Origin of the sequence: Janthinobacterium goodfellowi, from assembly GCF_051380695.1 — a bacterium.
Lineage (GTDB): Bacteria > Pseudomonadota > Gammaproteobacteria > Burkholderiales > Burkholderiaceae_D > Janthinobacterium.
The window spans coordinates 284,292-394,845 of sequence record NZ_JBNYXN010000005.1; the positions used below are offsets into that span (position 1 = coordinate 284,292).

General features: G+C 65.2%; 106 protein-coding genes (2 of these 106 only partly in view). 51 read left to right on the top strand and 55 right to left on the bottom strand.

All coding sequences use genetic code 11. From position 1 onward, the window contains the following. On the bottom strand, positions 1-494 hold the 5' portion of the coding sequence (locus tag ACQ4WQ_RS20190) for a TetR/AcrR family transcriptional regulator (protein WP_436499487.1). 85 nt of this gene lie to the left of the window's left edge; 494 of the gene's 579 nt are visible here — the first part of the coding sequence; it begins with the start codon at positions 492-494; its stop codon lies off the left edge, out of view. A gap of 166 nt (positions 495-660) precedes the next feature. Here ACQ4WQ_RS20190 and ACQ4WQ_RS20195 point away from each other — a divergent pair, with 166 nt between their 5' ends. Next, positions 661-1,464, top strand: a complete 804-nt coding sequence (locus ACQ4WQ_RS20195) for an SDR family NAD(P)-dependent oxidoreductase (RefSeq protein ID WP_436499489.1) — start codon at positions 661-663, stop codon at positions 1,462-1,464. A 30-nt stretch (positions 1,465-1,494) separates the two neighbouring features. On the opposite strand, the gene ACQ4WQ_RS20200 is transcribed toward ACQ4WQ_RS20195, so the two are convergent. From ACQ4WQ_RS20200 to ACQ4WQ_RS20255, 12 genes are all read right to left on the bottom strand, one after another. Further along, on the bottom strand, positions 1,495-2,487 hold the full coding sequence (locus ACQ4WQ_RS20200) for an AraC family transcriptional regulator (protein ID WP_436499491.1): 993 nt from the start codon (positions 2,485-2,487) through the stop codon (positions 1,495-1,497). 43 nt (positions 2,488-2,530) lie between these two features. Further along, positions 2,531-3,817: an O-acetylhomoserine aminocarboxypropyltransferase/cysteine synthase family protein gene (locus tag ACQ4WQ_RS20205; protein WP_436499493.1), complete on the bottom strand. Its 1,287-nt coding sequence runs from the start codon at positions 3,815-3,817 to the stop codon at positions 2,531-2,533. Positions 3,818-3,911: 94 nt separating this feature from the next. Next, a complete protein-coding gene (locus tag ACQ4WQ_RS20210) occupies positions 3,912-4,823 on the bottom strand; it encodes a carbohydrate kinase family protein (protein ID WP_436499495.1) in 912 nt (303 codons plus the stop codon). Next, positions 4,820-6,454, bottom strand: a complete 1,635-nt coding sequence (locus ACQ4WQ_RS20215) for an alpha-amylase family glycosyl hydrolase (protein ID WP_436499497.1) — start codon at positions 6,452-6,454, stop codon at positions 4,820-4,822. The genes ACQ4WQ_RS20210 and ACQ4WQ_RS20215 overlap by 4 nt, the downstream gene beginning before the upstream one ends. A gap of 2 nt (positions 6,455-6,456) precedes the next feature. Next, a complete protein-coding gene (malG, locus tag ACQ4WQ_RS20220; protein WP_070218276.1) occupies positions 6,457-7,347 on the bottom strand; it encodes a maltose ABC transporter permease MalG in 891 nt (296 codons plus the stop codon). Between the two features lie 10 nt (positions 7,348-7,357). Beyond that, a complete protein-coding gene (gene malF / locus ACQ4WQ_RS20225; RefSeq protein ID WP_436499499.1) occupies positions 7,358-8,869 on the bottom strand; it encodes a maltose ABC transporter permease MalF in 1,512 nt (503 codons plus the stop codon). A gap of 128 nt (positions 8,870-8,997) precedes the next feature. Beyond that, positions 8,998-10,218 carry a maltose/maltodextrin ABC transporter substrate-binding protein MalE gene (gene malE / locus ACQ4WQ_RS20230; protein WP_326456897.1) on the bottom strand — a complete coding sequence of 407 codons (1,221 nt, stop codon included), beginning with the start codon at positions 10,216-10,218 and terminating at the stop codon, positions 8,998-9,000. Positions 10,219-10,328: 110 nt separating this feature from the next. Continuing rightward, positions 10,329-11,414 carry an ABC transporter ATP-binding protein gene (locus tag ACQ4WQ_RS20235; protein WP_436499501.1) on the bottom strand — a complete coding sequence of 362 codons (1,086 nt, stop codon included), beginning with the start codon at positions 11,412-11,414 and terminating at the stop codon, positions 10,329-10,331. Between the two features lie 84 nt (positions 11,415-11,498). Then, complete coding sequence (locus ACQ4WQ_RS20240) at positions 11,499-13,136, bottom strand: alpha-amylase family glycosyl hydrolase (RefSeq protein WP_436499503.1); 1,638 nt, start codon at positions 13,134-13,136, stop codon at positions 11,499-11,501. A gap of 286 nt (positions 13,137-13,422) precedes the next feature. Further along, on the bottom strand, positions 13,423-14,436 hold the full coding sequence (locus tag ACQ4WQ_RS20245) for a substrate-binding domain-containing protein (protein WP_326456894.1): 1,014 nt from the start codon (positions 14,434-14,436) through the stop codon (positions 13,423-13,425). A 322-nt stretch (positions 14,437-14,758) separates the two neighbouring features. After that, entirely contained in the window at positions 14,759-15,979 is a 1,221-nt protein-coding gene (locus tag ACQ4WQ_RS20250; protein ID WP_326456893.1) for a maltoporin, read from the bottom strand. A gap of 220 nt (positions 15,980-16,199) precedes the next feature. Then, the gene (locus tag ACQ4WQ_RS20255; protein WP_436499506.1) at positions 16,200-17,759 is read right to left on the bottom strand and encodes an MFS transporter; all 1,560 of its coding nucleotides are present in this window, start codon (positions 17,757-17,759) and stop codon (positions 16,200-16,202) included. A 107-nt stretch (positions 17,760-17,866) separates the two neighbouring features. On the opposite strand from ACQ4WQ_RS20255, the gene ACQ4WQ_RS20260 reads away from it, so the two are divergent. The 3 genes from ACQ4WQ_RS20260 to ACQ4WQ_RS20270 all read left to right on the top strand — a co-directional run bounded on the left by ACQ4WQ_RS20260 (position 17,867) and on the right by ACQ4WQ_RS20270 (position 21,931). Then, complete coding sequence (locus tag ACQ4WQ_RS20260) at positions 17,867-18,793, top strand: LysR family transcriptional regulator (protein ID WP_326456891.1); 927 nt, start codon at positions 17,867-17,869, stop codon at positions 18,791-18,793. Positions 18,794-19,106: 313 nt separating this feature from the next. After that, positions 19,107-20,228 carry a patatin-like phospholipase family protein gene (locus ACQ4WQ_RS20265; protein ID WP_436499508.1) on the top strand — a complete coding sequence of 374 codons (1,122 nt, stop codon included), beginning with the start codon at positions 19,107-19,109 and terminating at the stop codon, positions 20,226-20,228. 56 nt (positions 20,229-20,284) lie between these two features. After that, positions 20,285-21,931, top strand: coding sequence for a methyl-accepting chemotaxis protein (locus tag ACQ4WQ_RS20270; RefSeq protein ID WP_326456889.1), 1,647 nt, complete (start codon positions 20,285-20,287; stop codon positions 21,929-21,931). 236 nt (positions 21,932-22,167) lie between these two features. On the opposite strand, the gene ACQ4WQ_RS20275 is transcribed toward ACQ4WQ_RS20270, so the two are convergent. Further along, positions 22,168-23,388, bottom strand: coding sequence for an FAD-dependent monooxygenase (locus tag ACQ4WQ_RS20275; RefSeq protein WP_436499510.1), 1,221 nt, complete (start codon positions 23,386-23,388; stop codon positions 22,168-22,170). Between the two features lie 137 nt (positions 23,389-23,525). On the opposite strand from ACQ4WQ_RS20275, the gene ACQ4WQ_RS20280 reads away from it, so the two are divergent. The 7 genes from ACQ4WQ_RS20280 to ACQ4WQ_RS20310 all read left to right on the top strand — a co-directional run bounded on the left by ACQ4WQ_RS20280 (position 23,526) and on the right by ACQ4WQ_RS20310 (position 29,327). Next, positions 23,526-24,443: a LysR family transcriptional regulator gene (locus ACQ4WQ_RS20280; RefSeq protein WP_436499512.1), complete on the top strand. Its 918-nt coding sequence runs from the start codon at positions 23,526-23,528 to the stop codon at positions 24,441-24,443. A 434-nt stretch (positions 24,444-24,877) separates the two neighbouring features. Continuing rightward, the gene (locus ACQ4WQ_RS20285; protein WP_436499514.1) at positions 24,878-25,648 is read left to right on the top strand and encodes a creatininase family protein; all 771 of its coding nucleotides are present in this window, start codon (positions 24,878-24,880) and stop codon (positions 25,646-25,648) included. 57 nt (positions 25,649-25,705) lie between these two features. Further along, a complete protein-coding gene (locus ACQ4WQ_RS20290) occupies positions 25,706-26,983 on the top strand; it encodes a YncE family protein (RefSeq protein ID WP_436499516.1) in 1,278 nt (425 codons plus the stop codon). 11 nt (positions 26,984-26,994) lie between these two features. Beyond that, a complete protein-coding gene (locus ACQ4WQ_RS20295; RefSeq protein ID WP_436499518.1) occupies positions 26,995-27,600 on the top strand; it encodes a pyridoxamine 5'-phosphate oxidase family protein in 606 nt (201 codons plus the stop codon). A 71-nt stretch (positions 27,601-27,671) separates the two neighbouring features. After that, positions 27,672-28,043: a VOC family protein gene (locus ACQ4WQ_RS20300; protein ID WP_326456883.1), complete on the top strand. Its 372-nt coding sequence runs from the start codon at positions 27,672-27,674 to the stop codon at positions 28,041-28,043. A gap of 27 nt (positions 28,044-28,070) precedes the next feature. Next, complete coding sequence (locus tag ACQ4WQ_RS20305; RefSeq protein WP_326456882.1) at positions 28,071-28,406, top strand: hypothetical protein; 336 nt, start codon at positions 28,071-28,073, stop codon at positions 28,404-28,406. A gap of 282 nt (positions 28,407-28,688) precedes the next feature. After that, positions 28,689-29,327 (top strand): phasin family protein, encoded by a 639-nt coding sequence (locus ACQ4WQ_RS20310; protein ID WP_070218260.1) that lies wholly within the window; start codon positions 28,689-28,691, stop codon positions 29,325-29,327. A 106-nt stretch (positions 29,328-29,433) separates the two neighbouring features. On the opposite strand, the gene ACQ4WQ_RS20315 is transcribed toward ACQ4WQ_RS20310, so the two are convergent. Together ACQ4WQ_RS20315 and ACQ4WQ_RS20320 are read right to left on the bottom strand one after the other, a co-directional pair. Then, positions 29,434-30,450 carry an alpha/beta hydrolase gene (locus ACQ4WQ_RS20315; protein WP_436499521.1) on the bottom strand — a complete coding sequence of 339 codons (1,017 nt, stop codon included), beginning with the start codon at positions 30,448-30,450 and terminating at the stop codon, positions 29,434-29,436. A 105-nt stretch (positions 30,451-30,555) separates the two neighbouring features. Continuing rightward, complete coding sequence (locus tag ACQ4WQ_RS20320) at positions 30,556-31,446, bottom strand: LysR family transcriptional regulator ArgP (protein WP_436499523.1); 891 nt, start codon at positions 31,444-31,446, stop codon at positions 30,556-30,558. A gap of 204 nt (positions 31,447-31,650) precedes the next feature. On the opposite strand from ACQ4WQ_RS20320, the gene ACQ4WQ_RS20325 reads away from it, so the two are divergent. From ACQ4WQ_RS20325 to ACQ4WQ_RS20350, 6 genes are all read left to right on the top strand, one after another. Next, entirely contained in the window at positions 31,651-32,256 is a 606-nt protein-coding gene (locus ACQ4WQ_RS20325; RefSeq protein WP_070218259.1) for a LysE/ArgO family amino acid transporter, read from the top strand. Between the two features lie 88 nt (positions 32,257-32,344). Next, a complete protein-coding gene (gene trxC, locus ACQ4WQ_RS20330; RefSeq protein ID WP_326456878.1) occupies positions 32,345-32,797 on the top strand; it encodes a thioredoxin TrxC in 453 nt (150 codons plus the stop codon). A gap of 70 nt (positions 32,798-32,867) precedes the next feature. Beyond that, positions 32,868-33,389 carry a MarR family winged helix-turn-helix transcriptional regulator gene (locus ACQ4WQ_RS20335; protein WP_436499752.1) on the top strand — a complete coding sequence of 174 codons (522 nt, stop codon included), beginning with the start codon at positions 32,868-32,870 and terminating at the stop codon, positions 33,387-33,389. After that, on the top strand, positions 33,386-34,132 hold the full coding sequence (locus ACQ4WQ_RS20340; protein WP_436499526.1) for a HEAT repeat domain-containing protein: 747 nt from the start codon (positions 33,386-33,388) through the stop codon (positions 34,130-34,132). Before ACQ4WQ_RS20335 ends, ACQ4WQ_RS20340 begins: the two co-directional genes overlap by 4 nt. 18 nt (positions 34,133-34,150) lie before the next feature. Then, positions 34,151-34,486 carry a DUF6616 family protein gene (locus tag ACQ4WQ_RS20345; protein WP_326456876.1) on the top strand — a complete coding sequence of 112 codons (336 nt, stop codon included), beginning with the start codon at positions 34,151-34,153 and terminating at the stop codon, positions 34,484-34,486. Positions 34,487-34,548: 62 nt separating this feature from the next. Further along, entirely contained in the window at positions 34,549-35,139 is a 591-nt protein-coding gene (locus ACQ4WQ_RS20350; RefSeq protein WP_436499528.1) for a DUF1287 domain-containing protein, read from the top strand. Here ACQ4WQ_RS20350 and pdxR (ACQ4WQ_RS20355) read toward each other — a convergent pair. After that, on the bottom strand, positions 35,108-36,580 hold the full coding sequence (gene pdxR, locus ACQ4WQ_RS20355) for a MocR-like pyridoxine biosynthesis transcription factor PdxR (RefSeq protein ID WP_436499530.1): 1,473 nt from the start codon (positions 36,578-36,580) through the stop codon (positions 35,108-35,110). The genes ACQ4WQ_RS20350 and pdxR (ACQ4WQ_RS20355) overlap by 32 nt on opposite strands. 104 nt (positions 36,581-36,684) lie before the next feature. Between pdxR (ACQ4WQ_RS20355) and ACQ4WQ_RS20360 the strand changes: the two genes are divergently transcribed. Then, a complete protein-coding gene (locus ACQ4WQ_RS20360; protein ID WP_326456873.1) occupies positions 36,685-37,125 on the top strand; it encodes a carboxymuconolactone decarboxylase family protein in 441 nt (146 codons plus the stop codon). An 80-nt stretch (positions 37,126-37,205) separates the two neighbouring features. Continuing rightward, entirely contained in the window at positions 37,206-37,502 is a 297-nt protein-coding gene (locus tag ACQ4WQ_RS20365) for a hypothetical protein (RefSeq protein ID WP_436499532.1), read from the top strand. Positions 37,503-37,629: 127 nt separating this feature from the next. Here the strand turns inward: ACQ4WQ_RS20365 and ACQ4WQ_RS20370 are convergent, their stop codons facing one another. After that, complete coding sequence (locus tag ACQ4WQ_RS20370) at positions 37,630-38,817, bottom strand: multidrug effflux MFS transporter (RefSeq protein WP_326456872.1); 1,188 nt, start codon at positions 38,815-38,817, stop codon at positions 37,630-37,632. 189 nt (positions 38,818-39,006) lie between these two features. On the opposite strand from ACQ4WQ_RS20370, the gene epsC reads away from it, so the two are divergent. After that, complete coding sequence (epsC, locus tag ACQ4WQ_RS20375; protein WP_070218250.1) at positions 39,007-39,945, top strand: serine O-acetyltransferase EpsC; 939 nt, start codon at positions 39,007-39,009, stop codon at positions 39,943-39,945. Positions 39,946-40,082: 137 nt separating this feature from the next. On the opposite strand, the gene ACQ4WQ_RS20380 is transcribed toward epsC, so the two are convergent. From ACQ4WQ_RS20380 to ACQ4WQ_RS20400, 5 genes are all read right to left on the bottom strand, one after another. Beyond that, positions 40,083-40,562, bottom strand: a complete 480-nt coding sequence (locus ACQ4WQ_RS20380; protein WP_326456871.1) for an META domain-containing protein — start codon at positions 40,560-40,562, stop codon at positions 40,083-40,085. Between the two features lie 73 nt (positions 40,563-40,635). Next, on the bottom strand, positions 40,636-41,544 hold the full coding sequence (gene bla / locus ACQ4WQ_RS20385) for a subclass B3 metallo-beta-lactamase (protein ID WP_436499535.1): 909 nt from the start codon (positions 41,542-41,544) through the stop codon (positions 40,636-40,638). A 107-nt stretch (positions 41,545-41,651) separates the two neighbouring features. Further along, positions 41,652-43,052 carry an LLM class flavin-dependent oxidoreductase gene (locus tag ACQ4WQ_RS20390; RefSeq protein WP_436499537.1) on the bottom strand — a complete coding sequence of 467 codons (1,401 nt, stop codon included), beginning with the start codon at positions 43,050-43,052 and terminating at the stop codon, positions 41,652-41,654. A gap of 3 nt (positions 43,053-43,055) precedes the next feature. Next, positions 43,056-43,883, bottom strand: a complete 828-nt coding sequence (locus tag ACQ4WQ_RS20395; protein WP_436499539.1) for a MetQ/NlpA family ABC transporter substrate-binding protein — start codon at positions 43,881-43,883, stop codon at positions 43,056-43,058. A 21-nt stretch (positions 43,884-43,904) separates the two neighbouring features. Then, positions 43,905-45,119: an acyl-CoA dehydrogenase family protein gene (locus ACQ4WQ_RS20400; protein ID WP_436499541.1), complete on the bottom strand. Its 1,215-nt coding sequence runs from the start codon at positions 45,117-45,119 to the stop codon at positions 43,905-43,907. A 254-nt stretch (positions 45,120-45,373) separates the two neighbouring features. Between ACQ4WQ_RS20400 and ssuE the strand changes: the two genes are divergently transcribed. Genes ssuE through ACQ4WQ_RS20425 form a run of 5 tightly spaced genes read left to right on the top strand, consistent with a single transcriptional unit; the run spans position 45,374 to position 49,870 of the window. Further along, positions 45,374-45,994: an NADPH-dependent FMN reductase gene (gene ssuE, locus ACQ4WQ_RS20405; RefSeq protein WP_436499543.1), complete on the top strand. Its 621-nt coding sequence runs from the start codon at positions 45,374-45,376 to the stop codon at positions 45,992-45,994. 24 nt (positions 45,995-46,018) lie between these two features. Further along, positions 46,019-47,035 (top strand): sulfonate ABC transporter substrate-binding protein, encoded by a 1,017-nt coding sequence (locus ACQ4WQ_RS20410; protein WP_436499545.1) that lies wholly within the window; start codon positions 46,019-46,021, stop codon positions 47,033-47,035. 12 nt (positions 47,036-47,047) lie between these two features. Next, the gene (gene ssuD / locus ACQ4WQ_RS20415) at positions 47,048-48,208 is read left to right on the top strand and encodes an FMNH2-dependent alkanesulfonate monooxygenase (RefSeq protein ID WP_436499547.1); all 1,161 of its coding nucleotides are present in this window, start codon (positions 47,048-47,050) and stop codon (positions 48,206-48,208) included. Between the two features lies 1 nt (position 48,209). Next, on the top strand, positions 48,210-49,010 hold the full coding sequence (ssuC, locus tag ACQ4WQ_RS20420) for an aliphatic sulfonate ABC transporter permease SsuC (RefSeq protein WP_436499549.1): 801 nt from the start codon (positions 48,210-48,212) through the stop codon (positions 49,008-49,010). 17 nt (positions 49,011-49,027) lie between these two features. After that, the gene (locus ACQ4WQ_RS20425) at positions 49,028-49,870 is read left to right on the top strand and encodes an ATP-binding cassette domain-containing protein (protein ID WP_436499551.1); all 843 of its coding nucleotides are present in this window, start codon (positions 49,028-49,030) and stop codon (positions 49,868-49,870) included. Here ACQ4WQ_RS20425 and ACQ4WQ_RS20430 read toward each other — a convergent pair. Continuing rightward, complete coding sequence (locus ACQ4WQ_RS20430) at positions 49,815-50,537, bottom strand: HAD-IA family hydrolase (protein WP_436499553.1); 723 nt, start codon at positions 50,535-50,537, stop codon at positions 49,815-49,817. The genes ACQ4WQ_RS20425 and ACQ4WQ_RS20430 overlap by 56 nt on opposite strands. A 55-nt stretch (positions 50,538-50,592) precedes the next feature. After that, positions 50,593-51,048 (bottom strand): META domain-containing protein, encoded by a 456-nt coding sequence (locus ACQ4WQ_RS20435; RefSeq protein ID WP_326456861.1) that lies wholly within the window; start codon positions 51,046-51,048, stop codon positions 50,593-50,595. 150 nt (positions 51,049-51,198) lie between these two features. Between ACQ4WQ_RS20435 and ACQ4WQ_RS20440 the strand changes: the two genes are divergently transcribed. The 5 genes from ACQ4WQ_RS20440 to ACQ4WQ_RS20460 all read left to right on the top strand — a co-directional run bounded on the left by ACQ4WQ_RS20440 (position 51,199) and on the right by ACQ4WQ_RS20460 (position 56,288). After that, entirely contained in the window at positions 51,199-52,134 is a 936-nt protein-coding gene (locus ACQ4WQ_RS20440) for a hypothetical protein (protein ID WP_436499555.1), read from the top strand. Continuing rightward, complete coding sequence (gene pdxR, locus ACQ4WQ_RS20445; RefSeq protein ID WP_436499557.1) at positions 52,131-53,600, top strand: MocR-like pyridoxine biosynthesis transcription factor PdxR; 1,470 nt, start codon at positions 52,131-52,133, stop codon at positions 53,598-53,600. Before ACQ4WQ_RS20440 ends, pdxR (ACQ4WQ_RS20445) begins: the two co-directional genes overlap by 4 nt. A gap of 93 nt (positions 53,601-53,693) precedes the next feature. Beyond that, entirely contained in the window at positions 53,694-54,896 is a 1,203-nt protein-coding gene (locus ACQ4WQ_RS20450; RefSeq protein WP_326456858.1) for a benzoate/H(+) symporter BenE family transporter, read from the top strand. An 85-nt stretch (positions 54,897-54,981) separates the two neighbouring features. Next, positions 54,982-55,713, top strand: a complete 732-nt coding sequence (locus tag ACQ4WQ_RS20455; protein WP_436499559.1) for a CPBP family intramembrane glutamic endopeptidase — start codon at positions 54,982-54,984, stop codon at positions 55,711-55,713. 32 nt (positions 55,714-55,745) lie between these two features. Next, positions 55,746-56,288, top strand: a complete 543-nt coding sequence (locus ACQ4WQ_RS20460; RefSeq protein ID WP_326456856.1) for a gamma carbonic anhydrase family protein — start codon at positions 55,746-55,748, stop codon at positions 56,286-56,288. Here ACQ4WQ_RS20460 and ACQ4WQ_RS20465 read toward each other — a convergent pair. The 7 genes from ACQ4WQ_RS20465 to ACQ4WQ_RS20495 form a co-directional block, all read right to left on the bottom strand. Then, entirely contained in the window at positions 56,261-57,205 is a 945-nt protein-coding gene (locus tag ACQ4WQ_RS20465; RefSeq protein WP_436499562.1) for an acyl-CoA desaturase, read from the bottom strand. The genes ACQ4WQ_RS20460 and ACQ4WQ_RS20465 overlap by 28 nt on opposite strands. Further along, entirely contained in the window at positions 57,202-57,519 is a 318-nt protein-coding gene (locus ACQ4WQ_RS20470) for a DUF3144 domain-containing protein (protein ID WP_326456854.1), read from the bottom strand. The genes ACQ4WQ_RS20465 and ACQ4WQ_RS20470 overlap by 4 nt, the downstream gene beginning before the upstream one ends. 67 nt (positions 57,520-57,586) lie before the next feature. Continuing rightward, positions 57,587-58,081, bottom strand: a complete 495-nt coding sequence (locus ACQ4WQ_RS20475; RefSeq protein ID WP_414654709.1) for a gluconokinase — start codon at positions 58,079-58,081, stop codon at positions 57,587-57,589. 8 nt (positions 58,082-58,089) lie between these two features. Further along, the gene (gene yfiB, locus ACQ4WQ_RS20480) at positions 58,090-58,593 is read right to left on the bottom strand and encodes an outer membrane lipoprotein YfiB (RefSeq protein ID WP_326456853.1); all 504 of its coding nucleotides are present in this window, start codon (positions 58,591-58,593) and stop codon (positions 58,090-58,092) included. 16 nt (positions 58,594-58,609) lie between these two features. Next, positions 58,610-59,869, bottom strand: a complete 1,260-nt coding sequence (gene dgcN / locus ACQ4WQ_RS20485) for a diguanylate cyclase DgcN/YfiN (RefSeq protein ID WP_326456852.1) — start codon at positions 59,867-59,869, stop codon at positions 58,610-58,612. Between the two features lie 8 nt (positions 59,870-59,877). Further along, complete coding sequence (gene yfiR / locus ACQ4WQ_RS20490) at positions 59,878-60,456, bottom strand: regulatory sequestration protein YfiR (RefSeq protein ID WP_436499565.1); 579 nt, start codon at positions 60,454-60,456, stop codon at positions 59,878-59,880. Positions 60,457-60,649: 193 nt separating this feature from the next. Further along, positions 60,650-62,302 carry a Na+/H+ antiporter gene (locus tag ACQ4WQ_RS20495; RefSeq protein WP_326456850.1) on the bottom strand — a complete coding sequence of 551 codons (1,653 nt, stop codon included), beginning with the start codon at positions 62,300-62,302 and terminating at the stop codon, positions 60,650-60,652. Positions 62,303-62,478: 176 nt separating this feature from the next. Between ACQ4WQ_RS20495 and ACQ4WQ_RS20500 the strand changes: the two genes are divergently transcribed. The 4 genes from ACQ4WQ_RS20500 to ACQ4WQ_RS20515 all read left to right on the top strand — a co-directional run bounded on the left by ACQ4WQ_RS20500 (position 62,479) and on the right by ACQ4WQ_RS20515 (position 67,399). Further along, positions 62,479-63,777, top strand: coding sequence for a c-type cytochrome (locus tag ACQ4WQ_RS20500; protein WP_436499567.1), 1,299 nt, complete (start codon positions 62,479-62,481; stop codon positions 63,775-63,777). Positions 63,778-63,793: 16 nt separating this feature from the next. Next, positions 63,794-64,261, top strand: a complete 468-nt coding sequence (locus ACQ4WQ_RS20505; protein WP_070218230.1) for a (2Fe-2S)-binding protein — start codon at positions 63,794-63,796, stop codon at positions 64,259-64,261. After that, the gene (locus ACQ4WQ_RS20510; protein WP_436499570.1) at positions 64,254-66,572 is read left to right on the top strand and encodes a xanthine dehydrogenase family protein molybdopterin-binding subunit; all 2,319 of its coding nucleotides are present in this window, start codon (positions 64,254-64,256) and stop codon (positions 66,570-66,572) included. The genes ACQ4WQ_RS20505 and ACQ4WQ_RS20510 overlap by 8 nt, the downstream gene beginning before the upstream one ends. A gap of 161 nt (positions 66,573-66,733) precedes the next feature. After that, a complete protein-coding gene (locus ACQ4WQ_RS20515) occupies positions 66,734-67,399 on the top strand; it encodes a dienelactone hydrolase family protein (RefSeq protein WP_326456846.1) in 666 nt (221 codons plus the stop codon). Between the two features lie 31 nt (positions 67,400-67,430). Here ACQ4WQ_RS20515 and fghA read toward each other — a convergent pair whose 3' ends face one another. From fghA to ACQ4WQ_RS20545, 6 genes are all read right to left on the bottom strand, one after another. Next, entirely contained in the window at positions 67,431-68,300 is an 870-nt protein-coding gene (gene fghA, locus ACQ4WQ_RS20520; RefSeq protein WP_436499572.1) for an S-formylglutathione hydrolase, read from the bottom strand. Between the two features lie 56 nt (positions 68,301-68,356). After that, positions 68,357-69,220, bottom strand: coding sequence for an NAD-dependent protein deacetylase (locus ACQ4WQ_RS20525; RefSeq protein ID WP_436499574.1), 864 nt, complete (start codon positions 69,218-69,220; stop codon positions 68,357-68,359). A 48-nt stretch (positions 69,221-69,268) separates the two neighbouring features. Then, positions 69,269-69,940, bottom strand: a complete 672-nt coding sequence (lepB, locus tag ACQ4WQ_RS20530; RefSeq protein ID WP_436499576.1) for a signal peptidase I — start codon at positions 69,938-69,940, stop codon at positions 69,269-69,271. A 162-nt stretch (positions 69,941-70,102) separates the two neighbouring features. Next, positions 70,103-70,348 carry a hypothetical protein gene (locus ACQ4WQ_RS20535; RefSeq protein WP_436499578.1) on the bottom strand — a complete coding sequence of 82 codons (246 nt, stop codon included), beginning with the start codon at positions 70,346-70,348 and terminating at the stop codon, positions 70,103-70,105. Continuing rightward, positions 70,345-70,596 carry a hypothetical protein gene (locus ACQ4WQ_RS20540; protein WP_326456841.1) on the bottom strand — a complete coding sequence of 84 codons (252 nt, stop codon included), beginning with the start codon at positions 70,594-70,596 and terminating at the stop codon, positions 70,345-70,347. Before ACQ4WQ_RS20540 ends, ACQ4WQ_RS20535 begins: the two co-directional genes overlap by 4 nt. Before the next feature lie 131 nt (positions 70,597-70,727). Then, positions 70,728-71,267, bottom strand: a complete 540-nt coding sequence (locus ACQ4WQ_RS20545) for a GNAT family N-acetyltransferase (RefSeq protein ID WP_436499580.1) — start codon at positions 71,265-71,267, stop codon at positions 70,728-70,730. Positions 71,268-71,350: 83 nt separating this feature from the next. Between ACQ4WQ_RS20545 and ACQ4WQ_RS20550 the strand changes: the two genes are divergently transcribed. Further along, complete coding sequence (locus ACQ4WQ_RS20550) at positions 71,351-71,743, top strand: VOC family protein (protein ID WP_436499582.1); 393 nt, start codon at positions 71,351-71,353, stop codon at positions 71,741-71,743. A gap of 1 nt (position 71,744) precedes the next feature. Here the strand turns inward: ACQ4WQ_RS20550 and ACQ4WQ_RS20555 are convergent, their stop codons facing one another. Next, positions 71,745-72,329, bottom strand: coding sequence for a DinB family protein (locus ACQ4WQ_RS20555; RefSeq protein WP_326456838.1), 585 nt, complete (start codon positions 72,327-72,329; stop codon positions 71,745-71,747). Between the two features lie 163 nt (positions 72,330-72,492). Here ACQ4WQ_RS20555 and ACQ4WQ_RS20560 point away from each other — a divergent pair, with 163 nt between their 5' ends. Next, complete coding sequence (locus tag ACQ4WQ_RS20560) at positions 72,493-73,470, top strand: HDOD domain-containing protein (protein WP_436499584.1); 978 nt, start codon at positions 72,493-72,495, stop codon at positions 73,468-73,470. Between the two features lie 26 nt (positions 73,471-73,496). Here ACQ4WQ_RS20560 and ACQ4WQ_RS20565 read toward each other — a convergent pair whose 3' ends face one another. The 8 genes from ACQ4WQ_RS20565 to ACQ4WQ_RS20600 form a co-directional block, all read right to left on the bottom strand. Next, positions 73,497-74,198 carry an ABC transporter ATP-binding protein gene (locus ACQ4WQ_RS20565; RefSeq protein ID WP_436499754.1) on the bottom strand — a complete coding sequence of 234 codons (702 nt, stop codon included), beginning with the start codon at positions 74,196-74,198 and terminating at the stop codon, positions 73,497-73,499. Between the two features lie 4 nt (positions 74,199-74,202). Further along, on the bottom strand, positions 74,203-74,916 hold the full coding sequence (locus tag ACQ4WQ_RS20570; protein ID WP_436499586.1) for an ABC transporter ATP-binding protein: 714 nt from the start codon (positions 74,914-74,916) through the stop codon (positions 74,203-74,205). Next, on the bottom strand, positions 74,909-75,868 hold the full coding sequence (locus ACQ4WQ_RS20575; RefSeq protein ID WP_326457549.1) for a branched-chain amino acid ABC transporter permease: 960 nt from the start codon (positions 75,866-75,868) through the stop codon (positions 74,909-74,911). The genes ACQ4WQ_RS20570 and ACQ4WQ_RS20575 overlap by 8 nt, the downstream gene beginning before the upstream one ends. Further along, positions 75,865-76,737 (bottom strand): branched-chain amino acid ABC transporter permease, encoded by an 873-nt coding sequence (locus ACQ4WQ_RS20580; protein WP_035817692.1) that lies wholly within the window; start codon positions 76,735-76,737, stop codon positions 75,865-75,867. Before ACQ4WQ_RS20580 ends, ACQ4WQ_RS20575 begins: the two co-directional genes overlap by 4 nt. A 104-nt stretch (positions 76,738-76,841) precedes the next feature. Next, positions 76,842-78,008, bottom strand: coding sequence for an ABC transporter substrate-binding protein (locus ACQ4WQ_RS20585; RefSeq protein WP_436499589.1), 1,167 nt, complete (start codon positions 78,006-78,008; stop codon positions 76,842-76,844). 60 nt (positions 78,009-78,068) lie between these two features. Then, positions 78,069-79,607 (bottom strand): class I adenylate-forming enzyme family protein, encoded by a 1,539-nt coding sequence (locus ACQ4WQ_RS20590; RefSeq protein ID WP_436499591.1) that lies wholly within the window; start codon positions 79,605-79,607, stop codon positions 78,069-78,071. 11 nt (positions 79,608-79,618) lie between these two features. After that, positions 79,619-80,773, bottom strand: coding sequence for an acyl-CoA dehydrogenase family protein (locus ACQ4WQ_RS20595; RefSeq protein WP_102298559.1), 1,155 nt, complete (start codon positions 80,771-80,773; stop codon positions 79,619-79,621). Positions 80,774-80,824: 51 nt separating this feature from the next. Continuing rightward, a complete protein-coding gene (locus tag ACQ4WQ_RS20600; protein ID WP_070218312.1) occupies positions 80,825-81,649 on the bottom strand; it encodes an IclR family transcriptional regulator in 825 nt (274 codons plus the stop codon). A gap of 276 nt (positions 81,650-81,925) precedes the next feature. Here ACQ4WQ_RS20600 and ACQ4WQ_RS20605 point away from each other — a divergent pair, with 276 nt between their 5' ends. Together ACQ4WQ_RS20605 and ACQ4WQ_RS20610 are read left to right on the top strand one after the other, a co-directional pair. Further along, positions 81,926-83,905 (top strand): TonB-dependent receptor plug domain-containing protein, encoded by a 1,980-nt coding sequence (locus ACQ4WQ_RS20605; protein WP_436499594.1) that lies wholly within the window; start codon positions 81,926-81,928, stop codon positions 83,903-83,905. 30 nt (positions 83,906-83,935) lie between these two features. Further along, the gene (locus ACQ4WQ_RS20610; RefSeq protein ID WP_436499596.1) at positions 83,936-84,472 is read left to right on the top strand and encodes a molybdopterin-dependent oxidoreductase; all 537 of its coding nucleotides are present in this window, start codon (positions 83,936-83,938) and stop codon (positions 84,470-84,472) included. A gap of 53 nt (positions 84,473-84,525) precedes the next feature. Here ACQ4WQ_RS20610 and ACQ4WQ_RS20615 read toward each other — a convergent pair whose 3' ends face one another. The 3 genes from ACQ4WQ_RS20615 to ACQ4WQ_RS20625 are packed head-to-tail and all read right to left on the bottom strand — an operon-like array spanning position 84,526 to position 87,421. Next, positions 84,526-85,455 (bottom strand): alpha/beta hydrolase, encoded by a 930-nt coding sequence (locus tag ACQ4WQ_RS20615; RefSeq protein WP_436499598.1) that lies wholly within the window; start codon positions 85,453-85,455, stop codon positions 84,526-84,528. Next, positions 85,452-86,324, bottom strand: a complete 873-nt coding sequence (locus tag ACQ4WQ_RS20620; protein WP_436499600.1) for an alpha/beta fold hydrolase — start codon at positions 86,322-86,324, stop codon at positions 85,452-85,454. Before ACQ4WQ_RS20620 ends, ACQ4WQ_RS20615 begins: the two co-directional genes overlap by 4 nt. A gap of 35 nt (positions 86,325-86,359) precedes the next feature. Then, a complete protein-coding gene (locus ACQ4WQ_RS20625) occupies positions 86,360-87,421 on the bottom strand; it encodes a sugar phosphate isomerase/epimerase family protein (protein ID WP_436499602.1) in 1,062 nt (353 codons plus the stop codon). A gap of 140 nt (positions 87,422-87,561) precedes the next feature. Between ACQ4WQ_RS20625 and ACQ4WQ_RS20630 the strand changes: the two genes are divergently transcribed. Then, a complete protein-coding gene (locus tag ACQ4WQ_RS20630; protein WP_436499604.1) occupies positions 87,562-88,170 on the top strand; it encodes a TetR/AcrR family transcriptional regulator in 609 nt (202 codons plus the stop codon). 16 nt (positions 88,171-88,186) lie between these two features. Here ACQ4WQ_RS20630 and ACQ4WQ_RS20635 read toward each other — a convergent pair whose 3' ends face one another. Continuing rightward, positions 88,187-88,558 carry a flagellar basal body protein gene (locus ACQ4WQ_RS20635; RefSeq protein ID WP_436499606.1) on the bottom strand — a complete coding sequence of 124 codons (372 nt, stop codon included), beginning with the start codon at positions 88,556-88,558 and terminating at the stop codon, positions 88,187-88,189. Between the two features lie 204 nt (positions 88,559-88,762). Between ACQ4WQ_RS20635 and ACQ4WQ_RS20640 the strand changes: the two genes are divergently transcribed. The 5 genes from ACQ4WQ_RS20640 to ACQ4WQ_RS20660 all read left to right on the top strand — a co-directional run bounded on the left by ACQ4WQ_RS20640 (position 88,763) and on the right by ACQ4WQ_RS20660 (position 93,447). Further along, a complete protein-coding gene (locus tag ACQ4WQ_RS20640; RefSeq protein WP_436499608.1) occupies positions 88,763-89,914 on the top strand; it encodes a dienelactone hydrolase family protein in 1,152 nt (383 codons plus the stop codon). Between the two features lie 111 nt (positions 89,915-90,025). Then, positions 90,026-91,531, top strand: coding sequence for an NYN domain-containing protein (locus ACQ4WQ_RS20645; RefSeq protein WP_436499610.1), 1,506 nt, complete (start codon positions 90,026-90,028; stop codon positions 91,529-91,531). Positions 91,532-91,630: 99 nt separating this feature from the next. After that, positions 91,631-92,248, top strand: coding sequence for a PAQR family membrane homeostasis protein TrhA (trhA, locus tag ACQ4WQ_RS20650; RefSeq protein ID WP_230505407.1), 618 nt, complete (start codon positions 91,631-91,633; stop codon positions 92,246-92,248). A gap of 69 nt (positions 92,249-92,317) precedes the next feature. Continuing rightward, positions 92,318-93,199 carry a LysR family transcriptional regulator gene (locus ACQ4WQ_RS20655; RefSeq protein ID WP_070304341.1) on the top strand — a complete coding sequence of 294 codons (882 nt, stop codon included), beginning with the start codon at positions 92,318-92,320 and terminating at the stop codon, positions 93,197-93,199. A gap of 23 nt (positions 93,200-93,222) precedes the next feature. Continuing rightward, the gene (locus ACQ4WQ_RS20660) at positions 93,223-93,447 is read left to right on the top strand and encodes a hypothetical protein (RefSeq protein WP_436499613.1); all 225 of its coding nucleotides are present in this window, start codon (positions 93,223-93,225) and stop codon (positions 93,445-93,447) included. Positions 93,448-93,464: 17 nt separating this feature from the next. Here the strand turns inward: ACQ4WQ_RS20660 and ACQ4WQ_RS20665 are convergent, their stop codons facing one another. Together ACQ4WQ_RS20665 and ACQ4WQ_RS20670 are read right to left on the bottom strand one after the other, a co-directional pair. Further along, positions 93,465-96,350 carry a bifunctional diguanylate cyclase/phosphodiesterase gene (locus tag ACQ4WQ_RS20665; RefSeq protein ID WP_436499615.1) on the bottom strand — a complete coding sequence of 962 codons (2,886 nt, stop codon included), beginning with the start codon at positions 96,348-96,350 and terminating at the stop codon, positions 93,465-93,467. 153 nt (positions 96,351-96,503) lie between these two features. Beyond that, positions 96,504-97,274 (bottom strand): spermine/spermidine synthase domain-containing protein, encoded by a 771-nt coding sequence (locus ACQ4WQ_RS20670; RefSeq protein WP_326457565.1) that lies wholly within the window; start codon positions 97,272-97,274, stop codon positions 96,504-96,506. Positions 97,275-97,430: 156 nt separating this feature from the next. On the opposite strand from ACQ4WQ_RS20670, the gene ACQ4WQ_RS20675 reads away from it, so the two are divergent. From ACQ4WQ_RS20675 to fdhD, 6 genes are all read left to right on the top strand, one after another. Then, a complete protein-coding gene (locus ACQ4WQ_RS20675; RefSeq protein ID WP_077402750.1) occupies positions 97,431-97,706 on the top strand; it encodes a hypothetical protein in 276 nt (91 codons plus the stop codon). 37 nt (positions 97,707-97,743) lie between these two features. Then, positions 97,744-98,895 carry a GGDEF domain-containing protein gene (locus tag ACQ4WQ_RS20680; RefSeq protein WP_436499618.1) on the top strand — a complete coding sequence of 384 codons (1,152 nt, stop codon included), beginning with the start codon at positions 97,744-97,746 and terminating at the stop codon, positions 98,893-98,895. A gap of 310 nt (positions 98,896-99,205) precedes the next feature. Next, complete coding sequence (locus ACQ4WQ_RS20685; protein ID WP_086139585.1) at positions 99,206-100,288, top strand: calcium:cation antiporter; 1,083 nt, start codon at positions 99,206-99,208, stop codon at positions 100,286-100,288. A gap of 163 nt (positions 100,289-100,451) precedes the next feature. Beyond that, complete coding sequence (locus tag ACQ4WQ_RS20690; protein ID WP_436499756.1) at positions 100,452-101,909, top strand: Ppx/GppA phosphatase family protein; 1,458 nt, start codon at positions 100,452-100,454, stop codon at positions 101,907-101,909. Positions 101,910-102,002: 93 nt separating this feature from the next. Then, the gene (locus ACQ4WQ_RS20695; protein ID WP_436499620.1) at positions 102,003-102,695 is read left to right on the top strand and encodes a hypothetical protein; all 693 of its coding nucleotides are present in this window, start codon (positions 102,003-102,005) and stop codon (positions 102,693-102,695) included. Between the two features lie 68 nt (positions 102,696-102,763). Continuing rightward, positions 102,764-103,591: a formate dehydrogenase accessory sulfurtransferase FdhD gene (gene fdhD / locus ACQ4WQ_RS20700; RefSeq protein ID WP_436499622.1), complete on the top strand. Its 828-nt coding sequence runs from the start codon at positions 102,764-102,766 to the stop codon at positions 103,589-103,591. On the opposite strand, the gene ACQ4WQ_RS20705 is transcribed toward fdhD, so the two are convergent. Then, positions 103,567-105,891, bottom strand: coding sequence for an FdhF/YdeP family oxidoreductase (locus ACQ4WQ_RS20705; RefSeq protein ID WP_436499624.1), 2,325 nt, complete (start codon positions 105,889-105,891; stop codon positions 103,567-103,569). The genes fdhD and ACQ4WQ_RS20705 overlap by 25 nt on opposite strands. A gap of 143 nt (positions 105,892-106,034) precedes the next feature. Between ACQ4WQ_RS20705 and ACQ4WQ_RS20710 the strand changes: the two genes are divergently transcribed. After that, positions 106,035-106,796, top strand: a complete 762-nt coding sequence (locus tag ACQ4WQ_RS20710) for a GNAT family N-acetyltransferase (protein ID WP_046683713.1) — start codon at positions 106,035-106,037, stop codon at positions 106,794-106,796. On the opposite strand, the gene ACQ4WQ_RS20715 is transcribed toward ACQ4WQ_RS20710, so the two are convergent. Further along, positions 106,729-110,554: the 3' portion of a CHAT domain-containing protein gene (locus ACQ4WQ_RS20715; protein WP_436499626.1), read on the bottom strand. 317 nt of this gene lie beyond the right edge of the window; the window shows 3,826 of its 4,143 coding nt (coding positions 318-4,143); its start codon lies off the right edge, out of view; it ends in the stop codon at positions 106,729-106,731. The two genes, ACQ4WQ_RS20710 and ACQ4WQ_RS20715, sit on opposite strands and share 68 nt — an antisense overlap.

The following is a 110,554-nucleotide window of genomic DNA, read 5'->3' on the forward strand; positions in this document are numbered from 1 at the left end:
GCGCGCGCCAGCGCCACGGCGCCCACCATGGCCGACAGCATGACGATGGCTTCCTGCCGATGGCCGCGCTTTTTCCGCCACGGGAAATGCGCGGCCAGCTTGCCGATGATGGATTTCAGGTGGACGGTAAAGGCGGGGCGCACGGCCGGCTGCTTGCGCGCGTCGCCGGCCAGCGCCGCCAGCAGGCAGCCATGGCCGGGTGCATCGCGGTGGGCCGCGCTCACGTAATCGCGCACGTACTGGCGCATCGCTTCCGGGCTGATGGTTGCCGCATCGAGCGCCGCGCGCGAGTGTTCCGAGCCGTGCAGGGTGCTTTCCGCCATCAGCGCTTCCTTCGAGGCGAAGTGGTTGTAGAAAGGGCCATGCGTCAGCCCCGTCGCCTGCATGATCTGTCCCACGCTGACCCCGTCGTAGCCTTTTTCACGGAATAGCCGCGCCGCTTGCGCCAGGATGCGCTGGTGCTTTTCGGCGGTTTCTTCGGCTGGATAACGCATGGCAGGCTCCTGATCGCGGTGCAAAAATAGTGGTTGACATCATACATGATGTTTGTCATGCTTCGGAATATTAAACATGATGATCGTCATATTTAATGTGTTGAAGCATGATAGTCGTCATGTTTTGATGGCTCTCACCCAATCCTATATTGAAGAAGGAATGACCATGAATGCAGTTACTCCCCAAGGCACGGCCCTCGTCACCGGCGCATCGTCGGGCCTGGGCGCCGTCTATGCGGACCGCCTGGCCGCGCGCGGCTTCGATCTGATCCTGGTGGCGCGCAGGGTCGAGCGCCTGGGCGTGCTGGCCAGGTCGCTGGCGGAAAAGTATGGCGTGGCCGTGCGCGCCATGGCGGCCGACCTGTCCGACGCCGATGATTTGCGGCGCGTGGCCGACGAGCTGTCGTCGAACGCCGCCATCACCATGCTGGTCAATAATGCGGGTGTCTCGACCCTGGGCGCCGTGGTGGACGCGCCCCGCGAGGGCATCGCCGCGATGGATCAGGTCAACGTGGCGGCGCTGACGCAACTGACCTACGCCGTGCTGCCGCAGTTCAAGCAGCGCAACAGCGGCACCATCATCAACATCGGCTCCGTGCTGTCCTTCCATATCCTGCCCGTCAGCACCATCTACAGCGCCACCAAAGGCTATGTGATGAATTTCACGCGGGGTTTGCAGCAGGAACTGGCCGGCACGGGCATCACGGTGCAGCTGGTGCTGCCCGCATCGACGGCGACGGAAATCTGGGAATTGAGCGGCTTGCCGCTGGCGCAGCTAGACCAAGCCACCATCATGCGGGCGGAAGACTGCGTCGATGCGGCCCTGGCAGGGTTGGACCAGGGCGAGCTGGTGACCCTGCCTTCCGTGGAAGACCGGGAGCTGTGGGAGCGTTTTGACGCGGCCCGCCTGGCTCTGTTCGCGGGCGCGATGCGCGGCAAGCCGGCATCGCGCTATGGCCTCAAAGGCTGACAGCCAGGCTGCCAGCGCCGTGCGCCGACGTTACAGTGGCCGCACGGGGATGCAGATATCGCAAGAGAATTCTCCGGTGGCCGGGTCCATCGCCGTGGCGGCGTAAAACCGTTCGAAGCACGGACGCTCATCCCACTGCAGTCCGCTGGACGGCAGCCATTCGCGCATCATGCGCGTCCACGCTTCGGCGATGGCGCTGGATGGCCCCTTGAACTGCGCCACCGCATAGCGTCCGCCGGGCAGGGTGGTGATGCTGGCCCGGCCGCCCGACTGGAAAGCATCGGGCACGGTGACGCAGGCGTCGTAGCGGCATTTGTCCGGCGGCGTGATGCTGGGATCGTCATGGCCGATGCCGTAGCAAATGGCGTCGCCCAGGCCGTGCGACTGCATCCATGGCGCGACGGTGTCGCGCCAGAAGGCGCCGATGGCGGGACCGTAGGGGCCGATGTGGCGCTGGCATGCCACGGTGGCGGGTGGCAGGTCGAGGATGGTGACTTGCATGGGACTCTCTCTATCAAGTGGATTGGAGTGCCCATGGTGCTGGAAGTGCGGCCCGTTTTCCTGACCGGGATTGCGCATGGCCTGATCCGGATTGCTATCTTGCCGGCGCAGGCGCATGGCCGCCAGCATGGCGGCGTTTTTGTCGGCGACGCCGGCGCGCCAGGCCGTTGGCGTGCAGCCGAATTTCAGCTTGAAGGCGCGGGCGAACGCTTCGCCGGAACCGAAGCCCGTCGCCAGCGCGATGTCCAGTATCGTTTCGTCGGGGCGGCAGGCCAGCCGCAGGGCGGCCGTTTCCAGGCGCCGGCGGCGCGCATAGTCGCCCAGCGTCTCGCCCATCCAGGCGGCGAATACGCGGTGAAAGTGGAAGCGCGAAAAATGCGCGACGTCGGCCAGCTGGGCCAGGTCCAGCGGCGTGTCGAGGTGGCGGTCGATATGATCGAGCACGGCATTCATGCGCCGCGCATATTCGGCGCGGAACTGGCCAGATACCGGCTGTTCCGGCGATGGGAGCGGGGAGTTCATGTTGCCGATTATGCCATGAAGCCCCCGCCGGATGGAACCGGGCTTATGCCGCGTTCAAGGCCTGTTCCAGGTCTTCGCGCAAGTCGTCGATATGCTCGATGCCCACGGACAGGCGCAGCATGTCTTCGGACACGCCCGCCTTGGCCAGTTCCTCGGGATTGAGCTGGCGGTGCGTGGTCGATGCCGGGTGGGTGGCCAGCGACTTGGCGTCGCCGATGTTGACCAGGCGCGTAAACAGCTGCAGGGCGTCGAGCACGCGGGCGCCGGCCGCGCGCGGATCTTCGCCGGCGGCCAGTTTCAGGCCGAAGGACAAGATGCCCGAGGCGCGGCCGTGCATGTATTTTTTCACCAGCGCATGGTCCGGGTGGTCTTCCAGTCCCGCGTAATTGACCCACGCGACTTTCGGATGCTGCTTCAGGTGTCTGACCAGGGCCAGCGTATTGTCGCAGATGCGGTCCATGCGCAGGGCCAGGGTCTCGATACCCTGGATCAGCTGGAAGGCGGAGAGCGGCGAAATGGCCGCGCCCATGTTGCGCAGCGGGACGACGCGCGCGCGGCCGATGAAGGCGGCGGGGCCGAATGCTTCCGTGTAAATGACGCCGTGGTAGGACACGTCCGGCTCGTTCAGGCGCTTGAAGCGCTCCTTGTGTTCGGCCCACGGAAATTTGCCGCTGTCGACGATGGCGCCGCCCACGGTGGTGCCGTGGCCGCCCAGGTATTTGGTCAGCGAATGGACGACGATGTCGGCGCCATGCTCGATGGGGCGGAACAGATAGGGGCTCGGTACCGTGTTATCGACGATCAGCGGGATGCCGTGCGCATGCGCGATCTCGGCCAGTTTCGCCACGTCCGTCACATTGCCCAGCGGGTTGCCGATCGATTCGCAGAAGATGGCCTTGGTGCGCGCGTCGATCAGGGCGGCGAAGGTCTCGGGCTGGCGCGCATCGGCGAAGCGCACTTCGATGCCGATCTGCGGCAGGGTGTGGGCGAACAGGTTATAGGTGCCGCCGTACAGCTGGCTGGCGGAGATGAAATTGTCGCCCGCTTCGGCGATGGTCTGGATCGCGTAGGTGATCGCCGCCATGCCCGACGCGACGGCCAGCGCGGCCACGCCGCCTTCCAGCGCCGCGACGCGCTTTTCCAGCACGTCCTGCGTGGGATTCATGATGCGCGTGTAGATATTCCCGGCGACCTTGAGGTCGAACAGGTCGGCGCCATGCTGGGCATTGTCGAAGGCGTAGGCCACCGTCTGGTAGATGGGGACGGCGGCGGCCTTGGTGGTCGGGTCGGGGGTGTAGCCGGCGTGCACGGCCAGGGTTTCGATTCTCATGTGGTCTCCGGTTCGAATGGGCTGCGGTGGTCAAATCCGCAGCCATTGTGCCATGCGCCCGTTAGCTCGTTGCTACGCTTGATAGAATATTAAGTCATAAGCTAGTGCTGTCTTGATATAAGTCATGCAGCTCCGCCTGGCCGATAAACCGTTCATGCGTACCATGCTGGGCGCAGGCAAACGCGCCGCCGATGGCGCCGCGGCGCATGGCTTCGTCCAGGCCCGCGCCGCCCAGCCAGGCGTGCAGGAAGGCGGCGACGAAGGAGTCGCCCGCGCCATTCGTGTCCACCACGGGCAGCTTCAATCCCGCCGTCGGAGTGTGGCGCACGGACGCGCTGCCCCGTTCCAGCAGGTAGGCGCCGTGCGCGCCGGACATGGCGATGACGGCCTGCGCGCGGCCTTGCGAAATAATGGCGCGCATGATGTCATCCCGACGCTCGCCCAGCGCCGCCGTGCTGAGGAAGACCAGGTCGGCACGCAGCGCGAAGACCTTGTGATGCGGGTTGACGCCATCCCAGTCGTGCAGATCGGTCGACACCGTCGTGCCGCATGCTTGCGCATCGTCAAACAGTGCTGCCACCCAGCCCATGATGGAAAAGTGCGCGTGGCGCGCCGGCCCCAGGTAGGGAAGATAGAAAGCGGCGGGCATGCGCAGGTCTTCCGGATGGCGGCCGTCGTACAGCGACAGCCGGCGCCCCTGCGGGTCGACCAGGTTGACGCTGCGCCGCGTGCCCGAGGGTTCGACGATGTGTGAAAAATCGAGTTTGGTCTCTTTATAGCGCTGCAGAATGGCCGCGCCTTGCGCATCGTCGCCGATGAAATCGATGAACTTGCAGCGCAAGCCCAGCGCGTGGCAACCGAGCGCCACGCCATTGCCCGTGTGCGCCACGTAGTCGCGGATGGGCGGCACGTGCAGCGAATCGGCCACGGGCAATTGCAGGTCGGGGACGCGCACGATGGTGTCGATGCCGGCGCCGCCAACTACTAAAATGTCATAGGTACTCATGGTGCTGCCTTTTCTAACAGGACGGTGCCGGCCGCGTTCACCGCGACGGCACCATCTTTGACGATACAGGTTTGATTGGTGTAAGCGTCGCGCAGCAGGGCGCCATCGGCAAAGACACCGTGGACTTTCAACGAGACGGCGCCCTGCGCCTCGGGCACGGCGATGACGGCATCGCCATCGGTGACGCGCGCGAACGCATACGGTTTTTCATCGATCAGGCGATGCTCGCCGCGCGCCAGGGCAGGGTGGCGCAGGCGGAACTGGCCCAGCTTGCGCGCATGCGCGAGAGTGGCCGCATCGAGCGAGCCCCAGTTCATGCTTGACCGCGTCGCCTGCTGTTCGTCGCCGATGGGCGCCGCGCCAGGCTGGCGCGCGCTTTCATCGCCATAGAACAGCTGCACGCCGCCCGGCGCCAGCAGCAGGGCGCTCAAGCCGTGCTTCAATCGTTCGCGCGGGAACAGGCTGGTGTCGTGCGAGGAGATATATGACAGGATGTCGTAGCGGGGACTCTTATTCAGCAAGCCCGCGTACTGGCGGTACACGCCGTCGATGCTTTTCCAGTCGCCGCCCGCGCGGTGTTGAAAATCGAAATTGATCATCGAATCGAAGCCGGCATCATGCCAGCTGCTGCGCTCAGGCCCGTGGCCCCACGCTTCTCCCGTCATCCAGAACGGTGCATCGTCGATCTTCTGTTCGGGATGGCGCGTTTTCCAGTCTTGTAATGCTTCCGTGGCCGCCGCGCGCAGGGCCAGCCAGCTGGCCGGCTCCACGTGCTTGACGGTGTCGGCCCTGAAACCGTCGACGCCGAATTCGCGCACCCAGTCGGCCAGCCAGTTGACAAGGTAAGTGCGGACAGTCGCATTGGGCAGGACCACGGCGCGCGTGTCGCTTTTACGTTGCAGGATGGGCGGCAAGCCCACGGCCTTGCCGCTTTCCGTGCGGAAGTCGGGCAGGTAGGCCAGCTGCATGGTGTAGTCGTCCTGGCCGCCATCGGAATAGCCGGGCAAGCCCGCGCGCACCCAGTCCGGGCCCCACCACTGCTTGAATTCGAAGTTGTTGTAGTCGATGAAGCTGTGATAATCGCGCAGGGTGGCCTTGTCATGGCCGGGCCACAGCACGGGCACCTTGTATTCGGACAGGGTGCGCAAGTCCGCGTAGCCGGGATGGTTCAGCACCACATCGAACAGCACGCGGATGCCTTGCGCATGGGCCGTGTTGATCATCTCGCGCAGCTCGTCGCGCGTGCCCATGTTGGCGTCCATCGTGGTGTAATCGAGCGCCCAGTAGCCGTGGTAGGCGTAGTGCTGGAATTGCTGCTTGCCGCCCACCACCCAGCCGTGGATCTGCTCGTACGGCGCCGTGATCCACAGGGCGTTGACGCCCAGCTCCTTGAAATAGCCGGCTTTGAGCTGCTGCGTGATGCCGGCGATGTCGCCGCCGTGAAAGCTGCCGACATCGCCGCCTTGCGGGTCGGCGGCGCGGCCGTAACTGTGGTCGTTGCCGGGATTGCCGTTGGCGAAACGGTCTGTCACGGCAAAGTAGACGATGGGGTTGTCAGCGAAGCTGAGGCTCCCTGCCTGCGCCGAAGCGCTGAGTAACAGGGCGGCCAGCGTAGTCAGGGTGCGTCGCATGGTCAGCCCTTCACGCCGCCGGCCGTCAGGCCGGAGATCATCCATTTTTGCGCCAGCAGGAACACGGCCGTGATGGGCAAGCCGGACAAAATGGCCGCCGCGGCGAAGTCGCCCCACAGGTATTTTTGCTCGTACAGGAACAGTTTCGAGCCGACGGCCAGGGTCAGGTTGTTCTGCTCATGCAGCAGCACGGACGCGATCGGATATTCGATGATGGCGCCGATGAAGGACAACAAAAACACCACCATCAGGATGGGCACCGTCATTGGCAGCAGCACGTAGACGAAGGCCTGCCACTGCGTGGCGCCGTCGACCTTGGCCGCTTCCTCGATCTCGACGGGAATGGTTTGATAGTAGCCCTTGATAGTCCAGATATGCAGGGCGATGCCGCCTGTGTAGGCCAGCACCAGGCTGCCGTGGTGGTCGATGCCCAGCCACGGCACGTAGCTGCCCAGCACATCGAAGATGGCGTAGATCGCCACCAGGGCCAGCACGGCGGGGAACATCTGCAGCAGCATCAACGCGGACAAGGTCTGCGACTTGAAGCGGAACTGCATGCGCGCGAACGCATACGCGCACGTGGTCGACAGCAGCACGGTGACGGTGGCGCTCATGCTGGCCACCTTGATGGAATTCCACAGCCACAGCAGCACGGGGAAGTCCGGTTCGACGAGGGCGCCGTTGGGCGCCTGGTAGGACATGCCCAGCGCCAATCGCCAGTGCTCGAAGCTGATCTCGGGCGGGATCAAACTGCCCGAGGCGAAGTTGCCTGGGCGTAATGAAATCGACAGGATCATCAGGAAGGGGAACATCACCAGCGCGATCAGCGCGATCACGGCGACATGCGCCGCCAGGATGCGCCAGCGGTTGGAACGGTCGACAACGATAGCCATATGCTGTCCTTTATGCTTTGTTCATGCGCGTCAGGCGCATGTTGACCAGCGAAATCGCGGCCACGAGGAAGAAGATCAGGGTCGAGATGGCGGCGGCCAGGCCAAAGTTCTGGCCGGAATCCTCGAACGCGATGCGGTAGGTGTAGGACACGAGCAAGTCCGTCGTGCCGGCCGGCAGCGTTGTATCGAGGAAATCGGGACGCCCGCCCGTCAGCAAGCTGATCAGCACGAAATTGTTGAAGTTGAAACCCAGGCTGGCCACCATCAGCGGTGTCAGCGGCTTGATGATCAACGGCAGGGTGATCTTGAAGAAATTCGTCAGCGGTCCCGCGCCGGCCAGGGCCGACGCTTCGTACAGGTCCGACGGGATCGCCTTGATCAGGCCCATGCACACCACCATCATGTAGGGGTAGCCGAGCCAGGTGTTGACGATCAGGATCATGGCCTTGGCCAGGGTGGTGTCCGAGAACCAGGCGGGCTTGATGCCGAACAGGGCATCGAGCACGAGGTTGATTTCGCCGAAGTTATTGTTGAACAGCCCCTTGAAGACGAGGATGGAAATAAAACCGGGCACGGCGTACGGCAGGAACAGCAGGGTGCGGTACAGGCCGCGGAAGCGCAGCGCATCCCAGTTCAGGAGCACGGCCAGCACCATGCCCAGGCCCGTCGTGGTGGCCACGCTGATCAGGGCGAAGACGATGGTCCACACAAAAATGCGCAGGAAGGGGCCGCGGAACGCTTCATCGGAGAAGATTTTCACGAAGTTGGCAAAGCCCACATTGACCTTGAAACCCGGTTCCAGTTTCGTGCCATCCGGCATTTCATAAAAGCCCGTCTTGAAGTTCGGCGTCACGAGTTCGCCCGTGGCGACTTTTTTGAGGGTCTTGTCCGGCAATTGCTTGTAGACATGCGCGACGGGACCGAATTCGCGCAAGCCCACCATGCGCAGCTCGATCCTGTTCGGCAGGATAAGCGTCAGCAGCTTCAAATCCTTTTGCAGGGCGATGATGTCCTTGATGGGCAGGGCAGGGGACAGCACGGGCGCCTGTACGGGGTCGGCCGGCGCCACGTCCACCTTCAGGGGCACGGCGCGCTTCAGGGCCAGCGGCTGCGTCAGCAGCACTTCGCCCGTGTCCGGGCTTTCCAGGCGCAAGCGGTATTCCTTGTTGTCTGCATGCACGGTCATGGCATAGCCGGCGCTTTCCACGCGCTGCGTCTCGTCGAGCAGGTATTGCGTGGCCCTGTCGTAGGTGAGCAGGTTGCGCGAACTGAAATTGGTAAAGCCGATCGACACCGTGTACACCATCGGCAACAGCACGAAGACGATCACCGCCGTGATGCCGGGAAACAGATAACGGTAGGCATAGGCGCGCGGCGACGTGAAGACAAACGTCGTCAGGGTCAGCAAGCCGAGGAAAACGGCGGCCAGCATGGTCTGGCCGGAAATGTACAACATGAAGAGCAGATACAGACCCAGCGCCATGCTGATGGTCAATACCGTAGGGCCGATAAACTTGCGCACGATGGGATACCTGTAATGATACGTAGGTCGGATTAGGCCCAAAGGGCCGTAATCCGACAACATTGTTTGCGGCACATGTCGGATTACGCGCTACACGCTAATCCGACCTACGCTCAATCAAAATATGGTTAATTGGCGGTCGTAATCCGCTTCGCCGCCGCATCCAGGCCATCCTTGGTCGTTTGGCGGCCTTGGGTGATGTTTTCCAGCGCCGATTGCATCGACGACCAGAAGCGGCCCATTTCCGGGTTGTTCGGCATCGGGCGGCCCGCTTGCGCGCTTTCCATCGTCGCCTGGATGTTCGGATTGGCTTTCAATTCCGCGAACAGCACCTTGTTTGCTGGCGTGCCCAGCGGGACGTCGGCATTGATGGTTTTCAGGCCGTTGATCTGCAGCATCTGGTTTTCCAGGAATTCCGTCGCCAGGTCCTTGTTCGGGCTGGCTTTCGAAATCATCGCGCCCAGCACGCCCACGAATGGGGTGGCGGTCTTACCTGCCACGGTAGGGATCGTTGCCACGCCGAAATTGATCTTCGATTTGCGCGCGTTGTCCCACGACCATGGACCGTTGATCATCATGGCGATCTTGCCCTGGTTGAAGCCCGCTTCCATTTCCGCGTAGCCCGCGCCTTTCGGCATGGCGCCGCTGTTGATCAGGCTCATCAGCGCATTCACGCCCGCTTGCGAACCGGCATTGTTCACGCCCGTCTTGGCTGCATCGTAGCGGCCATCGGCCTTGACTTCAAACGGGAAGCCGCCACCCGCGCCCAGCAAAGGCCATGTGAAATAGGTATTCGTGTAATCCCACAGGATGGCTTTCTTGCCTTGCGCGGAGAGTTTCTTGTCCAGCGCGGCGATTTCCTCGAAGGTTTTTGGCGGGGTCGGCACCAGGTCCTTGTTGTAGACGAGGGCGACGGCTTCGATCGAGATCGGGTAGCCCCAGGTCTTGCCGCTGACCGTAAAGGCATTCCAGGCCAGCGGCAGGATGGCGGCGCGCGCTTCCTTGCTTGGCGTCAATGGTTGCAGCAAGCCCGCGTCGATCCAGGTGCCGATGCGGTCATGCGGCCAGATCCAGATGTCCGGGCCCTTGCCGGCGGCGGCGGCCTGCTGGAATTTGTTCGGTGCATCTTCCGGGTGCTCGACGACGACCTTGACGCCCGTCTTCTTGGTGAATTCCTCGCCGACCTTGGCCAGGCCCTTGTAGCCTTTGTCGCCATTGATCCAGATCAACAGGGTGCCTGCTTCGGCCGCGTTCGCCATGCTGACGGCGGCCAGGTTCCCGATGCCGGCCAGGGCGGCGGCGATCAGGGTGGTTTTGATGAAGCTGCGTTTCGGGTGCGTGAAGGACATGTCAATCTCCAGTATCTTTTTTTATGCTAAGTTTATGTTGAGTATCAAGGCTGAAACGATGCAACCAGGCCAGGCGGCGCCTGTAGCGCCTGGCCCCTAAAGCGGATAGATCAGGTGCGGGTCTGGCCGTGCTCGTCGAACACGTGGACGCGGGCGGGCGCCACCTGCAGCGCCACGGACTGGCCAATCGCCCAGTCCGTATCGGCATCGGCGCGCACCACCAGCGGCTCGTCGCCGCCCGGCACCTGCACGTACAGATAGCTGATATCGCCCAGCTTTTCCACCGCCTGCACGGTGGCCGTGATGGCGGCAGTGGCGCCGGGCGCGCACGCCTGCACATGCTCGGGGCGCGCGCCGACGGTGACGGGGGTGCCGCTGGCCAGCGGCTGCGTCAACGCCGCCTGCAGCATGCCGCCCGCATTCGTGGCGATGGTGGCCACGCCGTCGACGACACTGTGGATCTTGCCTTTGAGGAGGTTCATGCGGGGCGAACCGAGGAAGCCGGCCACGAACAGGTTGGCGGGGTGGTGGTACAGGGCCAAAGGCGCGCCCACTTGTTCGATGCGGCCCGCGTTGAGCACGACGATGCGGTCGGCCAGGGTCATCGCTTCGACCTGGTCATGCGTGACATAGATCATGGTCGAGCGCAATTCGCGGTGCAGATTCGCCAGTTCGATGCGCATCTGCACGCGCAGCGAGGCGTCCAGGTTCGACAGCGGTTCGTCGAACAGGAAGACGTCGGGCTTGCGCACGATGGCGCGGCCGATGGCCACGCGCTGACGCTGGCCGCCCGACAAGTCTTTCGGTTTGCGTTCGAGCAAAGGTTCGATGCGCAGGATTTGCGCGGCGCGCTGCACGGCGTCGGCGATCTGTACCTTGCTCATGCCGGCCAGTTTCAGGCCGAAGGCCATGTTCTGTGCCACGCTCATGTGCGGGTACAGGGCGTAGCTCTGGAATACCATGGCGATGCCGCGCTTGGCGGGCGGCACGTCGTTCATGCGCGTCTTGCCGATGAATAAGTCGCCGCCGCTGATTTCTTCCAGGCCGCAGATGCTGCGCAGCAAGGTGGATTTGCCGCAACCCGACGGGCCCACGAAGACCATGAATTCGCCATCGGCGATCTCCAGGTCGATGCCGTGCAGGGTTTGCACGTCGCCATATGCCTTCTTCAGGCCTGTTAACTTCAGTCCAGCCATGTCGTCCTCGTTCTCTCAATTTGGCCCCGCTGATGCGCGGGGCTCGTTATTGTAATTGGCGGCATGGCCGCCAAAGGGTACTGTTTAAGCGTGCGTGCCGAACCAGCCGCCATGCGGGGGCAGGCTGATCTGTTGGCCATCTTTGCTGCCTGGCAAGCCGTGACCGGCCAGGTCGGCTGCTGGCGCCGCATCGGGCCAGGCGAAGGTGACCGCTTGCGTACCCAGGTTGAAGGCGGCCAGCACGGACGGCTGTCCCGGCAAGTCGCGGCGCAAGGCCAGCACGGGTTCCGGCGCATCGAAGAAGACGATATCGCCGCGCAACAATTGCGGCAAGGTGCGGCGCCAGGCGAGGATATTTTGCGCAAACTGCAATGGTGAAGCAGAATCGTTTTGTTCGACATCCACCGCGCGCGCCAGGTGTTCCGGCGGCACGGGCAGCCAAGGTTTGGCATTACTGAAGCCGCCATGCGGCGCATCGGCCACCCATGGCATCGGCGTGCGGCAGCCGTCGCGGCCCTTGAACTGGGGCCAGAACGGGATGCCGTACGGGTCTTGCAGCGCCTCGAAAGGAATGTCCGCCTCCGTCAGGGCCAGTTCATCGCCCTGGTACAGGCACGGCGTGCCTTTCAAGGCCGCCTGCACGGCCAGCACCACCTTGGCCAGCGACGGCGACGGGTTCTGGCCACCCCAGCGCGTCATCACGCGCACGCTGTCGTGGTTGCCCACGGACCAGGATGCCCAGCCGTCGGCCACTTGCGCCTCGAATTCTTCCACCTGCTTGCGGATGTGCGCGGCGGAAAACTCGGCCGTCAGCAAGTTGAAACTGTAAGCCATGTTCAGCTTGTCGGCACCCGTGTAGGCCGCCATCGTGGCCAGCGCATTGTCGTCGCCCACTTCGCCGATGGAAATGGCCTGGTATTCATCAAGGATGGCGCGCACGCGCTGCAGGTAGGCGATGTTTTCCGGCTGCGTCTTGTCGTACATGTGCGCCTGCATGCCGTACGGGTTGATGGCCGACACGCTGCTCGCATCGCGCTGCGCGGCGGGCGGATTGTCGCGCAGCAACTGGTCGTGGTAGGGGAAGTTGCAGGAATCGAAGCGGAAACCGTCGACGCCGCGCTCGAGCCAGAAACGCAGGTTGTCCAGCTGCGCCTGCTGTACGGCCGGGTTGTGGAAGTTCAGGTCGGGCTGGCTGACGAGAAAATCGTGCAGGTAGTACTGGCCGCGGCGCGGCTCCCATTGCCAGGCGGAACCGCCGAACACGGACAGCCAGTTGTTCGGCGGCGTGCCGTCCGGTTTCTGGTCGGCCCACACATACCAGTCGGCCTTGGGATTGTCGCGGCTGGAGCGGCTTTCCACGAACCATGGATGGACATCGGACGAGTGCGACAGCACCTGGTCGATCATCACTTTCAAGCCCAGTTCATGGGCGCGCGCCACCAGGCGGTCGAAATCGGCCAGGGTGCCGAACATGGGATCGACGTCGCAGAAATCGGCCACGTCGTAGCCGAAGTCTTTCATCGGCGACGTGAAGAAGGGCGAGATCCACACGATGTCGGCGCCCAGGGCGGCGATGTAATCGAGCTTGGAGGTAATGCCGGGCAAGTCGCCGATGCCGTCGCCATTGCTGTCGAGGAAGCTGCGTGGATAGACCTGGTAGATGACGGCGCTGCGCCACCAGTCGGCGGGCAGGTGGGCGAGATTGTTCTGAATGGTCGGCATGAATGATTTCTTAAAAGTGCCTGTAGCCTTGGCTATCAGGGTGGCGCTGCTGGTTGGTAGGCGAACGTCTTATTTTAAAATTCAAAGCGCTTTGGGTATGAAATGAGTATAGTCCAAAGCGCTTTGAAAAGTAAAGCGATACACGCGCCAGACATACGATTTTTTTATGAGGGTGATTCAGGACAACAAGACGGGAGAGCCGGGGTCAGACCCGCCGGGCGAATGCGTCCCGGTGGGACGCATTCCAATGCAGTGACCGACCCCTGTAGTTTGCTCTAGGGGTAAATCAGGCGTGTATGACGGGCCCGGCCGACTCGCCCGGCAACAGTTCGCACGGCCACAGTTCCTGCAGGTCGGTGACGGGCGTGCCGTCCATCAGGGCCAGCAGCATGTGGATCATCTTCGCGCCGGCGCCGCGCGGGTCGGGCTGGACGACGGTGGTGACGTTGTGGCCGGCCAGGGAATCTTCCATCACGCCCCAGACGATCAGTGACATTTCGCGGCCGATGGCGATGCCCGCGTCGAGCAGGGCGCGCACGGCGCCCACGCCCGACATGTGGTTGTCGACGATGACGGCGGTGGGGCGGGGCGAGCGGGCCAGCAGGCGCTGCATGGCCTGGTAGCCGGCGCGGCGGTCGTGCGCATTGTCGACCAGGTTGTCGGGATCGACGGCCAGGCCGCCCGCCTGCATGGCGTGCTGGAAACTCTCGACGCGCTGGCGCACGAAGTTCAGGTCCGGCGTGGCGCTGATCAGGCCGATGCGCTGGTGGCCCAACTGCGCCAGGCGCTCGACGGCCAGGCGCATGCCCGCTTCGTTGTCGTAGTCGAACCACGCGTGCGGCTGGTTCAGCTGCGTGCGGCCATGCGCGACGAAGGGCATGCCCTGCTGCGCCAGGTAGGCGATGCGCTCGTCGAACGGTTTCGTGCGCCCGACGATCAGGCCATCGATGCGGCGGCCCTTGACCATGCGTTCATAGGTATGGAATTCGTTGGTGGCCGAGGCGGGCGCGATCATCATGTCCATCTGCTGCGCTTCCAGCGCTTCGGACATGCCGCCCACGATGTCGATGAACATGGGGTCGGCCAGGTCGTTCGGCATCAGCGGGTAGATGATGCCGACGATGTTCGTGCGCCCGACGGCCAGGCTGCGCGCCATGGGATTGGGACGGTAGCCGGCCGCCTGCGCGGCGGCCAGCACCCGCTCGCGCGTGCGTTCGCTCACTTCCGGATAGCCATTCAAGGCGCGGCTGACGGTGGTTTCGGATATTCCTAGCGTTTTGGCGAGATTTTTGAGGTTCATGGATGCTGCAGTTGGGGTCTATCCAGGGTGGGTCGGGAGCGATGCGGTGCGATGACGGGTAGTTTATCTGATAAATGCCGGATTGATCAGGGTAGTGACCGGGGGCATGACAAGCGGCGGCAACGCCAAAAAAAATACGCGGGCAAACCCAGGGGCGCCCGCGCTAAAAGAGGATACTGCTGAATCACTACATTGAAGCTGCCGGCCATTGCGTGCAGCGGCGAAATGGTGGGTCCGGGTACTGCCTGCCCCGAAATGCGGGCGGTGTTGCTGCCAGTGGCAAGTGTCCATGGACGCTTGCCAATGTTCTAGCGGCCTGCGATTACCACCATGACTCGACCTGGAAACCCATCGAGCTGCCGTTGGTCTTGCCACCGAACACGCCCGTCGACGACAGTGCCGATTCGGCAGCGGCGGCCGACTGGGCTGCCTTGTTCCATTTGGCGTAGGTGTAGAAGGCGCGCAGCACGGGGCGTGACCAGAAGCTGTTGCCGGCCGACAGTTGCGGCGCGAAGGTCAGCTTGGTCAGGTTGCGGCTTTCGCCGCCTTCCGGCTTGACGATGTCGTGACCCAGTTCCACGGCCAGGCTGTAGTTGTCCGTGAAGTGGTAGACGGGACGCGCGCCGATCGACGTCCACTTGCTGCTCACGCCTGCCGTTTCCTTGTCTTCGTAGACGAAGGTGCCCATGCCGGACCAGGAACCCTTGGGCTGGATCATGATTTGTTCCGTCAGGCGCGTGACCTTGTCATCCTTGCTGGCGCCCAGGCTGAAGCCGCCCGTGTTGGCGGCGCTGCCCTTGCCGAACTGCAAGGCCACCTTGTTGAAGCCGCCCAGCAGATTGCCTTGCGTATGCATGATGGTCAGCAAGTGGCCGCTGGCGACGGGCGCCGCGCCTTGCGCGTTGCGTTTCTGGTTGAATTGCAGGCCCAGGGTCAGTTCGCCGTCCGGGTTGACCTTGATGCCGGAGAAACGCAGGTCGTGGGACAGGCCCATGCGCTTGCTGTCGCCGTCATCGGCCGTGCGCACGATGGCGTAGGCCAGCTTGGCGGCGCCCAGGTCGATGTTTTCCAGGCCGGCGCCCGGGCCGCTGTTATTCCAGAAGTAGTAATCGGTGATGTGCACGTCCTGGCGGTCGTAATAGCGTTTGCCGACCCAGGCGCGCGCTTCGGCGAAGGCGCCCGAACCGATCTTGTCGGCCACGACGTTCATTTCGCGCCACGACGGGTCCGATTGCTCCCAGTCCTGGTTCTGGTTGACGGAAAACGCCACCAGGGTATTGATGCGGAAGGTGGTGCCGTTGGCGGCCTTGAAGGCTTCGCCGCCGAATTTCAGCTCGCCGTAGGTTTCGCACTCATTGCCCAGGCGATACTTGGACGAGGCGCCGGCCAGGCCGAAGCAGGCTTCCTTGCCGCCTTCGCTGCTGGTGCCGAAGCCCGAGCGGATGTAGCCGCCGAAATCGATCGGCAGGGCAGCCTGGGCGGCCGAAGCACTCAAGGCCAACGCCACGGCGGCAGGCAAAGTTTTCAGGAAATGTTGGTTCATTGCGTCTCCAGTGTTTTTATAGGTGTGGGATCGGCGTGCGTCAATTCGCACAACCAAAGCGCTTTAACTATGTTTCAAAGCGCTTTGAGTATAGTTCAAAGCGCTTTGATAAGTAAACTCGTTTTGTCTTTGCAATCCGTCGGAAACTTTTGAGGTGTTGCGGAGAAACATCAACGGCGGGCGGCAGCGCGTGGGCGCCGCTGTGTATGGCAAGAGGAAATCAGGAGGGCGTGTCGCAGGCGGGGAATGGGGCCGAGTCCGTTGCGGCAACGGCCGGATGGCGCAAGAAGACCAGGATCAGCAGGGCCGAGGCGGTGGTGATGCTGGCCAGCACATACAGCAAGTGGCGGAAGGCCGTGCCGTACGCTTGCGCCAGTTCGGCGGCGCCTGCCTGGGGCAGCAGGCTCGCCGCATGGCGCAGCTCGCCCAGCGCCAGGAAAGGGCCCGCGTGCGCCGCCTGTTCCGCGCCGATGCCGGCAAGGTCGGCGTGGCCCAGCGCCGCGACAGTAAACGTGCCCAGCAGCGCGCTGACGATGGCCAGCGCCAGCCCTTCGCCCGCCACCCTCGTCGTATTGAAAATGCCGGCCGCCATGCCGGCCCGCTCGACGGGCACGACGCTGATGGCCAGGCCATCCATCAAGCCCCAGGGCAGGCTGATGCCGCAGCCGATCAGCAGCAGCGGCCCGATCAAGGTAGCGGGAGCCTGGCCCGGCGCGCATGTGGAGAGCCACAGCAAGCCGCCCGCCGCCAGCAGCAGGCCGCTGGCGCAGATGTGCGCGGCGGCAAGGCGTTGCGCCGCCATGCCGGCCAGGACCGGCAGCACCAGCATGGGCGCCGACAGGGCGATCATCATGCGTCCCGCCTCCAGCGCGCTGTAGCCTTCGATGCCGATGAGGCGGGCCGGCAGCAGCACCAGCAGCACGACGAAGGAAAACGCGGGCGCGGCCGCCAGTAGTTGTACCCCGGCAAAGGCGGGCAGGCGGAACAGGGTCAAGTCCAGCATGGGCCGCGCCGCGCGCCGCTCCACGCGGATAAACGCGGCCAGCAGCAAGGCCGCGCCACCGAACAGTCCCAGGCTGGCGGCGCTGCCCCAGCCTTTGTGCGGCGCCTGCAGCAAGCCATAGGTAAACAGCGATAGCGCGCCCGTAAACGTCCCGGCGCCGGGCCAATCGACGCCTTGCGCCTGCGGGTCGCGCGTTTCGTGCATGGCGCGCGCGGCGGCCAGCAAAGCGGCCAGGCCGGCCACGGCCGTGGAAACAAAAATGGCGCGCCAGCCCGTGCGGGTAATCAAGGTGCCGGCCAGGAAGGGACCGAAGGCCAGTCCCACGCCGAAGGCCGTGCCGATCAGGCTGAAGGCGCGCGCGCGGGCCGGGCCGTCGAATTCCTGCGCCAGGGCCGCCAATCCGCTCGACAGGGCCATGGCGCAGCCCAAGCCCTGGACGGCGCGCAGCACGTCGAGCCACAGGATGCCGGGCGCGGCCGCCAGCGCCAGCGCGGCGGCGGAAAACACGCCCATGCCCAGCAAGAATACGCGCTTGCGGCCATAGCGGTCGGCCAGCGCGCCGGCCACCATCAGGCAGCCGCCAAAGCTGAGCATGAAGGCATTCGTGATCCAGGCCAGCGCCAGCGGCGTGCCGTGCAGATCGGCGGCGATGGCGGGAATGGCGATGGCCGGCCCCGTAAAACTGAGCGGCATGCACAAGGCGGCGAGGCAAACGGCGGCCAGCACGAAGGCGCGCCGCGACGCGGAGGCAGGCTGCATGCGGTGATTCGTATCCATGGGAATGATTCCAGAAAGAGGGAATCTGATGATAATATGGACGCAATCGATGAAAAAGTGGCTGAAAATCCTTTCTTAACGGACAAATATTCTCTAATCGTGAGCATATGGATAATCTGAATGGCATTGCCGCCTTCGTGCGCGCGGCGGAAACTTCCAGTTACGTGGCGGCCGGGCGGCTGCTCGGCGTGTCGGCCTCCGCCGTAGGCAAGAGCGTGGCGCGGCTGGAAGAAAAGCTGGGCGTGCGCCTGCTCAACCGCAGCACGCGGCGTATCAGTTTGAGCAACGAGGGCGCGCTGTTTTACGAGCGCTGCCAGCGCATCCTGGCCGACCTGGGCGATGCCGAAGCAGAACTGTCGCACCTGGCCGAGGCGCCGCGCGGCAAGCTGCGCGTCAGCTTGCCCGTAATCGGCTACCGCATCATCCTGCCCCTGCTGGCGGACTTTACGCGCCAGTACCCGGAGATCGAGCTCGACCTCGATTTCAACGACCGCCTGGTCGACGTGGTGGCCGAAGGCGTCGACGTGGCCGTGCGCAGCGGAACGCTCACGGATTCGCGGCTGATGGCGCGCGAACTGGGGCCGTTTGCCTTTGCCATCGTGGGTTCTCCCGCGTATTTCGCCCGCCACGGCGTGCCGGCCACGCCGCGTGCGCTGGAAGGGCATGCCTGCGTGCGCTACAAGTTTCCCACCACGGGCAAGTTGCAGGAATGGGCGCTGCAGCGCGCCGAGGGCGACAGCGGCGGCGAGCTGCGCTTGCCGACCGCCTTGACCTGCAACAATATCGAAGCCTTGATCGGTGCTGCCACGCAGGGCGTGGGCCTCGCCTATTTACCCGACTTTATCGTGCGCGACGCCATCGCGCGCGGCGAACTGCAAGCCGTGCTGGCCGACTGCTTGCTGTACTCGAGCAAGTTCTGGGTACTGTGGCCGTCCAGCCGCCACCTGTCGCCCAAAATTCGCGTCTTTGTTGACCATCTGTGTACCCACCTGCATTTTTCCTCGCCCCCTCCCGACCCTGCATCCTTCCCTTGATACCCCTGGCCGCCGCGCTGGCGGCTGGTTGGGGAATATTCCTACCCAAAAGAGATTAATCCTAACGCCGTTGGATTTATATTTGCTGCACTGCATCAGTCTATGCCGCACGGCATCAGCTTATACCCTTCCTGAATACCGGTTATTCGTTATGGAAATTGCCATAAGGAATTTATTTATGTTAATTTCATATCTGTTTCTGCAACATTGCATCGCTTCGGCGGTTACAGGGACATGTGCAGGATTAGGCGCCATAAGCGTGTAGTAACCAACAATTAAGGGATGGTAACCCCGTTCCGTTCAGGGAGTGTGCATGAAGACAGTGATAACGACGCCGCCGAATCCGGCGCCAGCCGCGACCGCGAAACCGGCACGCAAAACGGGTTTGCTGCTGGGTGGCGGCGCACCAAATTCCACCCTGATCGCCGGCGCGCTGGCCGCTTTCCTCGATGAGGGCATCGAGTTCGACGTCATTTCCGCCTCGGGCGCCGGTGTGCTGATGGGCTTGCTTTACACGACGCCGCACGAGGCCACGCCGCGCCAGGCCTTGCAAAGCTGGGCCGACACGGGCGTGGCCGACAGCATCTACAAGATGATTCCGATCAACTACAAGGTGTTCCAGAAGCCGGGCATGCACGCGAGCACCTTCCGCGACGCTTTCCAGCCGCCGGCCAACAATCCTTTTTTTCAGGCCTTCCAGCAAACGTTTGCGGGCATTCCCTCGGCCTGGTCGGACTGGGGCAAGCTGATGGTGTCATCGCTGTCGCCGACGGACCTGTCGGCGAAAAGCCTGGGCCTGTGCGCGCACTTGCCCTTCCTGGAAAAAGCCGTCGATTTCTCGGGCGTGGCGCGCATGCGCCCCGATTTCTACATCAATGCCTACAACCTCAGCGAGCACCGCATGCAAATCTGGGGCAAGCACGAGATCGAACCCATCCATGTGCGCGCCGCGCTGTCGTTTCCTTTCCTGTATGCGCCGACGACCATCGCCGGCGATGACTATATCGAGGGCGCGGCGCTCGACACGCTCAATTTCGACCCCTTTATCGAAGGCAAGGGCGAGCACCATGACGCCGATACCCTGGTCATCCTCGACATCCTCGGCGACGAGCGCCTGTTGCGCAAGCCGCGCAACCTGTACGACGCCTGGGTACGCTCCATCATCACGCCGCTGGTGAAAATTTCCAAGAGCGAACTGCGCCTGTTCGAGCTCGAGCACAACACGGACGCGCGCACGGGCCAGCCCAAGCGGCGTCTGTTGAAACTCGACTTGATGGGCGGCATTCCGGAGCAGCATTGGCCCGACACCCTGGACTGGTCCAGCTCGAACATGCAGTTGCTGTTCGACGTGGGCCACAAGGCGGGCCTGGCGTTTTGTCGCCAGCATGGCGACTTGCTGCGCCGCACGCCTGACGCCTCTCCGCTGGCGGCCTAAGGCAGCTACTCATTCCGCCTGGCCTTGCCAGGCCACCCTTTTTACTGTGAAACACCATGAATATCACCAAGCAATTAATCCTGACCCTCACCATCGCCTTGCTGGCCCTGCTATTGCTGGGCGCCGGCGGCGCCATCCAGCTGCAGCGCGCCCAGGAACGTTTTGACACCGTGCAAAACCGCATCATTCCCAGTATCCAGGGCTTGAATGCGGCCAAGGGTTTCCTGGCTGACTCGCGTCTGGCCGGCTACCGCCTGTCCGTGTTCTCGAACCTGGCCGACAAGACGGCGCTGGACAAGGCCGTGGCCGACGCCAACACGAATTTCGACAAGGTCATCGCCACCTACCGCGCCGAGCGCCTGTACGACGCGACGGACAGCAAGATGCTCGACGCCGACCAGGCCGCCATGGAAGCCTACCGTCGCGCGCTCGTGCCATTCTTTGCCGCCGCCTATGCGGGCGACATGGATGGCGTGCGCGCCACCTTGCTGGCCGGTACGCCGCTGGCCATCACGGCCGCCGCCGCGAAAAAGAGCATGGATGACCATATTGCCTACAACAACAAGCTGGTCGACGACGTGAAGGCCGAAAGCCTGGCCGCCTACGACACGGCATTCAACACCATGCTGGCCGTGCTGGGCGTGGCCGTGCTGCTGACGGGCGCGCTGGCCTGGCATATCTACCGCACCATCAGCGGCGGCCTGGGCAATATTGAACACACGCTGGAAAGGGTCAGCGCCTCGCTGGACCTGTCGGCCGCCATGCCCGTCGAGCGCATGGATGAAGTGGGCCGCACGGCCACCGCCTTCAACAAGTTCCTCGAGCGCATCGTCGGCGTGATCGCCACCGTGCGCGCCTCGGCCGATACGGTCAGCGTGGCAGCCGCGCAGATTTCCGCCGGCAACGCGGACTTGTCCGTGCGCACGGAGCAGCAGGCGTCTTCCCTGGAGGAAACGGCCTCCAGCCTGGAAGAGCTGACTTCGGCCGTGCGCCAGAATACGGACAATGCGCGCCAGGCGAACTCGCTGGCCGTGTCCGCCTCGGACGTGGCCCGCAAGGGCGGCGCCGTGGTGGCGCAAGTGGTGGGCACGATGGGCTCGATCAATGAGTCGGCGAAGAAGATCGCCGACATTATCGGCGTGATCGACGGCATTGCCTTCCAAACCAATATTTTGGCGCTGAATGCGGCCGTCGAGGCTGCCCGCGCGGGCGAGCAGGGCCGCGGCTTCGCCGTGGTGGCAACGGAAGTGCGCAACCTGGCGCAGCGCTCGGCGGCGGCCGCCAAGGAAATCAAGGGCTTGATCGAGGATTCCGTGGATAAAGTCAACACGGGCAGCGCGCTGGTCGACCAGGCGGGCGCGACGATGGAAGAAATCGTTGCCAGCATCCGCCGCGTGACGGACATCATGGGCGACATCGCCAACGCCAGCCACGAGCAAAGCGCCGGCATCGAGCAAGTGAACCAGGCCATTTCGCAAATGGACCAGGTGACCCAGCAGAACGCGGCCCTGGTGGAAGAAGCGGCCGCGGCGGCATCTTCGCTGCAAGACCGCGCCGTGGAACTGGTCGACGTGGTGGCCGTGTTCCGCCTGCGTGGCGATGCCCAAGGGAAAGCGTTGAAAGTGGCGGGCGGCTTGCCGGCCCCGGCTTCAGGTGCCGCCAGCCGGCGCCTGGCACTGCCCGGCCGCAGCGCCCGCGCTTGATCGTTGTAACCGCCCCGGTACGCCGGGGTTTTTCTTTGGTGATGTCACTGTCCCATGCGGGAGCGTGGATGTTCCGAGTCTCCCCATTGCAGGCATACGAACGGGTGACAGAAGCCTTGACTTCACTCCCTTTCACAAGCTTATCAAATGAAAGTGTCCGAAAATGCCAGGCTCGCTCAATAGTGAGGCGTCTCGCGGCCGGAGACGCCATGCGGTGGCTAAATTGGCACAGTCTTTCAGAGGCGGTACAGACTGCCGGAGCCAGCGCTGTCCACCGGCGTGCCGTCCGTGCAGCCGGCCATCGGCAAACCCTGCGCCCATCCTGCTGCCAAGGCATGCACGTCACGCAAGGGATCGGACGCCTTGGCGCGCTCGTTGCGAATGCGGCAGGTTTCAGGATCAGTGGCAAACAGGCCGCGCGCGAAAACGCGGCCCTGCTCGGCCAGCTTCGCGGTCTTCGGCCCGCGGATCTGCGCGAAGCGCAGCAAGGCTTCATCGAGGCAGCCGTCCGTCCCAGCCAGACACCGCGCCAGATGCCAGGCGTCTTCCAGCGCCTGACAGGCGCCCTGGCCAGATGTCGGCAACGGCGCGTGCGCCGCATCCCCGACGAGCAGCACATTCGCCCGGCTCCACGTGTGCAGCGGCTCCAGGTCGTGCACGGCGATCAGTCGGATGGCATGCGCCGGTGTCGCCTGGATGATGCGGGTGACAGGCTCCGGCCATCCCGCGAACAGATCCTCAATCTCCTTACGCATATCCGCTGCGGGCGCCGCCGGTAATGGCCGTGCCTGCGCAGCCGCCCAGTAGACCAGATCCGGCCGGACCGCCACGCAACCGAAGCGATCACCGGCCCCCCAATAATCCTGAATCGCGATATCGTCCACCAATGCACTCTCTCCCTGCGCCACACCCACCCAGTTCACGAAGCCCTGATAAACTGGGGTGTTGTCCCCCGCGACGAACCGGCGTGCCACCGAGTCCATGCGGCCATCGGCGCCGATCAGCAGATCCGGACGAATGCTTGCCCCGTTTTCGAACCGCGCCACGGCTTTGCCGCCAGCATCGAGGTCGATCGCCACTGCCCGATGTCCGAATGCTACCGGGATCCCGGCCTGTGCCGCATGATCCAGCAGTACCGCTTGCAAGTCCCGGCGCAAAATCGTATGGGTCGGATGTCCCATAATCTGGTCTAGCAGCCCAATGTCGATGCCCCCCAAAGAATTGCCCGCGGAATCCTGACGGTGCATGACCACTGGCCGGCCTCCCACTGCAGCGATGTCTTGCAGCAGCCCTAGTTCCTCTAGCACAAAGCCGGCATTGGGCCAGAGCGTAACGCCAGCCCCCATCGTCGCAGGCTCCGCCCGGCGTTCATATACCCGGGGACTGTACCCCTGCTTGCTCAAGGCAAGCGCCACGCTCAACCCTGCAATACCGCCGCCAAGTATTCCGATTTCCATGCTGAAGCTCTCCTATTCAATTCGTCCCGACGCGCCGCCGACGGCGGTCCATCGGACGAGACGGCATCTTAAATTCCGCCACTGTGGAGTACTAGTATGTGAAAATGGGCAGCTTTCATACCTTAATCGGGATAATCATGCGCAATGCCCTCGATCTGAATACAGTCCGTGTCTACGTGGCGGTCGTCGATGAACAAAGCTTTGCCGGCGCGGCACGCCTGCTGACCCTGCCATCTTCCAACGTCAGCCGCCACGTCGCTTCGCTGGAACGCATGCTGGGCGTGCGCTTGCTGGAACGCAGCACCCGCCACCTGCGCATGACGGAAGCTGGCACGCTGCTCTACGAACGCGCAAAGCCCTTGCTCGACGCCTTGCTCTCCACCGAGGAGGAGCTTGGCGCAGTGCAGGGCGAACTGCGCGGCACCCTAAGGATGTGCATGCCAGGCGAAGCGCCAAGGCTGCTAGCTCCTATCCTGGCCGAATTCTGTAGCCTCCATCCCGGTGTCGAGCTGGAATGCGACACGCGCCTGACCGGTCTGGAAGCTCTCCGGGAAGACATGGACCTGTCCATCGTCTTCCATCGTGGGCGCCAGGATGACAGTACCTTCATCACCCGCGAACTCGCTACGCTGCCCAGCATCGTGGTTGCGGCGCCCGCCCTGCTGGCCAAAACTGGCATACCGCGTCACGTGCGCGAACTTAGGTCATTGCCTTGCATTACCACCTTGAGCGCGTTAAAGGGCCAGCCCTGGCAGTTTCTCGACGCCACAGGCGAAATCGTGAAGGTAGCTGTGCGTAGCCGCTATCGTGTTAACAGCGGAGAACTGGCATTGGCGGGCGCGCGGCAAGGCATCGGCTTCGCGATCGTGGCGGCCTACCCATGCCAGGAAGATCTTGCCGCGGGCCGATTGCGGGAAGTGCCGCTGGACCTGTGCCCTGCGCCGCTGCAATTGCTTGGCGCGTACAGCCATCGGCATTCCGTGACTGCGCGGGTTCGGGCTTTACTGGAATTCATACAGATGCGCTTGGAAGGAGTCGGGAGCGGCTCAAGATGAAAATCGAATTGAGGAACGCGCCCGAATAGCCGAATGTCTGCTCCGGGGCTGCGGTTTCCGTCGTTGGCATGTTCCGCCCCGTTGGGACCTGTGCCGGGCAAAGCAACGAGACTCCCCGCGATGACCAGGCGGGCGAGGCTAGCGCGACAACCGTCTGATAGATAGTTTCCCCTCGTCAATTCCTCGCAAACTGCCGCGTCAAATTAACGTGCCGTTCCCGTCATGATGGAATACAATTCCTGCGTGGCAGCCAGCTTGCCTGGCAAGGCCGGGCACGGCGTCACGTTTTGACCTCGGAAAGATGTTGGCTTATGACTCTGCAGTTCCTCCAGCGAACGGCGCCGTGTGCGCCATCCACGCTTCGTATTTCACGCAAGCCCCTCGTTTCCCTGTTCGTCCTGACGTTGTCGTCTCTGCTGGTCACGGCGCCCGTCATGGCGGCCGCGCCTGCCAGCAGCAGCGTCATGCTGGAAGAACTGACCAGCACGGAGCTGCGCAGCCGTATCGATCACGGCGCCACGACCGTGCTCGTGCCGATTGGCGGCGTCGAGCAGAGCGGGCCGTATATCGCGCTGGGCAAGCACAATGTGCGCGCCGGCTTGCTGGCGCGCCAGATTGCGCAAAAGCTGGGCAACACCATCGTCGCGCCCGTCGTTTCCTACGTGCCGGAAGGCGCGATTTCGCCGCCGGCCGGCCACATGCGCTTCGCCGGCACGATTTCGATACCGCCCGCCGCCTTCGAAGCCGTGCTGGAAGGGGCTGCCGCCAGCTTGCGTCAGCATGGCTTCCGCGACATCATTTTCCTCGGCGATCACGGTGGTTACCAGAAGAACGAGCAGAATGTGGCCAACAAGCTCAATCGTGCGTGGGGAAAAGATTCCACCGCCAAAGATGCGCGCGCCTACGCCTTGCTCGATTACTATGACATCACGCAGTCGGCCTATATTGCTGAACTGCAGAAGCGCGGCCACAGCAGCGCCGAGATCGGCCTGCACGCGGGCTTGGCGGACGCGGCCTTGATGCTGGCGACGGATCCGTCGCTGGTGCGCAGCGAGGCCATGGCGCACGGACCGAAGCCTGGCGTGGCGGACGGCGTGCGCGGCGACGCCACGCGTGCGACGGCAGAACTGGGCCAGATCGGTATCAAGCTGCAGGTGGACACCTCGGTGGCTGCCATCAAGCAATTGCTGCAACGAAATAAGTAAATCTTCCGCTGGAAGTGCTGAACTTCCGGCTTTTGCAACGAAACGACGCGAAAACACATGAAAAAATCTCAACGACGCACCATCGTTACCTTGTCCGCCCTGGCTGCCGCACTGGCCGGCCTGGGCGTGGCCAGCCAGGTCATCGGCGCCAGCACGCCGGCCCCTGCCGCTGTCGCCGCGGCACCGGCGGCCACGTATTCGCCGCTGCCGGGCATGCCGCCGCTGGTGGACCCGAAAAACGTGTACGGCAGCATCGCCAGCAGCAATATGAGCCCCGTCGTCAAGGATCACTTGCGCCGCGTCTATGTGCCGAACCTGCGCTCGAACGATGTCTACGTGATCGACCAGGACAGCCTGAAAGTGGTGGACAAGTTCAAGGTCGGCAGCGGCCCGCAGCACGTGGTGCCGTCGTGGGACTTGCGCACCCTGTGGGTGGCGAACAATGCCGAGCGCACGGACAAGGGCAGCCTGACGCCGATCGACCCCTTGACGGGCAAGCCGGGCAAGGAAGTGCCCGTCGACGATCCCTACAATATGTATTACACGCCGGACGGCAAGTCGGCCATCGTCGTGGCCGAGGCGCGCCACCGCCTCGATTTCCGCGATCCGAAGACCATGGCCGTGCAGTATTCGATCGACACGCCCCAGTGCGGCGGCATCAACCATGCGGATTTCTCGAACGATGGCCGCTACGCCATGTTCACCTGCGAGTTCGACGGCACCATCGCCAAGATCGACCTGGTGGGCCGCAAGGTCGACGGTTACCTGAAATTGCAGATGCCGGCCAAGCGCTTCGCCGAATCCGGCCCCGTCGGCGGCCCGGCGAATGAAATCTGCAGCGTCAAGAAGGGCATGCCGCAAGACATACGCATCTCGCCGGACGGCAAGAAATTCTTTATCGCCGACATGGATGCCGACGGCGTGCACATTGTCGATGGCGCCACCCTGAAGGAAATCGGCTTCATTCAGACGGGCGTGGGTGCGCACGGCCTGTACCCCAGCCGTGACGGCAAGAAATTGTACGTGGCCAACCGCGGCACGCACCGCATCCACGGCAAGCCGAAGGGCAAGGGCAGCGTCAGCGTGATCGATTTCGCCACGGAAAAAGTCGTGTCGAACTGGCCGATTCCCGGCGGCGGCAGCCCCGACATGGGCAACGTGAGCGCCGATGGCAAGTATCTGTGGCTGTCCGGCCGCTTCGACGACGTGGTCTACCGCATCGACACGGCCACAGGCGACGTTTCCAAGGTGAAAGTTGGCCAGGAACCGCACGGCCTGACCGTGTGGCCGCAGCCGGGCCGCTATTCGCTGGGCCATACGGGCAACCTGCGCTAAGCGGGGGGCGCATGGAAATCGATTCGCTGGAGCAACTGCGCGCGCATTATCCGGCCGCGCAGGGGAGGGCGCTGAGCAAGCAGCTCGACTACCTCGACCTGCATTGCATCGCCTTCATCGGGCTGTCGCCGTTCGTCGTGCTGGCCACGGGCGGGGCTGGCGGCCAGCTCGACGCCTCGCCGCGCGGGGGCGCGCCCGGTTTCGTGCACGTGCTCGATGCCCATACCTTGCTGCTGCCCGATGCCAAGGGCAATAACCGCCTGGACAGTTTCAGCAATATTGCCGAGACGAGCAGAGCGGGATTGCTGTTCATGATCCCCGGCGTCGATGAAACCTTGCGCGTGAATGGCGAGGCCTGCCTCAGCGACGATCCGGCGCTGCTGGCGTATTTTGCCGGCGAGCGCAACCCGCCGCGCCTGGTCATGCGCCTGCGCGTGGCCGAGGCGTATCTGCATTGCGCCAAGGCCCTCATGCGTTCGCGCCTGTGGGACAGCACGGCGCAAGTCGAACGCTCCGTCCTGCCGACGATGGGCCGGATGATCGCGGAGCAGACGGGCAGCAGCGGGCCGCAGGAAACGCAGGCGCAGATGGTCGCCCGCTACGCGCAGGATCTGTAACTTTGATTGCTTAAAAGGCAATTTTGGCGCATACTGCGCTTCCCTTCCTACTACCTGCAAGGAGCGCCATCATGATTCTTGATCACATCGGTTTGAATGTCAGCGATGCACAGGCCAGCAAGGCCTTCTTTTCCGCCGCCCTGGCGCCCCTGGGTGTGTCGGTGGTGATGGAAGCGCAGGGCTGGGTCGGCCTGGGCAAGGATGGCAAGCCCGATTTCTGGTTCGGCGTGGGCGCCGCGCCGCATGCCGGCATGCATCTCGCCTTCGCGGCGGACAACCGTGCCCAGGTGGACGCGTTTTACCAGGCCGCGCTGGAAGCGGGCGGCAAGGATAACGGCGCGCCCGGCATCCGCGCCATCTATCACCCGAATTACTACGGCGCCTTCGTGCTGGGGCCCGATGGCCACAATGTTGAAGCCGTCTGTCACCATCCCGAGCCTTGAGGCCGGTCATTACCTGAAGAGAGCAGCATGAAGCACAGCGCCACCCTGTTTGCCGACGATGCCGGCCGCTATGCCTACGTCAAGGCGGGCTTTTCCTGGCCAGCCCTGTTCCTGGGCTCGTTCTGGGCCGTCGCCAAGCGCCGCTGGTGGCTGTTGCTGCTCATGCTGGCGATGGATGCCTGCCTGTGGTTCGGCAGCCATCTGGCCAGCGAACTGCGCATCGGTCCGATGATGCTGCTGATGGCCGGCGCGGAACTCAGCTACCTGCTGGCGCGCGGCTGGTACGGCAACCGCTGGCTGGAAGCGTCGCTGCGCAGCCATGGCTACAAGCCCGTCGTGCCGGGCACGGGTGCCGCTAGCTGAGCCTGCCTGACACAGATTTTCCTCTCCGTTACTGACGTTTGCCAAGGGCAAGCCGTCCAGCCCAGACTTTTTGTGCAGCCTCGCGCACCTTTGATCCAGATCATGCCTCACCTGCAGTGCTCACGTAGCCTTGGGACTCGCGTTGCAAAGCATCTTCCCACCAACCGGATATGTTTTTTCGCGTTTCGTGGCGTAGCCCGGTCGTCTGCCTCACCGTTCGACAGCCGGTGGTGTCGCCATCTGTTTTTATGTCCACCCAACCGCTATTTAATGAGGAACTCCATGTATCCATATTCCCGTAGTGTTACCCCCGCCGCCAAGAACCACCTGGAAGCGCAACTGGCTTTCTTCAATGGCTTGTCGAAGTCGCTGTTTCAGTCGATGCAGCACTTCAGTGACCTGAACATGCAGCTGGCACAAGGCTTGCTGGAAGAAAGCACGGTCACCAGCCAGAACCTGTTGACGGTCGAGCGCGCTGAAGATGTGTTCCAGGTGGCTGCCGCCTCGGGCCAGCCTGCCGCCGAGCAATTGCGCAAATATCAGCAACAAGTATCGCGCCTGGCGGCCGATACGCAGGTCGAGCTGGCCAATGTGGCAGAGCGTCATGTGAATGAAACGAGCCGTACCGCCAAGGCTCTGGCCGAAGAAGTGGCCCGTACGGCGTCGGAAGAAACGGAGAAAAACGTGCGCAAGCAGCAGGAAGCGATGCAGCGCATGGCCGAACCGTTCCAGGCCTACCAGCAAAACGGCGCCAACCGCGACCAGCAACGTGGTGCGCAAAGCCGCGACGGCCAAAGCCTGCAAAGCGCCAGCCATCAGGGCAGCCAGCAGTCGTCCGGCAGCGAAAGCTCGGCCAGCGGCAGCGCCTCGCAAGCTGGCTCCGCACAAAGCAAGAGCAGCAGCGCCAGCCGTAAAGAGTAAGCACGAGGCTGCTTGCGGCTGAGCCGCATTGCGAGGGCCGAGCCTTGCTGTGCGGCCAGCCGGCACGCGGCATTGTGCGTATTGGTTTGGGCAGAGCGCCCGCCCTTCACGGGGCGGGCGTTTTGTCGTATGCGTGCAGCTCAGGGACTGGCGTGGCCGCGCCAGGTGCGCGAGGCGGCAAGGCTATGCTTGTCGGCAAGGCCGTATCGGAAACGACCGCGGACGAGACCGCGTCAACGCGCCCGCTTCCGCTGTTGGCATCGATGAAGGCGCTGACGGCGTCCAGCGTGGGTGCCAGCCTGCGCAACGGTGCGGCCAGCGTGGCGACGAGGGTAGCGTGGCCCACGTGGTCGAAATAGATTTCCGTCACGGGCCGGTGCAGCGCCCGCAAGGCCTTCGCCAGGCCCCCCGTGTTGCGTTGCGGATTGACCAGCTTGTCCTGGCCGGGCTGCGGGGCGATCAGCAGGGCGGGCGGGGCGTCGGCCGTCACGTGGTGGATGGGCTGCGAAGAGGCGGGCGTGTCCGGGTAAAAGAAGACGGGCCGTGTCGTGGTATTTTCGATGGGCAGGAAATCATACGGGCCGGCCAGGCCTATCCAGCCCCGCAAGTCCTGCGGGCGCATGCCGTGGCGCGCCAGCAGGCTGGCGTCGAGTGCCAGCATGGCCGCATTGTAGGCGCCGGCGCTATGGCCCATGACGAACAGGCGCGCGGGGTCGCCGCCATGGCGGCTCGATTCCATCGCGGCCCAGGCCACGGCGCGGGCCGCATCCTGCAATATCTCGGGGTAGTGCACGTCCGGATACAGCCGGTAGTCGGCGATCACGGTCAGGTAGCCGCGCGCGGCGAGCGCGTGGCCAACGAAGGCATAGTCGGCGCGCTCGCCCGTCGTCCAGTTGCCGCCATAAAAGAACACCACCACGGGCACGGGTCCCGTACGGATCTTGGGCGCGTACACATCGAGTTTCTGCCGTGGCAGGGGGCCGTAGGCCAGGCCCCGCGTCACATGCGAGGCGCTGCCGGACGACAAGGCATTGATGGCGGTCAAGGGCGAGCAGGCGGCCAGGCCGGCAGCGAGCGGGATGGCCGCCAGCAAGCCGAGCAGGGTGGTGCGCAGGATCGTCATGCTGGCTCCCGATTCTTGTGGATGATGCTTGCAGTGTAGGCCAGCCGGGGCGGGGCGCACATGGGGAAGTTGCTCTTCATCATAGATAACTGTCGCATGCGTCTATCAATCCTGCAACAGCCATTTGCGCGCGGTGGCGATGACGGCATCCGACAGGGTGCGCGTGAGCGGCGTCTGGATATCCCAGGCATGCCAGGTCAGGGGCACGTCGAGCGCCTGGCCCGCCGCCACGTCGACGAGCTTGCCGGCGGCCAGCGCCGTTTCCGCCTGCAGCAAGGGCACCATACCATAGGCATAGCCTGCTTCGATGAAGCGCACGAAGTCGCGCGCTGAACCGAGCACATGGTGCGGATAGCGGCCCGTGTAGCCGAGGCGGTGCTGCAGATAGCGCTCGTGCAGCGCATCCTTGCTGCCGAACGTGATGGCGGGCGCCTGGCTGACGGCGTCCACCGTAAAACCATGGGGAAACCATTGCTGGGCGAACGCGGGCGAGGCCACGCACAGATAGCGCATGCCGCCCAGCGGCGTGGCCGTGGTGCCCGCCACCAGGTCGTTGGCGCTGGTGACGCAGGCAAACACGCGCCCTTCGCGCAGCTGGCTCAAGGTATGGTCCTGGTCGTCGAGGCGGATGTCGAGCAGGCACGACGGCGGCGACAGCAGCGGCCCCAGCGCTTCCGGGATCCAGGTGGCGGCGCTGTCGGCGTTGACGGCGATGGCCAGCGCCGGCAATTGCGTGGTGGGACCGGGCTGGGCGTCGAGCGCCGCTTCGAGCAGCTTGACTTGCCGGTAGTGGGCGATCAGACGCTGGCCCGCTTCCGTCGGCAGGGGCGGGTGGCTGCGGATGATCAATAAAGTGCCTTCCAGGTTTTCCAAGGTGCGGATACGCTGCGACACGGCCGGCTGGCTGATCGCCAGTGCCTGCGCGGCCTTTTCAAAGCTGCCCAGGCCAATCACGGCGTCGAGGGCGGCCAATCCACGGTAATCGACGACGCGCATAAGTTTCTCTTATATATAGTTAGAATCATTCATTATACTTATATTTACTTTTTCTTTACACTGTTGAAATAGGGTAACAACTCCACTCTCCCGCGCGGTTCCCCAGGTTCCGCACCACCCTCCACCTACCTTTGATGACTTTGCCGTTGCCGGCAGAGCGTGGGCGGCCGTGCGCGTGATGGAAAGCAATGGAAAGGAATCGATATGGACAGCGCAATTTTCTTGAAAGGCATGGGGCTCGGCGCGAGCCTGATCGTGGCCATCGGCACGCAAAACGCCTTCTTGCTCAAGCAGGGGCTGAAGCGCCATTACGTGCTCACCTGCATCCTGGTCTGCCTGCTGTGCGACGCCATCCTGATCACGGCCGGCGTGGCCGGCATGGGCACCTTCATTGCCGACAACCCCAATTTCCTGCTGTGGGCCAAGGCTGGCGGCGCCACCTTCCTGATCGCGTATGGCTTGCGCGCGGCCAAGTCGGCCTGGCGCCCGACGGCCCTGACGGTATCGGCCGCCAAGGCACCCGAAGGCTACTGGGCCGTGATTGGCGCGGCGCTGGCGTTCAGCCTGCTGAACCCGCACGCCTTCCTCGACACGGTCATCCTGCTCGGCTCGATCGGCGGCCAGCATGAAGGCGTGGGACGCTTTTACTTCGCCGGCGGCGCCATCATGGCGTCGGCCCTGTGGTTCTTCCTGCTGGGCTTTGGCGCCCGTTACCTGGCGCCCGTGTTTGCCAAGCCCATGGCCTGGCGCGTGCTCGACGGCATCATCGCCCTCGTCATGTGGGCCATCGCCGCCTCGCTGTTCCTGTAAGCCGCACAAGCGCCGCAGCCTGCCTGCGGCGCGCGGCAATTCCCCGTAGAATAGCTGTCAACTTGACGCTATGCTTTCCAGGAATGCCATGACCCCGACCACGCCAGACTCCCTGCACATCGTGTGCCCCCATTGCGACGCCGTCAACCGCCTGCCGGCGGCCCGGCTCACGGAGCAGCCCACGTGCGGCAAGTGCCAGAAAGCGCTATTCACGGGCCAGCCCGTGGACCTGGCCAGCGCCCGTTTCCTCAAGCATATCGAACGCAGCGACATTCCCGTGCTGGTGGACTTCTGGGCGCCCTGGTGCGGCCCGTGCCGCAGCATGGCGCCCTTCTATGTGCAGGCCGCCAAGACGCTGGAACCGGCGTTTCGCGTCGTCAAGGTGAATACGGAAGCGTCGCCGGACCTGGGCAGCCGTTTCAATATCCGCAGCATTCCCACCCTGGCCCTGTTTCGCAGGGGCGTGGAAGTGGCGCGCCAGCCGGGCGCCATCGATGCGAATGCCATCGTCGCGTGGGCGAGGGATAAAGCCCGTCTTTAAGGCTAGGGGAAAACCTTCACGGTTTTCCATTTGACATGTCATATGGCGCCATATTATATTGCGCCATATGATAAAACTCGAACAGAAATACACGGCCCTGCTCGGTGACGTGCAGCGCCGCGCGCTCGGCCCCGACATGCCGGCATCCGTCGGACGCCTGCGCCTGTGCTTTGAAGTGCTGGGTCTGGCATCTGCCATCGATGGCGATTGCGCCACGCGCCTGGGCCGCCATGGCCTTTCGGAAGGCAAGTTCGTGCTGCTGTCCCTGCTGCGCGACGTGCCTGACGGACTTTCGCCGCATGAACTGGCGGAACGGGCCGGCGTGACGCGCGGCACCATCACGGGCTTGCTCGACGGCCTCGAGCGCGACGGTTTTCTCGCGCGCCATGCGGACCGGCTCGACCGGCGCAAGCTGCTGGTGCGTCTCAGCGTCAAGGGAGCAGCGGCGGCCGCGACCCTCGTCGATGAGCACGCGCAATGGATCGCCAGCCTGTTCGCCGATTTCACGCCGGAAGAAATGCAGTTGCTGAGTGCGCTGCTGGAAAAAGCCTGGCGCAAGACGGATAAGGGTGAAATGCAGGGTGCTGCATGAGCCGTGGCGTCGCCGATATCGCTCCCGCGCGCCTGGCCCTGCTGAACCAGGGAACGGTGGCCAGCGCCACCCTGACGGAAGGGCTGGCCATCGATTTCGCCCAGCTGCTGGCCGCGGCCGTGCCCGCTATCGGTCCGGCCCGCCTGGAGCGGATGCGCGCGCTGGAAGCGGCCGGCATAACCAAACGCATGGCCTTGGCGGCGCAATTGCTGCTGGAGGCTAACGTTGATCTGGCGCAATTGCAAACACATGCGTCCGACACGGTGCGGGGCTGGGCCTGCTTTGCCATCGCCGACCAACCGGGCTTGACCTTGCCGCAACAGCTGGCGGCCCTGCGGTCGCTGGCCGACGATGGCCATTTCGGCGTGCGCGAATGGGCCTGGCTGGCGCTGCGGCCCCGGCTGGCCGCGCATTTGCTGGAGGCCATCGCGCTGCTGGCGCCGTGGACGGCGGACCCGTCGGAACGCCTGCGCCGTTTCGCCTGCGAAGCGCTGCGCCCGCGCGGCGTGTGGTGCGCGCATATCGCCCGGTTAAAAGCCGAACCGCAGCTGGGCTTGCCCCTGTTGCAGTCCTTGCGCGCCGATCCGGCCGTCTACGTGCAGGATTCCGTGGCCAACTGGCTCAACGATGCGGCCAAGAGCCAGCCGGACTGGGTGCGCAGCCTGTGCACGCAATGGCTGCAGGACAGCCCCGTTGCCGCCACGGCACGCATTTGCAAGCGGGCGCAGCGCTCGATTTCTTGACTTTTTTGGAGGAAAAACATGCATTACCTGTTGGAACTGTACAGCCCGAAACCCGCCTGGCTGGCCCTCGACGGCGCTGCGCGCCAGGCGTATTTCGACACGGTGGGCGCCGGCATGGCGGCCTTGTCCGGCAGCGGCGCCGAAGCGCTGGCCATGGGCGCCATCGATGGCGGCAAGCTGCATGCCGCTGCCCAGCAATTCTATGCCGTCTGGCGCTTCCCGGACGAGGCGGCGCTGGACGCCTTGCTGGCAGGCATCGCCGCCACGGGCTGGCATGATTATTTTGACACCGTCAATGCGGCGGGACCGGCCGTGGATTTCCCAGGCCACCTGGCGCAGCTGGCAGGCGCCTAGGCGTCCGACGTTTTCCCTGCCGCTGCGGTACAGTGCGCATTTCCATCCGACTATCGACGTTGATGCCAATCAAACCGCTCTCCATCCTGTTGCTTGCGCTGGCGCCCATGCTGGCGTCGGCTGTCCCTGCCACTCCGCAAGCGCTCGTCGCCGCAGCCCGCAGCCAGGTGGGCGTGACCGTGCAGTACGACCCGCGCTACGAACGCCTGGCCTATCCGGGCGGCGACGTGCCGCTCGAGCGTGGCGTGTGCACGGACGTGGTCGTGCGTGCCTACCGTAAGCTTGGGCAGGATTTGCAGGTGCTCGTGCACGAAGACATGCGCAAGGCGTGGCAGGTGTACCAGCAGCAGGGACGCTGGCAGATGAAGGGGCCGGACCGCAATATCGACCATCGGCGCGTGCCGAACCTGGGTACGTATTTTGCCCGCCACGGCACCAGTCTGGCGCCAAGCAAGGAAGCGAACGCTTACCGCGCGGGCGACATCGTCACCTGGCGCCTGCCGCGCAACCTGACCCACATCGGCATCGTCAGCGACAAGCAGTCGTGGGGTGGCGTGCCGCTGATCATCCACAATATCGGCGAGGGCGCGCGCGAGGAAAACATTTTATTCAGCTATCCGATCACGGGGCACTATCGCTGGCAACCCCGTTGAGGGGCAGGGGCGCAATCTCTTGCAGGATCGCCAGCACCCTGGCCAGCGCCGTGTCGATATCGAGCTTGTCGATGGCGCCATAGCCGAGGAACAGGCCTTCATGGCGGGCTGGACCGTGGTAAAAGCCGCCCAGCGCATACAGGCTGATGTCGGCCAGGCGCGCGCGGCGCAGCAATTCCGCGATATCGAGCGGCGCCTGCGCCAGCGCCGCCACGTGGAAGCCGGCGCTGGCCGGCACCAGGCGGAACCATGGGGCCAAGGGGCCGTTGAACCAGTGCTGCAGCCGCTCGCGCCGCCCCGCGTAGATATCGTGGCAGCGGCGGATATGGCGCAGCAAATGGCCATCGCCGATGAACTTGGCCAGCGCATGCTGGCCCAGGCTGGCCGTATGGCAATCGCTCAGGTATTTCACCGTCTGCATGGCGGCCACGATGGCTTGCGGCAGCACGACATAGCCCAGGCGCAATTCCGGCAGCATGATCTTGGAAAAGCTGCCCACGTGCGCGACGATGCCGTAGCGGTCCATGCTTTGCAACGCATCCTCGGGCCGGCCCTCGTAGCGGAAAGCGCTGTCGTAATCGTCTTCGATGATGATGGCGCCCAGTTGCTGCGCCCGTTCCAGCAGGGCATGGCGGCGCGCCATGCTCATCGGCATGCCCAGCGGAAATTGATGCGCGGGCGTGACATAGATCAGGCGCGTGCCGTCCGGGATTTGCGCGACGATGATCCCATCCTCGTCCACTTCGACGCCCACCACGCGCGCGCCCTGGCTGGCGAACACGGCGCGCGCCACGGGGTAGCCGGGTTCTTCCACGGCAACTGTGTCGCCCGGCTCCAGCAGGGTCAGCGCGAGCAGGTGCAAGGCTTGCTGCGCGCCGCTGGTGACGAGCACTTGCTCCTCGGTGCAATGGATGCCGCGGCTGAAGGCGGCATGGCCGGCAATCGCCGCGCGCAAGGCGGGCAAGCCTTCCGCAGGGCCATAGCGGCCGCGCGCCTGGCCGCCCTGACGCAGCGCATGCAGCATGCAGGCGCGCCATTCATCCTGCGGGAAATGCGCGGGCGTGGCGCGTCCGCCGATGAAGGCGTAGCGTGCCGGCGTTTCCTGGCTGGCGCGGCGCAGGGGCGTGGGCGTCGCTTCCCAGCGGGCGATGCGCTGTGCGCTGGCCAGCGGCGCGCTGGCGTGGCGGCGCTGCGGCGAGGCATGCGGCGTCTGCACGAAGCTGCCCACGCCGACCTTTCCTACCAGCAGCTTTTCATAGCCGAGCTTGTCATACACGTCGGACACCGTCTTGCGCGACAGCCCCAGCTGGCTGGCCAGCAGGCGCGAGGGCGGCAATTGCTGCCCGTCCGTCAGCCGGCCCGAGCGGATCGCTTCGCTGAGCTGGCGGTACAGCTGGCCGCCCAGGTCGCGCGTGCCGTCGATCAGGATATGTAATTCCATGGATTATCTGTTGGTGGTCTGCCGTTTTTCGGCAGGATTGGCCTGCCGCGCGCTCTTCCTGCGCTTCTACAATGATGCATCTCTACTTTATCAAGGAATGCATCATGACACAGCAACGTATTGATTTTGTACAAGCCTCGCCCGACGCCATCAAGGCCATGTATGCGCTGGAAGCGGCCATCGCCAAGCTGGGCGTGGAACACTCGCTGCTGGAGCTGATCCGCTTGCGCGCCTCGCAAATCAACGGCTGCGCCTTTTGCGTGGACATGCACACGAGCGATGCGCGCAAGGCGGGCGAAACGGAGCGCCGCCTGTATGCCGTGTCCGTCTGGCGCGAAACGCCGTTCTTCACGCCGCGCGAGCGCGCCGTGCTGGCCTGGACGGAGGCACTGACCCTGCTGCCGCAGAATCACGCTTCGGACGAAGACTATGCGGCGCTGGCGGAGCAATTGACGCCGGCGGAAATGGTCAACGTCACCCTGGCCATCGGCTCCATCAACACGTGGAACCGTCTGGCCGTGGGCTTTCGCAAGATGCCTGAATAAATCCTGTGTTCGTTCGCGAACAGACGATAGGCTGGTCCCTGCGTAGTCTGGCAAGACGATTGATCAGCCAGGGAGCAGCCATGCAAGTACCTATCGGGGAAGGCGCCGAAAAGACGCCGCAGCAGGAGGAAGAGGCGCGCCGCGAATTCATCGCCGAACTGTGGCGGCGCTTCGAAGCCTTGCAGGAATGGGCCGTCAGCCACTGGCCGGACCAGCAGCACCCCCTCAGTTCCGCCGACTTCGTCGAGACGCGCAAGGAAATCTTGAGCCTGCGTTCGCCGGCCGGTTCCTTGAACCAGCCATCGCAGAACAATGAAGCGGAACCGGAGCAGGGCGGGGCGCAATATCTGGATGTGACGCCCGCACCGTGGCCTTGAGGAGCGCCTGAGAAAACGTCCATGACTGCGTTGCCGTGCCTTGCCGTACTAGCGTACTGCCTGCGGCACGGCGCCTTGTCCTGAACGTTTTTCAGGTGCTCCCGACCTGAAAAATCCGCTGTAAAAGCTACTGCTTGACCGCTTCCGTTTTCCCACCCTGCGCAAACACCCAGCAAACCAAACTCACCAGCAGTCCCGCCATCACGCCATACGCCAGATTCAGGGCGCTGTCGAACAGCAGCGGCGCCACCAGGCCCGACACCAGCGCGAACAGCAGCATCTGGATGAACGACTGCATCGACGACGCCAGGCCGCTGTTGTTGGGGAAGTGGTTCAGGGCCATCAAGGTCATCGGCGGCATGGCGATCGACAGGGCGAACGAGTAGAAGAACAGCGGCAGCACGGCCCATGGCACTTCGGCGGCAAACACATAGTTGTAGCCGATGTTGGCCAGCGCGGCGATCAGCATCAGGATGAAGCCGGCCCAGATCATCTGGCGCTGGCTGTAGCGGTGGGCGATTTTCGCCGACAGGGCCGAACCGAATACCATGCCGCTGATCAGGGGAATGAACAGCCAGGCGAAGGCCGTTTCCGGCAGGTGCAGGATGTTGATGATGAAGTAGGCGGCCGAGCCGATGTACAGGGCGAAGCCGCCGAAGGCCGCGCCGATGGCCGTCGACAGCAGCAGGAACTGGCGGTGGCACAGCACTTTCCAGTAATTGACGGCGATGTCGCCCAGGTGGAAGGCGTGGCGCTGCTCCTTGGGCAGGCTTTCCGGCAGCGCGCGCCAGACGACGACGAACATCAGCACGCCGAATGCCGTGAGGAACCAGAAGATCGCCCGCCAGCCCAGGCTGACCTGCAGCCAGCCGCCCAGCACGGGGGCGATGGCCGGCGCCAGCGCGAATACCATCATGATATGCGAGAGGATTTTCTGCGCGGCGGCGCCCGCATAGCGGTCTTGCACGATGGCGCGGCCGATGACGGAACCGGCGCCCGCCGAGAGTCCCTGCAGTACGCGCCAGGCCAGCAGCCAGCCCAGCGACGGCGCCAGCGCGGCGCCCACGGAGGCGATTACATACAGCACCAGCGAGACGAGGATCACGGGACGGCGGCCGAAGGAATCGGACAGGGTGCCGTAAAACAGCATCATGAAGGCGAACGTGAACAGGAAAAAGCTCAGGGTCTGCTGCACCAGCAGGGGGCTGGCATTGAAATCTTGCGTGATGGCGGGGAACGACGGCAGATAGGTGTCAATTGCAAGCGGTCCGACCATCGCCAGGCCCGCCAAAATCCAGGTTAATAATTTAGTCATGTTGAAGAGTGTTTTTGTTAGTCCGTCATTTTACGCTAGCGGCGGGAATCGGGTCCGGTGCCGCGGCGGTTTGCCATCCATATGCGGTTTTCGTATATGGAACCTTGGAATTCTTCGTTTGCATCGCTTGTCGTCACCGCTAAGCTGGGGCGACCCGGCTTGTTGGCCTTTTTTTGGAAGTGATACGCCATGCACAGTATTTATCCGGCGGCGCCCGCCGACGACACGGCCCAGTGGAACCTGGGCCCCGTGATCCAGGCCCTGCGCAGCTCGCGTGAAGACAAGCACAAGATCCGCCATAACGGCAGGGTGCGCGAACTGCCGTCGCGCGAAGCGCTCACCACCATCGTCAACGGCTTGTCGGCGGCGCTGTTCCCCACGCATTACGGGCGGCCCAACCTGACCGATGAAAGCATCGACTATTTTGTCGGCGACACGCTGAACACCACCCTGAACCGGCTCAGCGAGCAGGTGCGGCGCGGCTTGCTATTTTCCATACCAGCTGGCGATGAACAGAACGGCGCCAGCGACGATGCGGCGCTGGCGCAGCAGGCGCGCGACATCACGCGCGCTTTCGCCGCCAGCCTGCCCGACATCCGCGCCCTGCTGGTCTCGGACGTGCAGGCCGCCTACGCGGGCGACCCGGCCGCCACCTCGGTGGCCGAGATCATGCTGTGCTATCCGGGCACCATCGCCATCTTGTACCACCGCCTGGCGCACCAGCTGCACGCGCTCGGTGCGCCGTTCCTGGCGCGCCTGATCGCCGACATCGCGCACACCCTGACGGGCATCGACATCCACCCGGGCGCGCACATCGGCGCATCGTTCTTCATCGACCATGGCACGGGCGTGGTGATCGGCGAGACGGCCATCATCGGCCAGCGGGTGCGTTTGTACCAGGCCGTCACCCTGGGCGCCAAGCGTTTTCCTGCCGACGCTTCCGGCGCGCTGATCAAGGGAACGCCGCGCCACCCCATCGTCGAGGACGACGTGGTGATTTACGCGGGCGCGACCGTGCTGGGGCGCATCACCATCGGCGCGGGATCGACCATCGGGGGGAATGTGTGGCTGACGCAGAGCGTGCCAGCGAATAGCAATGTATCGCAGGCGCAGATGCGCAACGATTGAAGAGTGGCCGAGAAAACGTCCATGGTGGCGTTACAGCGCCTGGCCGTACTAGCGTACTGCCTGCGGCGCTGCGCCTTGTCCTGAACGTTTTTCGGGCACTATTCAAGCCGGGCGTGGCGCCTGGCTTTGCAAAAACCTTACTTCACCGTCAGCGCTTCATAGCGGGCCACGGGCACGCCATCCTTCAGCAGCAGCAATTCCTGGTCCGCGTAGCGGTAGCCATTGACTTCGCCCAGGGTGGTGAGCAACTCGCGCTCGAGGTCCATGTCCTGCGGCTGGCACATCATCATGGTGCCGGCCAGCTGCGAGAAGGCCAGGGTGCTGATGCCGTCGCTGGTATAGCCGCCCATCATCTGGTTGCAGCCGCTGTTGCCGCTGGCGCGGCCTTCGGCCAGCAGCAGGGTCACTTCGCGCTGCTCGGGCGCCTTGCGCACGATTTTCTTGCCCTTCAATTCCTTCAGTTTCCACTGCGTGCCCGCCAGCTTCGGCGCCGGCTGGGCGGGCGAGGTGGCGCCTGGCGCGGCGGCGGCAGCGTCGCTGCGCACGGGCGTTTGCGCGCAGCCTGCCGTGATGGCGACGATGGCGGCGAGGGGAATCAGTCTGGCGAGTGTGAACATGGCATTTCCTTGTTGAAGTGATAGCCTCCAGCGTAGCAGATACGCGCCACGGCAGCGTGCACGGTTGACAAGCCTAGTCCTGCTTTTCCTGTTCCAGGCGGGCATCGAGCAGGCTGCGCGCCGCCGCCACGTAGGCGCGGCAGGCTTGCGGGTCGACGAAGGCCTCGCTGCCGGCCATGGCACTCGCTTCCAGCCGTTCCCACAGTTGCGACGCTTCCGGGTGGGCGGAGATCAGCACGTCGCAAGGCAGCTTTTCCAGGGTCTCGAAGCTGTGGCGCAGGTCCGCCACCGCGTTCGGATATTCGCTGCTGGCGCTGAACTTGAAGCCGGGGCGCGAGACGGCGTTGAGGCTGTCCGCGTAGACCATGTTCAGGCAGCGGGGGCCGTCGCACGACTGCCACGTCCAGCTCAGGCCTCCGGGCGTGTGGCCCGGCGTGGCGTGCGCCGTCAATTTGATCGGGCCGACATTGAACTGGCCGCCGTCGCGCGCCAGACGCATGTCTTTCACGGGCGGGTACTTGGGCAGCGCGTGGTATTGCGGGTCGTCCGGTCCCACTTCGCCCGACGCCAGGTCCAGCGCGGCCGACGGGCTGGCGGCCACCAGCGCATTGCTGCGCCGCTGCAGCTCGGCCAGGCCGCCCGCGTGGTCGATGTGGCCGTGCGAATTGAGGATCAGCTTGACGTCCTCGATGCGAAAACCCAGCGCGCCGATATTGGCGATGATCTTCGGCGCCGATTCCGGCAAGCCGCCGTCGATCAGCACATGACCTTGCGGCGACGTGATGAGCACGGAACTGAGGCCTTTCACGCCCACATAATAAGTATTGCCGAAGAGGCGGAATGGCGTCTGGTCGGCATTCCAGGTGGCGCAGATCTCGCAATCCGGCGTCGGCGGCGTGGCTGGGGCAGGTGTTTGCGCCTGGGCGGCGGAGCTGGCCAGCAGCAGGGCCAGAACCAGCGCGCGTGGTGGTGTGAGGGGCATTGCGATCCTTATCCGTATTGCCAGAGTGGCATATGCTGACACGGAACGGGGCGCGACGCAAACGCTGGCAGCGATGCCGGACAGGCTGTCGTCCGGATGGCGTACGCTCAGGCGGCGGCCAGCGTGGCGCCGGGCGTGGCCGAAGGGGCGATGCTGACCTGGCGGCCCGGGTGATCGGCCCGCAGGCGCGGACCCTGGCCGAATACCTTGTGGCGCAAGCTGCCTTCCTCGTAGCTGGTGCGGTAGCGGCCGCGCCGCTGCAGTTCCGGCACGATGTGGGTCACCACGTCGGCCATGCTGTCGTGCGCCACGGCGAAGGCGAGATTGAAGCCGTCGATGCCCGTCTCGTCCAGCCACGCTTCCAGCTGGTCGGCCACCTGGCGCGCGTCGCCCACCAGCACGGGGCCGCGCCCGCCCAGGCCGATGTATTCGGCGGCCTCGCGCACCGTCCACGTGCGGTCCGGGTCGGCCTGGCTGAACGAGGCCAGCGCCGAGCGGCCGGCCGGGGAATCGATGTAGTCGATGGTGGCGTCGAGCGGATAGCGGCTGAAATCGACGCCCGTCCAGCCCGACAGCAGCACCAGCGCCGCCTCGATGTTGACGTGGCGCAGGTAGTCGGCGTGCTTGGCGCGCGCCTCGGCTTCCGTGGCGCCCGTGATGACCAGGGCCTGGGCGTAGATCAGCAGCGCCTCGCCATCGCGCCCGCTTTGCCGCACGGCGGCGCGCAAGTCGTCGGCGTAGCGCTTGACGACCGTCTTGCTGGGACCACTGACAAACGTCGCTTCCGCGTGGCGCGCCGCGAAGCGCGTGCCGCGCGGCGAGGTGCCCGCCTGGTACAGCAGCGGCGTGCGCTGCGGCGACGGCTCGCACAAATGGATGCCGGGCACCTTGTAGTGGCGCCCGGCATGGTTGATCGGGTGGACCTTGGCCGGATCGGCGTAGATGCCGCGCGCCTTGTCGTTGACGACGGCGTCGTCGTCCCAGCTCTTTTCCCACAGCTTGTAGACGACGTCGAGGTACTCGTCGGCCAGGTCGTAGCGTTCGTCGTGCCCCAGCTGCTGGCTCAAGCCCAGGTTGCGCGCCGCGCTATCGAGATAGCCGGTGACGATATTCCAGCCGATACGCCCTTTCGACAGATGGTCGAGGGTGGAGATGCGCCGCGCGAACGTGTACGGGTGTTCATAGGTGAGGGCGCAGGTGACGCCAAAACCCAGGTGCGTGGTGGCCTGCGCCATGATGGGCACAAGCGCCAGCGGGTCGTTCAGCGGCACCTGCACGCCGTGTTCCAGCGCCGCATCGAGGCTGTCCCGGTACACGTCGTACACGCCCAGCACGTCGGCGAGAAAAACCGCGTCGAACAGGCCCGCTTCCAGCAGGCGCGCCAGTTCCGTCCAGTGCGCAGGATCCGTATAACGGTGGCTGCGGTCGCGCGCATGCGTCCACAGGCCCGGCGACTGGTGGCCGACGGTATTCATCTGGAAGGCGTTGAAGCGTATCGTCTTGGCCATGGCTTATTTGGCTGCCGTCTGCAAGGCTTGCTGGTAATCGGGTTTCGAGTAGCCGGCAAAGTGCTTGTTCGTGATGTCGAGGAATTCGCGCGAACGGTAGGCGGCCGCCAGGTCCTTGGCGAACTGCTTGTCCTTGTCGGCCGTGCGGATGGCCACCAGGTTGATGTAGTTGGGCGAGATTTTCTCGGCCACCAGCGCGTCCGTCAGTTTCAACCCCGACGCCAGCGCGTAATTGCCGTTGATGAAGGAGTAATCGGTGTCGCCCAGCGAGCGTGGCAGCTGCGCCGCTTCCAGGGGCAGCAGCTTGATTTTCTTCGTATTGACGGCGATATCCTTTTCCGACGCGCGCACGGGGTCGAAGCTGGCGCGCAGCTTGATCCAGCCCAGCTGGTCCAGCAGCACCAGCGCGCGCGCCTGGTTGGTCGGATCGTTCGGCAAGCCGACCGTCGTGCCTTCCTTCACGTCGTCCATGGTCTTGTGCTTTTTGCTGTAGATGGCAATCGGCGCCGTGGGTATCGTGATCAGGTCCGTCAGGGCCAGCTTGTGCTCCAGCGCGAATTTCTTCAGGTAGACGATGTGCTGGAATACGTTGGCGTCGAGCGAACCCTCGGCCAGCGCGAAGTTCGGCTGGATGTAGTCGTTGAATTCCACCAGCTTGACCTTGTAGCCCTGTTTTTCCAGGATAGGCTTGATGCCCAGCTTGATCTGGTCCGCGTACGGCCCGGCGCTGGTGCCGATGGTGATCTCTTTCGGGTCCTTGGCGTGGGCGAAGCTGGCCGTCAGGGCCAGGGCCAGGGCGGTGAGGACGATGCGGCGGCGGGCGATGGTCATGGTGGCTCCTTGGTGTGTGAATTATGAATATGCCGTCGGCTCGGGCACCGTGCCGGTCAAGGCAAAGCGTCCCAGGTCGCGCAGCTTGTAGTCGATGGGGTCATGCAGGGTATGCACGCGCACGTTGCGCCAGTAGCGGTCGAAGCCGTATTGGGCCGAGGTGGAGCGGGCGCCCGTCAGTTCGAACATCTGGCTGCTGATCTCCAGTCCCGCCTTGTGCGACAGGCATTTGGCTTCGGCCACGGCCATGGCCAGCAAGCCCCGTTCGCGCGCCGTCACCAGCGCGCCCTTGCGGAAGACCTTTTCCAGTTCCTGCGCCGCCGCGTCGGCCAGCACTTGCGCGGGACGCAGCAAGAGCCACAGCTGGCCATAGCGGTGCTGCACCAAAGGGTCATCGGTGGCTTGCGCCACGCCCGAGGCAAACCAGGCTTTCGCCTGCTCGTTCGTGTAGCGGCGCGCCGCCTCGAACGCGCCTTCGGCGATGCCCAGGTAGAGATTCGCCATGATCAGCTGCGCGATCTGCGAGCGCACGGTGGCTTGCGGTGTGGCGGCCTGCGCGGGCGCCTGCAGCACCAGTTCCCGCGGCAGGGCGACTCCTTCAAAGTGGACATTGCCGCTGTCCGTCTGGCGCTGGCCGAAGGCGTCCCAGTCCGCCTGCACGGTCACGCCATCCTGGCGCGTGGGCAGGGCGGCGATCAGCGCCGTCTGCGTGGGCGCGTGCCAGGCGGAGACGGTCAGCCAGTCGGAACCGACGGAACCGGAAGAAAAGCTCTTGATGCCGTCGAGGACGTAGCCGTCGCCGCTGTCGCTGGCCGTGACCCGCTTGTCGAGGGGGTTCAGGGCATTGCCCCAGAACAGGCGCTCGTCGACGGTCAAGGTGAGCAGGCGGCGCTGCTGCTGCGCGCTGCCGTACAGCTGCAGGCCCGCCAGCTGCAGATGGTGGAAGCCGAAGACATGCGCTAGCGCGCTGTCGGCCCGCGCCAGGATGCGGATCACCTGGTACACGAGGGGCCAGGACGCGCCCTGGCCGCCGAATTCCACGGGAATCGACAGGGTCAGCAAGCCTGACTCGCGCAGCCATTCGCGTTCCTGCGCCGCATGGCCGCCGGCCTGGTCGCGGGCATTGGCCGTTTCGGCCAGGCGCGCGGCCAGCGCGGTGGCGATGCTGATGGCGTCCTGCAGGGGTTCCGGCACAGGAGGCTGAGGATGGGCGGCATGGAGTAAAGCGCTAGACATGGGACGGATTCCAGAAAGACGATGACGCCGATATTGCACCGCCGGGCGCGCGCCGTACACGAAGAAAACCGCGCATGGATATGCGAAAAAAGCCATGTGGGGATGAGCGCCTTCGCTTGCGGGGCGTCAGGCCCGGATAGTCAAAAAACGCATATCGAAGCGCGAAAGCATTCGTTTTATCGGGCCGCTGATGGCGATAGGCTGCAAGCATCCAAGTAGCCAAATCAAACCATCACGTACAGGGACGGCATCACATGAGCATCTTGTTATTGGGCGGCAGCCCGCAACTCCCATCGAGTTCCAGCCGTTTGCTGCTGCATATCGGCGAACAGCTGGCGCTGCAGGGCCACAGCTACGCCAAGCTGCATGTGCGCGACCTGCCGTCGCGCGCCTTGCTGCTGGCCGACTATGACGACGCGGCGATTGCCAGCGCCGTGCGCGCCGTGGCCGACGCCGACGCCATCGTGATCGCCACGCCCATCTACAAGGCGTCGTATACAGGCTTGCTGAAAGCCTTCCTCGACCTGCTGCCGCAAGATGGCCTGGCCGGCAAGCTGGTGCTGCCGCTGGCCACGGGCGGCGGCCACGCCCACACCCTGGCGCTCGACTATGCGCTGCGTCCCGTGCTCCATGCGCTGGGCGCCAAGCAGGTCTTCACCAGCATCTATGCCAATGCGCAGCAGCTGGCGTGGCATGAAGAGGGGGGCTTGAGCCTGGACGCGCCGATCGCCGCGCGCGTGCAGGCCGGCATCGAGGAGCTGTCTGGCGGCCTGTTCGTGCTGCAGGGCCGGCGTCCGTCCGCGCCGGCAGAAGTCCCGCACCCCGTGCGTTCGCTGCAAGACCAGCCTTACGCAGCCCACTATCAAGCCGCCTGATTATTCACCGACCAAGGAACCGCCATGACACACCGCCACGCACAACGCCTCTCGCGCCGTACCACTCTGGGCCTGCTGTTTGCCGCCGCTGCCGGCGTGATGGCGGCCGGCATGCCGGCCGCGGCACAGGCGCAGGCCAAGGGAGAAGTACAGGTGCAGGTGCAGGTGCGTATTGGCTACCAGAAATACGGCACCCTGACGTTGTTGAAGGGGCGCGGCACCTTGGAAAAACGCCTGGCCGAACAGGGCGTGGGTGTGAAATGGACGGAGTTCCCGGCCGGCCCCGTGCTGCTGGAAGGCTTGAACGTGGGCAGCATCGATTTCGGCACCGTGGGCGAGGCGCCGCCGATCTTTGCCCAGGCGGCCGGCGCCAACCTGGTGTATGTCGGCAATGAGCCGGCGTCGCCCGCCAGCGAAGCCATCGTCGTGCCCAAGGGATCCGGCTTGCGCACCCTGGCCGACTTGAAGGGCAAGAAGATCGCCCTGAACAAGGGCTCGAACGTGCATTACCTGTTGTTGAAGGCGCTGGAAAAGGCGGGCGTCGCCTACGCCGACATCCAGCCCGTGTTCCTGCCGCCGGCCGATGCGCGCGCCGCCTTCGAGCGGGGCAGCGTGGACGCCTGGGCCATCTGGGACCCGTTCCTGGCCGCCGCCGAAAAGCAGCTGGGCGCCCGCGTGCTGGCCGATGGCAAGGGTCTGGTGGCGAACTACCAGTTTTATCTCGCCTCGCGCACGTATGCGGAAAAAAATCCCGAAATCCTGCGCATCGTGCTCGACGAGGTGGCCAAGGTCGATGACTGGGGCCGCAACAACCCGGAGGAAGTGGCGGCGATCCTGTCGGCACAGACTGGGCTGGGCAAGGAAGTCGTGGCGCTGGCCGCTACGCGCTATGCGTATGGCGTCAAACCCGTCTCCGTCGACGTCATCGCCTCGCAGCAAAGGGTGGCCGATGCGTTTTCCGCTCTGAAGCTGATTCCGAAACCGATCGTCGTCAAGGATGCGCTGCTGCCGGCGCGCCAGCTGGCCACCAGCGCAAAATAAGGAACAAATATCATGTCATTGAATGTCTTCTGGTTTATCCCCACCCATGGCGACAGCCGCTACCTGGGCACCTCGCAGGGCGCGCGCCCCGTCGATGCCGATTATTTGCGCCAGGTGGCCGTGGCCGCCGACACGCTGGGCTACGACGGCGTGCTGCTGCCCACGGGCCGCTCCTGCGAAGACGCGTGGGTGGTGGCGTCGTCGCTGATCAGCGTGACGCAAAAGCTCAAGTTCCTCGTGGCCGTGCGCCCCGGCCTGTCCACGCCCGGCCTGGCCGTGCGCATGGCGTCCACGTTCGACCGCCTGTCGAACGGCCGGCTCCTGATCAACGTCGTCACGGGCGGCGACCAGGGCGAGCTGGAGGCGGACGGCCTGTTTGCCGACCATGCCAAGCGCTACGAGATTTCCGATGAATTCATCAAGGTCTGGCGCGCCACCCTGGCGGGCGAGGGCGGCGCGGCCGGCTACGACTTCGAGGGCGAGCATATCCAGGTGAAGGGCGCGAAAACCCTGTATCCGCCCGTGCAGAAACCGTATCCGCCCCTGTATTTCGGCGGCTCGTCGGAACCCGCGCACGAACTGGCGGCCGAGCAGATGGACGTGTACCTGACGTGGGGCGAGCCGCCCGCCGCCGTTGCCGAGAAAATCGCCGACATCCGCGCGCGCGCCGCAAAAAAAGGCCGCACGGTGCGCTTCGGCATCCGATTGCACGTGATCGTGCGCGAGACGAATGAGGCGGCCTGGCGCGCGGCCGATGAACTGATCAGCCACCTGGACGACGATATCATCGCCAAGGCGCAGGCGGCATTCGGCAAGATGGATTCCGTGGGCCAGCAACGGATGGCGGCCCTGCATGGCGGGCGGCGCGACAAGCTCGAAGTGTCGCCCAACCTGTGGGCCGGCGTGGGCCTGGTGCGCGGCGGCGCGGGCACGGCCCTGGTCGGCGACGGTCCGACCGTGGTGGCGCGCATGCAGGAATACGCGGACCTGGGCATCGACACCTTCATTTTCTCCGGTTACCCGCACCTGGAAGAGTCGTACCGTTTCGCCGAACTGGTATTTCCGCTGCTGGGCAAGGGCAAGGCCGTGGGCGAGCAATCCTTGAGCGGCCCCTTCGGCGAAGTCATGGCCAGCAATATCGTGCCGGCCGCGCCGCAGAAAAAGGCGGCCTGAGATGGCGACGGCCGCCGTCAAGAGGCTGCCCGGCACGCCCCGGCCTTCGCTGCGTCACGCGCTGGCGCCATGGGCCTTGCCCGTGGCGCTGCTGCTGGCCTGGCAGCTGGCGGCGCAGTGGGGCTGGCTGTCGAGCCGTATCCTGCCCGAACCGTGGGCCGTGGCGAAGGCTTTCTGGCATCTGGCCGGGTCGGGCGAATTGTGGCTGCACCTGAAGACGAGCTTGTGGCGCGCGACGGTGGGTTTTGTCATCGGCGCGGGACTGGGCTTGCTGCTGGGTCTTTTGACGGGCAGCTTCCGCCACGCGGAAACCCTGCTCGACACGACATTGCAAATGGTGCGCAACATCCCGGCATTGGCCCTGATTCCGCTGGTGATCCTGTGGTTCGGTATCGACGAGACGGCGAAACTCTTCCTGCTGGCCCTCGGCGTCTTCTTTCCCGTCTACCTGAACACCTTCCACGGCATCCGTTCTGCCGACCAGGGCTTGATCGAAATGGCGAAAAGCTATGGCTTGTCCGGCTGGCCTTTGTACCGCGACGTGATCCTGCCGGCCGCCATGCCGTCCATCCTGGTCGGCGTGCGCTTTTCGCTGGGACTCGTGTGGGTGCTGCTGATCGTCGCCGAAACCATCTCGGCGCAGGCCGGCATCGGCTACATGACCATGAATGCGCGCGAATTCTTGCAAACGGACGTGGTGCTGGTGGGGATACTGCTGTACGCCTTGCTGGGCAAGCTGGCCGATTTGTTCTCGCGCCGGCTGGAACGCCACTGCCTGCGCTGGAATCCCGCTTACCGCTAATGATTGAAGAGGACACCATGCTGCTCGCCCCCATCCAGATCGAAACGGATTTTTTGTCGCATTTCGTGCAGTACGACCCGGCCAGCGCGCCGCCGCAGGCGAAGACGGCGCCATCCACCCCTTTGCAACGGCGTGGCGTCCCCTTGGAACTGGCAAACCTGAGCAAATCCTACACCAGCCGCCCCGTGCTGAAAAACGTCGACCTGCAGCTCGAGGCGGGCGAATTTGTCGCCATCGTGGGACGCAGCGGCTGCGGCAAGAGCACCTTGCTGCGTTCGATCGCGGGACTGGAAAGCATCGATGAAGGCAGCGTCGCCATCGGCAGCGGTGTCGGGATGCCCGACATCCGCATCATGTTCCAGGAATCGCGGCTGCTGCCGTGGAAGACGGTGCTCGACAACGTGGCCCTGGGCTTGCCCCGTTCCATCGGCGCGGCGGCCGCCTCGCTGTGGACGGTGGGCCTGGCCGAGCGGGCGGACGACTGGCCGTCGGCCCTGTCGGGCGGGCAGAAGCAGCGCGTGGCGCTGGCGCGTGCGCTCGTGCACGAGCCGCAACTGCTGCTGCTCGACGAGCCCTTGGGCGCGCTCGACGCCCTGACGCGCATCGAGATGCAGCAGCTGATCGAGTCGCTGTGGCTGGCGCGCGGTTTCACGGCCGTGCTGGTGACGCACGACGTGGCCGAAGCCGTGGCGCTGGCCGACCGCGTGCTCTTGATCGAGGATGGCCAGATCACCATGGACGTGCAGGTGGACTTGCCGCGCCCCCGTCAGCGCGGCCATGCTGCCTTCGCCGCGCTGGAGCAGGCTATCTTGTCGCGGGTGCTGCAGCCGCAGGGTCAGATGACTGTGCCAGCACGATGAAGCCATCGCCATCGACGGTCGCCACGATGCCTTCATAGCTGGCGATGGCCGGATGGCGCGTGGCCAGCGGGTGCGCATGCGTTGCGGTGACCACCATGACTTTCGCGCCGGCCGCTTCTCCCGCCTCGATGCCGACCGAGGCATCTTCGAAGACCAGGCAATCCATGGGCGCCACGCCCAGTTTTTGCGCCGCCAGCAGGTAGCAATCGGGTTTTGGTTTACCCGCCTTGACGTCTTCCGCCGTCACCATGATGGCGGGTATCGGCATGCCGGCCGCCTTCAGGCGCGCCGTGGCCAGCGCGCGCGGCGCCGAAGTGACGATGGCCCACTGCGCGGGCGGCAGCGACGTCAAAAAACGCAGCGCGCCCGCGATTTCAATAATCCCTTCCACATCGACGATTTCCGCATCCGTGATGCCCTGCGACTCGCGCTGCGCATCGACGCCGGGCAAGCGCAGCTTGGCGATGGTGTCGACCGAGCGCGCGCCATGGATGGTGGGCAGAAAGGCCGCCACGTCGAGGCCCTGGCGCTGCGCCCAGGTGCCCCAGATGCGTTCGGCGGCGGCGATGGAATTGATGACGGTGCCGTCCATGTCAAAAAGAAAAGCCCGGTAGCGGCCGGCGGCCGATGGCAATGATGGAGACGACGGCGAGGGCAGTGCGGACATGGCTTCCTTCCAGATGATGGGCTGGAAGCCATTGTAACGGCAGCCGGTTTTTATTTCACAGGTAGACCGATTCAAAGCGGGCCACGGGCGCGCCATCCTTGAGCAGGATCAGGTACTCGCCTTCGAAACGGTAGCCCGTCACGCTGTTCAAGTTGGCCAGCACGGCGCTTTCCAGCTGCATCAGCGGCGGCGGGCAGGCCATGCGGGTGCCGGCCAGCTGCGTGAAGCGCAGGGCCGTGCCGGCCAGCGTGTAGCCGCCCATGACCTGGTTGCAGCCCGTAAAACCATGGACCTTGCCATCGTCGGTGAGGGTGATGCGCACTTCGCGTTCCTGCTCCGGCGCCATCGTCACGGGGGCGCCATCGAGCTGCGTCAGCTTCCAGTAGGTATTCGTCAGGCTGTACGTGGGCGTCAGGCCCGTGTCCGGCCTGGCGCTGTCGGAGGTGGCGGCGCAGCCGCCGGCCATGGCGATGGCGGCGGCGAGGGACAGGTATTTGAGGTGATGCAGCATGGAAGGCTCCTGTGAGGGGTGGAATGCCCGCAGACTAGCAGGTTTTCCGTGCCGTTCAGCGCACGGCAGCGGCGATTGTTTCCATTTTGCCAGTCCTGGCATTAAACTCATGCTTTCTATTGTTTTAACCTTGATCGGGGAGCCGGGCCGATGCTGCAAGCGCAAGCGCTGGATAATCGACTGGTCGCCACCACTGGCGACGACGTGCTGGTCGACCGCATCGTGCCCGGCGCGCCGCTGGTCATCGCCTTCGGCTTCGTCTCGTGGACCACGCGCCCCGCCTTCGATTTTTACGGGCGCCTGAGAAAGCTCGAACAGGCCAGCGGGCAGCCGCTGAACAAGATCCTCGTGCGCGATTCGGGCAATGCCTGGTACCACCGCCGCATCGCGGGGCTGGGCAATCATGTCGACGAAACGGCGCAAGCCTTGCGCGATCTCGTGCGCCGCATCGCGCCAAGTCAGGTTACCACCGTCGGCCAGTCCATGGGCGGGTACGCGGCCGTCATGTTTGGCTTGCTGCTGGACGTGCAGCAGATCGTCGCCTTCGGGCCCTTGTCCTTCCTCGACGTGCAGCAGGCGCGCTTGTACCATGAGCTGCGCTGGCTGCCCGTGATGGAGTCGCTGGCGCAGGACCCGCCGCTCTCTGGTTACTATGACCTGGCGGCCCTGTGCCGCGCCAGGGCGACCGGGCATACGCGGATGCACCTGGTGTTCGGCACCCGTCCTGACGCGGCCAATCCTGGCGCGGGTGCCAGCGAATCGGTCAACCTCGACGCCATGCACGCGCAGCGCCTGGCCGCCTTCGGCCGCTGCACCCTGCATCCGTTTCCCCAGTCGGGCCACGCGGTGGTGCAGCACCTGATCGACACAAAGCGCATCAATGGTCTGCTGGCCAGCTGCATACTCGGTCTCACCTTGGACGATGAACCGATGCCGGAGATCGGCGCCGCCTGGCAGGACTGGGTGGCGGAAAACCTGCGCCTGGGCTGCGCCGGCGAACAGCTGGTGGCGGTGCTGCAGCAGCACGGCTTTTCGCTGGCCAGCAGCACGGCGGCCGTGGATGCGGCCCGCGCCAAGGCCATATGACGGCGCAGTTCGAACTCGACACCCTGAAAATCCGCATCGCCGCCCCAGAACTGGCGGCGCTCGACCTGCGCGTGCGGGTGCAGCGCGCGCTGCGCCAGCTGATACTCGACGGCGTGCTGGCGCCCGGCCTGCGCCTGCCGGCCACGCGCGCGCTGGCGCAGTCGCTGGGCGTGTCGCGCGACACGGTGGAAATGGCGTATGCGCAGCTGCGTCTCGATGGCTATCTGCGGCGGCAGGCGGGATCGGGCAGTTTCGTCTCGCCGACGATAGGCGCGAGCTTGCTGGGCAAGCTTGCGATGACGCTGCCGTCCTTGTCCGCGCAGCCGGTGGCGCTCAGCGCGCGCGGCGCGCAGATACTCGCCAGCGGCGGCGTGGCCGACCAGCAAAGCGTGAAGGCGTTTGCCACGGGCTTGCCGGAAACGCGGGCTTTTCCGCTCGACGTGTGGGAGCGCTTGCGGCGCCAGGCGGCCAGCGAACACCACGTGCTGCTGCACGGCGACCCGCAGGGGGCCGAGCCGCTGCGCCAGGCCATCGCCGACTATGTGAACCTGGAGCGGGGCGCGCGGGCCACGGCCGGCCAGGTGCTGGTGCTGAGCAGCACGCGCCAGGCCCTGTACCTGTGCGCGCAGGTGCTGGCCGACGCGCATGGCCCCATCCTGATGGAAGATCCCGGCTATTTCGGCGCGCGCAAGGCGTTCGAGATGGCGCAATTGCAGATCGTGCCCGTGCCCGTCGATGCGCATGGCTTGTCCATCGACCACCTGCGGGCGGACCGCAGCGGGGCCAACACGATTTACGTCACGCCGTCGCATCAGTACCCGACGGGCGCCACCCTGGCGCTCGAGCGCCGCCTCGCGCTGACCGCCTGGGCTGCCGAGCGCCAGGGCTGGATCATCGAGGACGACTACGACAGCCAGTTCCACTATGCCGGCTTGCCGACGGCTTGCGTGCAGGGACTCGACGCACAGCAGCGCACGATTTACCTGGGTACCTTCGCCAAGTCGCTGTACCCGGGACTACGCATCGGCTACATGGTGCTGCCGCCCGCGCTGGTGAAGCCGATGACGTATGCGCGCAGCATCCTCGATGGCCACACGCCGCAGCTGGACCAGCTGACACTGGCCCGTTTCATCGCCGATGGCCATTTTGCGGCCCATCTGCGCGCCATGCGCAAGGTCTACGCCGTGCGCCGCGATGCGATGGCGCAGGCCGTCCACCGGCACCTGCCGCACGTCGTCACGGCGCAGCTGCCGCCGGGCGGTTTGCAGATGCCCTGTCTGCTGCACGAGGGCAGGGACGAGCTGGAGACGATACGCCTGGCGGCGCAGGCGGGCATCGTGCTGCCGGGCCTGAGCCGCTTGTACGCGACGCGGCCGGAGCGCGGTGGCTGGCTGCTGGGCTTTGCGGCGCTCACGCCGCACGAGATCGACAGCGGCATCGTCCGCCTGGCGCGCGCGCTGGGGTGAGTGCAAGTGGTCTGTTATATGTAAATAAATTGGCCTGCCTGGGCAGTCCATGTGGCCATTAAGATGCTCCCTTTCAATGGCAGGGGCATAGACATGACACCAACCACCATCACCGCTATGGCCGACCGGGCGCGCTGGCGCGACCTGGCATCGCCCATCATGGCGGCTTTCATCTCCGTCCTCGTCAACTATGGCGGCACCTTCGTGCTGGTGTTCCAGGCGGCCCAGCTGGCCCAGTTGAGCGCCGCGCAGACGGCGTCCTGGGTCTGGTCGCTGAGCATCGGCGTGGGCGTGACGGGCATCTGGCTCAGCTACCGCTACCGCGCACCCATTATTACGGCCTGGTCCACGCCCGGCGTGGCCTTTCTGGCCACCGTCATGCCGCACACGCCGTATGCCGAGGTGATCGGCGCCTATATCATTTCCGCGATCGCCTTCATTCTGCTGGGCATGTCCGGCGCCTTCGAGCGCCTCGTGCGGCTGATACCGGGCGGCATTGCGGCGGGATTGCTGGCCGGTATCCTGCTGCAGTTTGGCGTCAACGCGTTTGGCGGCGCCAGCGCCGATCCCGTGCTGGTCGTGGTATTGCTGCTGTCGTACGCCGTGCTGCGCCGTTTCACGGCACGTTTTGCCGTGGTGGGCATCATGCTGATCGGCCTGGTTCTGCTGCTGGCGCAGGGGCGCATCGATGCGCAAGGCATCGAACTGGCCCTGGCCGCGCCCTTGTTCGAGATGCCGCGCTTTTCCGTGGCGTCCCTGCTGGGCGTGGCGCTGCCCTTGTTCCTGATCACGCTGACGGGCCAGTACATGCCCGGCATGCTGGTGCTGCGCAATGACGGTTATCAGGTCAGCGCCAATCCGATTTTGACGGTGACGGGCCTCGGTTCGCTGCTCATGGCGCCGTTCGGCGCGCACGCCTTCAATGTGGCCGCCATCACGGCCGCCATCTGCACGGGCAAGGATGCCCATGCGGACCCGTCGAAGCGCTATGTGGCGGGCCTGGCTTGCGGCGTGCTGTATATCCTCGTGGGCATCTTTGGCGTCACCCTGGCCAGCCTGTTCATGGTCTTGCCGCGCCCCTTCATCACGGCGCTGGCGGGCCTGGCCTTGCTGGGCGCCATCGGCAACAGCCTGGCGCAGGCGATGGCGGACGTGCGCATGCGCGAAACGGCCTTGATTACTTTCCTGGCGACGGCCGCGAACGTGACCCTGCTGGGCGTGGGCGGCGCCTTGTGGGGACTGGCGGCGGGGCTGGCCGCGCATGCGCTGATGCATGGCTGGCGCAAGGCGGCATAGCAAGACAGGTTGCCCATATTGCCAGCCGCCGCATACAATTGCTGCGCCCGTGCCCGTTGGCACCGTCCTTTTCCCGATGTGAGCGATGGCCGACCTGACTTCCCTGGCGCAGTACCTGCTGGCGATCACGCCCGCTTTCCTCGTCTGCGCCGCCTTGCTGCTGGCCATTCCCCGGACGGTGCCGCTGCTGCGCGTGCTCGTGCATATCCTTTTTTTCGTGCTGGCGCGCGATGCGATGACGGCGCACGGCTACTGGCGGGTGGCGGCGGGCGGCTTGCGCTTCACGGCGCCGCCGCCGGTCTTGCTGGCGCTGGGGGTCATGTCGCTGGGGCTGGTGGCAAGCACGTGCTGGCTGGAAAGCGCGGCGCGCCGCCAGATCCGCTGGCTCGGCATGCGCCCGGCCCTGTCCATGCTGCTGGGCGTGGCGGGCGCGTGCGTGATCGTTGCGCTGGCGACGGGCTTGAAAGCCGCGTTCGGCTTGCCGTCACTGGCGCCCGTCGCGCCATCCACGTTGCCCTTGCTGCTGGGCTTTGCGCTGGCGGCCAACTGTTATGAGGAATTGCTGTTCCGCGGCTTGCTGCAGCAGCAATTGCGCGCCTGGCTGCCGGCCTGGCGCGCGGCGCTGGTGTCTGGCCTGCTGTTCGGCCTGTGCCACGCCTTTCTCGCCACCACCGTCACGCAGGTGGGCGCGCCCATCGTCGTGTTTACCGTGATCGAAGGCGTGGTGGCGGGGCTGGTATATTGCCGTGCCGGCTTGCTGGGCGCATCACTGGCGCATGGCCTGGCCATTTTTGCGCTGGCGGCCGGCTGGGTATGAATGTTTACTAACTAATGAAAAGCGAGAAAGCCATGCCTGTCAGTTCCTACTTGAATACCCGTCCCGTCGTGGGCGAGCGCGTCTACTTGCATGACACGGCGCAAGTGATTGGCGACGTGCAGATCGGCGACGACTGTTCCATCTGGTGCAACAGCGTGCTGCGCGGCGACGTCAACCGCATCGTCATCGGCGAGGGCAGCAATATCCAGGACTTTTCCATGGGCCATGTGTCGCACAGGAATGCGGCCAAGCCCGATGGTTCGCCCTTGACCATCGGCAAGTACGTGACCATCGGTCATTCCGTGATTCTGCACGGCTGCACGATTGGCGACGAATGCCTGATCGGCATGGGCAGCATCGTCATGGATGACGTGGTGGTGGAAAAGCATGTGATGCTGGGCGCGGGCAGCCTGGTGTCGCCGGGCAAGGTACTGGAAAGCGGCCATCTGTACGTGGGCCGTCCCGCCGCCAAGGTGCGCCCGCTAACCGAGGCGGAGATCGCCTACCTGCGCTATTCGGCCGAGCACTATGTGCGCGTCAAGAACAATTACCTGGCCGGCGGGGACGCGGCCTGACCGCCAGCGCCATCAAGGCGGCGCAGTTCCGGCCGCGGCGCCAGGTCTTGCGGCAGGCGCAGGCCTGACACGAGGCCCAGGCGCCGCAAGAGCAGCAGCATCCACCAGCCCGGGTCCCATTCGCCCGGCAGCAGGCCCAGCCTGGCCGAGCCCGGATACGCGTGATGGTTGTTGTGCCAGCATTCGCCCATGGTCAGCAGCGACGTCAGGCGGATATTCTTGCCTTGTACGGCGGCGCCGTCGACATGAAAGTGCATGTACCCATGGTTGTGGGCGAAGTAGCCGATCAGCCAGTGGCCGAGCACGCCGGCGCTGACCCGCGCGCACACGCCCCAGCAAACCAGGCCCCAGCCGCCCCAGGCGAAGAACAGCAGGGCCCACGGCAGTTGCTGCAGCATCCAGGTTCTTTCCAGAACACGGTAAAAGCGGTCGTGCCCGATGCGCGGCTCGATGGCGATGTGCGGCGGATGGTCGAGATCGAGGCGGCAATGCAGTTGCCACCAGGCGTCGCGCCAGAAACCGGCGCCGTGGCGCAAATAGGGATGGCAAGCGGGCAGGCGCTGGGCGTAGTCGCGCAGTTCGTGCTGGCGCAGCAGGTCCAGCGGGCCGCTGAGGCCCACCAGCACGCCCAGGTAGACGAGTACATATTCCAGCCATGGCGGGCATGCAAAGCTGTCGTGGATCAGTTTTCGGTGGCTGCCCAGCGAATGGCCGAACAGCAGGACGATGGCCGTGCCGGCCGCAAACAGCAGCAGGCCGGCCCAGCTGAAGAAGAGCAGGGCGCCCGTCACGGCGCCGGCCAGCATGGCTAGCAGCCACAGCGATTGCAGCGGCGCATAGCGCACCACGCCGTCCAGCACGCTGCCCGCGTGGGTGGCGCGGGCGCGATGGATGTCCAGGCTGGCTGCGGACCTCAACCCTTGGGGGCCGACGACGGTTGCGTGTACTTGTCGAAGTTGGTGATGTAGTCGTTGAAGTTGTCGGTCAGCATGCGCTTGTACTGTTCCGTGAAGAACGCCACGGCGCCTTCCTTCTCTTCCTGCATCTTGGCCACGTCGTTGCTCTTGCTGGCGACGAGGAAGGCGTTGAAGCGGGCGGCCGCGTACAGCAGCGAAGTGGCGACTTCATTGCCGCCGCTGTGCATGCATTGTTCATTGGCCAGGGCGATGACCTGGTCGGCGCGTTCCCAGAATTCCGGGCCCGGTGCTGGTTTGGTGGTGGGAATGGTCATAAAAATCCTTCATGAAAGTGCGCGCCAGTCTACACAGGGGGCCGGGGGCTGTCCAGCCGCGCGCCTGTCAGGGCGCTTGCAGGATCTGTGCGACCAGCACGGCCAGCGGCTGGCGGATGTCGAGCACGATGCCGGCCTCGTCCGCCTGCAGGGGTTGCAGGGTGGCCAGCTGGCTGTCGAGCAGGCTGGCCGGCATGAAATGGCCCGGGCGCTGCAAGCGGCTTTCGAGTACTGCGCGCGGGCCGTCCAGGTGGGCAAAGCGCAGGGCCGGATCGCCTTCGCGCAGCACGTCGCGGTAGGCGCGTTTCAGGGCCGAGCAGGAGACGACGAGGCCGCTGCCTTGCGCGCGGGCCGTGGCGATCCGGTCGCGCAGGGCGGCCAGCCAGCCTGCCCGGTCGGCGTCGTCGAGGGGGATGCCGGCGGCCATCTTGGCCACGTTTTCCGTGGAATGCACATCGTCGCCTTCCACGCAGGGCACGTGCAAGGCGTCGGCCAGCAGGCTGCCGACGGCGCTCTTGCCGCAGCCGGACACGCCCATCACGACCCAGCGCACGGCGGGCACGCCCACGTTCAAGGGGCCGAGACGATGACGGTCACGCGGCGGTTTTCCGCCTTGCCGGCCTTGCTGGCGTTCGATGCCACGGGCTTGCTCATGCCCAGGCCTTTGACGGTGATGTTGTCGCGTGGAATGCTCGATGCGCTCATCGCATCGGCCACCATATTGGCGCGCGCCAGCGACAGCTTGTTGTTGTACGCTTCCGTGCCTTCGTTGTCCGTATGGCCTTCCACGCGCATGTGCGTGATGCCCACTTTCAGCAGCGCGGCGCTGATTTTCTGGATGGCGGCCCGGCTGGGCGGCGTCAGCTTGGCGGCGTCGAATTCGAACAGCAGCTTGTCGGTGAAGCTCAGTTCCCAGCCTTCGTCCGTTTGGCGGAAGCCCTGTTCCTTCAGGGTGGCGATCTGTTCCGCATTGAACGGGGATTTCACTTCAGGCGTGCTTTGGCAGGCGGCCAGCAGGCCCACGAAGAACAGGCCGAGGAAGCCGAGACGTAATTGCTTGTAGATAAATTGCATGGTGTTGCTCCTTGGTTCAGGGGTGAGTATGGGGGTGTGGCAGCCGCGCTACCTGGCGCGTGCCGCGCTGCGCCTGCTTGGCGCGGTACATGGCTTCATCCGCCGCGCCCACCAGCGAGACGGCGTCGATGGCGTGATCGGGGAAGACGGCCACGCCGATGGTCAGCGAGCTGACGATGCTGTTGCCTGTCGGTAATTCAATGGCTTGCGCCATGGCGGCGATGATGTTGTCGGCGATGTGCATGGCGTCGCTGCTGTTGCGCAGCGGCTTGAGCAGGATGGCGAATTCGTCGCCGCCCAGGCGCGCCACCAGGTCGCCCTCGCGCAATTGCTGCTTGATGCGCGCGGCGATCGTCACCAGCACGCGGTCGCCCGAGGCATGGCCGAAGGTGTCGTTGATGTATTTGAAACGGTCGCTGTCGAGGAACAGCACGGCAACTTTTCCATTGCCGATCCGCGCTTCGAGGATGGCGCGTTCCAGCTCCGCTTCCATGAAGGCGCGGTTCGACAGGCCCGTCAGGCTGTCGTGGTTGGCACGGTGCGACAGCGAGGCGTTTTCCTTTTGCAGATGGCTTTGCCACGCTTCCAGTTCGTCGAGCAGGGCGTTGAAGTCGTCATTGATCTGGTTCAGCTCGGCGATGTTGGCCGGCGGCACGCGCAGTTCGAACGAGCGGTCGCGCCGCACGCGGTGCGCCGTTTCCGCCAGGTGGCGCAGGGGCGACGTGATCTCCGTTTCCATGCTGCGCGACAGGCGCACGGCAACGACCAGGCTCAGCACCAGGCAAGCGAGCAGGCAGGTCAGGCCGCTGAGCAGGAAGGGCAGCAGGCTGCGGCTGTGCGGCACCAGCTTGATGCTGCCGATGACCTGTTCATTGCGCGTGATGGGGAACGACAGCGACTCGGGCAGCATCCAGCCCGTCAGCGCGCGTTCGATGTAGTAGCGTGTGCCATGCTCGCCCCGTTCCCAGCGGGCCAGCACCGTGCCGGCCTTGTCGCTCACCTGCGCCTGGTCGATGTCTTCATTGACGCCGATCAGGGCCAGCGCTTCCCTGGCGGCGAAGGAGTCGCCAAAGACGACGGCCCCTTCCACCGTATAGCTCATCGAACGGGCCACCAGGCGCAGGTTCTGGTCCGAATACACGCGCAGGGCGAGCAGCGCCACGGCCGTCAGGGTCAGGCCGGCCGCCAGCACGGCGATCAGCGACACGCTCAGGTGGGCGCGCCGCAGCACGCTGTCGAGCGTGGGGCGGGGCCGGCGGGCTGGCCTATTGCTCATGCGGGCGTTCATGGCGGCGGTCCCTTGCGACGTGCAATTTGCAAGGCGTTCGGATGCACGCGCAGGCCGCTGCGGGCGATGGCGTCGAGGTTGACGTCAAAACCGATCTGCGCCTCGTTCAGGCGCAGGCAAAACATGGTACCCACGGCGCACGACGTGCCGGGCTCGGCGACTGACAGGATGGGTTTGCCGATGATCTGCGCCAGCAGATGCTCGCGTTCGCCGTCGGGCAGGCTGCCCAGGTAGGCGACGTCGCATTCGCTGGCCGCGCTTGCCGGCGCCGGGATTTTCACGCGGATGCGCGGTCCCAGGCTGGAAGCGGGGGTGTCGACGATGGCCGCCCCGTAGCGGGGTGTACCGAGCATGCAGACGCGCACTTCCTGGTGCGCCACGGGCCAGCGCACATAACTGATGATGCCAAACAAGACCTGGGCCACTTCGGCGGGACGCCTGGCGTCGGCCGCCGCGCCCGCTTGCGCCCAGGCGCATGGCGCCAGCGCGCTGCAGGCGAACAGCGAGGCCAGCAGGACGACGGCGAGCAGGACGGGCGGCGCGGAGCGCTGCCGGTGGCGGAGGGAGGAGGGCACGGCGTCGGTGTCTTTATGCAGGTCGGGGGCTATTCAAATAGTTACTCAGCAACACAGACTCTACGGAAGTCCCTGTCGAAAGTAAATCACGGCATGACGCCATCAACCTTGCATTATAAACACGAATATGAAAACTTGCATTCTTTACCATGAGAATTACTTGCCAACACTGCTTTGGCATGCCAGAGTGTTGCTATTCTTCCAATGTCGCTTCCAGCAAGTCGATTTCGCGCAGCAGGCGCAAGTGGATGGTGTCGTCCAGTTCGCCCGAAATGCGGCGGCGGAACAGCTCGTCGCGCTCCGCATTGAGCGCTTCCAGGCGCAGCGCGCGCTCGGCCTTGGCCAGTTCCTGCAGCCGCATCGCCTCGTCGTTGCTGCTTTCGCCATAGGCCAGGCGGCGCCGGTAGGCTTCGATCAGGCGGTTGGCCGCCTCCGTGACGACTTGCTGCTTGTCATTTTTGTCGATGCCTTCGCACACTTTTTCCAGCCGCGCGATGGCCGCTTCGGCGGCAGCGGCGCGGGCATTGCGCTCTTCCGTCGAACGGCGCGCGGGCGGCGCGAACACCAGGCCCTTGGTCAGCAGGGGCAGAGTGACGCTGGCCAGCAGCAGCGACAGCAAAATCACGCCCATGGCCAGGAAGATGACGAGGTCGCGCGCGGGAAAACGATTGCCGTCGGGCAGGAACAGCGGCAGGGTCAGGATGCCGGCCAGGGTCAGCGCGCCGCGCACGCCCGCGAACGACGCCACCAGCAGCAATCGCAGGCTGGGGCGGGCCAGCAGCGCCGCGTCCTTCGCTTCGCCTGCCACCTTCTTGTGGTGCTTGAACAGGGTCAGTTTCATCGAGATGAAGACCCAGATGAAGCGCATGAAGGTCAGCCCCACCGTGATGGCGATGACGAACAGGGGCAGTTTCCAGGCGCTGCCGGCGCCCACTTCCATGGAGGCGGCGGGCAGGCCGGCCACGGTGGCGGGCAGTTGCGCACCGAGCATGACGAAGATCACGCCGTTCAAGACCAGTTGCACCGTATCCCACACGGCCTTGCGCTGGGTGCGCGTGGCGGCCAGCGGGCGGCCGATCAGGTCGGCGTAATGCATGGACACGCCCGCCGTGGCGGCGGCCAGGATGCCCGAGCCATGGATTTGCTCGGCGCCCAGGTAGGCGGCGAACGGGATCAGGATGCTGATGAGGATTTGCAGGCCCGGCTCTTCGCCAACCTTGCTCACCAGCCATTTGTTCGCCAGGCCCACGCCCCACGAGATGGCCAGGCCGATGACGATGCCGCCGCCCGCTTCCTGCAGGAAACTCAGCGAGGCGGCGCCGATGGAAAAGCCGCCCGTCATCATGGCGCCCACGGCAAACGTGAAGCAGACCAGGCCCGAGGCGTCGTTGAGCAAGGATTCGCCTTCGAGGATGTGCATCAGGCGCGGCGGGATGGGATTGCCGGCGGCGATCGCCGAGACGGCCACGGGGTCCGTCGGCGAGAGGATGGCGCCCAGCGCGAAGGCGACGGCCAGCGGCACGCTGGGGATCAGCCAGTCGATGAAGAAACCCATGCCCAGCACGGTAAACAGCACCAGGCCGATGGCCAGCATCAGGATCGAGCGCGCATCGGAAAAAAAGGCGCCCTTGGGGATGCGCCAGCCATCGAGAAACAGCAGCGGCGGGATGAAGAGCAAAAAGAAAATGTCGGGGTCGAGCGGCACTTGCACGCCAAACAGGGCCAATCCCGTGCCGCCGGCGATCTGGATCAGGGGCAGCGGCAGCTTGACCCAGCGCGAGCGGGCGAGAAAGCCGCACAGGACGACGGTCAACACGAGAATGAGGATGATGGTAACGGTATGCATGAAGGAGCGGCGGCGTGCTGAAACGCTGATTATAAGGCGCAGCCCGCCTGCAGGCACCGACTGCGTGTCATTGCGTACATACAACAAGTCACAATCGCGGTAAGATTGTCGCAATCGCCTGCCGCCGCCGTCCGTGCGCGGCAGGCGTATGCTTAGCCTTTTACCGGACTCCTGTTTTGCTCAAGAAAATCTTCACCGGCTTGCTGCTGTTGCTGGCATTGCTCATCGTGGCGGCCCTGGCCGCCTACCTGGTTTACTGGCGCCCCGCGCTGGCGCCCATCGATCCGCCTGCCGTCACGGCATTTTCCCCGCAAGCGGTGGAGCGGGGCCGCATCCTGGCGGGCATGGGCAATTGCGCGGCCTGCCATACGGCCCAAGGCGGGGCCGAGTACGCGGGCGGGCACGGCCTGACCACGCCGTTCGGCACGATCTATGCGACGAATATCACGCCCGACCGGCAAACGGGCATCGGCCGCTGGTCGCTGGCCGCCTTCCAGCGGGCCATGCGCGAAGGCGTGGGCCGCGATGGCGCCCATTTGTATCCCGTCTTTCCGTACACCCATTTCAACCTGGTCTCGGATGCCGACCTGACGGCCTTGTACGCGTATTTCATGACGCGCCCGCCCGTGTACGCGGTGGCGCCCGCCAACAGCGTGCCTTTCCCCCTGAACTTGCGGCCGCTACAGGCGGGCTGGAAGCTGCTGTTTTTCAGGCCGGCGACGTATCAGCTTGATGCCGCGCAAGGGCTGGACTGGAACCGGGGCCGCTATCTGGCCGAGGGTCTGGCGCATTGCGCCGCCTGTCACACGCCGCGCAATGCGCTGGGCGCCGAGCTTGCCGGCTCGGTCTATCTGGGCGCGGCCATCGATCACTGGTATGCGCCAGCCTTGACCAGCGCCAACACGGCGCCCCTGCCGTGGACGCAGGACGAACTGTATGCCTTCCTGCGCACGGGGGCGACGGCCCTGCACGGCGTGGCGGCCGGGCCCATGTCGGCCGTCGTGCACGAGGGCATGGGCGCGTCGCCCGATAGCGATATCCGCGCGCTGTCCGTGTATTTTGCCGGCGTGGCCGGGGCGGAGCAGCGCAAGGTGGATGCGGATGCCGTGATCAAGGCCGGCATCGAACGTTCGCAGCGCGTCAGCCTGGTCGACAATGACCGTGGCGCCAGCCTGTACGTGGCCGCCTGCGCGTCGTGCCATTCGAACAGCGATGGAAAACCCGCGGCCCTGCGCCCGGAACTGAGCCTAAACAGCGCCGTCAGCGCGCCCGATCCCGCCAACCTCATCCAGGTGATATTGCACGGTATCGGCAAGGACGAGGCCATGTCCGGCGTGCTGATGCCGGGCTTTGCCGCCTCGCTGACGGACAACGACGTGGCCCAGCTGGCCGCCTATCTGCGCCGCAGCCGCAGCCACCAGCCGGCCTGGACGAACCTGGAAGCGGCCGTGGCGCGCACGCGCGCCGGCAAGTAACTCTTGAAAGTTTCTTATGTATAACATTACCGTGAATGGCCAGCCCTTCGGCACCGAGGCCGATGCCGAAACACCGCTGCTGTGGGTACTGCGCGACGAAGCCCATTTGAAAGGCACGAAGTTTGGCTGCGGCATCGGCATGTGCGGCGCCTGTACCGTGCACGTGGATGGGCGCGCCATGCGCTCGTGCATTACGCCGATTGCCGCCGTGGCCGGCTGCGCCATCACCACCATCGAAGGCCTCTCGCCCGATGGCACGCATCCGCTGCAGCGCGCGTGGCTTGCCACGCAGGCGCCCCAGTGCGGCTATTGCCAGTCGGGCCAGATCATGCAGGCGGCTACCTTGTTGAAAGACTATCCGCAGCCGACCGATGCGAATATCGATGCCGTCATGAGCGGTAACCTGTGCCGCTGCATGGCGTATGTGCGCATCCGCAAGGCGATCAAGCTGGCGGCCGGCATGCAGGAGGCGCCCGGTGTTTAAGTTGCCGAATGAAAATTCAGGGACCCGTCCCAGCTCGCCGGGCCGGCGCGGTTTCCTGATCGCCGCCGCCGGCACGGGGTTTACGCTGGCCTTCCTGCGCGCCGACAGCTCCTCGGCCGCTGGCAAGGCGGCGTCCGCGCCGCCCCTCAAGCCTGCCGTGCCCGTGTTCGATCCGACCATCTGGTTCGAGATCGACCGCGACGGCATCGTCACCGTCAATATCGCCAAGGCGGAAATGGGCCAGCACATCGGCACCGCCCTGGCGCGCATCGTGGCCGAGGAGCTGGAAGCGGACTGGAGCAAGGTACGCCTGCATTACGTCGATACGGACCCGAAATGGGGCTTGATGGTGACGGGCGGCAGCTGGTCCGTCTGGCAGAATTTCGATCCGCTCAGCCGCGCCGGCGCGGCCGGGCGCCTCGCGCTGGTGGAAGAGGGCGCGCGCCTGCTGCGCGTGCCCGTGTCCGCCTGCCACGCCCGGCTGGGCGTCGTGCACGGCCGGGGACGCTCGATCGGCTATGGCGACATCGTGCGCCGTGGCAAGCTGGCGCGCCAGTACACGCCCGAGCAACTGAAAGCCATCGTGCTGAAAACGCCGCAGCAGCGCAGGCTGATCGGCCAGCAGGTGCAGGCGCTCGATATCCCCGCGAAAATCAATGGCACGGCCGTGTACGGCATCGATGCGCACGTGGAGGGCATGCTGTATGCGCGCCCGAAGATACCGCCCACGCGCTACGGTGCCAGGGTGGTCTCCATCGACGACTCGGCGGCAAAGAGAGTGAACGGCTATCTGCGCAGCGTGGCGCTGCAGGACCCCAGCGGCACGGTGCCCGGCTGGGTCATGGTGGTGGCCGAAACCTATGCGGCCGCCATGCGCGCGGCCGAGCTGGTGCAGGTGAAATGGCGGGCCGGCGCGGCAGCCCACGTGTCGGAGCAGGATATCGTCAGCTATGCGGGCAAGCAGCTGGCCGATGCCGGCCTGGGCGCCCGCGTGGTCGACGATGATGGCGTGGAGCAAGCGTTCAAGGATGCCAGCCTGCAACTGGAACGCCACTACACGACCAGCACCGTGCTGCATTTCCAGCTGGAACCCGTGAATGCGCTGGCGCAGGAAATCGACGGCGTCTGGCATATCCATGCGGGCAACCAGTGGCAATCCTTGATCCTGCCCGTGCTGGCGCAGGCGTTGAAGGTGCCGGAGAGCAAGGTCATGCTGCATACCTATCTGCTCGGCGGCGGCTTCGGGCGGCGCCTGAATGGCGATTATTGCGTGCCGGCCGCGCTGGCGGCGCAAGCCGTGGGGCGCCCCGTCAAGATGATCTGCACGCGGTCCGACGATGCCCGTTTCGATTCGCCCCGTTCGCCCTCCGTGCAGCACGTTCGCATGGCGTTCGACGAGGCCGGCAAGGTGTCGGCGATGGTGCACGAGGCCAGCGCGGGCTGGCCCACGCAAGCGATGATTCCCGCCTTCCTGGCCAAGGATAAGCAGGGCCATCCGTATGACCCGTTCGCCATCGCCGGCGCCGACCACTGGTATGCGGTGGGCGCGCAGCGCGTGCGGGCCGTGTCGAACGACCTGGCCAACAGCAGTTTCCGCCCCGGCTGGCTGCGCTCCGTGGGGCCGGGCTGGACGAATTGGGCGGTGGAAAGTTTCATGGACGAGGCGGCGCAGGCGGCCAAGGTCGATCCGCTGGCGTTTCGTTTGTCCTTGCTGCAGGCGACGGGCCGCAATGGGGGCAGCGCGCCGAACGCCGTCGGCGGCGCCGCGCGCCTGGCCCACGTGCTGCAGCGGGTGGCGGACAAGGCGGGCTGGGGCACGGTCATGCCGCCCGACACGGGACTGGGCATCGCCGCCACGTTCGGCCAGGAACGCGACATGCCCACCTGGACGGCCTGCGTTGCCCGGGTGAAAGTGGACCGCAGCACTTGCATGGTGAAAGTCGAAAAGCTGTTCATGGTGATCGATGCGGGCAGCATCGTCGACCCCGATGGCGCGCTGGCGCAGGCGGAAGGGGGCGCCCTGTGGGGCGTGAGCATGGCCTTGCATGAAGGCACGGCCTTCCTGAATGGCGAAGTGAAGGATACCAACCTGAACACTTACACGCCCCTGCGCATGGCCGACGTGCCCGAGCTCGACATCGAATTCGTTGCTAGCACGGCAACTTCGACGGGCATGGGCGAGCCGCCCACGACGGCCGTGGCACCGGCCATCGGCAACGCCATCTTTGCCGCCGTGGCGTCGCGCGTGCGGCATTTGCCGATCCGCCCGGAAGCCGTGCTCAAGGGGCTGGACCGGCACGGCGCCGTCTGATGCGGGCGCAGGGCAAATTTGATGTGCGCCGCGCGTGAACGGACGCAGGCTGGTACACTGAGGCTTGCCGCTCAGGGCGCGCAGGCGGTGCCCGTTCCGGCAAGATCAGCGCAAAATCTGTGCAATAGCAGCTTGATTTCAGCTCGATAGCGGAGGCAGCCATGCAAGAACAATTTGTCAGCATCACGGCCGATGAACTTCAAATGGACGGCGTGCTTGAAATGCCCGAGCGGCCCGTGGGCATCGTCCTGTTTGCCCACGGCGCGGGCGCCGATAGCGACTACCTGGGCGCATCCAGCCACGCCACCGCCCAGGATTTTCTGCGAGCGGGCATCGCCACCCTGCGCTTCGACCAGGGCGGTGTCGAGCCTGGCGGCGGCAGCAATGGCCATGCGTATTTCGTGCGCAGCGATATCGTGCTGCTGGCGCGCCAGCTGGAAAAAGCCCTGGGCTGGCTGCAAGTCGACCCGTCCACCCGGCGCTTGCCCTGCGGCCTGTATGGTTATGGCACCAGCGCGGCCGTCGTGATGCAGCTGGCAGCCTGGCGCAGCGCGGAAATCGCCGCGCTGGCCGTCTGCGATGGCCAGGTGGAAATGGCGGGCAAGGCGGCGCTGGAAAACGTGCGCGTGCCATCGTTGCTGATCGTGGGCGGACGCGACCCCGACGTGGCGGGCCTGAACCGCATGGCGTTTGCCACCTTGCGCTGCGACAAGCAACTGGAACAGATCGCCGCCCCTGGCGGCCCCGACACGCGCCACCAGGCGGCCCTGCTGGCCACGGACTGGTACACGCGCCATTTCAACGGGCATACCAGTACGGCGCAGTAGCGCAATCAGGCAAGTGCGTCAGGCAAGGGCGTCAGCCAAGGGCGCGCAGATTCCGCGCATGGAAGCGCACGTGCTCTTCCATGAAACTGGCGATGAAGTAATAGCCGTGGTCGTAGCCGGCATGGCGGCGCAGCCGCAAGGGCTGGCCGGCGTCGCGGCACGCCGCTTCGAATACCTCGGGGTGCAGTTGTTCGGGCAGGAATTTGTCGGCCAGGCCCTGGTCGATCAAGATGCCGTCAGGAAATAGTGGCGGCCGGCCATGCAGGCCGCGCATCAGCACGCTGGCGTCGTATTGCTGCCAGTTGGCCTCGTCACTGCCCAGGTAGCCCGTGAATGCCTTTTTGCCCCACGGACATTGGCTCGGCGCGGCGATGGGGGCGAAGGCGGAGACGGAGCGGAACAGCGCAGGATTGCGCAAGGCCAGCACCAGCGCGCCATGGCCGCCCATCGAGTGGCCGAAAATGCCCGTGCGTTGCGCATCGATCGCCAGTTCCTGTTCCAGCAGGGCGCGCAATTCCAGGATATAGCTGTACATGCGGTAGTGGCTGCTCCAGGGCGCCTCGGTGGCGTCCACGTAAAAGCCGGCGCCTGCGCCGAAATCCCAGGCATCCGTCTCGCCCGCGATATTCGCGCCACGGGGGCTGGTGTCGGGGGCGATCAGGATCAGGCCTTCCTCGGCCGCCACGCGCTGCGCGCCGCCCTTGATCATGAATGTTTCTTCCGTGCAAGTCAGGCCCGCCAGGTAAAACAGGGCGGGGCGTTTGGTGGTGACGGCGCTGCCTGGCGCCGTGTCGGGAATGAAGGCCGAGAAACGCATGGGCAAGCCGATGGCTTGCGCCTCGTGGCGATAAAAGCGTTGTACGCCGCCAAAACAGGCGTGTTCACTCAACAGTTCCAGCATGAATTCTCCTCGTTAATTGCACAGTATAGCCAGAGCGGCGCGGGGCCGGCACGCGCTCAGCCCAGCATGGCCGCTAATGCAGGCAGAATGTCTTGTGCCGGGGCATCGGTCTTGAATGCCAGCAAATGGTCGGCGCGCGTCTTGCCCATGTTGATGGCGGCCACGGGCTTGCCCGTCTCGGCTGCCATGCGGCACAGGCGAAAGCTCGAATACACCATGACGGACGAACCCACCACCAGCAGGGCGCTGGCCGCATGCATCTTGCTTTCGGCCTCGGCCGCGCAGGCGGCGGGTACGCCATCGCCGAAAAACACCACGTCGGGCTGCAGGGTGCCGCCGCAGCGAGGGCAAGCAGGCACGTGGAAGGTGGCCAGCTGGGACGGCTCCAGCAAGGCGTCGCCGTCGGGCGCCGGCGTGGCCGTGGCGCCCAGCATCTGGGGATTGTCGCGTTCGAGCTGATCCTGGATCAGGCGGCGCGTGTGGCGGGCCCGGCAATCGAGGCATACGACGCCATGTATGCTGCCGTGCAACTCCGTGACGGCGGCGCTGCCGGCCTGCTGATGCAGGCCATCCACGTTTTGCGTGACCAGGCCGCCGATGCACTGACGCTGCGCCAGTTGCGCGATGGCCAGGTGGCCCGGGTTCGGCATGGCGCGCGCCAGGGTGGGCCAGCCCACCATGCTGCGCGCCCAGTAGCGACGGCGCACGGCTTCCTGGCGGCGAAAATCGGGACCTTGTACGGGGGCATTGCCGTGCCGCACTCCTTCCGTGTCGCGGTAAGCGGGTATGCCGGACGCCGTGCTGATGCCGGCGCCCGTCAGCAGCAGCACGTCGGGATGGCGCTGCAGGAACTGCGCCAGCTGCTCAAGGGCGGGATCGTCGCTGGCGGGCTGCTGGCTGGATGAAGGAAAGTTGTGCATGATGCGCCATGCTAACCGAAAAGCGCGGCGCCGTTGCACGGGCAACATTTACTCCAGCTTCATGCCGAAACGCTGCAGTCGCGGCTGCCAATGCTCCTCGATATTGGCCGAGACGAGGATGCGCTCGGCCTTGCCGATCAGCAATGCACGGGGCACGAAGCCGAAGTAGCGCGAGTCGGCGCTGTTGTCGCGGTTATCGCCCAGCATGAGGAAATGGTCGGCCGGCACCGTCACGGGGGCAAAGCTGCGCGCCGCGCCTGCGATTTGCGGCAAGACCTGGATGCGGTGCTGCTCGGTCTGGTTGCGCTCGCTGATGCGCTGCGCCGTCAGCTGGCCCACGTGAGCGATGGTTTCGGGCGCCGTGTCGAGCGCCGTGTACTGGGCGGGCTGGCCATTGATGACCAGCTGTTCATTGCGCATTTCCACCGTGTCGCCGGGCAGGGCGATGATGCGCTTGATCAATCGCGTGCCGTCTTTCGGCGAGGAAAAGGTGACGATGTCGCCCCGCTGCGGTTCGCCCAGGCGCTGCAGCACGATATCGGTAAGCGGCACTTTCAGGTTGAAGGCGAGGCGGTTGACGAAGACCACGTCGCCCTCGAGCAGGTTGGGGCGCATGGACGCCGACGGGATGGGATTCCAGTCCGCCACGGCCGTGCGGAACACGCCGAACAGCAGAAGAAACATCAAAAAACCTTTGTTGGCGCGCATCCATGTGCTCATGTCGGCTCTTTCGCTGGGCTGTGCCCGTGATGGTGTAGGGAGGCGCCATTGCTGCTGGCGCCATATCACGATGCACGGCGAGGCTGAAGCCAGTCTTAAATCCAGCGCATGCGGGGCCGATGGCGTGACCGCTGTTGCGTGCACGCATCACCGTGCCAGCCATCAGGGATGGCGGCATGACGCTTGCGTATCGTCGTTGCCGTTCGGCAGGCGCTTGCCATGCATTTCATCCCACAGTTCGCCCAGCGCCACCAGCAGGCCGCCGGCGACGAGGGGGATGGCCACCAGCCATGGCATGCCGTCGAGCCAGGGACCCAGCAGGATGGCCGAGGCCACGGCGATGACGAGGGCGCTGCACCAGAAACGGCGCGGATGCCGGAGCGTGAACAGGTAATGAAGGTGCTTCATATATCCTCCTTGGTGAGCATGCGGAACAGCCGGGCGGCCAGGATGCTGCTGACGGCGACGACGATGCCGCCGTCCAGGAAAAACAGCACCTTGCCCACCAGGTGCATGCCCTGTATCAGGTAGGCGGGCAGTTCCTGCGCTTCCGCCCATTGCGTCATGCGTGCCAGCACGATGGCGGCGGCAAAGATGACGATGGCCAAGGTCAGCACCAGCAGCACATGTTCGAACAGGCGTTGACGCAGTTTCATGTTGGACTTGGCAAGATATTAAAAATTCCCGAGCCTTGACGTTATCAGCCCAATATCGCCGTGCTTTGCGTTGTCACAAAGGCGCTGGGGATAGGATAAAAGTCGCGTTGTCGCCAGAAAAATGCGACATTTCAAGCCATGGCTTGTGTGTTGCGCCGTTCAAAATACAGCAAGTCCGACCAGTCACCCTGGAAAAGCATGGCTTTTTCCGAGCGCCCGTACTGGTGAAAGCCGTTGCGCTGCATCACGGCGACCGAGCCCAGGTTTTGCGGCCGCGCCGTCGCTTCCAGGCGCCACAGTTCCAGTGGGCCGAACGCTTCTTCCAGCAGCAGGGCGACCACGCGCGTGGCGTAGCCGCGTCCGCCGAACCGTTCGCCGATGCGGTAACCGAGCGCCGCCTTGTTGTAGTAGGGGCGCATGACGGCGGTCAGGTTGACCCTGCCGACGATCTGCCCGTCCAGCTTGGCCAGGTACTGGTAGGCGCGGTCTTGCTCGCGCTCGCGCTGCGCCTGCTCGATGGCGGCGGCGATGGCTTCCTGGCTATAGTAGGACGGTGCCCGGGCCGTGACCCAGGTTTCAAAATAGGCGCGGTTGTCCAGTTCGAAGGCGAGCAAGTCGGGGAGGTCGGCGTTGGTGGGAGGAAGCAGTTGGAGGCGGTCGAGGTCTGGCATGGGATCTGGTCCGAAAGAGATGCGCCATTATAATCAGCTGGCGCACTTCGCCGCACACCCGTTTGACTTCATGAAGGAGCAGCATGCTGTCCCATCTCTGCCTCGGCACCAACGACTTTCCCCGCGCCTACGCCTTCTATACGGTCTTGCTGGGAGAACTCGACCTGATCCAAAAATTTCATGATCCGGCCAAGCCTTGGGCCGGCTGGATGGCGCGGCAGGCGCCGCGTCCCCTGTTCGTGCTGACGGCGCCGCATGACGGCTTGCCGGCGACGCCCGGCAATGGCCAGATGACGGCCGTGCTGGCCGCCAGCCGCGCGCAGGTGGACCGCTGCCACCAGGCCGTGCTGGCGCTGGGCGCCGTGTGCGAAGGGCCGCCCGGCTTGCGTCCCCATTACCACGCCAACTACTATGGCGCCTACTTCCGCGACCTCGACGGCAACAAGCTGTGCGTCTGCTGCCACGGCGAGGAATAATTCAGCGCTCTCCCCACACCTCATCTTCCGTCCAGCCCAGCTCCGCAAAATCCTGCGCCCGCTCGTCCGCTTCGCCGGCGCAATAGAATTCGTCGAGCTGCGGCGGCGCGATGCGCGTGCCGGCCAGCATGGCGTGCACTTGCCCCCGGTGGTGGATCTGGTGCTGGAACAGATGCGCCAGCAGGCGCAGGCGCGTGTCGACTTGCGGCGTGTCGCGCAAGATCGTCACGGGCCGCGCCAGGTCAAGGTCGCACAGGCTGCGGCAATGGGCGATCAGGCGCAGGTCCGAGGCGCGCTGCGCCGCGTGCAGGGCCGCGCAATCGGTGAACGGCTCGTCCTGTTCAAAAAAGACGTAGCAGTCGGGATGGGGGGCTTCGCCGCGCAGCTCGCGCTCGAGCGCGTCGAGATAAAACCAGTCGCATGTGAGGATGTGGTTCAGCGTGAACTGGATGGTGGGAAAAAAACTGACGCGCGTGGCCTGGAACTCGGCCTGGGTCAGCTGCCCGCACGCTTTCAGCAGGCGGTGGTTGGCCCAGGCGTTGTTGTACGCCTGGCTGGTGAGGTAGTGCGCAAGTGGATTGTTCATGATGGATCGCTTGTCGGGCAGGGAAGGGGGCAGGTCGTGCCACTTTAGCATGTTGCGGCAGGTGGACAAAGCGCTCACGCCCGCTGCACCGGCGCTGCTGTCATCAAGTAAAATCGCGGGGCGGATTTCGCGATAGTGATGCACATAGGGCTGGAAGAATACAATGGGTTGGATAGGAAAATTACTGAGCGGCGGCGACAAGGCTGCGCCCCTCACGGCAGCGGCGGCGCCCGAGGTGGCACGGCAGCCGGCCACCATCACCGAAATCGATGCCATTTACTACCGTTGGCTGGCGGCCGCCGGTTCGGCGCAGGCGCCGGCGGAGGCGGAGCAGCAGATCCTGGACGAATTGGCGCGCCTGGTTCGTGAACCGGTCGCCGGCGCTGCACTGATACCGCGCATTCCGGCCATCATTCCCCAGCTGATGCGTACCTTGCAAGATGAAAACATGAGCGCGGCCAAGCTGTCGGCCCAGCTGGCCCAGGACGTGCTGCTGGTCGCCGAGGTCTACCGCGAAGCGAACCGGCCCTGCTACCATTCGCGCTACAACGCCAGCCCGTCGATCAACAACATGGAAGGCGCCATCATGCTGCTGGGGCAAAACGGCATGCGCATGCTGCTCGCCCGCGTCGCCTTCCGTCCCATCGTCAGCATGCAAAGCGGCGGCCTGACCATACGCACGGCGCCGCTGATCTGGCGCCAGTCCGAGAAATGCGCGCTGGCGGCCAACCTGGTCGCGCCGGCCATGCAGGCCAACGCCTTCGACGCCTATCTGGCGGGACTGATGGCCAATGTCGGCCTGGTGGTGGCGTTCCGGCTGATCGACCAGATGCATGCGCCCGATGCCTTTCCGCAGTCGGACGCCTTCATTGCCCAGGTGTTTGCGCAAGCGCGCATCTTGTCGGTGCGGATCGCCGAACTATGGGAGTTTCCCGCGTCCGTGACCCGCGCGATCGGTCAGGCCGGCGCCGCTGCCGATGCCGATCCGCAGGCGCAAGCGCTGGCGCTGGGCGAGCGCTTGAGCAAGCTGCGCATGCTGGTCGATACCGGCCGCTTCCCCGCCGACGATCCCTTCGTGATGGCCGGATTCGGCAAGAGCGAGCTGCAGGTGTTCGATAAACTGGCCGACGAGGAGGAGTGACGCCGGCCGCGTGCGGCCGATATCGCTCAGCGCGCGAAATACAGTGCGTGCAGATGCTCGAGATCGACATCATCGGCTTTTTGCGACAGCGCCACCTTACCGCTTTGCATCAGGTAGACGTGATCGGCCACGCCGACGGCGCGCGCCGTGTTCTGCTCCACTAAAATGATGGTGCGCTTGCCGTCGTTCAGGCGCGCGAGGATCTCGAACAGCTCGTTGACCACCAGCGGCGCCAGGCCCAGCGACGGCTCGTCGATGATCAATAACGACGGATCCGACATCAATCCCCGCGCCATCGCCAGCATCTGCGCCTCGCCGCCGGAGAGCGAGCCGGCCAGCTGCTTGCGCCGTTCGTGCAGGCGCGGGAACATGGCGTAGGCTTCGGCCAGGCGCGCCGGCATGTGGCTGCGGTGCTCCTTCGGAAACGCGCCCATGATCAGGTTTTCTTCCACGCTCATGTCGCGGAACGTCATGCGGCCTTCCGGGATCATCGTGACCCTCGCGTCGCTCATCTTCCACGTCGGCGTGCCGTTGATGGGCGTGCCGTCGAGCGCGATGCTGCCCGCGCCCACGGGCAGCAGGCCCATGATGGCGCGCAGCAAGGTGGTCTTGCCGGCCCCGTTCGGGCCGATGATGGTGGTCAGCTTGCCCTTCTGGATCGACAGTGACACATCCCACAGCACATTGATGGCGCCATAGCCGGCGCGCAGATTATTTACTTCAAGCATCGTTTCAGGCATGCGCTGCTCCCGTATAGCTTTCGATGACGGCCGGATCGCGGAAGACGGCATCGGGCGTGCCGTCGGCGATCAGCTGGCCAAAATTGAGCACGGCCACGCGCTGGCACAGATTGCTGATGGTTTCGATATCGTGCTCGATCATGACGATGCCCACGCCAAAGGCGGCGTGCAAGTCCTTGAGCATGCCCATGAAGCGGCGCTTGCCGTTCGTTTCCAGGCCGGCCAGCACTTCATCTAAAAGCAGCAGTTTCGGGTTCGTCGCCAGCGCCTTGGCCACTTCCAGCGCTTTCAATTCCGTCAGCGCCAGTTCGCTGGCCGCGTCGCGCCCGGCCTTGTCCGCCAGGCTCGTGAAATCGAGGATTTCATCGATCTTGCGCTGGTCCACCTTGCCGGTGCCGAAGCGCTGCGCCACGACGAGGTTTTCGCGCACCGTCAGTTCATGCATTGGTTGCGGAATCTGGAAGGTGCGGCCCAGCCCCAGGCGCGCGCGCTGGTACATGGGCGTGGCCATGATGTCGCGTCCCTCGAAGCGGATGCTGCCGCCGGTGGGGCGCACCAGGCCGGAAATGGCGTTGAACAGGGTGGTCTTGCCGGCGCCGTTCGCGCCCACGAGGCCGATCACGTCGTGGCTGCCCACTTTTAACGTGACGGAATCGACGGCCGTCAGGCCGCCGAAGCGCACGGACACATTATCGAGTTCAAGCATGTGCTTTCTCCTTACCCAGCGCTTTTTTCAGCAGCGGCAGCAAGCCGTTCGGACTGAAGACGATCATCGCCACCAGCAGCACGCCCAGCACCAGCTGGTGACCGGTGGGGATCAGCGATTTGAAGATCAGCTGGTCGACCAGGTAGACCACGACGGCGCCCAGCACGGGGCCGAGTATGGTGCGGTAGCCGCCGAAGATGGCCGCCACGATCGGCAAAGTCACCCACAGGCTGTTGAAGGCGTAGTCGGGCTCGAGGAAGTTGATGTAATGGGCGTTGAAGGCGCCGAACAGGCCCGCCATGAAGGCCGACACGAGCAGCATCGCGCCTTTCAGCAAGGTGCTGTTGACGCCGACGACGCGCGTGGCGTCTTCGCTGTCGTGCATGGCGCGCAGGGCGATGCCGTAATGGCTGGCGCGGATGCGGCTGTAGGCAAACGCGCACGCCACCACCAGGGTCAGCACGACCAGGTAGGCGCCCGTCTTGCTGGCCAGATCGAAGCCGAAGACGGTGGGTAAAGCCGGGATATTGTTGATGCCGCCGGCGCCGCCCGTCACGGCACTCCATTCCGTGGCCAGGATGCGGAAGATGTGGGCGTAGGCGAGGATGGCCAGCGCAAAATACGGCCCGCGCAGCCGCAGCACGGGCAGCATGATGACGGCGGCGATGGCCGCGCCCGCGCCGCCCAGCAGCATGGCGGCAAACACGGGCAAGCCCAGTTTCACGGTGGCCAGCGCGGAGACATACGCGCCCACGCCGAAGAATGCCGCATGGCCGAAGCTGACCATGCCGCCCAGGTTGCCCAGCAGGGCCCAGGACATGGCCACGCCGCCGATGATCAGGGCCGCCACCACCATGCTCATCACATACTGGTTGGCGCCCAGGGCCAGCGGCACGGCGACATACGCGGCCAGCAGCAGGATTGCCGTGGAAATCAGTGTCGAGCGCTTCATCCGCGCCTCCGTTGTGCGCCGAACAGGCCGTTCGGCATGATGAACAGCACCAGCAGGAACAGCACCATGCCGGACAATTCCTGCAGCGCGGAGCTGGCCAGGGTGACGGTCAGCGCCTCGGCCACGCCCAGCAGTACGGCGGCCAGCAGCACGCCCGGTATCGAGCCGATGCCGGCCAGTACCGTGATGATGAAGGCTTTCACCGTCAGCGCGCCGCCGTAGGCCGGCTGGATCACGCCATAGCTGAACAGGGCCACGCCGGCGAAGGCGGCCAGGATGCCGGCGACCAGAAACGACACCAGTTCCGTGCGGCCCGGATCGATGCCCATCAGCTTGGCCGCGTCGCGGTTGCTGGACACGGCGCGCACGGCGCGGCCATACCAGCTGGTCGACAGCCAGCGCCACAGGGCCGCCATCAGCACCAGGCTGACGCCAAAGAAAATCACTTCGCTGCGCATGCTGAAAAACGGGCCGATCTCGAAGCCTTCCTGCAGCCAGCTCGACGAGGTCGAGCGGATGTCGGCCTTCCATACCAGCAAAATGAAATTGGTGAGGATCACGCCGATGCCGTAGGTGAGGATCAGCGAATTGATTTCGCGGTCTTTCTTGATGCGGCTGACGATCAGGTACACGCCCACGGACGTCAGGCTGACGATCACCAGCGCGATGGGAATGGCGAACATCGGCCCCAGGCCCAGGCCGGACTCCACGCTGTAGGCGATGTAGGCGGCCAGCAGCACCAGTTCGCCGTGCGCCAGGTTGATCACTTTCATGGTGCCGAAGACCAGCGCCAGTCCCAGTGCGATCAGGGCGTAGGAGCCGCCCTGCAGCAAGCCCGAATACAGGGCTTGCAAGATTAATTCTGTCATGTCGTCATCCCGTCAGGCGGCCCGGGCGCATCGCGAAGAGGCACCAGGACCGCCGTTCATCGGTGCACGCCCGGCGGGCGCGCGCGTGTGCAGCGGGAGGCTGCTTACCAGGGCAGGGCAGGGTAGTTCAGCTTGCCCGTCGCGTGTTCCTTCGGCCAGACGATCACCACCTTCTTGTCCTGGTGCTGCGCCATGCGGTGCACGAAGTTCTGGTTGTCGCCGTTGGCGGCGAACTGCACGCGGCCGATCAGCGTTTCGCGGTCCGTCTTGCGCATCTCGTCGGCCACGCCGCCTTTCTTGAGCGTGCCCTTGTCGGCCGCGCGCGCGATCGCTTCGAACAGCAGCATCGACTGCACATAACCGAACTGGCCCAGGTAGTCCGGCTCCTTCTTGTACAGCTGCTTGTAGGCGTCGCTGAAGGCCTTGCCGTCGGCCGTCTTGAATTCGGTCGGGAAGGGCAGCAGGGCCGTGCCGAAGACGTTCGGCATCAGGTCGGGGAAGTCGGCCGCCATCTTCGGCGTGGCCAGCGACCACACGCCCACCATGGCCTTGATCTTCGGTTTCAGCACGCGGGCGGCGCGGATGATGCCCACGTAATCGTTTTCGTAGCCGACCATGGCCACGACTTCCGATTTATCCTGCAGCTTGATCTTGTTGATGATGGGCTTGAAGTCGGTAATGGCCGGGTCGAACGAGTGCGTCGTCACCTTCACGCCCTTGGCGGTCAGGGCCTTTTCCACGTCTTTCGCCAGGCCCGTGGTGGCATCCTTGGTCGAATACACGATGGAGACGGACTTGGCGCCCACATCGGCAAGCAGTCCCAGCATGGCTTTTTCGTAGCCGGCCGTGTTATTGATGCGGAAAAAATTCTTGCGCCCGCTGGCCACCAGGCTGTCGTCCACGCCGCCCGAAGTGATGTAGACGAGGCCCAGTTTATTGGCCGTGTCGGAGGCGGGCGAGATATTGTTCGAGCCGTAGCCGCCCGTGATGGCCACCACGCCCTGGCTGGCCAGCTTTTCCACGGCGGCGATGGCCTTGGCGGGTGCCGATTCGTCGTCGACGGTGACGATCTTGATGGTGTGCTTGCCGTTGGTCTTGTTGAAGACCTCGGCCGCGACCATGATCCCTTCCTGCATGCCGGCGCCGACCCGCGCCAGGTTGCCCGTCAGCGGGATTTCCGCGCCGACCAGGAATTCGTCGGCGCTGGCCTGTGCCATCCAGGCGCTGGCGACCAGCGCTGCCATGGCGATGCGTGTATAGGTGCGTTTCATCGTGTCTCCTCCGGTGATGTGGCTTGGTTTTATTGTCGGGTCTGGTACAACATGGTCAACTTATCGTGCATTCTGCGCCATTTGCCGCAGCTGCCCCTTTAAAATCTTGCCCGTGGCCGCCGCCGGCAGCGCATCCATGACGATGATGGCGGACGGGCACTTGTACGGCGACAGGGTCTGCGCCAGCCAGGCCTGCAATTCTGCCACGCTGGCGGGCTGGCGCGGGTCCAGCTCCACGTAGGCGATGACGTCCTCGTTGCCATCGGCCAGGGTGCGTCCCACCACGGCCGACTGCACCACGGAAGCGTGGGCGTTCAGGGCCGTTTCCACTTCCAGCGGATACACATTGAAGCCGGAGCGGATGATCAGTTCCTTGGTGCGGCCCACGATGAACAGCGCGCCGTCAGGGCCCTGGCGCGCCATGTCGCCCGTATTGAGCCAGCCGCCGTCGCGCATGGTGGCCGCCGTCATGGCCGGTTCGCGGTAGTAGCCGGCCATGATGTTCGGCCCGCGTATCCATAATTCCCCCGGCTCGCCCGGCGCCACATCCTGGCCGGCCACGTCGACCACGCGCACTTCCACGCCGGGGATCGGCATGCCCACGGAATCGTCCAAGCGCGGCGTTTCCAGGCGCGTCTGGCTGATGGTGGGGGCGCTTTCCGTCATGCCGTAGCCATTGTGCAGCGCGGTGCCCAGCAGCTTTTCCACTTCGTGCTTGAGCGACGGCGCCAGCGGCGAGCCGCCCGCATACGCAAAGCGCAGCCGCGTGGGCAGCGGCGTATCGGCGCCGCCCAGGGTTTGCAGCAGCTTGGCGTACATGGCGGGCACGCCCTGCACGATGGTCAGTTCATCGTCTTTCAATGCGGCCAGCAGGCCGTCGACGGAAAAGCGCGGCACCAGGTACAGCGCGGCGCCCGCATACAGGGTGCCCAGGGCCACCGACGCCAGGCCGTACACGTGCGAAATCGGCAGCACGCCGTAGGCGCGGTCGCTGCTGGTCAGGCCGCGCAGGGTGCTGGAGACGGCGGCGATGAACAGCAGGTTGCGGTGCGTGAGCATCACGCCCTTCGACTGCCCGGTGGTACCCGTCGTGTAGATCAGCGCGGCCACCTGTTCGTTGCCGGGCACCGTGTCTTCCGCGATGGCCGCCTCGTTCAGGTCGCCAGCCAGCAGCTCGCCCATGCCGTCGACCGTGGCGCTGGCCGCGCCCAGACGCGCCGCGTGCGCGGCCGCTTCCGGCGAGGCGCCGGCCAGGAACAGCATCCTCCGCGCGGAACTGTGCGCGGCGATGGTGTCGATCTCGCGCGCCGACAGGCGGGCATTGACGTTGACGATCCAGGCGTCGATGCTGGCCGCCGCAAAGATCAGCGCCACCTGCAGCGCGCAGTTCTCGCCCACCACCATCAGACGGTCGCCGGCGCGCACGTTCAGCTGGCGCAGCAGCTGCGCGGCGCTTTCCACACTGTGCTGCAGCTGGGCGTAGGTCCAGCTGCGGCCAGCTTCATGCAGCGCGGGCGCGTCGGGCGCGCGCGTCGCCCAATAGATGGGGATGGCCGACAGGCGCGCCGGCAAGTGGGCCAGCAGGGCGGGAATGTCCATCGCGGCCTCCTTCACTTTTGCGCTGCCTTGATCATGTTGCGGGCGATGACGATCTGCTGGATCTGCGTCGTGCCTTCGTAGATGCGGAACAGGCGCACGTCGCGGTAGAAGCGCTCGGCCGCATATTCGCTGATGTAGCCGGCGCCGCCGTGGATCTGCACGGAGCGGTCGGCCACGCGGCCGCACATTTCGGAAGCGAACAGCTTGCAGCACGACGCTTCCGTCGAGATGTCTTCCTTGTTGTCGCGCCGCCGCGCGGCGTCGAGCACCATGCTGCGCGCCGCGTAGATTTCGGCCTTGCTGTCGGCCAGCATGGCCTGGATCAGCTGGAATTCCGCGATGGGCTGGCCGAACTGCTGGCGTTCCATCGCGTAGGCGAGGGCGTCGGCCAGCATGCGTTCGGCCGCGCCCACGCAGACGGCGGCGATGTGCAGCCGGCCCTTGTCGAGCACCTTCATGGCAGTTTTAAAACCCACGCCTTCCTTGCCGCCGATGACGTTCGCGGCCGGTACGCGGCAATTTTCGAAGATGACGTCGCAGGTATGCGCGCCTTGCTGGCCCATCTTTTTATCGATTTTTCCCAGCGAGAGGCCCGGCGTGTCCTTTTCCACGATGAAGGCGGAAATGGCCGAGGCGCCGCGTTTGACGGGGTCCGTGCGGGCCATGACGGTAAAGATGCTCGCTTCGGGCGCGTTGGTGATGTAGCGCTTGCTGCCGTTGAGGATATAGAAGTCGCCGTCGCGCACGGCCGTCGTGCGCAGCGAGGCCGCATCCGATCCCGATCCCGCTTCCGTCAGCGCGAACGAGCCGATGATCTCGCCGGCCGCCAGCTTGGGCAGGTAGTATTGTTTTTGCGCTTCCGTGCCGTCGATGACGATGCCTTGCGAGCCGATACCGTTGTTCGTGCCGATCAGCGAGCGGAAGGCGGGCGAGGTGCGGGCGATTTCAAACGCGACGCGTACTTCCTCTTCCATGCTCAGTTCCAGGCCGCCGTAGGCTTCCGGAATGGACAGGCCGAACAGGCCCAGTTCGCGCATCTGCGCCACGATGGCGGGCGGGATCGTGTCCGTTTCAGCCACCAGCGCCTCGTTCGGCACCAGCACTTCGCGCACGAAACGGGCGATGCTGTCGAGCAGGATGTTCAGGGTTTCTTCGTCGCGTATCATCGGGTTCCTCGGCGCTTTGATTTGATCTGTTGTTGAGAGGGGGCGCGCAGTCTAACCGCGGCCCAGGTTTTTTTCCACTGTCTTGACCAGGGCGACCAGGCGCGGTCCCAGGTCGGATTCGAGTTTTTCGCGCGACAGCAAAAAGGCGGGGCCGCCGCAATTGAAGGCCATCACCTGTTCCCCGTCGGCGCCCAGCATGGGCACGCCCACGGCATGCACGTCGTTCTGCCATTCGCCGGCCGAGATGCAAAAGCCCCGGTCCTGGTAATCCTTGAAGCCTTGCTCGATGCCGGCCTTGATGCGGGGCCAGCGTTCTGTCTCGTGCACGCGCGCATGGTCCATCAGGTAGTCGCGTTCGGCCTGCGGCAGGATGCACAGCAGGGCCTTGCCCATGGCGGTCGTCATCAGGGGAATGCGCGAACCGACGTCGAGGCGCAGCGTGACGTTGGCGCTGCTGCGGCACGTTTCCACGTAGACCATGCTGAGGCGGTCGCGCGTGCCCAGCGAGACGGACGCCTGCGCATGTTCGGCCAGCTCCTCCATCAGCGGGCGCGCCATCTTGCGCACGTCGAGGTTCGACAGCATGCGGTAGCCGAGGGCCAGCACGCCGGCGCCCAGCTGGTACTTGCCCAGGCTGTCCGAATAATTGAGGTAGCCGAGTTTGGTGAGGGTGTAGGTGAGGCGCGAAATCGTCGGTTTCGGGATGCCCGTGCGCTTGGCCATGTCCGCGTTCGACAGGAAGACTTCGCCGGGACGAAAGCACCGCAGCACTTCGAGGCCGCGCGCCAGCGCGTTGACGAACTGGCGGTCCTTGCCTTCTTCGTCATCGCTGAAGACGATGATTTCCGGATCTGCTGCGGCCTGAATATTTGTCATATTTGCATTCATTTTCTGGCTCCCTGGAAATCAGTTTGCCTAGCCGACTCGCGCATGTCAACCGTTTTGTGAAACATTCGTTCGCACAGCGAAATGGTGCGGTGCATGAAAAATCGCCGGAAAATTGACTTGCGCGCCCGTTTTGCCTCTCCCCGCTTGAGCATCGCTATATACGTCTGTATATTGCGATGTTGGGTGACGGCCGTCGCAGAGGCGGCCGCTTTTTTGCATATCGCTATATAAGACGATATATAACGATGGATGGAAGAATAAGCGATGTTGAAACAGGTAATGGTGGGCGCCGTGATGCTGGCGCTGGCGCAGCAGGCGGCTGGCAAGGAAGACGTGGATGCGGCGGTGCCGTTCGTGCTAGGCACGGTGACGGTGATCGGCCAGCGCGAGCAGGGCCAGGTGGAACAGCAGGTGGGTACGCAGGTGAGCCGTGCCGAGATGCGCCGCTTCAACCGCGACAACGTGGGCGACGCCCTCAATTTGCTGTCCGGCGTGTCGCTGTCGACCAATGCGCGCAATGAGAAAACCGTCGCCATCCGCGGCTTCGATGCGCGCCAGGTGCCGCTGTACATCGACGGCATTCCCGTCTACGTGCCGTATGACGGCTATGTCGATTTCAACCGCTTTACGACCAGCGACCTGGCTGCCATCCAGGTGGCCAAGGGATTCAGCTCCGTGGCCTACGGCGCCAATACCCTGGGCGGCGCCATCAACCTGGTGTCGCGCAAGCCGACGGCTTTGATGGAAGGCGATGCGTTAGTGGGATTTGGTTCAGGCAGCGAGCGCCAGGTGTCGGCCAACGTGGGCACGAACCAGGGCCTGTGGTATCTGCAGGCGGGAGTGTCGTACATCGACAGCGACGGCTTTCCCCTGTCGTCCGATTTCCACCCTACGGCCACGGAAGACGGCGGCATGCGCAATAACGCCTATCGCAAGGACCATAAGGTGTCGTTCAAGGTGGGTCTGACGCCCGATGGCGCGCATGCGGGCGATGAATATGCGCTCAGCTACTACAAGCAGCATGGCGAAAAGGGCCAGCCGCCATCGACGAATCCCGTTGGCGCGCGCTACTGGCAATGGCCATACTGGAACAAGGAAAGCGTGTATCTCGTCTCGCAGACGCGCCTGGGCCGGCAGGAACGCCTGAAACTGCGGTTGTACCACGACAGCTATGACAATGAAATCACCTCGTTCACCAATGGCAGCTACAGCACCATCAAGACCAGCGGCCAGGGCAGCGTCAGCGGCGGACGCAGCATCTATAACGACCGCACGAAGGGCGGCGCGGTGGAGCTCGAATCGTTCCGCCTGGCCGGGCACAGCCTGCGTTTTGTGGCCAGCTACAAGGCCGACGAGCACCAGGAACTCGACGCCAGGGGCGTCCGCACCACCTGGTACAAGGATGCCATGTGGACTCTGGGCGCGGAAGACAGCATCGCCCTGAACGCGGCGACGGAACTGTCGCTGGGCGCCTCGCGCAACGCGCTGCGCCCCGATACCGTCTACAGCGCCGGCAATGCGTATACCTTGCCGGAAAATCAATCGGCCACCGACCTGCAGGCGGGCCTGTTTTACAAAACCGGACTTGAATCGCGCGTATACGCCACCGTGGCGCGCAAGTCGCGCCTGCCGACCCTGAAGGACCGCTACTCGCAGCGCCTGGGCACATATATTGAAAACCCGGCCTTGCGCGCGGAAGAGGCAATGAATTATGAGCTGGGTTACCAGGCAACCGTGCGCGGGCTGGCGCTCGATGCCGCCCTGTTCTACAGCGACGTGAAGGACAAGATCCAGAGCGTGGCGAATGTGGCGGGCGTGCGCGCGCAGATGCGCAACGCGGGCAGGGCGCACATCAGCGGCGCGGAACTGGGCGTGCGCGGCAGTGTCGGCGCCTGGCTGGAGGTCGGTGGCAATTACACGTACACGGAGATGAAGAACGTCAGCGACCGCGCCATGCGCCTGACGGACGTTCCGCGCCACAAGCTGACGGCGCATGCCGTGCTGCACGCGGCACGCCAGGTCGACGTGGTGGCCATCGCGGAAGCGAACAGCGGACGCTGGGTGTCGAACACCCTGGAACTCGGTGGTTTTACGACGGTGAACCTGAAGGCCGTGTACCGCCCCTTGCCGGCCTTGAGCCTGGAAGCGGGCGTGGCGAACCTGGGCGACCGCAACTACGCGCTGGCCGACGGCTTTCCCGGCGCGGGCCGCACCTGGCTGGCCAATGCGCAATACCAGTTCTGATTTTTTGATTGTTCCATGAAAGGACACAGCATGTTGAAGAAAATATTCCTTGGTTTGGCTTCGGCCGCACTGCTGGCGGCAGCGCCCGCGTGGGCCGACCCGGCGCCCGCGCGCGACAACATGAGCCGCGCGCTCGCCGTCACGGGCATGGTGACAACGCCATTGACCCTGACGGTGGCCGGCCTGCGCCAGCTGCCGCCCGTGAATGGCGGGGAGCTCGCCGTCACGCGCCACAACGGCGACAAGGCCGAAACCATCACCAGTTACAAGGGCGTGCGCCTGCGCGACATCCTCGACAAGGCGGCGCTCGATGCGCCCGGCCACAACGATGTCAAGAAGCTCGCCATCATCGCCACGGCCACCGATGGCTATGCGGTGGTGTTTTCCTGGGGCGAGCTGTATAACTCGCCGGCCGGCGAGGGTGTGATCGTCTACTACGAAAAAAACGGCAAGGCGCTGGACGACAGCGATGGCGAAATCGCCCTCATCTCGGCCAAGGATATCCGCACGGGTCCGCGCCATGTGAAGTGGCTGAACGCCATCGAGGTGCGCAAGCTGGTGGAGTGATGCGCAGCTGATACTAAAAAACGCGCCGTGGAGCCATCCCCGGCGCGTTTTTTCTATGCCGCCAGCGCTTGCCGCATGGCCTTGCCCGCCACGTCGAACAGTCCCCGCGCCGCTGGCGTCAGGCCCGGCATGTGTATCGATGCATGGATCATGCCGTCGAGCTGCACGCATTGCGCCGCCACGCCGTCGTCGCGCAAATACCGCGCATACGCCATGCCCTCGTCATGCAGCGGGTCGTACTCGCATACCAGCACGGTGGCCGGCGGCAAGTCCTTGAGCGAGGCCGCCCGCAGGGGCGCCGCGTAAGGCTGCGCGCCTTCATCCGGTTCGTTCAGGTAGACCGACCAGCAAAAGCGCATCGCTTCCCGGGTCAGCGAATGACCTTCTGCATAGCGCTCGTACGAGTCCGTGTCGAAGGCGAAATCGAGCGCCGGATACAGCAGCAGCTGGTGCGCCAGCGCGGGACCGGCCTGGTCGCGCGCCATCAGGGCGGCGGCCGCCGCCAGATTGCCGCCCGCGCTGTCGCCGCCCACGGCCAGCCGGTTCGCGTCGATGCCCAGCGTCTCCGCCTGGTCGGCGACCCAGCACAGGGCCCGGTAAAAATCGTTCAACGGCACGGGGAACTTGTGCTCGGGCGCCAGCCGGTAGTCGACGGAAACGATCACGCAGCCGGTGGCGTTGGCCAGTGCGCGGCATGGATTGTCGTACAGGTCCAGCGAGCACAGACACCATCCGCCGCCATGCGCGAAGACGATGGCCGGCAGGGGCTGGCCCGTGTCCGCGCCGGCGGGCACGTAGGCGCGCACGGTGAGCGCATGCTCGCCCGGCACGATGTAGTCGCGCACCGACGCGACCTCTTCCAGCGGCCCGTGCAGCTGGCGCAGTCCCGTTTCCGTAGCCGCGCGCAGGTCCGCCAGCGAGGCGGGCGGCGGCGCATCTTTTATCTCTTCCAGCCAGGCGGCGATCAGCGGATCGAGGCTCATGCGGCTTCTCCGGCCAGGAAGGGCAGCAGGTGGGCGATGAACGCTTCCGGCTGTTCTTCCATGATGAAGTGGCCGCATTCAGCGACGATGGCGCCTTGCAGGATGTCCGCCTTGCCCTGCATGGTCAAGAGGGGCGCGTCATTGGTCGCATGGTCGGCGCCGATGGCCAGCACGGGCATGGCCAGGCTCTTTTTCGCCCGCTCCAGGTTTTGCCGGATGGTTTCGGGAATCGCCCGGTAGTAGGCGAAACCGGCGCGCAGGGCGCCCGGCGTGGCATAGGCGTCCGCATACACGTCGACGGCCACCTTGTCGCGGCGGTAGGACCAGCGGTCCAGGATGAAGCGGATGTATTCGCGTTCCTTGCCGGCCGTGAGCATTTCCGGCAAGTCCAGCACCTGGTTGAACATGAAGTGCCACAGGAAGATGTTGTCCGATGGCGCGACGAAGATCGGCGGCGCCGGCGCCAGGCCGGGGATCACGGCTTCCGTCAGCGCCAGTTTCGTCACGGCCTGCGGGAAATCGCTGGCCAGCGCATAGCCGACCCACATGCCGATGTCGTGGCCGACGACATCGTACTGCGCATGGCCCAGGGCCAGCATGGTGCGGTGCAGGGTGGCGGCGATGGCGCCCGTGTCGTAGCCGCCGGCCGGACGTTCCGAGTGGCCGCTGCCGGGCGGATCGATGGCGATCGCCTGGTAGCCATTGGCGGCCAGCGCGGCCATCACGTGGCGCCAGGCGTACCAGGTTTGCGGCCAGCCGGGGATCAGCAGCACGGGTTTGCCGGTGGCGGGACCAGCGATCACGCAATGCAGGCGCTGGCCGTCGATGCGCACGTAGTCGTGGGTGTAGCTGTCTTCGTTCTGATGCATGGTATGTCCTTGTATTGATTCAGTTAATTGCTTGATTAGTTGTGCGTGATGCCGAGCAGGGTATTGATCTGCTGCGCGCTGACGGGGGCGCCGGCGAAATCGTCGAAGATCTTGTCGGTCACGGGAATGATGTGGGCGTTGATGAACGCCACGCCTTCGCGCGCACCCACCTCCTGGTCCTTCAGGCAGCATTCCCATTCCAGCGTGGCCCAGCCCGCGTAATCGTTTTGCGCCATCTTCGAGAAGATCGCCTTGAAGTCGACCTGGCCGTCGCCCAGCGAACGGAAGCGTCCGGCGCGGTTTTCCCACGACTGGTAGCCGCCGTAGATGCCTTGCCGTCCCGTCGGATTGAATTCCGCATCCTTCACATGGAACATGCGGATATGGTCCTTGTAGATGTCGATGAATTCCAGGTAGTTCAATTGCTGCAGCACGAAGTGGCTGGGGTCGAACAGCATCTTGCAGCGCGGGTGGCGGCCCACGCGCTCGTAGAACATCTCGAAGCTGATGCCGTCATGCAGGTCTTCGCTCGGGTGGATTTCGTAGCACAGGTTGATGCCCTGTTCCTCGCACACGTCGAGGATGGGCAGCCAGCGGCGCGCCAGTTCGTCGAAGGCCGCCTCGATCAGGCCGGGCGGGCGCTGCGGGAACGGGAACAGGTACGGCCAGGCGAACGAGCCGGAGAACGTGCCCATGTCCGTCAGGCCCAGGCGTTTCGAAGCCATGGCCGCCAGTTTCACTTGTTCGATGGCCCACTCGGTGCGCGCCGCCGGCTGGCCGTGCAGGTGTGCCGGGGCGAAGCTGTCGCACAGCGCGTCGTAGGCCGGGTGCACGGCCACCAGCTGGCCGAGGATGTGCGTCGTCAGTTCGCTGATGACGAGGCCATGGCCGGCCAGCATGGCGACCAGGTCGTCGCAGTACTGCTGGCTGTGCGCGGCTTGCGCCACGTCGAACAGGCGCGCATCCCAGGCGGGGATCTGCAGGGCCTTGAAGCCCATGCCGGCCGCCCACTCGGCGATGGCGGGCAGGGTGTTGAAGGGCGCCGTGTCGGCGGCGAATTGTGCCAGGTGCAGGCTTGGTCCTTGGATGGTTTTCATATCGGCTCCTATTGTTTGTCGATCGACAAAGAATAGGCGAAATTTTCCCTTCGGTCAAGCCCGTGATGCAAAATAAATCGGGAACGCGCCGCGGGCGTCAGGCGTTATACTGGCCGCCACTTCGCAAGCAGAGGATCAAGATGGCAGGAAGACCGAGGGAATTCGACCGCGCGCTGGCGCTGGCAAAGGCGCGCGACGCGTTCTGGACGCGCGGCTATGAGGGCGTATCGATGGCGGACCTGGTGGCGGCGCTGGGCATCGCCTCGGCGCGCATCTATGCGGCGTTCGGTTCGAAGGAGCAGCTGTTCCGCGAAGCCGTGGAGCTGTATGAAACGGGAGAAGGCGCGTTTGCCGTGCATGCGCTGGCGGCCAGCCTGAACGTGCGCGATGCCGTGGCGCGCATGCTGGAAGAAGCCGTGCTGCTGTACACGCGCAGCGGCCAGCCGCAAGGCTGCATGGTGGTGACGGCCGCCACGAATACGAGCGCGGAAAACGCGGGCATCGCCGACTGGCTGGCGCAGCACCGGCGCGCGCGCACGCAAAGCGTCATCGAGCGCCTGCGCGCGGCGCAGCTGGCGGGAGAATTAAAAGCGCAGGCGGACGTGCAGGCGCTGGGTGACTACTATGCGGCCTTGCTGCACGGTTTGTCGGTGCAGGCGCGCGACGGCATTCCGGCCGAACGGCTGCTGGCGCTGATTGCGCCGGCGATGGCGCCATTGGCGCTGGAAATGCAAAAGCAGACTATCTAAGCGCTAGTGACCGTGCTTAAGTCTTGACGTCGATCAGGCTGCCCAGTGCCTGGTCGGCCGCCTTGACGACATTCGCCGATAAATTAAAACCGGCCTTGTAGACGAGGTTATCGGTCAGTTCGGAAGCGAGGCCCACGCCGTTCGGCCGGCTTTCCGCCGCCTTGGCCGCAGTCGCATTGGCGCCGCTGACGCTTTCGCTGGCGGCCAGCTTGCGCCCTTCGACGGAGAGCGTGACGCCCGTGCCGGCCGGGCTGGTTTCCTGGAACTGAGCTTGTTGCGGCTGGAAGCCCGGCGTATTCGCATTGGCGATATTGTTGGCGGCCACATCCAGCGCGCGCTGGTTGGCGGTCAGCCCCGAGGTACCGGTGGTGAGGGCGGATATGGACATGGCGACTCCTTCAGAAGGCTTCCAGTTTACTCCCGCCAGACGGAAAAGTGGTTGGTGCAAGGCAACAATTGTTCCCGCAGGTGCTAGCCGCAAAAAATAGGTGCGTCACGTAATTTTTTTATATTGTTCTGTGGCATTCCACTGTCTAGACTGGCAGGGAAGTCATCCACGGAGTCCGCCATTTTCCACCTGCTTCGCCCCATTTTGCTGGGCTTGCTGCTCAGCCTGCCTTGCCTGCCCCTGAAAGCCCAGCTTGTTCCCTCGCCTTTGCCGCTCGATGCGCGCCTGAACGAGCAGGTGATCATGGTGCCGGCCGGCGACGGCTTGCGCGAGGTGCTGGAAACGACGGTGTTCCGCCCTGCCGGCCCCGGCCCGTTCCCGCTGCTGCTGATGAATCACGGCAAGCAGGCCGGCCCGGCCCGGCTGCAGCCGCGCGAGCGCTTCATCTATATGGCCACCGAGTTCGTGCGCCGCGGCTATGCCGTGATGCTGCCCATGCGCGCCGGCTTTGCGCGCTCCACGGGCGCCTACCGCGATGCCGGCTGCGACATGCTGGGCAACGCCCAGGGCCAGGCGCGCGACATGCTGGCCGCGCTGGCGTATGCGCGCCGCCAGAGCTGGGTCGACCCGCAGCGCATCGTCGTCGCGGGGCAGTCGTATGGCGGCATGGCGGCGCTGGCGCTGGCCACGCGGATGGTGCCCGGCGTGCGCGGCGTGCTCAATTTTTCCGGCGGCCTGCGCGTCGACATGCCGGGCTGCGACTGGCAAGGGGCGCTGGCCAAGACCTTCGCCACCCTGGGCGCCTACAACCACATTCCCAGCCTGTGGCTGTATGGCGCGAATGATTCGTATTTTTCGCCGGCGCTGGCGCGGCGGATGTTCAATTCCTTTACCGGTTCCGGCGGCCGGGCGGAACTGCTGGCCTACGGTCCGTTCAAGCGCGACGCCCACCTGACCCTGGGCAGCCGCGACGGGGTGGCCGTGTGGCTGCCCGCCACCGAACGCTTCCTGCAGAAGATCGGCATGCCGGTGCGCCAGGTCTACCGCGTGGCCGAGGCGCCGTCGCCGCCCGCCACGCATTTCGCGCCGCAGGACGATATCGCCGCCGTGCCCTACCTGGAAGAGCAGGGCCGCGCCGCCTACCGCCTCTTCCTCGAGAAAACCGCGCCGCGCGCCTTTGCCCTGTCGGCCAGCGGCGCCTGGGGCTGGGCCGAGGAGGGCGAAAGTCCCGATGTGCGCGCACTCGCTTCGTGCCAGCGCCGCAGCAGCCTGCCATGCCAGCTGTATTCGGTCGATGAAAGCGTTGTTTGGCCGGTCGCCGGCGCCAGCGCCAGCGCCGCCGGCGGCGCGCAATAGGCCGCCGCGCACGATAGTTGTCGCCGAAACGGGGGATGGGCGAATATACTAGGCGAAAAGGGAAGCGTTGCGCTTCCCGTCCGCCCTTATCATCAGCGAGAATTCACCCTTATGGCGTCATCCCCAGAAAACCTCAGCATGGCCGTGTTTTGCGACTTCGAGAACGTCGCGCTCGGCGTGCGAGATGCAAATTACGAAAAATTCGATATCAAGCCCATCCTCGAACGCTTGCTGCTCAAGGGCAGCATTGTTGTCAAGAAGGCATATTGCGACTGGGACCGTTATAAAAGTTTCAAGGGCACCATGCATGAGGCGAACTTCGAACTGATCGAAATTCCCCACGTGCGCCAGTCCGGCAAGAATTCGGCCGACATCCGCCTCGTCGTCGATGCACTGGACCTGTGCTACACCAAGGCCCACGTGAACACCTTCGTCATCATCAGCGGCGATTCCGACTTTTCGCCGCTGGTGTCGAAACTGCGCGAAAACGCCAAGCAGGTGATCGGCGTGGGCGTCAAGCAGTCGACCTCCGACCTGCTGGTGGCCAATTGCGACGAATTCATTTTCTACGATGACCTGGTGCGCGAAAGCCGCCGCACGGCCGCCAAGCGCGACGCGCGCGAAACCCCGGCGGCCAAGCGTTCGCCCGACGAAGAAGTGCGCCGCAAGGAAAAATACGAGTCGCGCAAGACGGAAGCGATCGAAATGGCCGTCGCCACCTTCGACGCGCTCGTGTCCGAGCGGGGCGACAGCGGCAAGATCTGGGCCTCGATGCTGAAGGAAGCGATCAAGCGCCGCAAGCCGGACTTCAGCGAATCGTATTATGGTTTCCGCACCTTCGGCAACTTGCTGGAAGAAGCGCAGACGCGCGGCTTGCTGGAATTTGGCCGCGATGAAAAATCGGGCGCCTATGTCTACCGCAGCAGCGGCCTGGTGCCTGTCGCTGCGCCCGTGAACGGGGAAGCCGCCAGTGACGTCATCGCCAGCGGCGAAGCCGGCGTGACGGCGGAAGAGGGCAATCACCGCGATGGCGGCAGCCGCCGCGATTCGCGCCGCAATGGCCGTGGCGGCCGCAAGCAGAACGAGCAGCGCCGCGGCGAGTCCGCGCCACAGGCTTTCGTGCCGGTGGCCGACGCGGAGGCCGTCGTCGAGCAGTATGCGCCGGCGCCGCAGCCGGAAGCGCGGCACGAAGTGGCCGAAGCCGCCGCCGAAGCGGTGGTCGAGGTGGTGGCGGAAGAGGGCAACGCCAAGCGCGGTTCGCGCCGCAATGGCCGTGGCGGCCGCAAGAATGGCGATGGCGGCCGTGAAGCGCGCGCCGAGGTGGTCGAGGCAGCGGTGGAAGCCATGCCTGCGCCAGCGCCTGAACCGGTGCCCGAGCCGGTAGCCGAAGTGATCGTCGAAGCCGTTGCCGAAGCGAAGACCAAGGCCAAGCCGCGCACGCCGGCGCGCAAGACGGCAGCGGCGAAAAAGCCGGCCAAGAAGGCGGCCGACGCCGTGGCGGAAGTGATTGAGGCGGCGCCGGTGGAAGTGGCCGTCGTGGCGGAAGACAAGCCGGCCAAGGCGCCGCGCAAGACCCCGGCACGCCGTCCCGCGCGCAAGAAGGCGGAAGCGGCTTGATTGCAACCCCAAAGCAAGGACTGGGGTCGGACGGGGACGCCAAGTCCCTGAGGGTCCGATCCCGGAATTTTGCTGCGTCTCGATACGCTCGGCTTAAGCATGTACCACGGTGAACGGTTCAACAGCATTTCCCATACGGTGGGCGCCGCGCTGGCGGCCATCGGCGGCGTCATCCTGATCGTCGCGGCGGCCCGCACGGGCGACCCCTGGAAAATCGTCAGCTGCAGCGTGTATGCGGCCATGCTGCTGACCCTGTACCTGACTTCCACCCTGTACCACAGCGTGCGCGGCAAGGCCAAGGCCGTGCTGCAGCGGCTCGACCATTGCGCCATCTACCTGCTCATCGCGGGCACCTACACGCCCTTCATGCTGGTGACCCTGCGCGGGCCGTGGGGCTGGTCGCTGTTCGGTGTCGTATGGGGGCTGGCGCTGTTTGGCATCGTGCAGGAATATGTGTACGCGAAAGGCGCGCGCATCCTGTCGCTGGTGATTTACGTGGCCATGGGCTGGCTGATCGTCATCGGCATCAAGCCGCTGCTGGCGGCGCTCGAGTGGAACGGTTTCCTGTGGCTGGTGGCGGGCGGCCTCTGCTACACGGGCGGCATCGTCTTCTATGCCACCGACCACAAGCTGCGCCATGGCCACGGCATCTGGCACTTGTTCGTGCTGGCCGGCAGCAGCTGCCATTTTATCGCCATTTTGTTCTACGTTGCCTGACGTTGCCTGTAATCATCACTGTTGCCGCGATTCCATTATAATGGTGGGATATGTGAAATTAAGGCAACAATGGACATCAACTCGGACGACCTGAAAATCTTCGTCACCGTCATCGACAGCGGCACCCTGAGCGCGGCCGCCGTGCACCTGGGACAAACCACGTCGGGCGTCAGCCGCGCGCTGTCGCGCCTGGAAGACAAGCTGGCCACGTCGCTGCTGACGCGCACCACGCGGCGCATGGAGCTGACGGAAGAGGGGCAGCTGTTCCTGGACAAGGCGCGCGCCATCCTCGCCTCGATGGAAGACGTGGAAGAGTCGATCCGCATCCGCCGCCAGAAGCCGGCCGGGCGGCTGTCCGTCGATGCCGCCTCGCCCTTCATGCTCCACTGCGTGGTGCCCCACGTGGCCGAATTTCGCGCCATGTACCCGGACATCCGCCTGGAGCTGACCAGCAACGACCAGATCGCCGACCTGCTCGAGCACCGCACCGATATCGCCATCCGCATCGGCGCCCTGGTCGACTCGACCCTGCATGCGCGCGCGCTGACTGCCAGCCCGCTGCACGTGCTGGCCACGCCCGCCTACCTGGCGCGCCACGGCGAACCGGCCACGCCGGAAGCGCTGTCGGGCCATGCGCTGCTGGGTTTTGCCCAGTACGACCTGGGGAACAACTGGCCGCTGCGCCACGAAGCGGGCAACAGCCTGCAGATCGTGCCCGCGCTGGCCGCCTCCAGCGGCGAAACCCTGCGCCAGCTGGCCCTGCACGACCAGGGCATCGTCTGCCTGTCCGACTTCATGACGAAGGACGACATCGCCGCCGGACGCCTGGTGAAAGTGCTGCAGCCGTTCTACACGGGCTACCGCCAGCAGATCCACGCCGTCTACTACCGCAACACGCAGCTGGCGCAGCGCATCAGCTGCTTCCTCGAATTCCTGCAGCACAAGCTGTAGGCCCGGGCATGAAGGAAAAGCGCATGCAGTGTCCGACCTGTGGCGAATATGGCGACCTGGTGCATGCCACGGTCAAAAAAACGGGGCAGCGGGTGATCGTCTGCGCCGAATGCGACAATCTGTGGGCCGAGCCGGGCAGCGCGCCCGACATCGACGCCAGCGAGGGGTTGGCGGAGTTTCTGGCGGCAGCCGGCCTCGCTGACGACTGGAAGGAACTGGAACTGCTCGCCAGGCTGCCGCCGGGCTAGTCTGCGCGCACGCCGCGTCAGGCTATGGCGTTCCCTTCCTTCGTTTCCGCCCGCAGCAGCAGTTCCACCTCGTGCGCGGGCAGCGGGTGACTGAAGTAATAGCCTTGCGCCTCGTCGCAGCCATGGCGGCGCAGGTAATCGAGCTGCTCGGCCGTTTCCACGCCTTCGGCCACCACGCGCAGTTTCAGATTGTGCGCCAGGGCGATGATGGAGACGACGATGGCCGCATCGTCCGCGTCGCGCGCCACGTCGCCGACGAAACTGCGGTCGATCTTCAGCACGTCGATAGGGAAGGTGCGCAGGTAGGCGAAGCTGGAATAGCCGGTGCCGAAGTCGTCGATCGACAGCTGCACCCCGAGCGCCTTCATGTCGTGCAGCTGGCTGACGGCCAGCGCCACGTCGTGCATGAACAGGCTTTCCGTCAGTTCCAGTTCCAGGCAGGCGGGCGGCAAGCCCGTTTCCAGCAGCACTGCGGCGATCGAGGCGACCAGGTTCGGTTCGTTGAACTGGCGCGCCGACAGGTTCACGGCCAGGCGCAAGGTGTCCAGTCCCGCCGCATGCCAGCGTTTCACCTGCGCGCAGGCCTCGCGCATGACCCAGGCGCCGATCGGCACGATCAGGCCCGTATCCTCGGCCAGCGCGATGAAGCGCTGCGGCGCCACCATGCCCAGGTCCGGATGCTGCCAGCGCAGCAGCGCTTCCACGCCGACGATGCGCCCGCTGGCCAGGTCCACCTGCGGCTGGTAATGCAGCACGAACTGCTCGCGTTCGAGCGCGTTGCGCAGCGCCGTCTCGATGCGCAGGCGCTCCAGGGTGGCCTGGTTCATGGCCGTCGTATAGAACTTGATGTTGTTGCGGCCCTGTTTCTTGGCGCAGTACATGGCGATGTCGGCCTGCTCGATCAGGTTCTGCGTCTCGCCATTCAGGGTCACGTCGCCGGGCGCGTCGTAGCGCGACATGTCGTAGACGGCCACGCCGATGCTGCAGGTGACGAAGAATTCCTTGCCATCCAACAGTACGGGCTGGGCCACGGCATCCATCACGCGCTGCACGATGGCGGCGCTGAGCACTTCGTCGGCCTGTTCGCACAGGATGGCGACGAATTCGTCGCCCGACAGGCGCGCCACCGTATCGGTTTCGCGCAGGCTGGCCTGCAGCCGCGTGGCGATGGTTTTCAGCAGCAGGTCGCCGGCCTTGTGGCCGAGGCTGTCGTTGACGAACTTGAAGCGGTCGAGGTCGATCAACAGCACCCACAAGGCGCGGTTCTTGCGGCGCGACAGGGCCATCGCTTGCGCCAGGCGGTCGCGCAGCAGGGCGCGGTTGGGCAAGCCCGTCAGCACGTCGTGGTGGGCGATGTGCTGGATTTGCTGCTCGGCCAGCTTGCGTTCCGTGATTTCGGAACCCGTGCCCCGGTAGCCGCGAAATTCGCCCAGCTCGTTGAACAGCGGTTCGCCATTGATGCTGAACCAGCGCAGCTGGCCATCGCGGTCGTGCATCGCATATTCGAGGTTGGAAAAGGGCAGGTGCGCTTCCAGGTTGGCGATATGCTGCTTGCCCCAGCGCGAATTGCGCATTTCCGGGTTGTTGTCCCAGCGCGTCATGCCGATGAAGCGTTCCAGCGGCATGTTCGACTTGTCCGTGAATCCGCTGGTGATGTGGGTGAAGCAGAAGTTCACATCCTGTTCCCAGTACCAGTCCGAGGACAGGGCCAGCAGGCGGCGGAAGCGCTTTTCGCTTTCCTGCAGGGCGCGCTCCGTGCGCTGGCGCGCCCGCACGTCGGCGCTGAGCAGCTCGTTGCTGCGCTTGAGGTCGGCCGTGCGCTGCTCCACCAGCAGCTGCACGCGGCGCGAACGCTGCGTCAGCGACTGCACGAAGGCGGCCGTCAGCATGCTGAACAGCAAACCCGTGATCAGGGTGAACAGGGAACCCAGATGGTCGGCCAGGAAGGGGCGCGGATGGGCCACCACGCGCACATGCCACGGGCGGCCGGCGGAAATGAAGGCCCGGTCATAGTGGCTGTGGTAGGCGAAGTGCAGCCAGCGCGGCAGCGATTCCCAGGCGCCGTCCGGCTCGTCTGCAGGCGCCCGGCCATGCCGGAAGATCAATTGGCGCGGGTCGGCGCCGGCGTCGGCGTAGACGCTCAGTTCAAGCTGCGGGTCGCCCAGCAGGTCGGCGCCGGCGAGGATTTTCTGCACCAGTTCCCCGGCCCGCACGATGACCGCCGTATCGCCGATCAGTGCCGCGCGCCGCTGCTGCACCGTCTGCAGGGGCACGCCGTGGCGGTACACGGGACGCACGATGACGAAGCCCTGCTGCGGTCCCTGCGCCAGGGCCAGCAGGCCGGTGGCGGTGGTCTGGCCGCTGATGATGGCCTGTTCCAGCGCGCGCGCCAGCACGCCGTTCGGGCTGACGTTCAGGCCGAAGGCGGGGCCGTTGCCCTGCATGGGTTCGAGGTAATCGACCACTAGGTAGGTGGCGCGCGTCGTCGCGGGCACGATGACGCCATCGCGCATTTCCGTCATGGCGTAATCGGGGACGATGCGCCGCAGCCCGGCCTCGAAGGCATCGCGCTGGGCATGCGGCACGATACGGTGGAAATTGAAGGCCTGGATGAACGGGTGGCGCTGCAGCAGCGGCGTGGTGAAGGCGTGGAACTGCTCGCGCGTGACGGGCACGACGGCGGCAAACAGCTGGTTCGTCGTCGTCAGCACCTCGACGGCGTCGTCGAGTCCCTGCTCGATGGCGGCCACCCTGGCGCCGGCGCGCTGCTGCAGGCTCAGGCTCATCTTGTCGTATTCGAGCTGGCTGATGGCGACGAACAGCACGGCCGTCACGCTGACGCCGCAGGCGAAGGTCAGCGCGGCCGCGGCGGAAATCGACAATGGCAGGCGGCCACGCAGCATGGGTTTTCCTATCTCACTTCATGGACACAATTGCTCGGCAGCACCTGCGGGCCCGCGCAGGCCGTAGTTTGTCATAAACCACATCCATCATGCGAATTTTGCACCAGATCGCTGCTAATAAGCAACAATATCTATGGCCATGGCGGGCGACTATCAGTTGTTGCGTGCGCTTGATTGCCGACGCAGGCGCCACAGTTGCCATGCCGGCAGCAGCCGGTTCAGGAAAGCCAGGCCCGCGGCGCGGCGCCAGCGCACCAGGCGCACGACGCGCAGGGCGCGGCCCGCCCCGAGCTTGTCCGGCCTGGCGGCGAAGATGATGCGGTTGTTGCCGGCGATGCCGTCGAAGTGGCACACGGCGCCGCGGAAGGTGAGCATCAGGCGCGCCAGCATGGCGGGATAGTGCTCGTCATAACTGAACAGGTTGGCCACCAGCACGCCGCCGGGAAGCAGGGCGCGCAGGCAGTCCGCATAGAAGCGCGCGCTCCCCAGGGCGGGCGGCAAGCCCGTTTCGTCGTAGCCGTCGAGCAGCAGCACGTCGGCGCAGCCCGGATGCTGGCGGATATAGCTGACGGCATCCGTTTCGATGATGCGCAGGCGCGCGTCGTCGGGCGGCAGCATGAACTGCTCGCGCAGGGCGATCACGTCGGCGCGCAATTCCAGCACCGTGATGCGGGTATCGGGCAGGTGGCGGTGGCAGAATTTCAGCAGCGAACCGCCGCCCAGTCCCACCATCAGGATGTGCCGGGGGCGCGGCACGAACAGGGTAAAGCACATCATGGCGCGCGCATAGCGCAGCAGCAGATGGTCGGGGCGCGACAGCAGCATTTCGCTCTGGATCATGCCTGGCTGGAATTCCAGGCGGCGCCGGTCGCCACAGGTATGCACCTGCGGGGCAAGCGGGGTGGTGCTTCTGTTTTCCGGCATGGGGCGACTTCGCTGAGTGGACTGGGGGAGATGCTTTGTTGCATTCAGAGAAATCTGATAAGCTCCCGTGAGCATACCCGATTAATCCGCGCCGAGCATGCGTAATGAACGGCGCGCGGCGGCATGGCCGCGCAGTCGGGCACCATGGAGACAAGCATGTTTTTGGATCACCCCATTATTACGGCGACGAACAGTTTTACGGAGCCTGACCGCATCGAACGGCTGACGCGCGTGTACGGTTATGCGGCGGCGCTTGCCGACCAGGCCGCCAATCTCGGATTCATTGAAAAAGTGGCGCAGATCCACGATCACAAGGGCACCCTCATCGTGTTCTGGCACGAGGCGCCCAGCGAAGTGGAAAAGCAGTATTTCGTGCAGGCCTGGGCCAGCAAGATCGGCGACGGCAGCACCAATGTCGAACACGAAATCTGAACCAGCGTGCCGCGGCGGCGCGGCGATGGCGTAGCCCATGGATATCAAGACCCTGGTACTGGCCCTGGCGCTTGGCAACCTGAGCCTGTGCGCGGCCCTGTTCTTCTTCGAATACGAGCGCAAGAAGTCGCTCAGCATGTCCACCTGGGCGGTGGCCAAGCAATGCCAGGCCATCGCCTGGTGTCTGCTGTATTTCCGCGGCGTGCTGCCCGATTTCCTCTCCATCCTGCTGGGCAACAGCCTGCTGTTTGCCGGCATGGCGCTCGATGCGGGCGCGCTGTGGCAGGCGGCCGGGCGCAGCGGCTGGCGCCGCTACATATTGCCGGCGCTTGGCGCGGCGATCGGCCTGTTTGCCGCCTGCTACCTGTTCGACGTGGCGCCGCTGTTGCGCAGCGCCGGCGGTTCGCTCATCGTGGCCGGTTTTTTCCTCGCCGGCGTGGCCGCGCTGTGCCTCAAATGGCGCGAGGCGAGCATGCTGCGCCGCTTCCTCGTCGTCAGCATGGGCATTTTGTCGCTGCTGATCGCCGCGCGCGGCGTGCTTGCCGCCGCCGTCCCCGGTTTCGATGCGGAGCTGATGCAGCTGGCCGGCTTCGGCGCCCTGTACCTGATGATGCTGACGAATGCCTTCGGCTATCTGTTGCTGTCGCGCGAAAAACTGGGCGGCGAGCTGGCGCGCCTGGAAGTGCTCGATGCGGCCACGGGCGTGCCGAACCGGCGCGGCTTTTACCAGGCGCTGGCGCCGTGGATGGCGCTGGCGCGCCGGCCCGGCTTGCCGACGGCGCTGGTGGTGCTCAATATCGACCACTTCAAAAGAGTCAACGACAGCTATGGCCATCCGGTGGGCGATGCGGTGCTCAAAACCATCGTAGATACGTGCCGCCAGCAATTGCGCGACAGTGACCTGATGGGCCGCCTGGGCGGCGCCGAATTCGCCATCCAGCTGCCGCGCACCACCCTGGCCGATGCGCTGATGGTGGCCGAGCGCATCCGCGCCGCCGTCGAAGCGCTGCCCGTCAAGACGGAACGCGCCGTGCTGCAGCTGACGGCCAGCCTGGGCGTGACCACCATCCGCGCCGAAGACAGCACCGTCAGCCTGTTCAAGCGGGCCGACGAGGCGCTGCAGGCGGCCAAGCAGGCGGGCCGCAACAGGGTGGTGGAGGCGCAGGGCGCCAGCACCCTCGATATCTAAACCGGATTATTTCTTGCGCGAGCCCAGCCTCGGTGCCGGGAAGGCGGACTCTGCACTATGACGGCGGCAGCAAGCAAAAAAGACAAGAAAATTGCAACGGCATGTTACCAAAGGGACTATAGTTACTGGTAGCAAGCAGGTGCACTCTGGCAAGGTGATTGAAGGGCGGGCCAGGCGCGGGTCGCCGTCACTCGAGATGTGTATTCCCTAACTTGTATTTAAGCTAGGCAAGTTATGCTGTGGGGTGCACGCTAGGCTCCTCTTGTCGTCCGCACCGCAGTTCCCCTTTCTTACTCTTGCCAGGCTCATAATGAAAATGCTCAAATCCCTGCCTGTTTGGCCGCTCGCCGCCCCGCTTGCCGGCTGGTTGTTCCTGTTCGGTTCCACCTTCAATCTCGGCGGCGCCTATCAGATTCTGCTCGTGGCTGGCCTGATCGGCAGCGTGCTGGCCGCCGTGTACCACGCGGAAGTGGTCGCGCACCGCATCGGCGAACCGTACGGCACCCTGGTGCTGGCGCTGGCCGTGACCCTGATCGAGGTGGCGCTGATCGTCTCGCTGATGCTGGCCGGCGGGCCGGAAACGACGGGCCTGGCGCGCGACACCGTATTTGCCGCCATCATGATCATCTTGAACGGCATCGTCGGCATCTGCCTGCTGCTGGGCGCCGGGCGTCACCGCGAGCAGAGCTTCGGCCTGCTGGGCGTGAGCGCATCGCTGGCCACCCTGGCGGCGATCGCCATCCTGACCTTGGTGCTGCCGAACTACACCTCGAGCGCCGCCGGCCCGTACTACAATTCCAGCCAGCTCATTTTCATCGCCGTGATCTCGCTGGTCCTGTACGGCACGTTCGTGCTGGTGCAGACGGTGCGCCACCGCGACTACTTTCTGCCCAAGGAAGCCGTCGGCGATGAAGAGGTGCATGCGGCGCCGCCCACGCCCACCGTCGCCTGGGTCAGCGCCGGTGCGCTGCTGGTGTGCCTGGGCGCCGTGGTGCTGCTGGCCAAGTCGCTGGCGCCCGCGCTGGAGACGGCGATCGCCGCCATGGGCGCGCCGAAAACCCTGGTCGGCATCGTCATCGCCGCCATCGTGCTGCTGCCCGAAGGCCTGGCCGCCGTGCGCGCCGCGCGCGCGAATCGCCTGCAAACGAGCTTGAACCTGGCGCTCGGTTCCGCGCTGGCCAGCATCGGCCTGACGATACCCGCCGTGGTGGTGGTGTCGCTGGCCACGGGCCTGACGATTACGCTGGGACTCGATATCAAGTCGACGGTGCTGTTACTGCTGTCGCTGATGGTCGCCACCCTGTCGCTGGGCACGGGCCGCACCACGGTCATGCAGGGCACGGTACACCTGGTGATTTTCGCCGTGTATCTCTTCACGACCATCGTCCCGTAAGCTGCCGCACGGCTGCCGTTTTGTCACAATCCTGTCACGCCGCTGTCATACGATGAGGGTAGTGTGGTAGGATTTTTAAATCGTTTAAATGATTTATATAGTTTAGCAACTGAATTTGCCAACTTTTTCAGTTGGCACAGTCATGACAAGACAAGAGGCCAGTATGTATGCAGCGGTGGACCTGGGGTCCAACAGTTTTCGTTTACACGTCGGCAAGCATGATGGCGACACCATCCGCGTGGTCAAGAGCGTGCGCGATCCGATACGCCTGGCCGCCGGCCTGGACGCCAATGGCGACCTGACCGAAGCGGCCATGCAGGGCGCGCTGGCCTGCCTGCAGCGCTTTCGCGCCATCCTCGCCGGTTTCGAGCTTGAAGCCGTGCGCGTGGTGGCCACATCGGCCATGCGCGTGGCGCGCAACGGCGCCGTCTTCCTGCCGCTGGCCGAGCAGGCCATCGGCTACCCGATCGAAATCATTTCGGGCGAGGAAGAGGGGCGATTGATCTACATGGGCGTGGCCAATGCGCTGGCCATTCCCGGCGAACGCCGGCTGGTGATGGACATCGGCGGCGGTTCGACCGAACTGATACTGGGGCGCGGCAACGATATCGAACGCGTCGAATCCTTCAGCCTGGGCACCGTCAAGCAAAGCCTGTCGTTCTTCATCGGCGGACGCATCGATGCGCCGTCGTTCGAGGCGGCCATCCTGTCGGCGCGCAGCCATTTCGAGGATGCCGCGCCGCCATACCGCCCGCAGCACTGGAAGACGGCCTACGGCTCTTCCGGCACCATCCGCACCATCGCCGACATCATCGCCCGCAACAAGCTTGGCGACGGCTTGCTCACCAGCGTCAGCCTCGATGCGCTGGCGCGCCGCTTCATCGAACTCGGTCACACCAGCCGCATCGACATGCCCGGCTTGCGCCCCGACCGCGCCAGCACCATCGTCGGCGGCCTGGCCATCTTGATCGGCCTGTTCCGCGAACTGGCCATTCCCGCCATGACGCCGATCGAGGCGGGCCTGCGCATGGGCGTGATGTGGGACCTGTACCTGCGTTCGACCAAGCGCGACCGCCGCGAACAGTCGGTGCAGGGCTGCATGGAGAAATTCCATATCGACCAGCAGCGCGCGGGCCGGGTGGCCGAGCAGGCGCTGGCCATGTACGCGCAGCTCAAGCCCACGTCTGACGCCCTGGTGAAATGCCTGCGCTGGAGCAGCCTGCTGCACGAAGTGGGCCTGGCCGTGTCGCAGACGGGCTACCACAAGCACGCATCCTATATCGTGGAAAACGCGGACTTGCCCGGTTTTACCACGCGCGAACAGAAGACCATGAGCCGGCTGATCCTGGCGCAGAAGGGCAACTTGCGCAAGATCGGCGAGGTGCTGTCCGACCCCGATTTCGCCAAGGCCGTGCTGGCGCTGCGCCTGTCGATTCTGCTCATGCATGCGCGCATCGAGGCCGATTTCAGCGAACTGCGCCTGCGCATGAAGAACCGCATCGAACTCGACATCAAGCGCGGCTGGGTGGCGCATCATCCCACCGTGTCGTTCTGGATCGAGAAGGAGCAGGAATTCTGGGATGAGGTCGGCGTCGATTTCACCATCCGCGCCAGCGCCTAAAAGGTCATGACATGCGCATGACTTGATGTGCAGCAAGCAAGATTTCAAAAAACAGTATATATTGTTTATATTATTTATTAGATTGGAGAATTCATGACCAAAACCACCCCGGCGAAAAAGGCCGACAGCGCGCCCGTGTCGATGTTCCCGACCAGCGCATCGATCAATGCGGCCAAGGCCGCACCGGCCGCCAAGCCTGCTGCCGTCAAGCCTGCAGCCAAGCCGGTGGCCAAGGCCGCCGTCAAGCCAGTGGCCGTCAAGCCAGTGGCCGCCAAACCGGCCGCTGCGAAACCTGTGGCCGCCAAGCCCGCCGCCGCCAAGGCGCCTGCCGCCAAGCCGGCGGCCAAGGCCGTCGTGGCCAAACCTGTCGCCAAGGCCGCTGCCAAGCCGGCCGCCAAGGCGGCAGTAAAAGCCGTTGCCAAGCCAGCGGCCAAGGTTGCGGCAAAGCCCGCCGCCAAGCCGGCAGCGAAAGCCGCCGTCAAACCGGCTGCCAAGGCCGCCGCCAAGCCTGCGCCAGCGAAAAAAGCGCCGGTTGCCAAGGTCGCCGCCGTCAAGGAAAAAGCCCGCAAGCCGAAACTGGTGCGCGACAGCTTCACCATGCCGGAAGCGGAATACGAAGTCCTGGGCCAGGTCAAAAAAGCCTGTCTGAAGGCCGGTTTCGAGATCAAGAAAAGCGAATTGCTGCGCATCGGCGTGGCGCTGATCAGCCAGATCGACCTGGCCACGCTGCAAAACGTGCTGGCCGGCTTGCCGCAGCTGAAAACGGGCCGTCCGAAGAAGGATTGATGGCGCGGGCAGGGGCCGCCCCCTGCCTGGCCGTTCTGGTTTACCATGGGGCCTGTGATAGTTCCCCCATGGTTGCCATGTCAGAAGATACCAATACCGAACGCGCCGGCTTCGTCGAGCGCGCCATCGTCCGCCATCGCGCGGGCCAGTCCACCGATGCCATCGACCACGTCGCCGAGGAAGTCCCCGTCGCGCTGGTCTTCAACGGCATTTCCCACGTCGTCATGATGGCCACGCCGCGCGACCTGGAAGCATTCGCGTATGGCTTCGCGCTGACGGAAGGCGTGGTGGCATCGGCTGCCGCCATCTTCGATTGCGAAGTGTTCCTGCGTCCCGATTCCGCCGAAGTGGCTTTGACCATCGCGCAGGAGGATTTCGTGCGCCTGAAGGACCGGCGGCGCCAGCTGACGGGCCGCACGGGCTGCGGCGTGTGCGGCATCGACAGCATCGACATGCTCGACTTGCGGCCCGCGGCGCTGCCGCCATCCCTGATCCGCGTCGACTTGCCCGCCGCGCTGGCGCGCGCATCAAGCGGCTTGCGCGAGCATCAGGCGCTGATGCGGGAAACGGGCGGCGTGCACGCGGCCGCGTGGTGCACGCCCGAGGGCGACATCGTGCACGTGTTCGAGGATGTCGGCCGCCATAATGGCCTCGACAAGCTGATCGGCCATTTGGCACTGAGCGGGGCGGACATGCGGCGCGGCTTCGTCTTCCTGTCCAGCCGCGGCAGCTACGAGCTGGCGCGCAAGGCGGCGCGCATGCAGATTCCCTTGCTGGCGACGATATCCGCTCCCAGCTCGCTGGCCATTTCCATCGCCACGCAGGCGGGCATGAAGCTGGCGGGCTTCTGCCGCCAGGATGCATACGTCGATTACACGCCCGGCATCGCCTTGTAGCTTGCGCTGCGTTCCAGCAGCACGGGCACGGACTTCGACGTGGGCGTGCCGGTGCCGTCGGCCGTGCTGGCCAGCGGCACCAGCGCATTCGTTTCCGGATAATACGCACCCAGGCAGCCGCGCGGGATGTCGTAGGCCACCAGGCGGAAACCGTCGGCGCGGCGCGCCACGCCATCGTCCCAGGCGCCTATCATATCGACCATGTCGCCATCCTTAAAACCCAGCATGGCGATATCGGCCGCATTGGCGAAGACGACCTTGCGCGTGCCGTACACGCCCCGGTAGCGGTCATCCATGCCGTAGATGGTGGTGTTGTACTGGTCGTGCGAGCGGGTGCTCATCAAGACCATCAGGCGCTCGCCGTGGCGCTTGCGGGCGCGGTGCAGCGGCGTGTCGAGGTCCAGCGGGGCGACGAGGAAGCTGGCCTTGCCGCTGGCCGTCTTCCACAAGCGCTCGCGCGAGGCCACCGTCAGATGAAAACCGCCCGGCTGCGCCACCCTGGCGTTGTAGTCGTAAAAATCGTCGAACACCTTTTCGATATCGTCGCGGATGCGCGCATAGTCGGCCGCGTACGCGCGCCAGTCGACCAGATTGCTGCCCACCGCCGCTTCGGCCATGCCGGCCACGATGGCCACTTCCGAGCGCAGCTGCGGCGAAGCGGGCGCATTGCGGCCGTACGAGATATGCACCATGCTCATCGAGTCTTCCACCGTCACGCCCTGCGCCACGCCGTGCTGCAGATCGATCTCCGTGCGCCCCAGGGTGGGCAGCAGCAGGGCTTCCTTGCCGATGACCAGGTGGCTGCGATTGAGCTTGGTCGCCACCTGCACCGTCAGCGCGCACTGGCGCAGCGCGGCGCAGGTGACGGGCGTATCGGGCGTGGCGGCGGCGAAATTGCCGCCCAGCGCGATGAACACCTTGACGTCGCCGCGCTGCATGGCTTCGATGGTGGCCACCACGTCGTGGCCGTGCGCGCGCGGCGGAGTAAAACCGTACACCTGGCCCAGGCGGTCGAGGAAGGCGCTTGTCGGCTTTTCCTCGATGCCCACCGTGCGGTCGCCCTGCACGTTGGAGTGGCCGCGCACGGGGCATAATCCGGCGCCCGGCTTGCCGATCTGGCCGCGCAGCATCATCAGGTTCGACAGCATGCGGATGGCCGCCACGCTGTGCTTGTGCTGCGTCAGGCCCATGCCCCAGGTGGCGATGATGCGCTGGCCCTTGACGACAATGTCCGTCAATGCCTCGATCTGCGCGCGCGCCACGCCCGACTCCCGCACCAGCAGTTCCCAATTCTCCGCGCGCAGGTCGTCGCGGAAGGCGTCGAAACCGCTGCAGTGCTCAAGAATGAAAGCGTGGTCGATGACGGCGGGCCCGCCTGCCGCCTGCGCCGCATCGTCATGCTCGACGACGCGCTTGGCGACGGCCTTGATCAGGGCGAAGTCGCCGCCCAAGGTCGGTTGCACGAACAGGCCGGCCAGGCGCGTGCTGCCCAGGGTCGCCATTTCCCGCGCGCTTTGCGGGTCCATGAAGCGCTGCAAGCCCCGTTCGCGCAGGGGATTGATGGAGACGATGCTGCCGCCGCGGCGCGCGCACTCGCGCAGTTCGCCCAGCATGCGCGGGTGGTTGGTGGCGGGATTCTGGCCGAAAATCAGGATGGTGTCGGCCAGTTCGAAGTCGTCCAGGGTCACCGTGCCCTTGCCGACGCCCACGGTGGCCGGCAGGCCTCGGCTGGTCGCCTCGTGGCACATGTTGGAGCAGTCGGGGAAGTTATTGGTGCCGTACAGGCGCGCCATCAGCTGGTACAAAAAGGCCGCTTCGTTGCTGGCGCGGCCCGACGTATAGAACGCGGCCTGGTTGGCATCGGGCAGGGCGCGCAGGTGGCGGCCCACGAGGGCGTAGGCGTCGTCCCAGGCGATGGGCACGTAGCGGTCGCTGGCGGCGTCGTAGACCATCGGTTCGGTCAGGCGGCCGTGCTGCTCGAGCGCGTAGTCCGATTGTTCCAGCAGCTGCGTGACGGTGTGGCTGGCAAACAGTTCCGGGCCGGCGCGGCGGCTGGTCGCTTCGGCGGCGACGGCCTTGGCGCCGTTTTCGCAAAAGGCGAAGGTGGACGCGTGGTGGCGGTCGGGCCAGGCGCAGCCGGGGCAATCGAAGCCGTCCGGCTGGTTTTGCGCCAGCAGCGCCTTCAGATTCCCGGGTGCGACGCGCTCCTGGCGCAGGCTGATGGCCACGTGTTTCAAGGCGTCCCAGCCGGCGACAGGCTTGGCGTAGGGCGTGATGTGGACGGCGTCGGTGTCTTTCATGGGCTCTTTCGGCTGGGCGAGTGTGGTAATTATGCATGATCCCGCATGGCATTGACTTGCGTCATGGAAATGACATTCGGCTGTCATTTTCCTGACATATTAGGCAAGTACGCTGGAGTCGTCTTGATCACAGGGATGAAACCATGCAAAACATAATCGCATCAAACGAAGCCAAGGCGCGGCCGGTCCAACTGGTGCTGAGCCAGGCCACCACAGCGGCGGAATTGCGCGAAGTCCAGCGTTTGCGTTACAAGGTGTTTATCGAGACGATGGGTCTGACGTCGCTGGCGAACGCCGATGGTCTCGACAGCGACGAATTCGACGCGCACTGCGATCACCTGATCGTGCGCGATGCCGATACCCTGAAAGTGGTGGGCACCTACCGCGTGCTGAGCGCGGCCAAGGCGGCCAAGATCGGCCGGCTGTATTCGGAAAACGAGTTCGACCTGAGCCGCCTGAAGAACCTGCGCGGCCGCATGGTCGAAGCGGGCCGCGCCTGCATCCACCCGAAATACCGGGGCGGCAGCGTGATCATGCTGCTGTGGTCGGGCCTGGCCGAGTACATGCGCCGCGAGCGCTGCGACTACCTGGTCGGCTGCGCCAGCATCAGCCTGGCCGATGGCGGCCATAACGCCGTCGCCGTGTACCAGGCGCTGGCCGAAAAGCACATGGCCCCCAGCGAGTACCGCGTCACGCCGCACCTGCCTTTCCCCATCCACCAGGTGGAAGCGGCGCACAAGCCGCAAGTGCCGCCGCTGATCAAGGGCTATCTGCGTTCGGGCGCCTGGATTTGCGGCGAACCGGCCTGGGACCCTGATTTCGAAAGCGCCGACATGTTCATGATGATGCCGCTGGCGAATCTGGACGAGCGCTATGCGCGCCATTACGGGGTGGTGCCAGGCTAACGCTGCCAGGGCTCATGCCGGGCAGCGAGGCCTGCAGCTGGCTGGCCAGCGCCTGCACGGTGCAGCGCAAGCCGCCGTCCGGGCTGTCGGACGGCAGCAGTTCGAGCAGGAAGCGCAGCGGCGCCGTGATCGTTTCGGGTTCGCCGATGCTGCCGTGGCGCCGTACGGCGTCGTGGTACAAGGCCAGGAAGGCGGCGCGCGCCGGTGCGTCGAGGTACTGGCCGTCCGGTACCTGCCACAGGGCCGCCAGCAAGGCGGCGCGCACGGGGGCGCCGGCGTCGATGGCGCGGTGTTCGTCCGCGTGGCGCTGGCGCGCATAGGCGATGGCGTCGTGCAGCAGGTCGCCCAGCTGCGGATCGAGCGCCCGCCAGGCGCCGCTGTCGCCATGGGCTTTCAACAGCAGGGCACCCGCCAGCACCTGGAAAATCAGGTCGCAGTCGGCCGCGCCGCTGCGCCGCCGCGCTTCTTCCAGCGCGGCCAGGCAGGCGTCCGTCATGGCGCGCAGGGCCGGCGCGCCGGAGTTTCCTGCGCGGCAGGCGAGGCGCGCCTGCAAGGCCCAGTAGCGTCCCAGCAGGGCCAGGCGCTGCGTCGTGGGCGCCAGCGCCACCAGCAGGTCGATATGCTGTTTTCCATCCTGTAGTAACTGCCGTCCCTGGGCAGGGTCGGGCACGGCGGGCACCTCGATGCCGGCGCCCGCATCGAGGCCGCACAGGGCCGCGCCCTGGCGTATTTCCAGTTCCGCCCAATGCGCCAGCGCGCGCAAGCCCACCTTGCCGTCGGCCGCGCTGTGCGCCGCCCGGTAATGTTCGATGGCGCGCAGGGTGTTGTCCAGTCCCCCCAGGCCGGCGCGCGTGGCGGCCATGTTTTCGCGGATGTCGGCGCAGCCGAAGAAGCGCGCGCGCACGGCTTCCTCGATGCTGCCCAGCTTTTCCTCGATGACCGCCCGGCGCGCAGGATCGGCGCCCGCCAGGCGCGCGTGCAGGGTTTCCAGGTCGGCCAGCAGGTGGCCGTGGTAGTGGTAATCGGGCGCTTGCCAGGGCCGGCTCTGGGTGTTCGGGAAGCGGTAGCGGTCGTCGCCATACGCCTGGTAGGCGCCCCAGGTGTTCGAAGCGGGGAACTGCAGATAGGCCGCCTCGCGCGCCAGGCGCACGGCGTCGCCGAAGTATTCGCCGCTCAGCATGGCGTGATAGAAGCTGTGCGCGAAGATGCTGGCCGCCTGGTCGTCGATGCGCCAGCCGGCCGCGATCACGGCCTGCGAGCCCATTTCAATGAAGGCCGTGGCCAGGCTGGAGGCCAGTTTCGACCATGGCGCGATGGCGTCCGGGCGCATGTCGCCCAGGTGGCAGCAATTGATGAAGACGAATTGCGGCACGCGCTTCAATTTCCCCACTTGCGCCGCCGTCAGCCGCGTCTTCGGTCCCAGCACCAGGCCCGTATGCGCGATGCCGGGGCCGGCCACTTCGCCATGGCCGGCCAGGTGGATGGCGAAATAGCGCTCGTCGAACAGGTGTACCAGCACGCGCTGCGCCTGCGGGCGCAGCAGCTCGCGCACCTGGTAGCCGTACGCGCCGAACATGCGCGCCACGTCCTGCGCCTCGGCCTGCGCGGCTGGCAGTTCGGGCAGGCCGGAATCGGTGTCGCCGATCACCAGCACGCTGTTGCTGGGCGGGCTGACGGCGGACGGCTGCTCGCGCAGGCTGGCCAGCTGGCGCACCATGCCGATGCGCGTCGACAGCGGGCTTTCCTCGCTGCCCGCCTCGTCGCGCATCAGTTCCCACGGATAGATGGCGGCGCTCTGGTCGACGGCCAGGATCAGGCCGCGCATCTCGGGGATGGCCGCCTTCAGGCCATTGGGCAGCATCAGTTCGTACAGGGCGCGCGACAGGCCCGGCTGGTCGGTGGTGTTGTCGGTGGCATCCATGATCAGCCCATCGACGGCTTGCCGCTGGTTCGGCTCCTCGTCGACGCTGTTGTGGGCGCGGTCCGTCAGCACCGTGAAGCGCAGGGCGCCCGACAGATCCGCGGCGACGATCTGCACGCGGCGCCAGCCGTTGTCGCCGCTCAGGCTGGGCAGGATGCGCCGGTAGCCGCCGGGGCTGTGGCGAATGCGCCGCTCGAACGTGAAGCTGCCCTGGTAGCGCGCTTCGGCCATGATCTGCTCGATGGCCACGGCGGCGGCGATGGCGCGCGCCTCGGACTGTTCATAGATGGCGATGTGGCCGATGCGGCAGGCCATGCCCGCGTCTTCGAGGCGCCGGTTGGCGCTGCGCGCGCCGTCGATCAAAGCCCGCGCGCACAGGGCGATGCTCAAGCCGCCGTAGCCGGAACCGGACAGCAGGCTGGCCACGCGCAAGCCGTGCTCGCCCATCGGCGGCGCGGCGACATGGCCGGCGGCGCGCACCTGCAGGCAAACGCACGCGTATTCGAGCAGGCCGCCGGCAAAGGCGCGCGCCAGTTCGCCCGGCGTCAGCTCGCCCAGCGCGCCCAGGCCGATGACGATGGCGCCGCCTGGCCGGCGCGCCGCATCGGGCTGCAGCACCACCAGGGCGGAGTCGGGGCGCTGCGGGAAGCGTCCCAGCGCATGGATTTCCTGCAGCTTGCCCGCCAGCAGACGGTCGAGAAAGCTCATGCTGCCGCGCAGCGATTCGGACGCGTAGCAGCCGCTCATGACGGGCGCATCGGCCGAGGCCATGCTGCCGTGGATGACCGATAGGCTCAGCTGCGGCGCGCGGCTCTCCGGCGCGCTGGCGGGGCCGGCGGCGCCGATGGCCGCGTCGAGCAATTCCTGCGGCTGCGGGTACAGCGGCTTGGCGTCGGGGACGTAGGGGTAAAAGCGGGGCGGGGCGCCGCCAGGCACGTGCGGCGGGTGCCGGGGCAGGGCGGCGCCCTGGCCGCCGTCGAGCAGCTGCGCGATGGCCGGATAGTATTCCTTTTGCAGCAGCAGGTCGCCATGCGCCACGGGCAGGTAGCAGGCCGCCACGCCGTCCGGCACGGCGCCTTGCCAGGCCGTGCGGCCATCTCCATCCGGCGACCAGGCCGTCTCGATGGCGCCGTCGCGCAGGCGCAGCGCCACCGGCGTGTCGGCGCAGCCGGCCAGGTAGCTGCAATGGCGGGCGTCGAGCGGGGCCGCTTCCAGCAAGGCCACGGTGGCGCGCGCCGCGGCCAGCGCTGGCGCCTCCGGCGCCTGCCAGCCGCCGGGCAGGCCCGCTTGCGCGTCGCCGGCGGCCAGCTGCGCCCAGGTCTCGGCGTCGAAATAATCGATGCCGCCCGCCTGCGGCCACGGCAGCATGTCGAGCACGCCGGGAAAGGCGCGCACGAAGCCGAGAAACTGGCGCCGCGTGTGCTTCCAGCTGATCCAGCAGGCCAGCATCTGCACCAGCCGGTCGCGTCCCAGCAGCACTTGCACCATCGCCTGCGTGCCCCGGTTGGCCGTGCCCACCTGCAGCAGGCGGCTGCCGGGCAGGGCGCCGAAGCGTTGCCAGCGGTCCTTCAGGGCCAGGCGCGCCACCAGCCCGCCCATGCCGTGGGCGATGATGCGCAACGGTTGTCTGCGCTGTTCGGCGTCGCGCATGGCGTCGTCGAGCACGGGCAGGAAGGTGCGGCACGACTCCTGCAGCGACAGGCGCCAGTCATAGGTAAAGGGCCGCACTTCCTGGCTTTGCGCGAGAAAGCGGGCGAACGGTTCATAGCAGGACTCGATCCAGCCGGCGCTGACGATGTGCGGTTGGCCCACGGCCAGGCGTTCGATGCGTCCTTCG

Excerpts from the sequence above, each read along its gene's own strand:
- pdxR (WP_436499530.1), bottom strand. The coding sequence starts at position 36,580 with ATGGAATTACATATCCTGATCGACGGCACGCGCGACCTGGGCGGCCAG.
- ACQ4WQ_RS20400 (WP_436499541.1), bottom strand. The coding sequence starts at position 45,119 with ATGTCTAGCGCTTTACTCCATGCCGCCCATCCTCAGCCTCCTGTGCCG.
- ACQ4WQ_RS20360 (WP_326456873.1), top strand. The coding sequence starts at position 36,685 with ATGACACAGCAACGTATTGATTTTGTACAAGCCTCGCCCGACGCCATC.
- ACQ4WQ_RS20410 (WP_436499545.1), top strand. The coding sequence starts at position 46,019 with ATGACACACCGCCACGCACAACGCCTCTCGCGCCGTACCACTCTGGGC.
- ACQ4WQ_RS20270 (WP_326456889.1), top strand. The coding sequence starts at position 20,285 with ATGAATATCACCAAGCAATTAATCCTGACCCTCACCATCGCCTTGCTG.
- ACQ4WQ_RS20675 (WP_077402750.1), top strand. The coding sequence starts at position 97,431 with ATGTTTTTGGATCACCCCATTATTACGGCGACGAACAGTTTTACGGAG.
- ACQ4WQ_RS20630 (WP_436499604.1), top strand. The coding sequence starts at position 87,562 with ATGGCAGGAAGACCGAGGGAATTCGACCGCGCGCTGGCGCTGGCAAAG.
- ACQ4WQ_RS20300 (WP_326456883.1), top strand. The coding sequence starts at position 27,672 with ATGATTCTTGATCACATCGGTTTGAATGTCAGCGATGCACAGGCCAGC.
- ACQ4WQ_RS20505 (WP_070218230.1), top strand. The coding sequence starts at position 63,794 with ATGTATAACATTACCGTGAATGGCCAGCCCTTCGGCACCGAGGCCGAT.
- ACQ4WQ_RS20435 (WP_326456861.1), bottom strand. The coding sequence starts at position 51,048 with ATGCTGCATCACCTCAAATACCTGTCCCTCGCCGCCGCCATCGCCATG.
- ACQ4WQ_RS20430 (WP_436499553.1), bottom strand. The coding sequence starts at position 50,537 with ATGTCCGCACTGCCCTCGCCGTCGTCTCCATCATTGCCATCGGCCGCC.
- ACQ4WQ_RS20235 (WP_436499501.1), bottom strand. The coding sequence starts at position 11,414 with ATGGCTGGACTGAAGTTAACAGGCCTGAAGAAGGCATATGGCGACGTG.
- ACQ4WQ_RS20210 (WP_436499495.1), bottom strand. The coding sequence starts at position 4,823 with ATGAGTACCTATGACATTTTAGTAGTTGGCGGCGCCGGCATCGACACC.
- ACQ4WQ_RS20545 (WP_436499580.1), bottom strand. The coding sequence starts at position 71,267 with ATGCCAGACCTCGACCGCCTCCAACTGCTTCCTCCCACCAACGCCGAC.
- dgcN (WP_326456852.1), bottom strand. The coding sequence starts at position 59,869 with ATGAGCAATAGGCCAGCCCGCCGGCCCCGCCCCACGCTCGACAGCGTG.
- ACQ4WQ_RS20690 (WP_436499756.1), top strand. The coding sequence starts at position 100,452 with ATGTATGCAGCGGTGGACCTGGGGTCCAACAGTTTTCGTTTACACGTC.
- ACQ4WQ_RS20525 (WP_436499574.1), bottom strand. The coding sequence starts at position 69,220 with ATGCACAACTTTCCTTCATCCAGCCAGCAGCCCGCCAGCGACGATCCC.
- epsC (WP_070218250.1), top strand. The coding sequence starts at position 39,007 with ATGCACAGTATTTATCCGGCGGCGCCCGCCGACGACACGGCCCAGTGG.
- ACQ4WQ_RS20580 (WP_035817692.1), bottom strand. The coding sequence starts at position 76,737 with ATGACAGAATTAATCTTGCAAGCCCTGTATTCGGGCTTGCTGCAGGGC.
- ACQ4WQ_RS20245 (WP_326456894.1), bottom strand. The coding sequence starts at position 14,436 with ATGAACCTCAAAAATCTCGCCAAAACGCTAGGAATATCCGAAACCACC.
- ACQ4WQ_RS20380 (WP_326456871.1), bottom strand. The coding sequence starts at position 40,562 with ATGTTCACACTCGCCAGACTGATTCCCCTCGCCGCCATCGTCGCCATC.
- fghA (WP_436499572.1), bottom strand. The coding sequence starts at position 68,300 with ATGCTGGAACTGTTGAGTGAACACGCCTGTTTTGGCGGCGTACAACGC.
- ACQ4WQ_RS20250 (WP_326456893.1), bottom strand. The coding sequence starts at position 15,979 with ATGAACCAACATTTCCTGAAAACTTTGCCTGCCGCCGTGGCGTTGGCC.
- ACQ4WQ_RS20695 (WP_436499620.1), top strand. The coding sequence starts at position 102,003 with ATGACCAAAACCACCCCGGCGAAAAAGGCCGACAGCGCGCCCGTGTCG.
- ACQ4WQ_RS20565 (WP_436499754.1), bottom strand. The coding sequence starts at position 74,198 with ATGCTTGAAGTAAATAATCTGCGCGCCGGCTATGGCGCCATCAATGTG.
- bla (WP_436499535.1), bottom strand. The coding sequence starts at position 41,544 with ATGCCCCTCACACCACCACGCGCGCTGGTTCTGGCCCTGCTGCTGGCC.
- ACQ4WQ_RS20285 (WP_436499514.1), top strand. The coding sequence starts at position 24,878 with ATGGCGGCCGCGCCTGCCAGCAGCAGCGTCATGCTGGAAGAACTGACC.
- ACQ4WQ_RS20625 (WP_436499602.1), bottom strand. The coding sequence starts at position 87,421 with ATGAAAACCATCCAAGGACCAAGCCTGCACCTGGCACAATTCGCCGCC.
- ACQ4WQ_RS20455 (WP_436499559.1), top strand. The coding sequence starts at position 54,982 with ATGGCCGACCTGACTTCCCTGGCGCAGTACCTGCTGGCGATCACGCCC.
- ACQ4WQ_RS20685 (WP_086139585.1), top strand. The coding sequence starts at position 99,206 with ATGAAAATGCTCAAATCCCTGCCTGTTTGGCCGCTCGCCGCCCCGCTT.
- ACQ4WQ_RS20655 (WP_070304341.1), top strand. The coding sequence starts at position 92,318 with ATGGACATCAACTCGGACGACCTGAAAATCTTCGTCACCGTCATCGAC.
- malE (WP_326456897.1), bottom strand. The coding sequence starts at position 10,218 with ATGTCCTTCACGCACCCGAAACGCAGCTTCATCAAAACCACCCTGATC.
- ACQ4WQ_RS20395 (WP_436499539.1), bottom strand. The coding sequence starts at position 43,883 with ATGACCATCGCCCGCCGCCGCATCGTCCTCACCGCCCTGGCCCTGGCC.
- lepB (WP_436499576.1), bottom strand. The coding sequence starts at position 69,940 with ATGAGCACATGGATGCGCGCCAACAAAGGTTTTTTGATGTTTCTTCTG.
- ACQ4WQ_RS20710 (WP_046683713.1), top strand. The coding sequence starts at position 106,035 with ATGCAAAACATAATCGCATCAAACGAAGCCAAGGCGCGGCCGGTCCAA.
- ACQ4WQ_RS20240 (WP_436499503.1), bottom strand. The coding sequence starts at position 13,136 with ATGCCGACCATTCAGAACAATCTCGCCCACCTGCCCGCCGACTGGTGG.
- ACQ4WQ_RS20200 (WP_436499491.1), bottom strand. The coding sequence starts at position 2,487 with ATGAACTCCCCGCTCCCATCGCCGGAACAGCCGGTATCTGGCCAGTTC.
- ACQ4WQ_RS20340 (WP_436499526.1), top strand. The coding sequence starts at position 33,386 with ATGAGCCGTGGCGTCGCCGATATCGCTCCCGCGCGCCTGGCCCTGCTG.
- ACQ4WQ_RS20440 (WP_436499555.1), top strand. The coding sequence starts at position 51,199 with ATGCTGCAAGCGCAAGCGCTGGATAATCGACTGGTCGCCACCACTGGC.
- ACQ4WQ_RS20680 (WP_436499618.1), top strand. The coding sequence starts at position 97,744 with ATGGATATCAAGACCCTGGTACTGGCCCTGGCGCTTGGCAACCTGAGC.
- ACQ4WQ_RS20205 (WP_436499493.1), bottom strand. The coding sequence starts at position 3,817 with ATGAGAATCGAAACCCTGGCCGTGCACGCCGGCTACACCCCCGACCCG.
- malG (WP_070218276.1), bottom strand. The coding sequence starts at position 7,347 with ATGGCTATCGTTGTCGACCGTTCCAACCGCTGGCGCATCCTGGCGGCG.
- ACQ4WQ_RS20450 (WP_326456858.1), top strand. The coding sequence starts at position 53,694 with ATGACACCAACCACCATCACCGCTATGGCCGACCGGGCGCGCTGGCGC.
- ACQ4WQ_RS20320 (WP_436499523.1), bottom strand. The coding sequence starts at position 31,446 with ATGCGCGTCGTCGATTACCGTGGATTGGCCGCCCTCGACGCCGTGATT.
- ACQ4WQ_RS20470 (WP_326456854.1), bottom strand. The coding sequence starts at position 57,519 with ATGACCATTCCCACCACCAAACCAGCACCGGGCCCGGAATTCTGGGAA.
- ACQ4WQ_RS20705 (WP_436499624.1), bottom strand. The coding sequence starts at position 105,891 with ATGAAAGACACCGACGCCGTCCACATCACGCCCTACGCCAAGCCTGTC.
- ACQ4WQ_RS20620 (WP_436499600.1), bottom strand. The coding sequence starts at position 86,324 with ATGCATCAGAACGAAGACAGCTACACCCACGACTACGTGCGCATCGAC.
- ACQ4WQ_RS20635 (WP_436499606.1), bottom strand. The coding sequence starts at position 88,558 with ATGTCCATATCCGCCCTCACCACCGGTACCTCGGGGCTGACCGCCAAC.
- yfiB (WP_326456853.1), bottom strand. The coding sequence starts at position 58,593 with ATGCAATTTATCTACAAGCAATTACGTCTCGGCTTCCTCGGCCTGTTC.
- ACQ4WQ_RS20535 (WP_436499578.1), bottom strand. The coding sequence starts at position 70,348 with ATGAAGCACCTTCATTACCTGTTCACGCTCCGGCATCCGCGCCGTTTC.
- ACQ4WQ_RS20315 (WP_436499521.1), bottom strand. The coding sequence starts at position 30,450 with ATGACGATCCTGCGCACCACCCTGCTCGGCTTGCTGGCGGCCATCCCG.
- pdxR (WP_436499557.1), top strand. The coding sequence starts at position 52,131 with ATGACGGCGCAGTTCGAACTCGACACCCTGAAAATCCGCATCGCCGCC.
- ssuE (WP_436499543.1), top strand. The coding sequence starts at position 45,374 with ATGAGCATCTTGTTATTGGGCGGCAGCCCGCAACTCCCATCGAGTTCC.
- ACQ4WQ_RS20305 (WP_326456882.1), top strand. The coding sequence starts at position 28,071 with ATGAAGCACAGCGCCACCCTGTTTGCCGACGATGCCGGCCGCTATGCC.
- ACQ4WQ_RS20195 (WP_436499489.1), top strand. The coding sequence starts at position 661 with ATGAATGCAGTTACTCCCCAAGGCACGGCCCTCGTCACCGGCGCATCG.
- ACQ4WQ_RS20610 (WP_436499596.1), top strand. The coding sequence starts at position 83,936 with ATGTTGAAGAAAATATTCCTTGGTTTGGCTTCGGCCGCACTGCTGGCG.
- ACQ4WQ_RS20460 (WP_326456856.1), top strand. The coding sequence starts at position 55,746 with ATGCCTGTCAGTTCCTACTTGAATACCCGTCCCGTCGTGGGCGAGCGC.
- ACQ4WQ_RS20550 (WP_436499582.1), top strand. The coding sequence starts at position 71,351 with ATGCTGTCCCATCTCTGCCTCGGCACCAACGACTTTCCCCGCGCCTAC.
- ACQ4WQ_RS20600 (WP_070218312.1), bottom strand. The coding sequence starts at position 81,649 with ATGACAAATATTCAGGCCGCAGCAGATCCGGAAATCATCGTCTTCAGC.
- ACQ4WQ_RS20275 (WP_436499510.1), bottom strand. The coding sequence starts at position 23,388 with ATGGAAATCGGAATACTTGGCGGCGGTATTGCAGGGTTGAGCGTGGCG.
- ACQ4WQ_RS20365 (WP_436499532.1), top strand. The coding sequence starts at position 37,206 with ATGCAAGTACCTATCGGGGAAGGCGCCGAAAAGACGCCGCAGCAGGAG.
- ACQ4WQ_RS20570 (WP_436499586.1), bottom strand. The coding sequence starts at position 74,916 with ATGCTTGAACTCGATAATGTGTCCGTGCGCTTCGGCGGCCTGACGGCC.
- trxC (WP_326456878.1), top strand. The coding sequence starts at position 32,345 with ATGACCCCGACCACGCCAGACTCCCTGCACATCGTGTGCCCCCATTGC.
- ACQ4WQ_RS20595 (WP_102298559.1), bottom strand. The coding sequence starts at position 80,773 with ATGATACGCGACGAAGAAACCCTGAACATCCTGCTCGACAGCATCGCC.
- ACQ4WQ_RS20645 (WP_436499610.1), top strand. The coding sequence starts at position 90,026 with ATGGCGTCATCCCCAGAAAACCTCAGCATGGCCGTGTTTTGCGACTTC.
- ACQ4WQ_RS20585 (WP_436499589.1), bottom strand. The coding sequence starts at position 78,008 with ATGAAACGCACCTATACACGCATCGCCATGGCAGCGCTGGTCGCCAGC.
- trhA (WP_230505407.1), top strand. The coding sequence starts at position 91,631 with ATGTACCACGGTGAACGGTTCAACAGCATTTCCCATACGGTGGGCGCC.
- ACQ4WQ_RS20605 (WP_436499594.1), top strand. The coding sequence starts at position 81,926 with ATGTTGAAACAGGTAATGGTGGGCGCCGTGATGCTGGCGCTGGCGCAG.
- ACQ4WQ_RS20350 (WP_436499528.1), top strand. The coding sequence starts at position 34,549 with ATGCCAATCAAACCGCTCTCCATCCTGTTGCTTGCGCTGGCGCCCATG.
- ACQ4WQ_RS20665 (WP_436499615.1), bottom strand. The coding sequence starts at position 96,350 with ATGCTGCGTGGCCGCCTGCCATTGTCGATTTCCGCCGCGGCCGCGCTG.
- ACQ4WQ_RS20260 (WP_326456891.1), top strand. The coding sequence starts at position 17,867 with ATGGATAATCTGAATGGCATTGCCGCCTTCGTGCGCGCGGCGGAAACT.
- ACQ4WQ_RS20670 (WP_326457565.1), bottom strand. The coding sequence starts at position 97,274 with ATGCCGGAAAACAGAAGCACCACCCCGCTTGCCCCGCAGGTGCATACC.
- ssuD (WP_436499547.1), top strand. The coding sequence starts at position 47,048 with ATGTCATTGAATGTCTTCTGGTTTATCCCCACCCATGGCGACAGCCGC.
- ACQ4WQ_RS20660 (WP_436499613.1), top strand. The coding sequence starts at position 93,223 with ATGCAGTGTCCGACCTGTGGCGAATATGGCGACCTGGTGCATGCCACG.
- ACQ4WQ_RS20265 (WP_436499508.1), top strand. The coding sequence starts at position 19,107 with ATGAAGACAGTGATAACGACGCCGCCGAATCCGGCGCCAGCCGCGACC.
- ACQ4WQ_RS20560 (WP_436499584.1), top strand. The coding sequence starts at position 72,493 with ATGGGTTGGATAGGAAAATTACTGAGCGGCGGCGACAAGGCTGCGCCC.
- ACQ4WQ_RS20310 (WP_070218260.1), top strand. The coding sequence starts at position 28,689 with ATGTATCCATATTCCCGTAGTGTTACCCCCGCCGCCAAGAACCACCTG.
- ACQ4WQ_RS20295 (WP_436499518.1), top strand. The coding sequence starts at position 26,995 with ATGGAAATCGATTCGCTGGAGCAACTGCGCGCGCATTATCCGGCCGCG.
- ACQ4WQ_RS20255 (WP_436499506.1), bottom strand. The coding sequence starts at position 17,759 with ATGGATACGAATCACCGCATGCAGCCTGCCTCCGCGTCGCGGCGCGCC.
- ACQ4WQ_RS20575 (WP_326457549.1), bottom strand. The coding sequence starts at position 75,868 with ATGAAGCGCTCGACACTGATTTCCACGGCAATCCTGCTGCTGGCCGCG.
- ACQ4WQ_RS20370 (WP_326456872.1), bottom strand. The coding sequence starts at position 38,817 with ATGACTAAATTATTAACCTGGATTTTGGCGGGCCTGGCGATGGTCGGA.
- ACQ4WQ_RS20390 (WP_436499537.1), bottom strand. The coding sequence starts at position 43,052 with ATGGCCAAGACGATACGCTTCAACGCCTTCCAGATGAATACCGTCGGC.
- ACQ4WQ_RS20555 (WP_326456838.1), bottom strand. The coding sequence starts at position 72,329 with ATGAACAATCCACTTGCGCACTACCTCACCAGCCAGGCGTACAACAAC.
- fdhD (WP_436499622.1), top strand. The coding sequence starts at position 102,764 with ATGGTTGCCATGTCAGAAGATACCAATACCGAACGCGCCGGCTTCGTC.
- ACQ4WQ_RS20280 (WP_436499512.1), top strand. The coding sequence starts at position 23,526 with ATGCGCAATGCCCTCGATCTGAATACAGTCCGTGTCTACGTGGCGGTC.
- ACQ4WQ_RS20345 (WP_326456876.1), top strand. The coding sequence starts at position 34,151 with ATGCATTACCTGTTGGAACTGTACAGCCCGAAACCCGCCTGGCTGGCC.
- ACQ4WQ_RS20215 (WP_436499497.1), bottom strand. The coding sequence starts at position 6,454 with ATGCGACGCACCCTGACTACGCTGGCCGCCCTGTTACTCAGCGCTTCG.
- ACQ4WQ_RS20425 (WP_436499551.1), top strand. The coding sequence starts at position 49,028 with ATGCTGCTCGCCCCCATCCAGATCGAAACGGATTTTTTGTCGCATTTC.
- ACQ4WQ_RS20615 (WP_436499598.1), bottom strand. The coding sequence starts at position 85,455 with ATGAGCCTCGATCCGCTGATCGCCGCCTGGCTGGAAGAGATAAAAGAT.
- ACQ4WQ_RS20325 (WP_070218259.1), top strand. The coding sequence starts at position 31,651 with ATGGACAGCGCAATTTTCTTGAAAGGCATGGGGCTCGGCGCGAGCCTG.
- ACQ4WQ_RS20540 (WP_326456841.1), bottom strand. The coding sequence starts at position 70,596 with ATGAAACTGCGTCAACGCCTGTTCGAACATGTGCTGCTGGTGCTGACC.
- ACQ4WQ_RS20590 (WP_436499591.1), bottom strand. The coding sequence starts at position 79,607 with ATGGACATTCCCGCCCTGCTGGCCCACTTGCCGGCGCGCCTGTCGGCC.
- ssuC (WP_436499549.1), top strand. The coding sequence starts at position 48,210 with ATGGCGACGGCCGCCGTCAAGAGGCTGCCCGGCACGCCCCGGCCTTCG.
- ACQ4WQ_RS20290 (WP_436499516.1), top strand. The coding sequence starts at position 25,706 with ATGAAAAAATCTCAACGACGCACCATCGTTACCTTGTCCGCCCTGGCT.
- ACQ4WQ_RS20515 (WP_326456846.1), top strand. The coding sequence starts at position 66,734 with ATGCAAGAACAATTTGTCAGCATCACGGCCGATGAACTTCAAATGGAC.
- ACQ4WQ_RS20495 (WP_326456850.1), bottom strand. The coding sequence starts at position 62,302 with ATGCATACCGTTACCATCATCCTCATTCTCGTGTTGACCGTCGTCCTG.